This is a genomic window from Brevundimonas aurifodinae, from assembly GCF_040195595.1.
In the GTDB taxonomy this organism is placed as follows: Bacteria; Pseudomonadota; Alphaproteobacteria; order Caulobacterales; family Caulobacteraceae; genus Brevundimonas; species Brevundimonas aurifodinae.
Window position 1 is genome coordinate 1 of sequence record NZ_JBEGDD010000008.1, and the last position, 108929, is coordinate 108929.

Sequence of the window (108929 nt, forward strand, 5' to 3'; positions counted from 1 at the left end):
GTAAGGCAGGTTTGTCGCGCTAACGCGAGGCTCACGGAGCCTCGCTGCTTGAGCGCGGTTGTCTGTGAGAAAAGGGCCCCCGGAGCGATCCGGGGGCCCTTTTTGTTTCCCTTCTCCCGCAAGGGGAGAAGGGAGACGGCGGAACGGCCCCGGTCGGCGCGACGTTAGCTCGCGGTATCTTTGGAGTGCGCCGATGAAGACCGTCTGGACCCTGGCCGCTGTGGGCGCCGCGACCCTGTTGACCGGCGCGTGCGCCACGACCGACGGCTATGCCTCGCGATGCGAGCGTGATTATGCGGAGAACCGCCGCTATGCCACGGCCAGCGGAGCGGCGCTGGGTGCCCTGGCGGGCGCAGCCATCGCGGGCGAGAACGATCGCGAGCGCGGCGCGGCGATCGGTGCCCTGGCCGGCGGGCTGATCGGCAATCAGCTGTCGGAGCGCGACGACCCCTGCGGCTATGGCTTCGGCGGCTACAACCGCGACGGCCGTTATGGCTACGAGCGCGTGCCGCGCCGGGGCGACTACGGCTACTACTGAATCGCCGTTCGGCCGGACTCAGGCGACCAGGCCGTTCAGCCAATCCTCGAGGGGGGTGAAGCCGTCGCCGTCGGGGTCGAGGTGGCCGTCGGGCGTCGCCGGGTCGTGGCCGTTCGCGACCTCCCAGTCGTCGGGCATGCCGTCGCCGTCGCCATCGATCCAGGGCGAGCCCGGCGCGAGCGCGGGCCAGCCGCCGACCTGGGCCGGGGTGTCGATGATGCGGCCGGTGCCGGTTCTGACCGAGGACACGACGCGATCGTCCACGGCATCGCGGACGCGCGAGGCTCCGGCCCGGTCGAGGACCGCCGCCTCGGCCTCGGCGGCCGTGTGGCGCGCGGGCGTGGCCCAGTCGGGCAGGGCAGAGAGGCGATAGCCGGGCGCATCTGTCCCGGTCGTCAGGCTCCAGGGATCGAGGGGAACGGCGTCGTCGAGGCCGTTGGCGTCGAACCAGGCGCGGGCGAGGGGGCTTTCTTCCTCGAAGATCACGCCGCCGGTCGAGTCCTGGCCCCGGAGATAGGCGTTGGCGACGAAGACGTAGGTCGAGACCGTCGCCGGGTCGCTGTCGGCGTTGTAGCCGGCGCGTTCGCCGCCCCAGTTGTAGAAGACATTGTTGGTGAACTCGAAGCGGGGTCCGACCGGGTCGAGGTCGGGCGTCAGATAGTTGCCCGGGCGGGGCATGCGCGCCCGGTGGCTGGCCCAAAGGTTGTGGTGGAAGGTGAAGCGCGCGCCGTGGGAGCCGCGCACCAGGGAGCCGTAGCCGTGCTCGCCCTTGGCGTGGGCGGACTGGTTCAGACTCTCGGAGACGATCGACCACTGGACGGTGACGGCGTCGATGACGCGGCTTCGATTGCCGACCGACAGGGTCTCGTCCACCGACCACGAGGCCGAGACGTGATCAAGGATGATGCGTTCGCCCCGGTCGATGGTGATGGCGTCGGCCTCGACCCCGCCCTCGTCGCCCAGGCGCGAACGGATGTAGCGGACGACGACATCGTCGGCAGAGATCACAAGCGGCTGGCCGCGCAGGGTGATGCCGCCGCCGGGCGCGGTCTGGCCGGCGAGAGTGATGCCCGGCTCCCGAATCCGCAGGGGTGAGGCAAGGCGGATGGTGCCGCCGATGTCGAAGATCACGGTGCGCGGGCCCTCGGCCTCGATCGCCGCGCGGAGGCTGCCCGGGCCCGAATCGGCCAGGGTGGTGACGCGCAGGACCGCGCCGCCGCGCCCGCCGACGGCGAAGCGCCCCGCCCCTTCGGCTCCGGGGAAGGCGACGGGTTCCGAGGCGTTCTGCTGGCCCGGGAGGGCCGCCGCGCCGGTGCCAGACGGGATCCCGAAGACGAGGGCCAGCAACGAAGCGGAAAACACACGGCTTGCAAGAACGGTCGTCATCGGGTTAGGCTCTCGTTGCTACCGGTGTCAGGGCGTTTTTTCGCTAGAAATGATACCGGTGTCAATCGGATCGGGCGGGACCCGGCGACACAGACCATAGACCGGCGACAACGTCGGCGCGATGACATGACCTTGGGAGGAGGCACTATGATTTCGGAACGCAAGGCGCAGATGTGCGCGTATCGCCGGGGGCTCGTCGCGGGCGCGTCGGGACTGGCCATCGCATTGACCCTGGCCGGGGCGGCCTCGGCCCAGACCGCGCCGCAGGATGACGTGACCGAGGTGGACGAGATCGTCGTCACCGGTTTCCGGGGCAGCCTGAACGCGGCCCTCAGCATCAAGCGCAACGAGGCCGGCGTCGTGGATGCCATCGTCGCCGAGGACATCGCCGACTTCCCCGACCTGAACCTGGCGGAATCGATCCAGCGCATTCCCGGCGTCTCCATCGACCGGGACGCGGGCGAGGGGCGGTCGCTGACCGTGCGTGGCCTGTCGTCGGACTTCACCCGCACCCGCATCAACGGCATGGAGGCCCAGGCCACCACGGGCGGCACCGATTCCTCGGGCGGCGCGAACCGCGGCCGGGGTTTCGACTTCAACGTCTTCGCCGCCGAGCTGTTCAACTCGATCAAGGTCCGGAAGACCGCCGCCGCCGAGACTGAAGAGGGCTCGCTGGGGGCCACGGTCGATCTGCAGACGACGCGGCCGTTCGACTATGACGGCTTCACCATGGCCGGGTCGCTCCAGGCCGGATACAACGACCTGTCGGAAAGCTATGATCCTCGGGCGGCCTTCCTGATCAGCAACACCTTCGCTGACGGGACGTTCGGGGCGCTGATCTCCGCGGCGTATAGCCAGCGCAGCACCTTCGAGGAGGGCTTCAGCTCGGTGCGCTGGGCCCCGGCGTTCGGCAGCGGCAGCTCGGGCGGCTTCTGCTCGCCGCTGGGCGTGACACCGCAGAACGCGTCCAACAACACCGCCGCCGGCTCCAGCGCGGCGAACTGCGCCACCGGCATCCCGCGCCCGGCCAACACGACCGCCAACGTCTCAGCCTACAACACCGCCAACCAGAACAGCGTCTTCATTCCCCGCCTGCCGCGCTATGGCCGGCTGACGCACGAGCAGGAGCGGCTGGGGGTGACAGCGTCGCTGCAGGCCCGGCCGCGCGAGGGCACGACCTTCTCGTTCGACGTCCTGTACTCCAAGCTGGACGCCACCCGTCAGGAGGACTTTCTGGAGAGCCTGTCGTTCAGCCGCAACGCGGCGGCCGGCGGCCAGACCCAGATCATCGTCCGCGATGCCGTGGTCGAGAACGGTGCCCTGGTGGCCGGCACCTTCGACAATGTGGATGTGCGCTCCGAGCAGCGGTTCGACGAACTGTCGACCGAGTTCACCCAGATCAGCTTCACCGCCGAGCACGAGTTCAACGATCGCCTGAGCGGCCGGTTCTTCGCCGGCCGGGCCGAGTCGGTGTTCGACAACCCGGTCCAGACGACGGTCACCCTCGATCGTCAGAACACCCAGGGCTATTCCTGGGATTTCCGGGGCAATCCCAACACGCCGGTGATCGACTACGGCTTCGACGTCGCCGACCCGGCCAACTGGTCCTGGCGCCAGATCGGAACCGCGACGCCGCGCTCTGAAATCCGCATTCGTCCGAACGGCGTGACCACGGTGTTCGAGACCTTCTCGGGCGACCTGGCCTATGACGCCACCGACTGGCTGACGATCCGGGCGGGCGTCAACTACAAGACCTTCGCGTCCAAGTCCTACGAGTTCCGGCGCGCCGACGAGACCGTGGTGCCGGCTCTTCCGGCCGGCTCCAGCGTCGCCAGCATCTCGACCCTGCTGACCGGCTATGGAAACGGACTGATCCCCGCGGGGGTCGACACCTCGTGGGTGGTGCCCGACCTGAACGCCGTCGCCGCGCTGTTCAACATCTACTGCAACTGCGACACCGGCCTGCCCGGCGGAGACTTCCGACTGGCGAGCATCACCAACGGCAATGCGCGGGGCGGCAACCGCAACGTCGAGGAAGAGGATCTGGCCTATTATATCCAGGCCGATTTCGAGACCGACATCCTGGGCATGCCGCTGCGCGGCAACGTCGGGGTGCGGCAGGTCAACACCCAGTTGCTGGCCGAGGGCTTCTCGTCCATCGGCGGGGGCACGCCGGTGTCGGGCACCAACGAATACGACGACACCCTGCCGTCGCTGAACCTGGCGCTGGAGCCGATCGAGGACGTCGTCGTCCGCTTCGGCGCGGCCAAGGTCATGGCCCGTCCCCAGATCAACAACGGTCTGTCGGGGGCCAACTATCTGGTGCCGACGACCTCGCTGAACGCCACGGGGCCGAACTTCACCGCGACGATCGGCAATGTGTTGCTGGAGCCGTTCCGGGCGACCACCTACGACTTCGGCGTGGAGTGGTATTTCGCGCCCGAGAGCCTGCTGTCCTTCGCCTATTTCTACAAGGACATCGACACCTACATTCAGATCATCCGTCAGGCCCTGCCTTACTCCGATCTGACGGCGTTGAACCCGTCGGCCTTCGCCCCGGGTCTTTGCACCGGCGTCTGCTCGCCCTCGACCGAGTTCCAGCTGACCAGCGCGATCAACACCGACGGCGGGCCGTTGAAGGGCTTCGAGATCAGCTACCAGCAGCCCTTTACCTTCCTGCCCGGACCGCTGGAGAACCTGGGCGTCATCCTGAACTACACCCATGTCGAATCCGAGATCGACTACTGCAACGGGGTGACCTGCACGACCTTCATCACCGAGGATCTCGTGGCCCTGTCGCCGACGGCCTACAACGGCACGCTGTACTACGAGGACGACCGCTTCTCGGCGCGGATCTCGGCCTCGTACCGCGAGTCCTATCTGCAGAACATTCCGGGACGGAACGGCAACGCCCTGGAAGGCAAGCAAGAGACCCTGAACTGGGACATGGCGGCGACCCTCAACCTGACGGATCAGATCAGCCTGACCTTCGAGGGGCTGAACCTGACGGACGAGGAGAACCACCAGTTCGTCGGCGACGACAGCCGCCAGTCCACCTCGGTCTTCCACCACACCGGTCGCCAGTTCTACGTCGGCGCCCGCTATCGCTACTGAGTTCGTTCTCTCCTGAACGTAGACTCGGGGCCGGGGAGGGGCGACCTTCCCCGGCCTTCCTTTTCAGCCCGCCGTGCGCCGTCGATCCGTCACGACCACATCGACCGTGCCGACGCCCCGGATCCGGGCGATGCGGCTGTCCAGCGCCTGGGTCACGTCCCCCACGGTAACCGTGGTGACGACGCGGTAGTGGTCCGAGGTAAAGCCCGTGCCCGCCAGCGTCGGCGCGCCCTCGGCGGCGAGGTCGGCGGGGGTCAGATAGCCCTTTCGATCCCGCGCCTCGATCAGCTTGCCGGCGACCTCGGCGTCACGGGTCAGAAGGGTCATGAGCGGCAGGCCGACGGTGTTCAGGTTCACCGCCGTGGTGCCGGGCAGGATGGTCACATAGGGGGCGAGGCGATCCAGCTCCGCGCGGGTCACGCCCGCCGCGACGATCAGGCTGTCGTCCGTCAGCGGTCCGGCGACGCGCACGACCGTGGCGATGCGGATCAGGGTGGCGGGGTCGATGTCCAGCGCCTCGCCGATGCGCTGGAACAGGTCGATGGGGCCAGGATCGCCCGACTGCATGGCGTTCAGGTTGAAGCGCGCCTGCTCGTCCTCGATGGCCAGGGAGAACCGACCGCCGGGGATGGCGACGGCCTGCTGGCCCAGCTGGGCCCAGGGTTCCGACAGGTTGTCGGTGGCCGCCGCCGTCAGGCCATCGCGGCGCAGGACGGTGATCGCCGACAGCTCGCCCGCCCGGGCATAGGCGTTGGCCTGGGCCGCGTCGCGAAGGCGGGTGGAACGCTGCACCTCCAGGTCCTGGGACGCGATCATGATGAGGACGGCGACGCTGGCCACGGCCAGCACCAGCAGCACGTTCAGCAGGATCATGCCCTCGCGGGCAGTCCTTTCCCTGCCGCTCATCCCCGCGAAAGCGGGGACCCAGTGCTTTGGACGAGCGATGTGGGAGTTGTTCCCTTGACCGCCATCCCCGGCACCCTGCCTCGCGACAGAACTGGGTCCCCGCTTTCGCGGGGATGAGCGGAAAGAGAAAGCGTCGGTGGTCCTGGTCATGGCGCGGTGGTGACCGGGGCCTGGGGCGCGTCGGTCAGGGGGATGGAGACCAGGCGACGGACGGCGGCTCCGGGGCGATCGTCGAGGCCCGTCAGCGTCAGGTCGAGGGCCACGGCGGTCAGGCCTTCGTCGGGGTTCAGGCGGGTGGCTCCGCCGAGCTGGGGTCCGGCCCCCGAGGACGCGCCGAGGGGATCGGGCACGGGCCAGGTGTCCAGCCAGTCGCCCCGACGACGGTGGAAGCTCCAGCGGGCGTCGGACACGCCGGTGACCAGGGTCTGCGATCGCTCGCCGCCGGGCCCAGAGACGGTGCGGGTCAAGGTTTCGCCCGCCAGATCGTAGCGGACGCTGACGATGCCGCCCGACACATCGACCTTCCTCAGCGACAGCCCGCCGCCGGAGCCCGCGACCGAGCCGGTCAGCTGATCGAGGTCGGAGGTGACCACCAGCATGGCGCGCTGGATCTCGGCCATCCGGGCCAGCCGCGTTTCGGTCGCGTTCTGGGTGCGCAGCACGCCGTCCAGCAGGGTGAAGCCCGCGACCCCGATCAGGGCGAACAGGGCGAGCGCGATCAGCACCTCGACCAGGGTGAAACCTTCGCGGCGCCGCTTCGCTGTCACGTCGGGCGTGCTATCGAAGCGCGGACGAGGGAGGCCCCATGCTGAAAGTCTGGAGAACACGCGACGGCGAGGACGGTCGGGCTGGCGGCGCATTTCAGTTCGAGCGCCTGACGGTCAGGGTCACCCGCTGGCGTGTGGTGTTGGGGGCGGTCGCGGGCGGCGCGTATCTGATCGGGCTGGTGGCCATGGCCCCGGCCGAGATCGTGACGCCCCGGTCCTCGAACGGCGAGCGGCAGGCGGTCGGGACCGTCTGGGCCGGAGAGCGGGCCCTGCCGGGCGGGTTCGGCGCGGGCTGGAGCCTGATGCCTCTGACCTCGCTGGGGACCCTGTCGGCGGCCGAGCGGATCACCCTGCGCGGACCGGACACGGCAGCGAGCGCCGAGGCATTGATCCGGCCTGGCCGATTGTTGTTGCGCGATCTGGAGGGGACGGCGTCGATGCGGCTGCTGAACGCCGTCGCGCCGATCATGCCCTTCGTCTGCGATCCGGTGGCGCGGCTGGACGTCGCCAGCCTGTCGATCCGGGGCGCGCCCGAGGGGGCAGGGACGATCACGACCTCGCCCGGACAATGCGCGCCAAGCGGTGGTGGGGCGGCGACGGCGGTGCCGGCCCTGACCGGCGGCGTCACGGCGACCGAGGGCGGCACGGTGGTGGCCCTGTCGGCTCCCGGCGCGTCCGAGCCGGTGCTGCGCGCGCGCATCCAGGCGGACGGCGGGCTGACCGCCGAGATCGGCGCGGGCGGGGTCGGCGTCATCCCGGGCGTCGCCGCGCCGGTGAGCTTCGAGACGAGTCTGTAACCGCTGGGGTTCACAGCCCTGCCAGGTTGTTCAGGTTCACGATCGGCATGAGGATGGCGAGCACCATCAGCAGGACGATACCGCCCATCACCAGCAGCACGCCGGGCTCGACCAGGGACACCAGCGCCTGGACGAGGCTGTCGAGTTCCTGTTCCAGGTCCTGGGCGGCGCGTTCCAGGCCGTGACCCAGCTTGCCCGACTGCTCGCCCGCCGCGACGATGGCGAGCAGCAGCGGCGGGAAGACGTCGGCCTCGGCCATGGCGCGACGCAGGGACGCGCCCTCGCGCACCCGGGCGGCCGTGACCAGGGCGCGCTCGCGGGCATAGCGGTTCGGCGTGACGGCGGCGGCGGCCTGGAGCGCCTCTACCAGCGGCACGTCGGAGCGGACCAGGGTGGCCAGCGATCCGGCGAACCGGGCGGCGTTCAGATGCTGGACGAAGCCGGCGAAGGGCGGGGTCTTCAGCAGGAACTCGGCGAAGCGGCGGCTGTTGGCCGGGACCGCCAGCCAGCGGTTCCAGGCGACGCCGGCGACGACAAGGGCGATCGCCACATAGACGCCGAAGCTCTGGACGAAGGCTGACAGGCCGATCAGGGCGCGGGTCAGGAAGGGCAGCTCGGCCCCGCGCGAGACGAAGACGCGCACGATATCGGGCACGACATAGACCATCATCAGGGTGATCATCAGCAGCGACACCCCGGCCAGAAGCGCGGGATACAGCAGGGCCAGCTGGACCTTGCGGCGCGCCTTCTCCTGATTGCCGACGAACTCGGTCAGGTGGGCCAGCACGGTCGCCAGCTTGCCCGACTGCTCGCCGGCCGCGATGGAGGCACGGTAGAATTCGGGGAAAACCTTGGGGTGGCGGCCCAGGGCGGCGGCGAAGCTGCGGCCCTCCAGAATGGCGGAGCGGACGTCGGTCAGGACGACGGCGACGGGCTGGCCCTCGGTCTGCTGGGCGGCGATGCGCAGCGCCTCTTCGATGCGGATGTCGGAGCCGATCAGGGTCGAGAGCTGGCGGGTCACGGCCGACAGGGTCTTTGAGCTGATCCCCCGGCGGAAGATGACGATGCCCTTGGACAGGTCGGTCTTTCGGGTTTCCCCGGCCAGGGTCACGCCGGTGGGCAAGAGGCCCCGGTCGCGCACCATCTGGCGCGCGCCGACGTCGGAGGCGGCCTCGATCGTTCCCTTGTGGGGCTTTCCCTCGGCGTCGACGGCCTGGAAGGCATAGACGGGCATCAGACGTCCTCGCGGACCACGCGCGCGACCTCCTGCACCGTGGTCTCGCCGGCCATGGCCTTCATGGCGCCGTCTTCCAGCAGGCCGGGGCCCCGCTTCCTTGCCAGCTTGACCAGATCGGCTTCGGCGGCGCCGTCGTGGATGGCGGCCTGCATCTCCGGATCGACCTCGATCACCTCATAGACGCCGAGCCGGCCCTTGTAGCCCTCCCCCCGACACTCGGGGCAGCCGACGGGGCGGAAGACGCGGGCGCCGACAGGCACCGCGCCGCCGGTCAGTTCGACGTCCGCCTGGGTCGCGACGTCCTGGCGGCGGCAATGGGGGCAGAGGCGACGCACCAGCCGCTGGGCGATCAGGCCGGTCAGCATGGGGGCCAGCAGATAGCGTTCGACGCCCATGTCGATCAGGCGGGTGACGCTGCCGACGGCGGTGTTGGTGTGCAGCGTCGACAGCATCAGGTGGCCGGTCATCGAGGCGCGGACGGCGACCTCGGCGGTCTCGTGATCGCGGATCTCGCCGACCATGATGACGTCGGGGTCCTGACGCAGGATGGCGCGCAGGCCCCGTGCGAAGGTCAGGTCGATGCGGCTGTTCACTTGCATCTGGCCGATGCCGTCCAGGGCGTATTCGATCGGGTCCTCGACCGTCATGATGTTGCGGCGGCGGTCGTTCAGGCGGGTCAGGGCCGAATAGAGGGTCGTCGTCTTGCCCGAACCGGTCGGGCCGGTGACCAGGATGACGCCGTGGGGCCGCGAGATCAGCCGTTCGAAGGTCTCCAGATCGCGCGGGGCCATGCCGAGCTGGGCGAGGTCGAGGCTAGTCGAGCCACGGTCGAGCAGACGCAGCACCACCCGTTCCCCATGCTGGGACGGGATGGTCGAGACGCGGACGTCGACGTCCAGGCCGCCGATCCGCAGGGTGACGCGGCCGTCATGGGGCACGCGCTTCTCGGCGATGTCGAGGCGGGCCATGACCTTGATACGGCTGACCAGCAGGGGAGCCAGGGCGCGGGCGGGCTCCAGCACCTCCCTCAGCACGCCGTCGATGCGGAAGCGGACGACCAGCCGCTTCTCCTCGGCCTCGATATGGATGTCGGAGGCACCGTCACGGATGGCCTGGAGCAGCAGGGCGTTGATCAGGCGCACGACCGGCGCGTCGTCGCGGCTGTCCAGCAGGTCGTCGACCGCGGCGGCGTCCTCGGCCAGGGCCGCGAGGTCGTCCTCGGAGGCGGCATAGTCGGCGGCGGGCGCGGCCTCAGAGCCCGTCTGTTCGCGCAGGACGGCATCGAACCGGTCGTCGTCCACGGCCTCGAACGACAGGTGCTCGCCCGCGACGCGGCGCACCTCCAGCAGGGTCTCCAGGGTGGCGGAACGGCGGTGCAGGCAGACGGGGTGCTCGCCGCCGGTGACGATCATGGCCCCGCGACGTCGGGCGAAGCCATAGGCCAGGGTCGGGGCGGCGGCGGGGCGGTCTTCGGTCAGGCTCATGGGCGTTCGACCCTCAGCGTCGCATTGACCGCGCCGGGCTGCGACCCGCGCTGCAGTTCGACCGACGACAGCACGGCCCCCGAGGATTCGAGCGCGGCCAGCCAGGGGATCAGGCTGTCGTAGCGACCCTCGGACACGGTCACGGCGGCGGTCTGGCCCTCCATGGCGACAGTGGGGACGATGCCGAAGGTGGCGGCCTGGATCGGGATGGCGGTCTGCAACGGGCCGTCCAGCGCGGCGACGGAGGTGCCGGGCGGGCCGCCGGTGCGGACGCGGACCATGACCTCCTCATAGGCGGCGATGCGGGCGACCGAGGCGGCGCGCATGTCCAGCAGCGGTCGCAGGACGAGCAGCCAAAGGGCAGCGACGATCAGCAGGCCGCCGAGGAAGGCCAGCATCACCTGCTCGCGCCGCGACCGGCCCGCGTACCAGGCGGCGGCGCTGTCGAGGGCCGGGGAGGGGCGGGTCAGGAGGACGGGGGCCTTCATCGGGTCGCTCCGGTCGAGACACGGATCGAGGCGTTGAGGCCCGTGGTCGATGCGGCGGCGTCCAGCGCGGCCGGGGTGCCGGTGGCGGTCAGGCCCGAGGCGTTGAGCGCCTGGACCGCGCGGTCCAGCGTCGAAGCGTCGGGCACGACGACGGTCAGGTTCAGGTCGCCGGGGGCATAGGCCGCGCGGTTGAAGGCGATCACGCCCGCGCCGGGCAGGGCCCCGGAGGTGCGGGCCAGCATCTGGGTGAAGGGGCGATCGCCCCCGCCGCTCGCGCCCGGCAGCAGGCGATCGGCGGCGGTGACCGGATCGTCGGTCGCGGCGACCTGGGGGGCCACGGCCTGGAGCACGGCGCGGGCCTCGGCCTCCTTCTTCTCGGCCATGCCATGGAGCAGCAGAGCGTCGACGCCGAGGATGGCGATGTGGGCGACCACGCCGATCCCGGCGACCCAGGCCAGGGTGCGTCCGGCCGACAGGGCGGTGGGGCGGGTGGCGGCATAGGGGCCCTGGCGCAGGTCCAGGGGTGGCAGGACCATGAGCGGATCACCCGCCGGATCGACGGCGGCGGCGGTCGCATCGACGCCCTCGGCCATGGCATCCGGAAGGGGTTCGCCGATGGCGGCGATGCGCGGCTTGCCCGCCGCTCTCCAGGCGGAATCGAGCATGGCCAGCGGCACGGCGAAACCGGCGCCGTTGTCGGTGCGGATCAAGGCGCGGTCGCCTTCGGCCCTGCGGATGGCCCAGACCCCGGCGGGCGGAACGGGCAGGGTCAAGGCGTCGGGCAGCAGAATCGCCGTGTCCAGATCGTCTTCGACCAGCAGGGCGATCCACTGGTCCATCCGCGCGCGGCGGACGACACCGGCGATATGGCGGCGCGGCGCGACTTCCTGGCCGAGGGCGAAGTGCAACGTCGGCAGGGGCTCGGCCACGGCGTCTTCGAGCGCATACGGAAGATTGTTCAGCCGCTGGGCGCGGGTCGGAAACGGCAGGTCGACTGTCAGGGTCAGGACGTCTTCCGAAGGGACCAGAACCGTCGTCGGTCCGGCCCAGGCGCGGTCGACCGCCAAGATTCTGTCATCGACGATGCGCCATAAGCCTCGGCTCGGAAGGTTCGAACGGGCGGGTCGACCAGGCATCGTCAGTCCGTGGCAGAAGGGCGTGGTCCAAGGCCACGAGGCGGTCTATAGCAGCGAAAAACGGGCTGTCGCTATGGGCGGCCATATCGAGAAAAAGTGTCATGATTACTTCGCCGGAGCGTCACAAGCGCCACCGTCGTCTGTTGAGGCGGCGTGCCGGCCTGACCCTTGTCGAGATGATCGTCGTGCTGGCGATCATCGCGGTGGTCGCTGTGCTGATCGTGCCCAATGTGATCGGGCGCCCGGATCAGGCGCGCGTCACGGTGGCCAAGACCGACCTGAAAACCATCGCGACGGCGCTTCGCGTCTATCGGCTGGACAACGGGGACTATCCGACCACGGCCCAGGGGCTGAACGCGCTCGTCGAGCGCCCGACCGCGCCGCCGGAGCCGATGTCCTGGTCGCCGGAAGGCTATCTGCCCGAACTGCCGACCGATCCCTGGGGCCGGGACTATGTCTATCGCAGTCCGGGGCAGAGCGGCCCCTATGATCTGCTGAGCCTGGGCAAGGACGGCGAGGAGGGCGGCGAGGGCCTGGACGCCGACCTGACGGACAAGAGCCGCTGATGATCGCTGTCGGGGGACAGATCGTAGGCCGGGCGCGCCGCGAGGGGATGACCCTGGTGGAGATCCTGGTCGTGCTGGCGATCGTCGGCGTCATGGCCGGGGTCGTCACCCTGGGCGTGGGCCTCAGTGATCGCGGGATGGGCGTGGAGAGCGAGGCGAACCGGCTGGCGGATCGGCTGCGGCTGGCGGCCGACGACGTGCTGGTGACGCGCCGACCCCTCGCTCTGGCCTTCGACGGCGAGGGATACGGCTTCGTGCGGCCGGAGGGGCAACCGACGGGTGTGGTCGAGGCCCTGGCCGAGCGTCATGCCTTGCCGCCGGACGTCATCCTGGTCGGGCTTGAGACCGTATCTCCGCTCATGATCGATCCGGACGGGGGCCAGCCCATCGCCGTCTTCGGCCTGGCCAAGGGCGACCGACGCTGGCGCGTGGAGTTCGACGGGCTGAACGCCGTGGCGCGGCCCGTCGCGGACGAGGCGGCGTGATGCGGTCCGGCTATTCTCTGATGGAGGCGCTGGTCGCCCTGTTCATCCTGGCCATCGCGACGGTCGGACTGACGCGCGCGACCCAGGCTCACGTCGATAGCGTGCGCGGGCTGGAACAGCGGGTGATCGCCCAGTGGGTGGCCGAGAACCGGCTGACGGAACTGAACCTGCGGGGCGGGGCTGCCACGTCCGACGCCTCGGTGGTGCGGATGCTGGATCGGGACTGGGACGTGCGCGTCAGCCGGTCCGCGACGGACGATCCGGACCTGATCGCCGTCGAGGTGGCGGTGGGGCCGGCGGGCAGCGGGCGCGAGACGCTGAGGCTGTCCGGCTTCGTCGATCGCGTCGGGAGCGCCGCATGAGCCCCGAACGCAGGGACGAGATCGCGCTCAGGGTCGTGAGCGTGCTGGTGGTCGGGTCGATCGCCTGGGCGCTGGCGGCCCTGACCTGGCGGTTGACCGGTTGGGACGATGGCCGGACCGAGGTGGCGGTGGCCGAAAGCCTGCCGCCCTTGGGGGCGCAGGCCGGAGGACCGGACGCGGACGTGGCGCGGATCGTGTCGCTCGCGCCGTTCGGCGGCGGGGCAGGCGCGGTGGGTGGACTGCCCACCTCCAGCCTGGGCCTGGTGCTGAAGGGCGTACTGTCGGCCTATCCGCCCAGCGCCTCCACCGCCCTGATCGCGGTCGGCGAGGGACCGGCGGCCATCTATGGCGTCGGCCAGAGCCCGGTCGGCAACGCCGTCATCGAGGCGATCGAGATCGACCACGTCATTCTGAACGTCGGCGGCACGCGCGAGCGGCTGGACTTCCCTGCGCCGGTCGTGACGCCCGACGCGGCGTCGAGCACGCCCGGCGCGGGGATCACGGTAGCTCCTGTTCAGCCGCCTGCGCAGACGCCCGAAGCCGCTGCCGCCGTCGCCGCCGCGTCGCCCGTGGCCAGCGCGGCCGCTGCCGCCGCGCGGCCGGTGCCCCCGCCCCTCGACAGCGGCGCGACGCCGAACGTCGCCGCCGCCGCAGGGGCCGCCGGCGTCTCTGCGTCGTCCGCAGGCTACCGCATCGGTCCGAACCCCTCGGCCGAGCTGCGTCGCTTCGGTCTGCAGCCCGGTGACCTGATCGAGAGCCTGAATGGTCAGCCGGTCGGCGACGCCGCCTCGGATCAGCAGTTGTTCGAACGCGCCAGGTCGGCCGGCCAGGCGCGGGTGGTGGTCGTGCGCGGCGGCCGTCGCCTCACCCTCAACTTTCCTCTTCGCTAGGAGCCCGGCGTGACCCAGATCCTCCGCCTGACCACCGCCAGCGCCCTGGCTCTCAGCCTCGCCGCCGCCGGGCCGCTGACGCCCCTGGCCCAGACCGTCGCCCCGCCGCCCCAGGCGATGCAGGACGTGGTCATCAACATGCGCGGGGCCGACATCAAGGACGTGGCCGAGCAGGTCAGCCGCATCACCGGCCGGACCCTGGTGCTCGATCCCCAGGTGCAGGGTCAGGTGAACGTCGTCTCGGCCGAGCCGCTGAGCCGCAATGGGGTCTGGGACCTGTTCCTGTCCGTGCTGCGGACGTCCGGCTATGCGGCGGTGCGCAGCGGCAATGTCTGGCGCATCGTGCCCCAGGCCAGCGTGGTCCAGAGCGGATCGTCCGAGACGGGCGCGGCCCAGTCCAACCAGCAGATCGTCACGCGGCTGGTTCGGCTGCGGAATCTGCCGAGCGATCAGGCGGTCCGGGCCCTGCGGCCCCTGGTGTCTTCGTTCGGGGCGATCGAGGCCCTGACCGAGCCGAATGCGGTGGTCGTGACCGACTATGCCGAGAACATCGCCCGCGTGCAGCAACTGGCGGCGACGCTGGACCGGGGCGGGGGTTCGACCTTCGACAGCATCCTGCTGCGCCATGCCTCGGCGGTCGATGTGGCCGCCTCGGTCAGCCAGCTGCTGGGGTCCGACGCCGGGGGACCGCGCGTGACGGCCGATGAGCGGTCTAACGTCCTGCTGGTCCGGGGCGACGCCGCCGACATCGCCCAGGCCCGCTCGATCGTGGCGGCGCTGGATACGCCCGGTGGCGCCGGGCCGGTGGTGCGGGTGGTGCGCCTGCGGAACTCCGACGCTGAATCGATCACCGAGATCGTCCGCGGTCTGCTGGGCGGCGAGCCGGCGGCGAACAACCCGGTGGCCCGGTCGCTCCGGAGCGACACGGGCCTGGCCAGCCTCAGCGCCTCGAACCGGGACGCTGCGGCCCTGGCCGTGAACGCCATCAGCACGCCGAGCGAAGGCGGTGGATCGCTGCCTCAGCCCGGAACGGGCGGCCCGGCGGCGCGCCCGGCGGGGTTCACCCTGGACGGGGTGACGGTCCAGGCCTCGCCCGAGCTGAACGCCGTCGTCATGCGCGGTCCGCCCGCGATGGTCGAGATGCTGGAGACATTGATCAGCCAGCTCGACCTGCGCCGCGCCCAGGTCAAGATCGAGGTCGCCATCGTCGAGATCACCGGCGAGCTGGGCGAACGGATCGGGGTGCAGCTGGGTCTCGGCGGGGCTGTGCCCGAAGAAGGCGTGATCGGCGGCACGTCGTTCAACAACGCGGGGTCCGATATCGCGACCGTACTGAGCGTGCTGGGCTTTCCTGCCGGACGGCTGCTGTCGTCGGGCCTGTCGGTCGCGGCGGGGTCGGAGGGCGATTTCGGGGCTCTGCTCCAGGCGGTCGGAACCAACGCCTATGCCAATCTGCTGTCGTCGCCGAGCGTCACGGTGCTGGACAACGAGCCGGCCGAGATCGTGGTCGGCCAGAACGTGCCGTTCCGGACCGGCAGCTTCGCCACCGACGGCAACTCGACCAACCCCTTCACAACCATCAGCCGCGAGGACGTCGGCCTGACGCTGAGGGTCGTGCCGCGGGTGCACGAGGGCGAGACGGTTCGGCTGGAGGTCAGCCAGGAGGTGTCGTCGCTGGTGACCACGTCGGTGACCGGCGCGGCGGACCTGATCACCAATCGGCGCAGCCTCCAGACCAGCGTCCTGGCCGACGACGGCGAGACCATCGTCCTGGGCGGTCTGGTCACCGACGACCGCCAATCGGGCACCAGCCGGGTGCCGGGCCTGGGAAGCCTGCCCCTGATCGGAGGGGCCTTCCGGTCGCGCAACGACAGCCAGACGCGGCGGACCCTGTTCATCTTCCTGAAGCCGACGATCCTGAGGGATTCAGCCGCCGTCGCGGCCTCGGCTCAGGAGAGCTATGACCGGCTGCGGTTCGCCGAGCCGGTGAGGATCGATCCGTCCCGGCCGCCTGCGCTGGAAACCCAGCAGCGGCTCCCACCCGGGGTCGACGAAGTCTTCTGAGACGAGGCCCTCAGTTCCGGACAGGAGGACGCGAGTTCGGCTCGCCCGTCGCGGGGTCGGTGGCGGTCTCGCCGGAGTTCGAAGAGCCTTCGGAGCCCGGGGGCTCCTGAGCGGGGTGGGGCGGTTCGCCGTCGCGGACGGGCTTTTCCTCTTCGTATTCGGACTGGCGGCCGGGGCCTCTGTCGGGGTCGGTCATGGCGTCTCCTTGTCATCAGGCAACGCTTGAGGTGGGCGGCGGCTCCCGAGGCCAACCTTTCCTTCACCACGTCTGCGAACCGTGCCGAAACGGGCCTCGGACTATGGCTTCGATCGGAACGCGCCTTGCTATTTTGGGCGCGACGGAGACGCGGATGGCCGGAACGCTACAGGTCGAGATCGTCAGGGCCGATCAGCTGACGCTGGCCGACCGGGTGCTGTGGCGCGCCATGACCGACGCCAATCCCGACCTGGCCAGCCCCTATTTCCGATTCGAGTTCACCGAGATCGCGAGCCGGGTCAGCCCCGGGTCGGCGGTGGCGATCCTGACCCGGGACGGGCGCACGGTCGGCTATTTCCCGCACCAGAGGCGCGGGGGGGCGATCCAGCCCCTGGGCGCGCCGATGAACGACTATCACGGCGTCATCGCCATGCCGGGCGAGGCACCGCCCCTGGAGACGGTCGCGGCCCTGCTGGGCGCGCCCCGGCTTAACGTCTCCGCCTGGGTCGGACCGACCGGCGTTGGCGAGCCCCGCGAGACCCTGATGACCATCACGCCCGAGGAGGGATACGATGCCTGGTACGCCGAGCGTCGTCAGACCTGGGGCAAGTATTTCAAGGACAAGGAACGGGCGCGTCGCAGCCTGGAGACCGAGCAGGGCGCGGTCCGTGTGGAGTGCGGCCTGACCGATCCGGCCCTGCTGGACCGGCTGATCGGGTTGAAACGCCAGCAATACGGGCGGACGGGGCGGCACGACATCTTCGCCTGTGGCTGGACCCGAGACCTGCTGCATGCCCTGATGAGCGACCACCGGGGGGACTTCGGCGCGTCGATGGCGGCTCTGTGGGCCGGGGATCGGCTGATCGCGATCGAATACTCCCTGCACGCGGGCGACCGGTACCATTTCTGGTTCCCGGCGTATGAGCCGTCGGCGGCGAGGTGCTCGCCGGGGATCCTGCTGACGCTGGACACCATGAAGCTGGGCTGCGCGGACGGGTTCCGGGTCTATGACTTCGGGTTCGGCGGCGAGGGCTACAAGAAGTATTTCTGCAATGCCTCCCAGGGGGTGCGCGAGGCCGTGGTGCTGAAGCCGGGCCTGGGCGCGACCCTGTCGGACGCGGCCGTGGGCCTGCTGGGCGGCACCGGGGGTGGCCGGGCCGAGCGGCTGCGCACCAGCGTGCGCCGGCGCTGGGCCGCCATCGAGGCCTGCGAGACCACGCCCGCCAATCGCCTGATGGGAGCCGTGGCCGCCGCGGGTGTCGCCGTGAAGAAGGCCGCCGGCCGCCAACCCAGCGCCTGAGAGACCGACCGCCGATGAAAGCCGCCCGCCAGACCCGCTATCCCGGCCCGATCGCCCAGGCAGCCAAGCACCGCCACGGCCTGGTCGAGCAGGGGTTCGCCTCGGACGCGGCCCTGGCCGAGATCCTGCACCGCTACCCGGCGTCGCTGATCGACATCAACCTGTATGACTATGACGCCGAGGGGCAGGTCTCGCTGCGCACCGGTGACAAGGGCGACCTGACCGGGGAGCAACTGCTGGCCGCCATCCAGGGCGGACGCCTGTGGGTCAATCTGAGGGACGCCCAGGAGGGCTGCCCAGACCTGTGGGCCGCCGCGATGGAAGAGTTCGGGAAGGTCGAGGCGACCTATCCCGGGATGCGGGCGGTCACGAATGCCGGCCAGCTGATCATCTCCTCGCCGGTCGCGCGGGTACCCTATCACTTCGACGCTGCCGGGGTGGTGCTGTTCCACCTGCGGGGCAGGAAACGCATCTTCGTCTATCCGGGCGACGAGGCACATTTGCCCGAGGCCTGCATGGAACAGGTGGTGGCGCGCCAGACGACCGAGGAGCTGCCCTACACCCTGGCTTTCGAACAGGACGCCCAGGTGTTCGACCTGGAGCCGGGCGAGGCCCTGACCTGGCCGCTGTACGCGCCGCACCGGGTCGAGAACCTGGATAAATTCTGCGTAAGCCTGTCGATGGATTTCCAGACCTGGCCGTCGCGATTCCGGAACGGCGCGCTCTACACCAATGCCCTGATCCGCAGCCGGGGCGGTCGGCCCCGCTTTACCGACACCATGTCGACGCCGGAGCTGGCGGCCCGCTGGGCGGCCTCCCTTGCGCTGAAGCGGGTCGGGGGGCTGAAGAGCCGTATCGCCCATTTCGAGCGCGATTTCGTGCCGGACGCCCAGGCCGAGGACGGCGCGGGCGCGCTGCGGGCATAACGCCCGTTTCGATTAAATCGAGGTCATGACCTCGAGTTAAAATGACTTCGGCCGCCGTCGGGGTCAGGCTTTCCTTCATCGCTGAGGGAGCTGAAGCCATGAAGACCATCCTAGCCGTCACCGCCACATCCGCCGGCCTGATCGCCACGCTCGTCGCCGCCGCCCCGGCCGCCGCGCAGCAGACCGAGGTCCGTGTCCGTCACGCTGCCGCCCGTATGGTGGTGATCGTCGAGAACCGCGCCGATATCGCCGTTGAGGTCGAGCCGGGGACCGCCGGCCTGCCGACACCCACGGTCACCCGCGTCGGCGACGAGCTCCGCATCGACGGCAACCTTGGCCGCCGGGCTTTCCGCGAATGCCGCAGTGGCCCCGCTGACGCGCGCCAGCCCGGGCAGGGGGCCTCGGTCGAGGTCCGCGAACGCGGGCGAATCGACCTGTCCACCGCCCCGCTGATCGTCGTCCGCACCCCGCCCGCCGTTCAGGTCTCGACCGAGAACGCGGCCGTGTTCGGCTCGGTGGGTCGCGGAGCCACCTCGATCGACCTGGCCAGCGGCGGCTGCGGCGACTGGACCGTGGCCAACACGGCAGGGACCATGGACCTGTCGATCGGCGGGTCCGGCAACATGCGCGCGGGCACCTCGGGTCGGCTGGAAACGGCGATCGGCGGCTCGGGCAGCATCACGGCGGGCGCCACCGGCGATCTGGACGCCTCCATCGGAGGATCGGGGACGGTCACGGTGGCTGCGGTCACCGGCTCGGTCGACGCGGCCATCGGCGGCTCGGGCGATATCCGCGTGAATGGAGGACGTCCAAGCTCGATCGACGCCTCCATCGGCGGTTCGGGCGACGTTCTGATCCGGGGCGACGCCGGCGCGCTGGACGCCTCCATCGCCGGGGGCGGGAACATCACGGTCACCGGCACGGTGTCGAGCCTCGACGCCAGCCTGGTCGGTGGCGGCAACGTCAATGTGGGCCGGGTGACCGGCTCGGTGTCCCAGTCCGTCATGGGCGGCGGACGCGTGCGGATCGGCGGCTGAGTTCACCCCACCCAGCCCGCCGTAGAACGGAGACGGTCCGGGAGCATGGAACCCCCCGGGCCGTCTTCTTATTTGCGTCACTCAGGTCGGCCGGGCCGCTTGACGAAAGCGGAATCGGAGGTCATAAGCGCCAACTCTTGTTGGACCGGCTGTGCAGTTCGCTGCAGACGCGGTTCGCGGGAACGACCTGAGTTACCGTTCTTTGTAGCGACTTAGGACTTCAACGGCCTTCGCGGGCGACCGCGTGGGCCGATCGTTTTTGCGAAACGTGCGTACCTGACGGGGTTTCCCCGAAAGGCTCCGGTCTTTGAAATGGTTCACAGGGACGCAGGTTCGCCTGCTTGGGAAATACGACCGATATGGATCAAAGCATCCGCATCAGGCTCAAGGCCTTCGATCACCGCGTCCTCGACTTTTCGACGCGCGAGATCGTCAACACCGCCAAGCGCACGGGCGCGACCGTTCGTGGTCCGATCCCGCTGCCGACCCTGATCGAAAAGTTCACCGTGAACCGCTCGCCGCACGTCGACAAGAAGTCGCGCGAGCAGTTTGAAATCCGCACGCACAAGCGTGTCCTCGACATCGTCGACCCCACTCCGCAGACCGTGGACGCGCTCATGAAGCTCGACCTGTCCGCCGGCGTGGACGTCGAGATCAAGATTTAAAGTAGAGAAGGCGGGATCCGATGCGCACGGGCGTGATCGCCAAGAAGCTGGGCATGACCCGCGTGTTCGCCGATGACGGCGCGCACGTTCCGGTCACTGTGCTTCAACTCGACGACTGTCAGGTCGTCGGCCAACGCACTCAGGAGCGGGACGGCTACGTCGCCCTGCAGCTGGGCGCCGGCAAGAAGAAGGCCAAGAACACCAACAAGGCCCAGCGCGAGACCTTCGCCAAGGCCGAGGTGGAGCCGAAGCACGTCGTCATGGAGTTCCGCGTGTCGGACGACGCCATGATCGACGTCGGCGCGACCCTGTCGGCGGACCACTTCGTGGCCGGCCAGAAGGTCGACATCCAGGGCGAGACGATCGGCAAGGGCTTCGCCGGCGCCATGAAGCGCTGGAACTTCGGCGGTCTGCGGGCCACCCACGGCGTCTCGGTCTCGCACCGTTCGCACGGCTCGACGGGCAACCGTCAGGATCCGGGTCGCACCTTCCCCGGCAAGAAGATGGCCGGCCACCTGGGCACCGAGACCATCACCACCCAGAACCTGACCGTCGTCCGTGTGGACGCCGAGCGCGGCCTGATCATGATCAAGGGTGCCGTGCCCGGTCACGAGGGCAGCTGGGTCAAGGTCCGCGACGCGCACAAGAAGCCGCACGCCGACCTGCCGTTCCCCGGTTCTTTCAAGAAGAACGGTCAAGCCGCCGCCGCCGAGACCGAGGCCGAAGAGCCCCAGGTCGAGGACAGCGCTGTGGAAACCGTCGAAGGCGGTGAAGCGTAATGAAACTCTCGGTCATCAAACTCGACGGCAAGGCCTCGGGCGACGTTGAACTGTCGGACGCCGTCTTCGGCATCACCGACATTCGCGGCGACCTTCTGGCCCGTTACGTCAACTGGCAGCTGGCCAAGCGCCGCGCCGGCACGCACAAGGTCCAGACCCGGAACGAGAACTCTCGCACCGGCAAGAAGATGTACAAGCAGAAGGGCACCGGCGGTGCCCGTCACGGCTCGCGTCGCGCGCCCCAGTTCGTCGGCGGTTCGCGCGCCTTCGGACCGGTCGTCCGTGATCACGGCTTCGACCTACCCAAGAAGGTGCGGGCCCTGGCCCTGCGTCACGCCCTGTCGTCCAAGGCGAAGTCCGGCGACCTGGTCGTCGTCGACGCCCTGACCGTCAAGGACGCCAAGACGGCGGCCCTGCGCGAGACCTTCGGCAAGCTGGGCTGGACCCGGACGCTGATCATCGCCGGCCCCGAGGTCGACGAGAACTTCGCCCTGGCCTCGCGTAACATTCCGCAGATCCATGTGCTGCCGAACGCAGGCCTGAACGTCTACGACATCCTGCGCGCCGACACCCTGGTGCTGTCAAAGGCCGCCGTCGACGCCATCGAAGCCCGCTACGCCGACATCAAGCCGTCGCGCCGCGAACAAGCCGAGAAGGACGCCGCGTAATGGCCGCCCAACCCACCGCCAAACATTACGACACCATCCGCTCGCCGATCATCACCGAGAAGGCGACGATCCTGTCGGAGCAGAACAAGGTCGTCTTCCGCGTCGCCGATACGGCGACCAAGGACGAGATCGCCGCGGCGGTCGAAAGCCTGTTCAAGGTCAACGTCCTGAAGGTCAACACCCTGGTCCAGAAGGGCAAGACCAAGCGCTTCCGGGGCATCATGGGCCGCCGGGTCGACATCAAAAAAGCGATCGTGACGCTGGCCGACGGCCAGTCGATCGACGTCACCACGGGGCTCTGATCCGATGGCCTTGAAGACCTACAATCCGACGTCGCCGGGCCGCCGCGCCCTGGTGCTGATCGACCGGTCCGAGCTCCACAAGGGCCGTCCGGAAAAGTCGCTGACCGAAGGCCTGACCAAGTCGGGCGGCCGGGGCCAGGGCGGCCGCATCGCCGTGCGCTTCCGCGGCGGCGGGGCCAAGACCCTGTACCGCAAGATCGACTTCAAGCGTCGCAAGTTCCAGACGGCGACCGTCGAGCGGCTGGAGTACGACCCCAACCGCACCGCCTTCATCGCCCTCGTGACCTATGAGGACGGTGAGAAGGCCTACATCATCGCGCCGCAACGTCTGAAGGCGGGCGACACGATCGTGGCCGGCGAGAAGACCGACGTGAAGCCCGGCAACGCCATGCCGCTGCGCTCCATCCCGGTCGGCACCATCATCCACTGCGTGGAAATGAAGCCCGGCAAGGGTGCCCAGCTGGCCCGCTCGGCCGGCGCCTATGCCCAGCTGGTGGGTCGCGATCAGGGCTACGCTCAGATCCGCCTCGGCTCGGGCGAGCTGCGCATGGTCCTGGACGGCTGCATGGCCACGGTCGGCGCCGTCTCGAACGCCGACCACATGAACCAGAACCTGGGCAAGGCCGGACGCGTCCGCCACATGGGCTGGCGTCCGCACGTCCGCGGCGTTGCCATGAACCCGATCGACCACCCGCACGGTGGTGGTGAAGGCCGGACCTCGGGCGGCCGCACGCCGGTCACGCCCTGGGGCAAGGACACCAAGGGCACCCGCACCCGCAAGAACAAGGCGACGGACAAGTTCATCATCCGTACCCGCCACGTTAAGAAGGCTCGCTAAAGATGGCTCGCTCCTCCTGGAAAGGCCCGTTCGTCGACGGGTATCTGCTCAAGAAGGCCGACGCCGTCTCGACGTCGGGCCGCAAGGACGTGATCAAGACCTGGTCGCGCCGCTCCACCATCCTGCCGCAGTTCGTGGGCCTGACGTTCGGCGTCCACAACGGTCACAAGCACGTCCCCGTGCATGTGAACGAGGACATGGTCGGCATGAAGCTGGGCGAGTTCTCGCCCACCCGTTCGTTCCCCGGCCACGCCGCGGACAAGAAGGCGAAGCGGAAGTAACATGCCCAAGACCAACAACCCCCGCCGCGTCGGTTCGACCGAGGCCCGCGCCAAGCTGGTCAACGTTCGCATCAGCCCGCAGAAGCTGAACCTGGTGGCCGCCTCGATCCGCGGCTTGCCGGTCCAGAAGGCGTTGAACGAGCTGGAGTTCAGCCGCAAGCGCATCTCCGACGACGTCCGCAAGGTGCTCTACAGCGCCGTGTCGAACGCCGAGAACAACCACAACCTCGACATCGACAACCTGGTCGTCGCCGAGGCCTTCGTGGGCAAGAACCTGGTGATGAAGCGTTTCGCGAGCCGCGCTCGTGGTCGTTCGTCGCGTATCCTGAAACCGTTCAGCGAGATCACCATCGTGGTCCGTGAAGCCGGCGAGGCCGCCTGATGGGTCAGAAAATCAATCCGATCGGTTTCCGCCTCGGCGTGAACCGGACCTGGGACAGCCGCTGGTTCGCCGACGGCGCGAACTACGCGCGCCTGCTGCATCAGGACATCAAGCTGCGCACCTGGCTGAAGGAGCGCCTGAACGCCGCCGGCGTCAGCCGCATCATCATCGAGCGTCCGCACAAGAAGTGCCGCGTGACGATCTACGCCGCCCGCCCGGGCGTCGTGATCGGCAAGAAGGGCGCCGACATCGAGAAGCTGCGCAAGGACATCTCGGCCCAGACGGAAGGCGAGGTTCACCTGAACATCGTCGAGGTCAGGAAGCCCGAGACGGACGCCCAGCTGATCGCCGAGAACATCGCCCAGCAGCTGGAGCGCCGGATCGCCTTCCGCCGCGCCATGAAGCGCGCGATGCAGTCGGCCATGCGCCTGGGCGCCAAGGGTGTTCGGATCAACGTCTCGGGTCGCCTGGGCGGTGCCGAGATCGCGCGGATGGAGTGGTATCGCGAAGGTCGCGTGCCGCTGCACACCCTGCGCGCCGACATCGACTACGGCTTCATCGAGGCCAAGACGACCTACGGCATCATCGGCGTGAAGGTCTGGGTGTTCAAAGGCGAAGTGCTGGAGCACGACCCGATGGCCCAGGACAAGCGCTGGGCTGCCGAGGCCGCCGGCCCGTCTTCCAACGAAGGTCGCGAGCGCGGACCGCGCCGCGACGACCGCGGCGGCCGTCGCGGCCGTGAGGGCTAAGGACCATGCTGCAGCCTAAGAAAACCAAATACCGCAAGGCCTTCAAGGGCCGGATCCACGGTGCCGCCAAGGGTGGCTTCTCGCTGAACTTCGGTTCGTATGGCCTGAAGACGCTCGAGCCGGAACGCATCACCGCGCGTCAGATCGAGGCGGCCCGCCGCGCGATCACCCGCCAGATGAAGCGCCAGGGCCGTGTCTGGATCCGCGTCTTCCCGGACGTGCCCGTCTCGGGCAAGCCGGCCGAAGTGCGGATGGGCAAGGGCAAGGGCGCCGTGGACCACTGGGCCGCGCGCTGCCACCCGGGCCGTATCCTGTTTGAAATCGACGGCGTCGCCGACGACGTGGCCCGCGAGGCCCTGCGTCTGGGTGCCGCCAAGCTGCCGGTCCGGACCAAGGTGGTCACCCGCCTGGACGCCGGCGTGGCTCATGTGGAGCACGTCGCCTGATGACCAAGATCGCCGATCTCCGCTCCCAGACGAACGACCAGCTGGGCGACCAGCTGCTGTCGCTCAAGAAGGAGCAATTCAACCTCCGCTTCCAGGCCGCCACCGGCCAGATGGAAAAGACGCACCGCGTCTCGGAAGTCCGCAAGGACATCGCCCGCATCTCCACGCTGCTGCGTGAGAAGCGCCAGGCTTCGTAAGGAACACCGATGCCCAAACGTATTCTCGAAGGCGTGGTCGTGTCCGACAAGGGCGACAAGACCGTGGTCGTCAAGGTCGAGCGCACCCTGCTGCACCCGGTCCTTAAGAAGACCGTGCGTCTGTCCAAGAAGTATCATGCCCACGACGAAGGGAACTCGCTGAAGGAAGGCGACGTCGCCCGCATCGTCGAGTGCGCCCCCAAGTCCAAGCTGAAGCGGTGGGAAGTCCTCACCCCTTCGGCCTCGTAGGAAGGATCTGAACTATGATCCAGATGCAAACTAACCTGGAAGTGGCCGATAACTCGGGTGCTCGCCGGGTCATGTGCATCAAGGTGCTAGGTGGCGCGAAGCGCCGCTACGCCTCGGTCGGTGACACCATCGTCGCCTCGGTCAAGGAAGCGATTCCGCGCGGCCGGGTGAAGAAGGGCGAGGTCGTTCGCGCCATCGTCGTTCGCACCGCCAAGGACATCCAGCGCAAGGACGGCTCGGTCATCCGCTTCGACAAGTCGGCGGCCGTCATCGTCAACAAGCAGAACGAGCCGGTCGGCACCCGCATCTTCGGGCCCGTGCCGCGCGAGCTGCGCGCCAAGAACCACATGAAGATCATCTCTCTGGCTCCGGAGGTCCTGTAGTCATGGCCGCCAAGATCAAGAAGGGCGACCGCGTCGTCGTCCTGACCGGCAAGGACAAGGGCCGCACCGGCGACGTCGCCAAGGTGCTGCCGACCGAGAACCGCGTGCTCGTGACCGGTATCAACATGGTGCAGCGTCACACCAAGCCGTCCCAGGGCGACCCCCAGGGCGGGATCAAGAACAAGGAAGCCTCGCTTCACCTGTCGAACGTCGCGATCGCCGACGCCAACGGCAAGGCGACCCGCGTCGGCTTCCGCATGGACGGCGAAAAGAAGGTTCGTTTCGCCAAGACCACGGGAGACGTCATCTGATGGCGACCGAAAAATACACGCCTCGTCTCAAGGACGAGTACAACAGCCGCATCAAGGGCGTGATGACCGAGAAGTTCGGTTACACCAACCCGATGCAGACCCCCAAGCTCGAGAAGATCGTGCTGAACATGGGCATCGGCGAAGCCGTGGCGGACTCCAAGAAGGCCAATGCGGCTCTCAAGGACCTGACCCAGATCGCCGGCCAGAAGGCGGTCCCGACCAAGGCCCGCAACTCCATCGCCGGCTTCAAGCTGCGCGAAGGCATGGTCGTGGGCGGCAAGGTCACTCTGCGCGGCGACCAGATGTACGAGTTCCTGGACCGTCTGATCACGATCGCCCTGCCGCGCGTGAAGGACTTCCGGGGCCTGAAGCCGACGTCGTTCGACGGTCGCGGCAACTACGCCATGGGTCTGAAGGAGCACATCGTGTTCCCCGAGATCAACTACGACCAGATCGACCAGATGTGGGGCATGGACATCATCGTCTGCACCACGGCCAAGACCGATGACGAGGCGCGCGCGCTTCTCACCGAGTTCAAGTTCCCGTTCGTGAAGAACTGAGCGGGAAGGGAAAAGCACAATGGCTAAGAAAAGCGCCGTAAACCGCAACGAAATGGTCAAGGCCAAGGTTGCGCAGTATGCCGCCAAGCGCGCCGCCCTGAAGGCGACCGCGAACGATGAGAGCCTGCCGCTGGAAGAGCGTTTCGACGCCCGCCTGAAGCTGGCCGAACTGCCGCGCAACTCGGCGGCCGTCCGCATCCGCAACCGCTGCGAGGTGACGGGCCGTCCGCGCGCCTTCTACCGCAAGCTCAAGATGAGCCGTATCGCCCTGCGTGAGCTGGGCAACCTGGGCCAGATCCCGGGCCTGACCAAGTCGAGCTGGTAAGGGGAGCGACAGACATGATGATCAACGATCCCCTGAGCGACATGATCGCCCGCATGAAGAACGCCGCGATGCGCAAGCGTTCGAAAGTGCTGACCCCGGCCTCGCGTCTGCGCCAGCGCGTCCTCGACGTGCTGCAGGACGAGGGCTACATCCGCGGCTACAACCTGGTTCAGAACCCGGGCGAGTTCCCGCAGTTCGAGATCGAGCTGAAGTATTTCGACGGCCAGCCGGTGATCGCCGAGATCGCCCGCGTGTCGAAGCCTGGCCGCCGCGTCTATTCGGCCATCAGCGACCTGAAGCCGATCAAGAACGGTCTGGGCATCTCGATCCTTTCGACCTCCAAGGGCGTCATGTCCGACGCCGCAGCCCGCGACGCCAACGTCGGCGGCGAAGTCCTCTGCAGGGTCTACTAAAGATGTCCCGTATCGGAAAACGTCCCATCGCCGTGCCGAAAGGCGTGACCGTCACCATCGACGGCCAGACGGTCAGCGTCAAAGGTCCCAAGGCCGAGCGGTCCTGGACCGTGGCCGAGGAGATCGAGGTTCGCCAGGAGAACGGCGAGCTGACGCTGCACGCCCGCGCCGACACCCAGCGCGCGCGCGCCATGTGGGGCCTGTCGCGCACCCTGATCGACAATATGGTCACCGGCGTCACCACCGGCTTCGAGCGGTCCCTGGAACTGGTCGGCGTCGGTTACCGCGCCGCCATGAAGGGCAACGACCTGTCGCTGCAACTGGGCTTCTCGCACGAGGTCGACATCAAGGCTCCGGCCGGTGTCACCTTCGCGGTGCCCAAGCAGACCGAGATCAAGATCTCGGGCCCGGACAAGCAGGTCGTCGGTGAACTGGCCGCCAACATCCGCAAGCTGCGTCCGCCGGAGCCCTACAAGGGCAAGGGCGTCCGCTATGCCGGCGAAAAGGTCCGCCGCAAGGAAGGCAAGAAGAAGTAAGCCATGGCCACGACCCTCAAAGAGAACGCCAAGCGCCGCACCGAGCGGACCCGTCGTCGCCTCAAGGCGGTGGCCAACGGTCGCCTGCGCCTGTCCGTGCATCGTTCGGACAAGAACATCTCGGCCCAGATCATCGACGACACCAAGGGTGTCACGGTGGCCTCCGCCTCGTCGCTGGAAGGCGACAAGGCCGGTGTGTCCAAGGGCTCGAACGTCGAGGCCGCGGCCGCGATCGGCAAGCTGGTCGCCCAGCGCGCCATCGAGAAGGGCGTCAAGGACGTGGTCTTCGACCGCGGCGGCTACATCTATCACGGTCGGGTGAAGGCGCTGGCGGATGCCGCGCGTGAAGCCGGCCTGAACTTCTAAGGACCGACAGATGGCCCAAGCACCTCAACGTGGCGGACAGGGCGGCAACGACCGCAACCGTCGCGACAACCGCAACGCTCCCGCCGTCGACGGTCCGGATTCGGACATCGTCGAGAAGCTGGTCCACATCAACCGCGTCGCCGCCACTGTGAAGGGTGGTCGCCGGTTCTCTTTCGCGGCCCTGATGGTCGTCGGCGACGGCAAGGGCCGCGTCGGCTTCGGTCACGGCAAGGCGCGCGAAGTGCCGGAAGCCATCCGCAAGGCGACCGAAGAAGCCAAGAAGACCATGATCCGCGTTCCGCTGCGCGAGAACCGCACCCTGCACCACGACGGCAACGGCCGTTGGGGCGCCGGCAAGATCATGATGCGCGCGGCCCCTCCGGGAACCGGCGTCATCGCGGGTGGTCCGATGCGCGCCGTGCTGGAAACCCTGGGCGTCGCCGACGTGGTCGCCAAATCGACCGGCTCGTCCAACCCCTACAACATGATCCGCGCGACGTTCGAGGCCCTCAAGGTCCAGTCCTCGCCGCGTCAGGTCGCCTCCAAGCGTGGCAAGAAGGTCGCCGACCTGATGGGCCGCCGCAACGACGGCGCCTCGGCTCCGGAAGCCGCGCCTGAAGCTCAGGAAGCCTAAGACATGGCCAAGTCCGAGAAGAAGACCATCACCGTCAAGCAGACCGGTTCGCCGATCCGCCGCAAGAACGACCAGCGCGCCACCCTGGTGGGCCTGGGTCTGAACCGCATGGGCCGCGAGTCCACGCTGGAAGACACCCCCTCGATCCGCGGCATGATCGCCAAGGTCGCTCACCTGACCGAGGTGGTCGAGAAGTAAGTCTCTGAGGGTCGAGGGATGAGGGTCGAGGGTCGAGGTCGGATGGCTTTGCTTTCGACCCTGGACCCTCGACCCTCGACCCTTTGAAGTACAGCCGAGTCCGGTCCCAGACCGGGCGCTAGAACCCGAAAGGATCAGGCACATGAAACTGAACGAAATCCGCGACAACGAAGGCGCGCACAAGAAGCGCATGCGGGTCGGCCGCGGCCCGGGTTCGGGCAAGGGCAAGACCGCCGGTCGCGGCGTCAAGGGCCAGAAGTCCCGTTCGGGCGTCGCCATCGGCGGCTTCGAGGGCGGCCAGATGCCGCTCTACATGCGGATGCCCAAGCGCGGCTTCAACAATCCCAACGCCCTGAAGCTGGCCGAGGTGAACCTCTGGCGTCTGCAGGACGCCGTGGACGGCAAGAAGCTGGACATCAAGACCGAGATCAACGGCGATGCCCTGGTGGCCGCCGGCGTGATCCGTCGCGCCAAGGACGGCGTGCGTCTGCTGGGCACCGGCGAGGTCAAGGCCAAGCTGAACCTGGTCGTCTGGTCGGCCTCGGCCGGCGCCAGGAAGGCCATCGAAGCGGCCGGCGGCTCGGTCGTCGAGCAGCGGATCGAGGCGGAAGCCAAGGCCGCCGCCCGCGTCGAGAAGCGCAACGCCGCCAAGGGCAAGGCTCCGGCTCCCAAGGCTCCGCGCGGTGACGCCAACAAGATCTCGGCCCGCTCGGCGCGCACGTCCGCCAAGGCCTAAACAATAAAGCGTGGGGGGCGGTCTCGCTATGAGGCCGCCCTTCGCCTATCTGGACGAAGGCGTCGGATTCGAGTGATCGCGCCGCGTTCTGATCAGTCGGGGTAACGACACATGGCTTCGGCCGCCGAACAACTCGCCGCGAATATGAACATGGGCTCGTTCGCCAAGGCGACCGAGTTGCACAAGCGCCTGCTGTTCACGCTGGGCGCTCTCTTGGTCTATCGCATCGGCACCTATGTGCCGATCCCGGGCATCAACTCCGCGGCCTTCCTGCAGTTCTTTCAGGACCCGGACGGCCAGCGCGGCGTGCTGGACATGTTCAACATGTTCTCGGGCGGCGCCGTCGAGCGGATGGCCGTGTTCGCCCTGAACGTCACCCCCTACATCTCGGCCTCGATCATCGTCCAGCTGATGGGCGCGGTGTATCCGCCGTGGGAGAAGCTGAAGAAGGAAGGCGGCGAGAGCGGCAGGAAGCAGCTGAACCAGTACACCCGGTACCTGACCGTGGTCCTGGCCCTGGCCCAGTCGTTCGGCATCGCGGTCGGCCTGAACGCCCAGGCCGGTCTGGTCGATGAGCCGGGCCTGTTCTTCATCGCCACCACGGTCGTCAGCCTGACGGGCGGCACGATGTTCCTGATGTGGCTGGGCGAGCAGGTGACGGCGCGCGGCGTCGGCAACGGCATCTCGCTGATCATCTTCGCCGGCATCGTGGCCATCCTGCCGGGCACCGTGGCGCGTCTGCTGGGTCTGGCCCAGCAGGGCCAGCTGTCGGTCTTCACCCTGCTGTTCATCACGGCCCTGGCGATCGCCGTCATCGTCTTCATCGTCTTCATGGAGCGGGCCCAGCGTCGGCTGCTGATCCAGTATCCCAAGCGCCAGGAGGGCAACCGCATGGCGGGCGGGGAGCGCAGCTTCCTGCCGCTGAAGGTCAACACGGCCGGGGTGATCCCGCCGATCTTCGCCTCGTCCCTGCTGCTGCTGCCGACGACGGTCGCCCAGATGACGGCGACGGCGGACCTGCCGGGCTGGATGGACTGGCTTCCGCTGGTGACGGCTCAGCTGCAGCAGGGCCAGCCCCTGTTCATCGCCCTGTACGGCGGGCTGATCATCTTCTTCTGCTTCTTCTACACCTCGATCACCTTCAATCCCGAGGACACGGCCGAGAACCTGCGCAAATACGGCGGCTTCCTGCCGGGCATCCGTCCGGGCAAGCGCACGGCCGAGTATCTGGACTATGTCCTGACCCGGCTGACGGTGATCGGCGCGGCCTATATCACCGCCGTCTGCCTGTTGCCGGAACTGCTGGTCGGTCAGATGGGCGGCGTCTATTTCGGCGGCACCTCGATCCTGATCGTGGTCTCGGTGACCATGGACACGGTGGCGCAGATCCAGTCGCAGCTCTTGGCCCACCAGTACGAAGGCCTCATCAAGAAGGCCAAGCTGCGCGGTCGCGGCGGCCGGGGCGCGCCCGCGCCCGTGCGTCGCTAGTTTGTTGGGCTATCGCGCTTCGCGCTACTTGAGCCCGAAGTCCTGATCCGCCCGGGGAGGGGCGCCGAGCATGAATCTGATCCTGTTCGGGCCCCCCGCGGCCGGCAAGGGCACCCAGGCCAAGCGGCTGGTCGAGCAACGCGGCATGGTCCAGCTGTCCACCGGCGACATGCTGCGCGAGGCCATCGCCTCGGGCTCCAAGCTCGGACTGGAATGCCAGGCGATCATGTCACGCGGCGAACTGGTCAGTGACGCCATCGTCATCGCCCTGATCGAGGCGCGCCTGAAAGAGGCCGAAGACGCCGGCGGGGCCATCTTCGACGGCTTTCCGCGCACGGTGCCCCAGGCCGAGGCCCTCGACGCCATGCTGGCGAAGCTGGGCAAGAAGATCGATCGCGTCGTGCGCCTGAAGGTCGACGACGGGGCCCTGATGGACCGGATCGCCAAACGCTATGCCGACCAGGGCCGCCCGGACGACAATCCGGAGAGCTTCAAGGTCCGGCTGGACGCCTACAACCGCAACACCGCGCCGCTGCTTCCCTATTATGGAGACAAGGGGCTGCTGACCGAGGTCGACGGGATGGGGTCGATCGAGACCGTGGCCGCCTCCATCGACGCGGCCCTGGACGGCACAGAGGCCTGATCGCGCGGAACAGCGTGGCCATTCCGCTCGTTCCCGCTCTGGATCGGGAGACGGCGTGACAAGCGAAAATGCATTCCATCACCCCGAGGCGCGACGCGCGCGCTATCGCCGCTGGGGCGTGATCGGTGGCGTGGCCCTGGCGCACGCGGGCCTGTTCGCGCTTCTGGGTCTCCGTGGCGCGCCGCCCGCGCCCCCGGCGATCCTGTCGCCTATCGAGGTCGAGCTGTTCGAGTTCGCACCGCCGCCGCCACCCCCGCCGCCGCCCGATCCGGAACCGGCGGCTGACCCGGGCGGCGGGGCCCCGGCCGCGGCCTCGCGCGTCAATCGCCCGCCCGACCCGCCGCGCGTCCCGCCCGAACTGCCGGTCGCTCCACCGACGCCCGCGCCCGAGCCGACGCTGATCGTGGGCGCCTCGGAAACGGCCGGGCCCGAGCCGGGCCTGGGTCAGGGCGGAGAGGGGACCGGCACGGGGTCGGGGACCGGGTCTGGGGATGGACCGGGCGCGGGGTCGGGGCCGATCATCCTGCGCGGCGCCTCAAACGGGGAAATCCTGGCCTTCGTGCCGCCCGAGGCGCGACGGCGGCGCATCCCGGGTCGGGCGTCCGTGAACTGCGTGATCCGGGCCGATACACGTCTGGAAGCCTGTAGACCGGTCGATGAGACGCCACAGGGGCTCGGCTTTGGCGAGGCGGCGGTGCGGATCGCGGAGACCCATTTCCGCTTCCGGCCGCCGACGACGGCGGCGGGCCGCCCGGTGGAGGGGTTCCGCGTCACCGTCTTCGTCCAGTTCGGGCGGCAGTGACGCTGGATCGTTTGACCTGACGCTCCGAACCCCGCCAAATGACGGCCGATGGCGCGGGGGATGTTCATGGCGGTTCGGTTCGGCACGGCGGCGACGGCGCTCGCCCTCATCCTGGCGCTCGGCGCGCCCATGGCCGCTCAGGCTCAGTCGGCCCCGGCTTCCTATGCATCGACGATCGAGGGGCTGGCGCGGCAGGACGGGCTGCTGCCGATCTTCGTGGACCGGGCCGGCGGGAAGGTGCTGATGCAGTTGCCGGCACCCGCCGAGGACGGGGTGCTGGCCCGGGTGATCCACCACACGGCGCTGCGGACGGGCGTCGGCTCGGCGGTGACGGGGCTGGACCGGGCCCAGATCGGGCCGACCAACATCCTGGCCTTCCGTCGCATCGGCCGACGGGTGATCGCCGAGTTCGAGAACCCCCGCTATCGCGCGACCCAGGGCTCGCCCGAGGAACAGGCGGCGGCGCGCGACGCCTTCGTCGGTTCCACCGTCTGGTCCGGCGAGGTGATCGCCACCGACGACGACGGCGCGGTGCTGGTCGACATCTCCAGCTTCGTCACTCGCGACGCCCACGGCATCGTGCCGTCGCTGGCGCGGGCGGGGCAGGGGACGCTGAGGCCGGTCGCCGACCTGACGCTGATCGACCCCAGCCAGGCGCGGGCCTTTCCCGACAACATCGAGTTGGAAGCCCGCCTGACCTTCGCGGTCGACAATCCGGGGCGGGTGCTGAGCCAGATCGCGCCGGACGCCCGGATGGCCACCTTCACCGTGCACCACAGCTTCATCCGCCTGCCGGACGCGGGCTATGAGCCACGCCCGTATGATCCGCGCACCGGCGCGATCTCGACCCTGATCACCGACTTCTCCGCGCCGCTGGACGAGCCCATCGTCAGCCGGGTCGCCAACCGGTTCCGGCTGGTGAAGACCGATCCGATGGCGGCCCGGTCCACCGTGGTGGAGCCCATCGTCTTCTACGTCGATCGCGCCGCGCCGGAGCCGATCCGCACCGCCCTGGTCGAGGGGGCCCTGTGGTGGGCCGAGGCCTTCGAGCGGGCGGGATATATCGACGCCTACCGCGTCGAGGTCCTGCCCGAGGGCGTCGATCCGCTGGACGCGCGCTACAACGTCATCAACTGGGTCAACCGGGCGACGCGCAGCTGGTCCTATGGCCAGAGCGTGGTCGATCCGCGCACCGGCGAGATCGTCAAGGGCAGCGTGCTGCTGGGGTCCTTGCGGGTGCGTCAGGACATTCTGATCTTCGAGGGGCTCGTCGGGGCCGACCAGACGGGTACTGGCGGACCGAACGATCCGCGAGAGGTGGCGTTGGCGCGCATCCGCCAGCTGTCGGCGCATGAGGTGGGCCACGCCATCGGCCTGCTGCACAATTTCGCCGCCTCGACCCAGGGGCGGGCCTCGGTGATGGACTATCCCGTGCCCCAGGTCGCGGTGGACGGGGACCGCGTGCGGTTCCAGGACGCCTATGCGGTGGGGATGGGCGAGTGGGACCGGTTCGCCATCGACTGGCTCTATGCCGACGCCGAGCCCGCCGAACTGGCGCGACGCACGGCCGAGGGCGCGGGGCGGCTGCGGTTCGTTTCGGACGGAGACGCCCGGGTCGGCGGCGACGCCCAGCCCTGGGGCAGTCTGTGGGACAACGGGTCGGACCCGGTGGCGGAACTGGCGCACCTGATGCAGGTGCGCCGGATCGCGCTGGACCGCTTCGGCCTGGAAGCCCTGCCTCAGGGCTCGGCGGTCAACGACCTGCGCCGGCGGCTGGTGCCGATCTATCTGTATCACCGCTATCAGGTGGACGCCGTGGCCAAGCTGGTGGGGGGTCTGGACTATGGCTATCCGGTGCTGGGCGACGGGCGCGAGGCGGCGAGGCCGGTGCCGGTTGCGGACCAGCGCGCGGCCCTGGCTGGGTTGATGGCGACGCTGGATCCAGCGGCCCTGGACCTGTCGGAGCCTCTGCTGGCCCTGCTGGCGGCGCAACAGTCGGGCGACGGTGACCCTCAGCACGAGGTCGAGCTGTTCGCCACGCGCCAGGGTCAGCTGTTCGATCCGGGCAGCGCGGCCGAGGCCGCCGCCGACACGAGCCTGGCGGCCCTGTTCGCGCCCCGGCGGGTGGAACGGCTGGCCGACGTGGAACGGCGTGATCCTTCGGCGCTGGGCCTGACCGAGACGATCGATGCGGTGATCGCCACCGCCTTCCGACCCGCGTCCGGACGTCTGGGCGAGCCCGCGCGGCGGGTGCAGGCGCGCACGGTGCTGACCCTGGCGGGACTGTTGCGATCGGACACGGTGTCAGCGACCTCTGCCGCCGTGGTCGAGGACCGGTTGAACGCCCTGGCGTCGCGCCTCGGGTCGTCGCGCGGGTCCGATCCGGTCCAGCGGGCGCACGACCGGTTCCTGGCGGACCTGATCACCGACCGCGAGCGGATGGATCAGGTGCTGGAGGAAAACCGCGTGGAAACGCCGACGCCTCCGGGAAGTCCGATCGGGGGAGAGGCCTGCTGGCACTGCTGATCTCCCATCTCCGTTGAATCGTACGGCGTTCTGACGTACATGTTGACGAGGGAGTTCTGATATGGCCGCGCATCGCACCGCTCGCATTGAAGCCCGGCTGGCACCGGAAACGCTCGCCATCGTGCGCCACGCCGCGCAGATGGAGGGGCGGAGCGTCAGCGACTTCGTCGCCTCGGCCGCTTATGACGCCGCCGTCGAGCGGATCGACCGGCATGAGGCCGTGCTCGCACGGATGCGTATGCGCGAGCGGTGGTCTGATCCGGCGGAGTTGGAGCGCTCTTATGCCGAGATGGCCGCCGACGAAGAGTACGAGGCCGAAGCCAATGAGTGGATCGAAGGTCTGATCGGCGACATCGAGCCCGGAGAGTTCAAGCTCGATGGCTGACCAGCCGCGTCGCGGGGATGTCTGGTGGGTGGACTTCGATCCTTCGGTCGGAACCGAGGTTCAGAAGACGCGACCGGCTGTCGTGGTCAGTAACGACAGAGCGAACAGCGCGCTCAATCGCTTTCAGGTCGTGCCGCTCACCACGAACCTCAAGAAGTTCTACGCCGGCAACGCTCATGTGACGATCTCAGGTCGCCAAAGCCGGGCGATGGCGGATCAACTGTTCACGGCGGCGCGCGAGCGGTTCGGCCGCCGCCTGGGTCGCCTGTCCGGGGACGACATGCTGTCCGTCGACGACGCCATCCGGGTGCAACTGGCCCTCTGACCGCCGTCAGGCGTTGACGCGATCCGAATCCCCTGTATAAGGCGCGCTTCCCGCGAAGGGCGCCACGCTCCTGGTCTGTTGACCGGAGCGTTTGTTGCGTCCGGAAACGCGTATCTGGAGAGCTTCGTGGCCCGTATCGCTGGCGTCAACATTCCGACCAACAAGCGCGTCGAAATCGCGCTTCAGTACATCCATGGCATCGGCCCGGCCGCCGCCAAGGAAATCACCGGCAAGGTGGGAATCGAGGCCTCGCGCCGCGTGAACCAGCTGACTGACGCCGAGGTCCTGCAGATCCGCGAGACCATCGACAAGGATCACACCGTCGAGGGCGACCTGCGCCGCGAGACCTCGATGAACATCAAGCGTCTGATGGACCTGGCCTGCTATCGCGGCCTGCGTCACCGCAAGGGCCTGCCGGTCCGTGGCCAGCGCACCCACACCAACGCCCGCACCCGCAAGGGCCCCGCCAAGCCGATCGCCGGCAAGAAGAAGTAAGACAGACACATGGCCAAGGAACCGGGTCGCGTAAAGAAGCGCGAGCGCAAGAACATCACCTCGGGCGTCGCCCATGTGAACGCGTCGTTCAACAACACGATGGTGACCATCACCGACGCCCAGGGGAACGCGATCTCCTGGTCCTCGGCCGGCCACATGGGCTTCAAGGGATCGCGCAAGTCGACGCCCTACGCCGCCCAGATGGCCGCCGAAGACGCGGGCAAGAAGGCCCAGGAACACGGCGTCAAGACGCTGGAAGTCAACGTCTCGGGTCCGGGTTCCGGGCGCGAGTCGGCCCTGCGCGCCCTGCAGTCGGTCGGCCTGACCATCACCACCATCCGCGACGTCACGCCGATGCCGCACAACGGTTGCCGTCCGCCCAAGCGTCGCCGCGTCTAAGCGCCGCCTGAAGACGACCGCCGCCTCCATTATCCGCCGGTTCGCCGCCCTGACGAGGGCAGTCCTTGTTCAAGGATCTGGCGCGCCGGTGACACTCGTTAGGGACACCTATGATCGAACGTAACTGGCAAGAGCTGATCCGTCCCGAGAAGCCGCAGATCGAGCTGGGCTCCGACGCCCAACGCAAGGCCCGCCTGGTGGCCGAGCCCCTCGAGCGCGGTTTCGGTGTGACGCTCGGCAATGCCCTGCGGCGCGTGCTGCTGTCGTCGCTGCAAGGCGCGGCCGTCACCGCCATCCAGATTGACGGCGTGGTGCACGAGTTCTCGTCGCTGGAAGGCGTGCGCGAGGACGTCGTCGACATCGTGCTGAACATCAAGCAGCTGGCGCTGCGCATGCACGCCGAGGGCCCCAAGCGCATGACGCTGCGGGCCACCGGCCCCGGCGTCGTGACCGCCGGCCAGATCGACGTGCCGGCCGATATCGAGGTCCTGAACCCCGACCACATCATCTGCACGCTGGATGACGGCGCCTCGGTGCGCATGGAACTGACCGTCCAGAACGGCAAGGGCTATGTGGCGTCGGAGTTCAACCGCCCCGAAGACGCGCCGATCGGCCTGATCGCCGTCGACGCCCTGTATTCGCCGGTCAAACGCGTCGCCTACCGGGTCGAGCCGACCCGTCAGGGCCAGTCGCTGGACTATGACAAGCTGGTGCTGGAGGTCGAGACCAACGGCGCCGTGAGCCCTGTGGACGCCGTGGCCTATGCCTCGCGCATCCTGCAGGACCAGCTGCAGATCTTCATCACCTTCGAAGAGCCCAAGAAGGCCGTCGAGGCCACCGAAGGCAAGCCGGACCTTCCGTTCAACCCGGCCCTGCTGAAGAAGGTCGACGAGCTGGAGCTGTCGGTCCGTTCGGCCAACTGCCTGAAGAACGACAACATCGTCTACATCGGCGACCTGATCCAGAAGACCGAGGGCGAGATGCTTCGCACCCCGAACTTCGGCCGCAAGTCGCTGAACGAAATCAAGGAAGTGCTGACCTCCATGGGTCTGTCGCTGGGCATGGACGTGCCCAACTGGCCCCCGGAGAACATCGAAGACCTGGCCAAGAAGTTCGACGACCAGATCTAGTTTCAACCCTCCGCCCGGACCTTCGGTCATCGGAGCGGTTAGAATGAATGCGGTCAAAGGTCCCCGAGAGGGGAAACCCGGGCCGGAGTAGGAGAGACCCCGATGCGCCACGGCGCCGCCTATAGGAAGCTCGGCCGTACGGTCAGCCATCGCCAGGCCATGTTCGCCAACATGGCTGCCTCGTTGATCAAGCACGAGCAGATCACGACGACCCTGCCCAAGGCCAAGGAGCTGCGGCCCTTCGTCGAGAAGCTGGTCACGCTCGGCAAGCGCGGCGACCTCCACGCTCGTCGTCAGGCCATCAGCGCCGTGCGCGACGTGACCCAGGTCGGCAAGCTGTTCGAGACGATCGGCCCGCGCTACGCCGATCGCAACGGCGGCTACATCCGCATCATGAAGGCCGGCTACCGCCACGGCGACAACGCCGCCATGGCCGTGATCGAGTTCGTCGATCGCGACACCTCGGCCAAGGGTTTGGATTCGGGCCCGGTCATGGCCTACGGGGACGACGACGAGGGCTGACTCTCGACGTCATTCACGAACCGGCAAGGGCGGCCCGAGCGATCGGGTCGCCCTTTCTCTTTGCCCCGAGGCGCGGCAAGCTGGGCCATGACCGTCGACATCGTCCCCTACCGCCCCGACCACGCCGCTGCCTGGGTGGCGCTGAACGAATACTGGATCCTGGACGGCGGCTACGCCATCGAGGCCAAGGACCGGTGGGTCCTGGACGATCCGGACGGGGCGATCCTGTCCAGAGGCGGCGTGATCTTCATGGCCGAGCGGGACGGGGAGGCGGTCGGCTGCTGCTCGCTCATGGTCATGGACGACGGCGGCCATGAGGTCGGCAAGATGGCCGTCGCGTCGGACGCTCAGGGCCTCGGTCTCGGCCGGCGCCTGCTGGAGGCCTGCGAGGCCCATGCGCGCGCGGCCGGCGCACCTCGACTGTATCTGGAGACGAACCGGACCCAGACCCATGCCATCGCCCTGTATCTCCGCTTCGGCTTCGTCGATCTGCCGCCCCGACCCTCGCCCTATGTCCGGTGCGACACCTGGATGGAGAAGCCTCTGTGAGCGACCTCGTTCTGTATAGCCACCCCTTCTCGTCCTACTGCCAGAAGGCCATCGTCGCCTTCTATGAGAAGGACCTGCCCTTCACCCCGCGCATGCTGGAGGACGAGGGGGCCATGGCGGAGTTGAAGGCCCTGTGGCCGTTCGGTCAGTTCCCCGTGCTCCAGGACGACGACCGGTCGTTCGCCGAGACCTCGATCATCATCGAGCGGCTGGACCAGGTCTCGCCCGCAGTCCCGATGATCCCCATTGATCCGGATAAGGCGCTGGAGGTCCGCTTCATGGACCGGGTGTTCGATAACCAGATACAGGCCAACCAGCAGCGCATCATCTACAACGCCCTGCGCCCCGAGACCGACCGCGATCCGATCGCCGATGCCGAAGCGCGCGCGAAGCTGGAGACGGCCTACGCCTGGCTGGACGGGGTGATGGCGGGACGCACCTGGGCAACGGGCGAGACGTTCAGCTTGGCCGACTGCGGGGCCGCGCCGGGGTTGCTTTACGCCCACTGGACCCACGCGATTCCGGCGCGGTTCGAGCACCTGTGGGCCTATCGGCGGCGTCTGCTGGCTCGACCCAGCTATGCCCGGGCGCTGGACGAGGCCAGACCCTATCGCGGCTACTTCCCGCTGGGCGCGCCGGACGAGGACTGACACCGATGTCGCGTGGCAAAAGGACGACGCCGGAGGGAAATTCGTGTTTTCGGCGAGAATGAGGCTTGGGAGTTTGTCGGATCGGGATCAAGCTTCGCCATACAAGAAACTCCGGGAGAAATGTCATGCGTAGGTTTTCGAGTGCGAAGAGCGTGCGGACGAGACTGCTGACGGCCGGTTGCGCCATCGCCCTGCTGGCTCCGGCGGGTGCCGCCCTGGCCCAGGACGGGCAGGACGCGACGAACCTGGACGAGATCATCGTCACCGGCACCAAGCGTGATTCGACCATTCAGGACGTGCCGTTCTCGATCAACGCCCAGACCCAGGAAGACATCCAGCGGTCGGGTGCCGTCACCCTGGAAGACCTGGCGCGCAACGTCGCCGGTCTGTCGATCCAGAACCTTGGGCCGGGTCAGAGCCAGGTCTCGGTGCGCGGCGTCTCCGCCGGCCAGGTCGTTCGTGACCAGCCGGGCGTCAAGGAGCAGGTCGGCGTCTACCTCGACGAGAGCGTGGTCTCTCTTTCGCTGTTCACGCCGGACTTCGACCTGTTCGACCTCAACCGCGTCGAGACGCTGCGCGGGCCTCAGGGCACGCTGTTCGGCTCGGGCTCGGTCGGGGGCACGGTGCGCTACATCACCAACCAGCCGACCCTGGGCGTCAGCGAGGGCACGCTCGAAGCCAACGTCAACGTCGTCGAGGGTGACGATCTGGGCGGCCATCTGAAAGGCGCGATCAACATCCCGGTGTCCGACACCGTGGCCCTGCGCGCTGTGGCTTATCACACCGAATACGCCGGCTTCATCGACGCCCGCCGCGAGGGCGGCGCGGTCCGGGACAACATCAACGACGGGACCCGGACGGGCGGTCGGGTGGCCTTGCTGTTCGAACCGTCGTCGACCGTCTCGATCACGCCGCGGATCGTCTACCAGAAGATCGAGACGGAAGGCTTCAACCGGCAGGAGGCGTTCAACCTTTTCGCCAATCCGTTCACGACGACCCGGGCTCCGGTCATCCTGGGCGAACGCGAGCAGTTCCTGCTGCTGGACGAGGCGTTCGAGGACGAGACGCTGCTGGCCGACCTGACGGCCTCCTTCGACCTGGGCGCCGTCGAGTTGACTTCGGTGACCAGCTACATCGATCGCGACATCCTGGTCAGCCGGGACGCCAGCGCCCTGACAGGTTCGGTGTCGGTGGACCTGGGCTTTCCGGCGGCGGCGGTGCTGCTGCCGTCGAACCTGGTCGACACGACCACGCTGGAGCAGTTCAGCCAGGAAGTGCGCATCTCCTCGACCAGCGATGGCCCGTTCCAGTGGCTGGCCGGCGTCTTCTATTCGCAAGTCGACCGGGTCTATTCGCAGTTGCTGCCGACGCCCGGATACGACGCCGCGACCGATGCCACCCTCGGGGCCGGGACATCGGTGGCCGTGCGAAACGGCTTTGGGCCCAACTCGCCCTACAACGCCCTGCTGCCCTACGACATCGAACAGACGGCGGTGTTCGGCGAGGCCAGCTATGACTTCGGCCAGCTGACGGTCACGGCGGGCGGTCGCTTCTACGACTTCTCGGAGACCCGCAGCTTCACCTCGGGTGGCCTGTTCGCCAACGGCGACCGCCGCACCGACACGACCGCGTCGGACGGCTTCACGCCGCGAATCCTGGTCAGCTACGAGGCATCCGACAACGTCACCTTCAACGCCCAGGCGGCCCAGGGCTTCCGTCTCGGCGGGGTCAACGACCCGCTGAACATCCCGCTGTGCTCGCCGGCCGACGCCGCCATCTTCGGTGGATTCCAGACCTATGACGACGAGACGCTGTGGAACTACGAGGCCGGGGTGAAGTCGCGCTTCGGCAACGTCACGCTGAACTCGGCGGTCTTCTACACCGACATCGAGAATCTGCAGACGACGCTGGACGCCGGATCCTGCTCGTCGCGCGTCGTGTTCAACGTCGAGTCGGCCCACACGGCCGGGATCGAGCTGGAGTTGTCGACCCTGCTGACCGACAACCTGGAGGTCGGCTTCTCGGGCAGCTTCGTGGAGGCCGAGTTCGATTCGACCGTCCGCGACGGCACGGGCGCGGTGATTGGCGGCATCCGCGAGGGCAATCGACTGCCGTCGGTGCCGGAGCTGCAGTTCTCGCTGAACGCCACCTACAGCTTCACCGTGCTCAGCGGCCTGCCGGGCTACGTCAACGCCTCGTTCCAGCACGTCGGCAGCCGCTACACCCAAGCCAGCGATCAGGAGAACAACCCGCGCTCCTTCACCTCCGGCCTGCCGTTCGGCGGGGCGACGGGCACGCGAGCCACGATCGTCGACCTGGAACTGCCCAGCTATGAGCTGTTCAACCTCTCGGCCGGGATCGAGTTCGACAACGGCATCGAGGCGATCGTCTACATCAACAACCTGTTCGACGAGAACCCGCTGCTGTCCTTCGACCGCGAGCGCGGTGGCCGGGCGCGGCTGGGCTATACGGTCGGCACGCCGCGGACGATGGGGCTGACGCTGCGCCGCTCATTCTGAGGCGAGGCGTTCTGAAAGACCTGGGGCCGGTCTGCCGCAAGGCGGGCCGGTCCTATTCCTTCGACAGATCCTGCCGGCTGAACCAGGCGAGGGCTACGGCCAGGGGGACGACTGTCCACAGGCCCAGGCTCAGCATCGCCTTCCAGGCGACGCCGTCCGGCGCGGCGGCCGCATCGGCACCCCCCTGAAGCACGGTCTTCAGCACATCGTGGGACAGGCCGGGGATCAGCAGGTGGGATTGCAGGTCGGCCGCGCTCCAGCCCAGCAAAGGCAGGCTCTGCATCAGGAAGAACTGGCCGATGGCGACGACCATCGGCACGAACAGGGTGGCCAGCAGGGACCGGGAGACCGCGGCGGCCAGCAGGCCGATCATACTGAACTGCATGACACGGGCGACGGTCACGGCGATGAAGCCGCCGAACTGGCCGGGCCGATCACCGTCGAAACTGAACGTGAGTGGACGCTCGAAGATGGCGGCCTTGATGAGCTCGCCGACCATGCCGAACGCCAGCCAGGTCACGAGCGCGGCCAGGACCACGCCGAAAACCAGCACGACCTTGCCCAGGATCAGATTGGCGCGGCTGTTGCGCGCGCTGGTCAGCCGCCATGTCTCCCACCGGTAATCTCCGGCGTAGATGATGGCCGCGCCGATCAGGACGAACAGCATCACGATCGGATTGGCGAAATCCGCTGCCTGACTGACCAGGCTCTGGCCCAGATCGAGCGGACCGCTGGTGGCCAGGGGGCCACCCTCTGCGGTCAGCTCGGGTGGCAGGGCCTCGGCCATCTCGGCCATGCGGGCCCTGGTGAAGAACTGGACGGCGGTGCCGATGGCCAGGAACAGCGTCGGCACGAACAGGATCGACCAGACCATGGCCATGCGGTTGCGGGTGAACCGGTAGGTCTCGGCGCGGATGGCGTCAGCGAGCATGGCCCACCTCCTGGATGATCGTCTCCGCATGCTGGATGGAGCCGGTCTCGGTCATGAAGACGCTCTCCAGATCGGCGCCGACCCAACGAGCCTCGTCGACATCGACGCCGGCCTCGATCAGGGCGCGCAGCAGGGCCGGGGCCTCGGGGCGGGGCAGGGCGGCCATGACGGCGTCGCCCTCCAGCGAGCCATGCGCGCCGGGCAGGGCGGCGATGACCTCAAGCGTCCTCGAAATCGGGGTGACCGACAGGCGCAATCGTTCCCCGGCCGAGGTCAGGTCGCTGACCGCGCCTTCGCGCACCAGCTTGCCCCGGTTCAGGATCGCCACCCGGTCGCACACGCGCTGGACCTCCAGCAGCTGGTGGCTGGCCAGGATGACGGTGATGCCGTCGCGCTCGGCGAGCGACCGGATCAGGGCGCGCATCTCCTGGATACCGGGCGGGTCCATGCCGCTGGTGGGCTCGTCCAGAATGACCAGCTCGGGCTCGGTGATGAGGGCGGCGGCGACGCCCAGCCGTTGTAGCATGCCGACGGAGAAACCGCGCACCTTGCGGTCCGCCGCCTCGGTCAGACCCACCCGCTCCAGCCAGCCGGAGACGCGCGCCGTGTCGGAGTGCAATCCGTGGGCGGCCGACAGCCACTCCAGCACCTGGCGCGCCGTCATGAAGGGGGGAAAGCGCGGCGTCTCGATCATCGAGCCCATGCGGCGGCCGGCCGCGACGTCGCCGATCCGGCCGCCCATCACCGTGGCCTCTCCGGCCGAGGGGCGGATCAGGCCCAGCAGGATGCGGAACAGGGTCGACTTGCCCGCACCATTGGGCCCCAGGACGCCATAGACCCCGCCGCGCGGGATGCTGAGACTGAGGCCGTCCAGCGCCCGCACCGACCCGTAGGTCTTGGTCAGGTCGCGCGTTTCGATCACCGAGGTCATGGCCCGACCTTGGCGGTGGGAATGGCACCTCGCAAGCCGTCGCGAGGCCGTCGCGGATTAAGATTATGCAACCTCGCACCCTCGCCGGAGCCTGCGAATGTCCCGTGCCCTGATCGTCTGCCTGACCCTGCTGCTTGCCGCGTGCGCCACCTCGAGGGGGCCACAGCCAGACATCGGGCGACCGCTGACTGTGTTGATCTCGATCGACGGATTCCGGACGGACTATCTGTCGCGTGGAGACACGCCGACGCTGTCGGCGCTGGCGGCAGAGGGCGCGACGGGGTCGATGCGGCCGTCGTATCCCAGCGTCACCTTCCCGAACCACTATACGCTGGTGACCGGCAGGCATCCGGATCATCATGGAATCGTAGGAAATTCCTTCATCGATCCCGTGCTCGGCCGGTTCACCATGGCCAACAAGGAACCGAGATTCTGGGATCAAGCGGAGCCGATCTGGATCACGGCGGAAAAGGCCGGACTGACCACCGCGACGATGTTCTGGCCCGGGTCGGAGACGGAACTGCAGGGCGAACGGCCGACCTACTGGGCCCCGTTTGATCAGGCGGTGACCGGGGATCAGCGGGTGGATCGCCTGCTGGGCTGGCTGGATGCGACGCCCCGACCCGATCTGTCGACCCTGTATTTCGACACGGTCGACACCGTTGGGCACAGCTTCGGCCCGGACACGCCGGAGGTCGATCGCGCGCTGACTGATGTCGACGCGTCTGTTGCCCGGCTGATCGCGGGCCTGCAGGCGCGAGGCCTGTGGGAGCGGACCCATCTGATCGTCGTTTCGGACCACGGAATGGCGCAAACGTCCCCCGAACGCGTGACCCATCTGGACGATCTGGTCGATCCGGCTTTCGTTCAGATCATCTATTCCGGCTCGGCGGTCTTCCTGGAGCCGACGGCAGGGCGCGAGGACGAGGTTCGCCGGGCCCTCGTTCGCCGGCATGCGCATGGCGAGTGCTGGACCCGCGAGACCATTCCCGCCCGGTTCGTGCTCGGCACCAACCCCAGGGTGCCCTCCATCGTCTGCGCCGCCGACGTCGGTTGGCTGTTCGTGCCCCGCACGCGGACGGTGACACGGGTCGGCGGGGCCCATGGCTATGACAACGCGGCCCCAGAGATGCAGGCGCTGTTCATCGCCCACGGCCCGGATATCGCGCGGGGCGTGACCCTGAGGGACATGGACAGCGTTGATGTCCAGCCCCTGCTGGGGCGTTTGCTCGGGATCGAGGTCCCGCCCGGCGACGGCCGCGCCGAAGACGGCCTGGCGGCCATGTCGCGCTAGCCTGCCACGGCGGGACTGCCGCGACGCCTTGATCCGGCCCGAAAGCGCGACAGATATAGGGTGACCATGAGACTGACCCGGAATGCCATGAAGACCTCGACCCTCGCCATCGCCATGGCCATCACGCTGGCGTCGTGCGGCGATGCCAGCTCCTCCAAGGCGCAGGACGGCGTCTTCGCCGAGCCGACGGAGCGCCAGGCACCGACCGATGCCACCCGCATGAAGCAGAGCTTCTCGCCCGTCGTGCGCGAAGCGGCGCCGGCGGTGGTCAATATCTCGGCCCGGTCGATCCAGCGGGTCCAGGCCGATCCCTTCTTCCAGTTTTTCGGCGGCGGCATTCCGCGCGAGCGAGTGGCGGAGTCGGCCGGATCGGGCGTCATCGTGCGGTCGGACGGCATCGTCGTGACCAACAACCATGTCATCGAGGGCGCTCAGCAGATTCGTGTGGTCCTGAACGACCGGCGCGAGTTCCCGGCGGAGATTGTCCTCGCGGACGCACGTTCCGACATCGCGGTGCTGCAGCTGCAGGGCGTGACCGAGCAACTGCCCGTTCTCGCCATCGACGACCGCGAGGAACAGGAGGTCGGCGACCTGGTGCTGGCCATCGGCAATCCGTTCGGCGTGGGTCAGACGGTGACCAATGGCATCATCTCGGCGTTGAACCGGACGGAGACGGGCATTTCGGACTCGGGGTCCTTCATCCAGACCGACGCGGCGATCAATCCGGGCAACTCCGGCGGAGCCCTGGTCGACATGGACGGCGACCTGATCGGCATCAACACGGCGATCTTCTCGCGCTCTGGATCGTCGGCGGGCGTGGGGTTCGCGGTGCCGGCCTCGATGGTGCGGCGCGTGGTGGATTCGGCCCTGGGCGGCGAGAGCATGGTGGTGCGGCCCTGGCTGGGCGTGAAGGGCGAGACCGTTTCGGCCGCCATTGCGCGTTCGCTGGGCTTGCCCCGACCGCAGGGGCTGATCGTCACCGAAATCTATGACGGTGGGCCGGGGGCTCGGGCCGGCCTGCGGGAGGGCGACGTGATCACGTCCGTGGACGGTGCCGAGATCAACGACCAGGCCGGTCTCAACTTCCGCATCGGCAACAAGAGCCCCAATGACGCGGCTGCCTTGACCATCATCCGCGACGGTCGGACACAGACGCTCAACGCGCGCGTCCAGACCCTGCCGGGCGACGCAAAGGCGGAGGGGGTTCTGATCCAGGACGGTGCCTTCTCTGGAGCGCAGATCGCGGCCCTGACCCCCGCCCTGGCCGATCGGCTGGGCGGAGATCCTTTCGCGACGGGACTGCTGATCACCTCGGTCCAGCGCGGCAGCTATGCGGCGCGGGCAGGCCTGCGACCCGGCGACCTGGTGCGCGAGGTCAACGGCCGTGCCGTCAGCGCCCCTCAGGCGCTCGTGCGGCTCGGGGCGTCCGAGGTCACGATCGAGCGCCAGGGGCGGCGGCTGACCGGAACGCTCCGCTGAGCCTCAGCCGGTCTTGATGGGGCTGGCAATTGACCAGCAATGGCCGAAGGGGTCCATGACGCGGCCATAGCGGTCGCCCCAGAACTGGTCGGCCAGGGGCATGACCGGCACCGCCCCGGCCGTCACGGCGCGAGCCCACCATTCGTCGGCGTCGTCGACCTGGAGGTGCAGGGCCATGCCGGTCGGGACGACATCGATCGGCTGGCCGTACTCGGGAAACTCGTCCGACAGCATCACCAGACCGCCGTTGATCCGAAGCCGGCTGTGCATCAGTCGCTCGCCGTCCTCGGCGAGGTTCCGGAACAGTTCCTCGGCCCCGAAGGCCGCCCTGTAGAACTCCACGGCCGCCTGTCCGCCCCGGCCCGGGATGGTCAGATAGGGGATGACGCCCGTGGGGATGGGATCGGGTTCGGCCATGGGTCACGCTTTCGTGGACGGCGGGTCGGCCCTACATAGCGGCATGAGCGATCTTTTCGAAGCCTCGGGCATCCACCCGCCGGACGCGCCCCTGGCCGATCGGCTGCGACCCGCGTCGCTGGACGAGGTGGTCGGCCAGGACCATCTGCTGGGCGAGGGCGGGCCGATCCGCCGCATGGTCGAGGCCGGACGGCTGGGATCGTTGATCCTGTGGGGCCCGCCGGGCACGGGCAAGACCACCATCGCCCGTCTGCTGGCCAGGGCGGCGGGCTATCAGTACCAGTCGATCAGCGCCGTTTTCTCGGGCGTCGCCGACCTCAAGAAGGCGTTCGAACAGGCGCGGATGCGACGTGCGGCCGGGCAGAGCACCTTGCTCTTCGTCGATGAGATCCATCGGTTCAACCGGGCCCAGCAGGACGGCTTCCTGCCCTTCGTCGAGGAGGGGGTGGTGACCCTGGTCGGGGCCACGACCGAGAACCCGTCATTCGAACTGAACGGGGCGCTTCTGTCCCGCAGCCAGGTCTTCGTGCTGAAACGGCTGGACGACGCGGCGTTGAATCAACTGTTGATTCGGGCGGAGAGACAGGAAGATCGCGCCCTGCCGCTGACACCCGAGGCGCGTCAGGCGCTGCTGGCCCTGGCCGACGGGGACGGGCGGTATCTGTTGACGATGGCCGAGACCCTGTTCGCCATGCCGGCCGAACCGCTGGACGTTCAGGCCTTGGCCGCGACCCTGCAAAAGCGCGCACCGGCTTACGACAAGTCGAGAGAAGAGCACTATAACCTCATATCTGCACTGCATAAATCGGTTCGAGGGTCCGACCCCGACGCGGCGCTGTACTGGCTGGCGCGGATGCTGAACGGGGGCGAGGATCCGCTGTATCTGGCTCGCCGGATCGTGCGGATGGCGGTGGAGGACATCGGCGAGGCCGACCCCCTGTCGCTGCTCGTCGCCAACGCCGCCAAGGACACCTACGACTTCCTGGGCTCGCCCGAGGGCGAACTGGCCCTGGCCCAGGCGGTGGTCCATCTGGCGACGGCACCCAAGTCGGTGGCGGTCTATGAGGCCTACAAGGCGGCGTCCAAGGCCGCCCGCGAGACCGGCTCCCTGATGCCGCCCGCCCACATCCGCAACGCCCCGACGAAGTTGATGAAGTCGCTCGGCTACGGCCAGGGCTACCAGTACGATCCCGACACGCCCGAGGGCTTCTCGGGCGCGAACTTCTTCCCTGACGAGATGGACCGGCGGACCTTCTATGCGCCCAAGGGCGAGGGGCACGAGGAGAAGGTCAAGGCGCGGCTGGAACGCTGGGCCGCCATGCGGGCGGCACCGTCGGACGACCGCTAAGCCTTGCCGTTCCCGGCGACAGGCGTAACGTTGATCCCCTGAAAGATCCTTGGGAGGGGACCATGGTCAGCATCATGAGCGCGTCGTCGGGGGCGAAGGTGCCGTGGCACCTGTGGGTGGTCGGAAGCGTCGGCCTGCTCTGGAACGCCTTCGGCTGCATCGACTACACGATGACGGCGCTGCAGGGCGAAGTCTGGCTGCGCCAGATGGGCATGACTGACGCCCAGATCACCAGTTATGAGGCCATGCCGGCCTGGATGACGGCGGTGTGGGCCATCGGCGTCTGGGGGGCGATGCTGGGCACGGTCCTGCTGCTGCTCCGCAAGAAGCTGGCAGTGCCCGTGTTCGTGATTTCGCTGATCGCCTATGTCGGCAGCCTGGTTTACGCCTACGCCCTGTCCGACCAGGCCGCGACCATGCCGGACGGGACGTGGATCATGCAGGCCGTGATCCTGGTCGGTTGCCTGTTCTTCGTCTTGTATTCGCGGATGATGGCGCAGCGCGGCCTGCTCCGCTAATCCGTCGCGGGTGACGACCCGCGCCCCCGTTTCCCTGAACGATCAAGAGATCGCCGACGTCCGCTCGTGGGTCATCCACGAGGACGCCAGTGTGATCGCCTTCGCCAAGCCGGCGGGACTGTCCAGCCAGGGTGGCCGTATCCAGGCCCATACGCTGGACGACCTGCTCTGGGCCTTCGGCCGGTCGAACGGCAAGCGACCAGAGCTTGTGCATCGGCTGGATCGCGACACGTCGGGCGTCATCCTGGCCGCGAAGACCAAGCCGGCGGCGGGGTTCCTGGGCAAGGCGATCCAGGCGCGGCGGCTGACCAAGACGTATCTCGCGCTCGTCTCGGCCGCGCCCGAGCCGCGCGAGGGCGACATCAATGTGCCCCTGATCCGCCAGGAGATCGGCCGCGAAAGCTACATGCGGGTCGCCGCCTTCGACGCCAGGGGGGCGCAAGGGTCGCGCAGCCGTTACCGAACCCTGTCGTCGAGCGAAGAGGGGGCCCTGGTCGAGCTCCAGCCCTACACCGGGCGGATGCATCAGTTGCGGGTGCACATGGCCCATATCGGACGCCCTTTGATCGGCGACGTGCGCTACGGCGGGGCGCTGACGGCGGGGGGCCGGGCCGCGCCGCGCTTGATGCTGCATGCGGCGGCGCTGAGGTTCCCCCATCCTGACGGCGGTGAGCGGACCGTGTTGGCGGACCCGCCGGAGGACTTTACTGCGCTGGCGACGGCGATGGGGCTGGAGACGCCCTGACGTCTTGCGCCAGGAGAGACGGAACGCGGGCCCCGCCTCCGGCGCTTATCTCCCGAAAAGGAAGCGCCACCATGATCCGTCCCCTTATGATCGCGGCTTCGGCCCTGTCGCTCGCCGCATGCGCATCTTTGGCTCCCTACGGACCACAAGCGGGACCGGGAGGGCAGGGATATGCCGAGCAGCGCATCGAGAGCGACCGCTACCGTGTCACCTACAATGGCGTCGGCGCGCCGGGGCCGGTGGCGGACCTGGCCCTGCTGCGCGCCGCCGACCTGACGCTGGAACAGGGCTACGACTGGTTTGAGGTGACCCAGCGCTATGTCGACGGCCGTCCGGACAGCGCGGGCGGTTTTCGACCGAGCGTTTCGGTCGGATACGGCTCCACTTCGGGGCGGTATGGTGGCTACCGCTATTCGGGATCCAGCACCGGCGTTGGCGTCGGACTGAACTTCAGCGGCCCGTCCCCGACCTCGACGATGCTGGAGGTGCGCATGGGCAGTGGCCCCGTGCCCGATCGCGGCGAGGCTTACGACGCGCGCGAAGTCCGCTCCGCCCTCAGCGGCCGCGGGTGAGCGCCCGGTACTCGACCAGCCGCTCCTTGTCGCGCCGCACCTGGTCGCCGATGGTGTTGTCCACGTCCAGCGAGGCGTAGCGCACCCAACCGTCCAGCCCCAGCTTGTCCTTGACCGCCGCGGTCGGTGTCTGCCAGCGGGCGTAGGAAATCCACGAGACGATCACGGCCATGGCCAGCGCCACCAGTTGCAGGACGCGGAACCCGACTTCGTTGGCGGCCGGCGCGGGCCAGAAGGCGAAGACGGACAGCCAGATGACAAGGACCAGCGGGGTCGAAAGCCGTCCGATCCAGCGCATCCAGTAGCGTTCGCGCCGAACGCGCCACAGCTCCATCTGGGCGAACTTCTCAAGGTATTCCATGCGGGCCCCGATCCACATGACCAGCCGGGTCAGGTAGAGGGCGCGCTGGCCCCAGCCCTTGCCGTCCATCTGGAACTGCGTCTCGGCCTGATCGGACAGGGCACGGGCGTTGGTGAACAGGTTCTGCAACTCGCGGGTCCGCTGGACGATCTCTCGGGACAGCTCGTAGGAATCATTCTCCAGCCGGAACCGGTACTGGACGAACAGGATGGCTGATACGCCGTAGAAGACCCCTGCGGTGATCAGCATTCCAAGAACCGCGAGACCCAGCCCCTGAGGCTGGCCGCCGGTCCAATCGGCGAACAATGTCGGCCCCAGGACCGCCATGACGGCGAAGCCGATCAAGGCCAGCGCCTGTGTCAGTCGCTTGATGCCAACATGGACCAGCAGAGCGGCGAACACGCGCCGGCCGTAGCCGTGAATTCTGCCGCGAATGTCGGCCTCGACGGGAAACCGCTCTTCGATCTGGCGCGTGAACAGGACGTGGAAGCGGTCCGGCTTGTTCTCGGTCTCCCAGAACGGGAAGATATCGAGCGCCTGGTTGAAATACTGGTCGATGTTGGCGGAGATGACCTGGATCGCCTCGGGATCCATGGTGAAATAGTCGCTCTCCTGGATCGGCCTTAGGATGCCGTCGCGGGCCCCCACGGGCTCGCGCGTCGGCGGCGGCGTGGCCGGGGGCGGGGCGCGATCGGGAATATCGGCCGCGCCCGGCGGCGGCGCGGGCTGCGACACCGGGATGGTCAGGTTCGGCGTCCCCGCCGACGGCGGTGTCTGGTCCTCGTGCGACATGGTCAAGACCCTAGACCGATCCGGCCACGCTTCCGAAGCCCTTCGCGCCGAAAGCGAAGATGGATATCGCCGTTAACCGTGAACAGCGGCAAGTGAAGTTTCAGACATCAAGGCGTCAGGACCGCGCCATGGCCGCCGCGAAGGCCACCAGCGGGAACAGCAGCAACACTTCCCGCCGCACCCAGCCGGCGGCGCGGGCGACCTCGGCGGCGGGTGGGCGAAAGCCGGGGTCGGCCCTCAGCGCCCGGCTCCAGCGGATGAACCGCACCGTCGGCAGGATGGAGATCAGGCCGATCGCCAGAAAGGTCGCCACCTTGGCCCAGAACCAGGGATTGTCCTGATAGGCGATCCAGCCCTTGGCCCCCCAGATGACCCGCGCGACCCCCACGATCAGCACAAGGGTCGCCACCCCGCCATAGCCCGCGTCCAGCCGCGCCAGACGCATCACAGGCACCGGATCGGCGCGCAGATAGGCCAGCTCCATCGCCAGCATGACGGCCAGGCCGAACACCAGGACATGGTGCGTGATCGCCAGAGTCAGGTCGAGCATCCGCCCCTCCCTTCGCTTCGCCGCAATCGGCGTTATAAGCCGCGCATCATGACACGTCTTCTGATCGTCGGCCTGGGCGGGGCGCTGGGCTCCATGGCGCGCTATGGCGTGGGTCTCGCCGCCGCGCGCCTGATGCCCGGCGTGGCCTGGCCGTGGGCGACAGTGTCAGTGAATGTCATCGGCGGACTACTGATGGGGCTGCTGGTCGGCTGGCTGGCCCAGCGCGGGCAGGGGGGCGAGAGCCTGCGCCTGTTCGTCGCGGTCGGGGTGCTGGGCGGCTTCACCACCTTCTCGGCCTTCTCATTGGAGACGGTCCTGATGATCGAACGACGTCAGTTCGGCCTGGCCGCCGCCTATGTCGGTGTATCGGTGGTGCTGGCGGTCGCGGCCCTGTTCCTCGGCCTGATGATCGCCCGACGCGCCTTCGGAGCCGGTCTGTGAGCGACGAGGCCCCCAAGGTCCGAGAGGTCCAGACCCTGTATGTCGCCGAGGCCGAGGACGGCATCCGGCTGGATCGCTGGTTCCGCCGACGCTGGCCGCATCTGTCCAACATCCAGGTGCAGAAGATGGCGCGGTCGGGCCAGATCCGCGTCGACGGTGCCCGCATCAAGCCCGAAGGCCGCCTGACCGCCGGGGCCGCCGTGCGGGTGCCGCCGATCCCCGAGCCGATCGTCCGCGCAGCCGGCGAGCACATGGCCCTGACGCCCGCCGACATCGCCTTCGCCAAATCCATGGTCATCTATGAGGACGACCTCGTCATCGCCCTGAACAAGCCCTGGGGCCTGGCGGTGCAGGGCGGCACCAAGACGACGCGCCACGTCGATCGCCTGCTGTCGGCCTGGGGCGAGGGGATGGACCGGCCGCGTCTGGTCCACCGTCTGGATCGCGACACCTCCGGCGTGCTGCTGCTGGGCAAGGGGCCGGAAGCCGCCAAGCGGCTCGCGGGGGCGTTCGCGCGGCGTCAGGCCAAGAAGACCTACTGGGCCCTGGTCTTCGGCCTGCCCAAGCCCAACGCCGGCCAGATCGACCTGCATCTGAAAAAGTCCGGCATCAACGACTACGAGATCATGCGCCCGGCCGACCCCAAGGAGACCGGGGCCGAGCCCGCTGAGACGGCCTTCGCCCTGATCAGCCACGCGGGCCAGCGGGCCTCGTGGATGGCGCTGCGCCCCTTCACCGGCCGGACCCACCAGCTGCGCGCCCACATGAAGGCGATCGGCCATCCGATCCTGGGCGATCCCAAATACGGCGACGAGAAGAGCGCCGAACTGTCCGGCCCGCTGAAGCTGCAGCTCCACGCCCGCCGGATTGAGCTGGACCACCCCTCCGGCGGCACCCTGGTCGTCGAGGCCCCCATCAGCCCAGAGATGCGCGCCGGCTTCCAGCATTTTGGCTTCGATGAAGGGGAGGCTGACATTGACCCATTCGCCGGCGTGCGGCGCATGCGATGAGGTCGCTGTCCAAAATCCTCCCCCGTTGGGGGAGGTGGCACGAAGCGCAGCGGAGTGACGGAGGGGGCGGATCGCGAACGTCATCGTTCGCGGCTGGCCCCCTCCACCGCTTCGCGGTCCCCCTCCCCCAACGGGGGAGGATTTGAGCATGCGCCCCCTCGCCATCTTCGACATCGACGGCACCCTGGTCGACAGCCGGGCCTCGATCCTGCAGGCCGCCACCGAGGCCGCCCGCGCCCTGGGCCTGCCCGAGCCTGAGTACGACCGCGTCCGCCAGATCGTCGGCCTGTCACTGCCCCACGCCCTCCAGGTGCTGGAGCCCGACTTGACGCTTGACGAGCTGGAGCGCTTCACCGCCGCGTTCCGCGCCAGCTTTAACCGCATGTTCGAGGCGGGCCATGAGGAGCCGCTTTATCCCGGCTCGGTCGAGCTGCTGCGCCGGCTGCACCGCGACGGCTGGCGGTTGTCGCTGGCGACGGGTCAGAACCGGCGGGGCGTGGCCCGAAATCTGGCGCGCGAGGGCTGGGCCGATCTGTTCGTGTCTAGCCACTGCGCCGAGGACGGGCCGGGCAAGCCCGATCCAGCCATGCTGCTGGCGGCCATGGCGGCCTGCGACGCGGAACCGGCCGTCAGCGTCATGATTGGAGACACCGCCCACGACGCGACCATGGCGGTCCGGGCGGGCGTCCTGCCGCTGGGCGTCGCCTGGGGCTTTCACACGGCCGAGGAACAGAGGGCAGCCGGGGCCCGGCACGTCGTCTCGAGCTTCGGCGAACTGGCGGTGGTGCTGGACGCCTTCGCCGAGCGGGTCCGCGCTGGTTGAACCCGCCCCGCCCGCCTATATCGCGGGCATGAGCCACATCCCCAACCTCGATCCCAACGTCGCCGCGCAGAAGGGCTTTCGCGAGAGCGAGGAGCGGCTGAAGCGGTTCTGGACTTCGGTTTCGGTCGAGGCGCGAGACGGGGCCCACGTCGTCCTGCTGGACGGTCGCACGCCCAGGACTCCGGCCGGCGCGATCTATGCCCTGCCCACCGAGGCGCTTGCGGCCATGGTGGCCGAGGAGTGGGCGGCGCAGAGCGAGTTCATCGAACCCGCGTCGATGTTCGCCTCCCGCCTCGCCGCCACCGCTATTGATCGCGTGAGCCAAACCCGCGAGGCCGTGGCCGAGGAGATCGCGGCCTATGTCGGATCGGACCTGCTCTGCTACCTCGCCGAACATCCCAGCGGTCTGGTCGCCGAACAGACCCGCGCCTGGGCCCCGTGGCGCGACTGGGCGGCCCGGGATCTCGGCTGCCGTCTGGAGGCGACCCAGGGGATCATTCACCGGCCTCAGCCGCCGGAGAGCCTGACGCGCGTTCGCGACCTGGCCCTGGCGCTCGACGATTTCGCCCTGTCGGGCCTGGGGCTGGCCGTGCCGCTGCTGGGCAGCGCGGTCCTGGGTCTGGCGCTCCAGCGCGGGGTCCTGACCGGAGAGGCGGCTTTCGACCTCAGCCGGCTGGACGAAGCCTTTCAGGAACGCCAGTGGGGCATCGACGCCGACAACGCCGAACGCACCGCCGCCCGCCGCGCCGAGGCGGTCCTGCTTGAGCGGTGGTTCCGGGCTCTGTGATCGGCCCTTCTCCCCTTGCGGGAGAAGGGTGGCCCGGAGGGCCGGATGAGGGGTACGAGGATACGCATCCGGTGATCGGTCGAGAGGCTCACCGCCGAGACCGAGTCTCACCCCTCATCCGACCTCGCTGCGCTCGGCCACCTTCTCCCGCAAGGGGAGAAGGGTTATCCAGCAGCCAAGGAGTCCCTCATGCACGCCATCCTCGATCAGCTCGAAGCCCGCCGCGCCGCCGCCAAACTGGGGGGAGGGGAGGCCCGCATCGCCGCCCAGCACGCCAAGGGCAAGCTGACCGCGCGCGAACGGACCGAGGTCCTGCTGGACGAGGGCTCTTTCGAAGAGACCGACATGTTCGTGGAGCACCGCTCCCACCAGTTCGGCATGGAAAAGCAGCGCGTCCCCGGCGACGGCGTCGTCACCGGCCGGGGCACCATCGGCGGCCGTCTGGTCTATGTCTTCTCCAAGGATTTCACGGTCTTCGGCGGCTCGCTCAGCGGCGCCCACGCGGCCAAGATCGTCAAGCTGATGGGCATGGCCCTGACCAACGGCGCGCCGATCATCGGCCTGTATGACGCCGGTGGCGCGCGCATCCAGGAAGGGGTCGAGAGCCTGGCCGGCTATGCCGACATCTTCCTCCAGAACACCCTGGCCAGCGGCGTCATCCCCCAGATCAGCGTCATCATGGGGCCGTGCGCGGGCGGCGACGTCTATTCGCCGGCCATCACGGACTTCATCTTCATGGTGAAGGACACCTCCTACATGTACGTCACCGGCCCGGACGTGGTGAAGACGGTCACCAACGAGGTCGTCAGCCACGAGGACCTGGGCGGCGCACGCGTCCACGCGGGCAAGTCCGGCGTCGCCGACGGGGCCTTCGAGAACGACATCGAGGCCCTGATGGAGGTCCGCCGCCTGATCGGCTTCCTGCCCCTGTCCAACCGCGAAAAGCCCCCCGTCCGCGACAGCTACGACGACCCCGAGCGCGACGAGGCCAGCCTCGACACCCTGGTCCCCGCCAATCCGAACCAGCCCTATGACATCAAGGAGCTGATCCTGAAGACGGTCGACGAGGCCGACTTCTTCGAGATCGGGGCGGATTTCGCCAGGAACATCGTCTGCGGCTTCGGCCGTCTGGACGGCCAGCCCGTCGGCATCGTCGCCAACCAGCCCCAGGTCCTCGCCGGGGTGCTCGACATCGACAGCAGCCGCAAGGCCGCCCGCTTCGTCCGCTTCTGCGACGCCTTCGGCATTCCGCTCGTGACCTTCGTCGACGTGCCCGGCTTCATGCCCGGCACGCGCCAGGAGTACGGCGGCCTGATCAAGCACGGCGCCAAGCTGCTGTTCGCCTATGCCGAGGCCACGGTGCCCAAGCTGACCGTCATCACGCGCAAGGCCTATGGCGGCGCCTATGACGTCATGAGCTCCAAGCACCTGCGCGGCGACGTCAACTACGCCTGGCCGTCGGCCGAGATCGCCGTCATGGGCGCCAAGGGCGCGGTCGAGATCATCTTCCGCAAGGAAGCCGGCGACCCCGAGGCCCTGGCGGCCCGCGAGGCCGAATACAAGGACCGCTTCGCCAACCCGTTCGTGGCGGCGGGCCTGGGCTATATCGACGACGTCATCATGCCGCACGGCACGCGACGGAGGCTGATCCGGGCGCTACGGACGCTGAAGGGGAAGCAGCAGAGCAATCCGTGGAAGAAGCACGATAATATTCCGCTGTGAGTAGCGACAGAGAGTTCTGGAGAGGGTGGGGGGCCTACATGCGCGATCCACAGGTAGCTTGGCTACTGATGCTGCGACGTCCGCCCGCAATTTATGTTCTAAGTGTTTTCGGCCTCTGGTGGATATTTGTCGGGCTTTCAGGGTTCGGAGTCGGTCGGCGCTGGGATTTTGAAGCGACCGGTCAACTCGGTGATTCGTTTGGCATACTCAGCGCCCTGATGGCCTCTATGGCGGCGATATTCACTTACCAAACTCTCGTAGACACCCGGCGACAAGCGTCCATCGCCGAGGCGGATGCCGAAACACAACGCAACGCAGCTAAGGTGGCTCGAGCGGAGGCTGCGGCGGATCGGGAAGCAGCCGAGGCTCGAAATGCCGCGAGAGACAAAGCCGAGTCTCGGCGAGACAACGAACGAACCTACTTCGGCTTGCTTGACCTTCGCTATCGGGTTCTAGCTGATCTCAAAACTGGCAAAGGTGATAGTCAGCAAATAGGGACGGATGCTGCTGCGTCTTTAGTCAGCCGAGTTGGGCCGTCCTTCTACAGTGATCCAGATACATTTAGTTATGCAGATAGTTACGAACAAATGTTCTCAAGTCATAGAAATGATTTGGGACATTATTTTAGATTCACATACCATATCATTAAGTTCGCGAGAGACAACTTCGGACCTGATGCGTACGAATACGTTAGATTGCTGCGAGCGCAACTCTCTAACGCTGAGATTACCCTGATCGCTTTGAATTGCGCACACGGCGAAGGGCGCGAGAAATTCCTAAAATGGGTCGAAACGTACTCACTCTTGCACAACATCGACCCATCTGACCGAGTCCAGTATAAACTGGATCTCTACTTCCGACCAAAGGCCTTTGATCCCCAGGCAAAGGCGTCGGCTAAGCCTTTGGGAGAGGTTGATCCACTATCGGTGGCAACCTGACCAACCTCCTCTTCCTCTGCTCCCGCAACCGCCTCCGCTCGCCGACGGCCGAGCGGGTGTTCGCCGACTGGCCGGGGGTGGAGACGGCGTCGGCCGGGTTGGCCCCCGATGCGGACGAGCCCTGCACGGATGAACTCGTCGAATGGGCCGACATCATCTTCGTCATGGAGCGCGCCCACCGCGCCCGGCTCCAGAAGCGCTTCCGACAGAGCCTGAAGTCCGCCCGCGTCGTCTGCCTCGACATCCCCGACGACTACGCCTTCATGCAGCCCGAGCTGGTGGCCCTTCTGGAAAAGAAAGTGGGTCCGCTGCTCAAGTGACGCCCCGATCCCGTTCCGCTCTCGCGTGCAGCGGATGCGCTACCGCGTTGAACGGATTTCAGGGACGCGCCGCGTCTCGCGCCGGGGCAACGATCTGGCCAGCCCGGCGCGCCTCGTCCGGGGCGAGCACTCGCACCGCCGGCACCACAGGCCCGCCGCGCGCCTCGGCGATCAGTTCGGCGGTGCGTTGCTCGATGACCTCTTCCAGGCGGGCCAGGAACGCCTCCTTGCCCAGGCCGGTCGGGATGGGGTCCAGGAACTCCAGCGTCGCCAGCCCGGGCGTCTTGCGGAACGCCTCCTGCGGCCAGAACAGGCCGAGGTTCGACGCCAGCGGCACCACGGGCATGTCGAAGTCGCGGTACATGTGCCAGACGCCCGAGCGATAGCGGAATTTCTCGCCCACCCTGGCCAGATTGCCTTCGGGGTAGATCAGGATGCGGCGGCCCTCGCGGTGGGCGGTCGCGCCGCTCTGTTTCAGCGAGTCGCGGGCTTCGCGGCCCCCGCAGTTGTTGACGACGATGGCCCCCAGCTTCCTCAGCACGGTTCCCAGCAGCGGGAACTTCTCCAGATGGTCGCCGGTGACGAAGGCCAGGTCGTCGAACTGGTCATAGGTGGCGAAGCCATCGCCCCAGCTCTGGTGTTTGGACGCGATGATGAAGGCCCCGGCGGGCAGGCGGTCCTTGCCCCGGACCTCGATCCGGATGCCGGCCAACAGACGCATGGCCTGGACCATGCGGCGCACATAGGCGCGGATCACGAAGGCGGTGGCGTCGCGACCGGGGATCAGGGCGGCGAAGGCGGCGGTCAGGCCGTAGCCGATGGACAGGCCCCAGTAGGCGACGGCGAAGGCGAAACTGCGCATCGGCTCAGCCTAGCAGGCGCTCGGCCGGGTTCGACAGCCTGATCGCCGTGACGGATGGATTTGGTCAGGCCGCCTCGGCCAGGCGTTCGCCGTTCGTCACCTTGTTCCGACCCGCGCGCTTGGAGGCGTAGAGGGCTTCGTCCGCCCGGCCCAGCAGGTCGGCACCGGATTCCCCCGGTTGGCGCTGGGCCAGGCCGGCGGAGATGGTGACGGCGCCCAGTTCGTCGTTGGTCGAGCGCCGCCGCAGCGCCCGAGCACCGATCTCGACGCGGATGCTGTTCAGGGCGGCCTCGACGACCGCGGCGCTCTCACCGGGGAAGATCACCGCGAACTCCTCGCCGCCGTATCGAGCGGCGACGCGGGGCGCTTTCGAGACGCGGCCGATCACGCTGGCGACATAGCGCAGCACCTGATCGCCGGTCTGGTGACCCCAGGTGTCGTTGAACCGCTTGAAATGATCGATGTCCAGGACCGCCAGGGTCATGGGCTGGCGCTTCTTGTCGGCCTCGTCGCAGGCGCGCAGCAGTTCCTCGTCGAAGGCCTTGCGGTTCGCCAAGTTGGTCAGGGCGTCGGTCATGGCGTCGCGCCGGACCTGCTCCAGATGCTCGCGCAGGCGAGCGACCTCCTTGGTCGATGATTCCAGACGCCGCTCCAGCGTGGCGTTCTCGGCCTGCACCTGGGTCGTCGCCTTGGTCAGCTTGGAGACCACGCCCAGCAGGGCCGTGGGCTCTGACGCCGTTTCCAGGTGGGCCGAGGCGCCCGCCAGGGTCTGGCCATAGGCGGCCTGGGACTGCTGCGCCTTGGCGATGGCTTCCGAGACCGTCGAAAGTTCGCGGTTCAGCACGGCGCCGGCGTCGCGGATCTCCTCGGACAGCCGCCCGCGGGGCAGGTATTCGGCGGCGAGCATTTCGGACGTGCCTTCCGAAAAGACTGTCCCGTCAGCCAGCAGCCGGCGCATTTCCTGGCCGAGGGGGCCTTCGGGTTCGCCGAGATAGTGGACCCAGAGTTCGAAGTTCAGGGGCGTGGGCCAGACGTGCGCCGCCTCCATCTCCTCGACCGCGCGACGCGCCAGGGAGAAGGCCTCGGGGCTTCGCAGCGTGGTCTGGACCTGGCCTGTCATTCTGCTCCCCCGGGCGCGGCGGGATCGCATGCCCGTCGTTCCGGAGGAGTGTTAGCCGGGCTTCCGTAACACCGGGTTAAAGCCGCGCGTGAATACTCGCTAGGGTTGCAGTCTAGGCCTTCAGCGCGACCGGGCGGCGAAGGAAGGCGGGGATGTCCGACCCGAAGCCCGAGCCTTCACGCGCCGCCGGGGCGTCGCGCTCGGTGCGGCCGCCCGGACGGCGGTCGGCCTGGCGCAGGCGCGGCTCGGCGGAGACGGCTTCGACGGGCGTCGCCGCAGGTTCCGAAGCAGCCGGTGCGGGGGCGGGGGCGGTGTCCATGACGACGGCCGGAGCGAGCTCGGGCGCGGTGGCCTTGCTGGAGCGGCGGCTTCGCGTGCGGCGTGCCAGCGGCTCGGCTTCCGACGCCGAGGGGGCGACGTCTGAACGCGGCGTCTCGACGACGGCAGCCTTGGTTTCGGCACGGGCGCGGCGGGCCCCGCCGAGGTTCGACCAATCCAGATCGAGCACCAGTTCCTCGGGGTTCATCTTGATCAGCTTCATGACCTTGTCGAGCGACTTGTCGTCGGCCGGGGTCACGATCATGAAGGCCTGACCCAGCTTGCCCGCGCGCCCGGTGCGACCGATGCGGTGCACATAGTCGTCGGCGTGATGGGACACATCGTAGTTGAAGACGTGGCTGACGTCGGGAATGTCCAGGCCGCGCGCGGCGACGTCGGAGGCGACCAGCAGTTTCAGCTCACCAGAGCGGAAGGCGGCCAGGGTCTTGGTTCGCAGGGACTGGTCCAGATCGCCGTGGATCGGCGAGGCGTCGAAGCCATGCTGCTTCAGCGACTTGGCCACCACGTCGACTTCGGACTTGCGGTTGCAGAAGACAATGCCGTTCTTGACGTCGGCGCGGCCGATCAGTTCACGCAGCGCCGCGCGCTTGGCCTTGGGATCGGACGAGGGGATGCGGACCAGATACTGGGTGATGGTCTCGGCCGTCATGGCCGGGCGCGAAGCCTCGATCCGGGTCGGATCCTTGAGGAACTGGGTCGTCAGACGGGTGATCTCGGGCGGCATGGTGGCCGAGAAGAACAGGGTCTGACGTTTGGGCGGCGTCAGTTTGAAGATGCGTTCGATGTCGGGGATGAAGCCCATGTCGAGCATGCGGTCCGCCTCGTCGACGACCATCAGCTCTACGCCCGTCAGCAGCATCTTGCCGCGCTCGAACAGGTCCAGCAGCCGGCCGGGCGTGGCGATCAGCACGTCCACGCCCTTGTTCAGCGCCGCGACCTGGTCGCCCATGGAGACGCCGCCGATCAGCAGGACCCAGCTCAGCTTGGTGCCCTTGGCGTATTTCTCGAAGCTCATGGCGACCTGGTCGGCCAGTTCGCGGGTCGGGGCCAACACGAGGGCGCGGGGCATGCGGGCCCGGGCGCGGCCCTTGGACAGTCGCTCGACGAGCGGCAGGGTGAAGGCGGCGGTCTTGCCGGTGCCGGTCTGGGCAATCCCGAGCACGTCGCGGCCGGCGAGGGCCACGGGAATGGCCTGGGCCTGGATCGGGGTGGCGGTGGTGTAGCCGGTGTCGATGACGGCCTGAAGCGTGGTGGGCGAGAGGCCCAGCTGCGAGAATTCTGTCATGCGTCCTTATGACGAAGAGCCGAAGGCACGGACGGGCCTCGGCGGGAAAAGGAGTGCCGGACCCTCGTGGTCTCGGCGGAGATACGCGCGGAACCGCCCGTGTCCTGGGGGCGTGCGGGCGGCGCGAATCGCCAGTCCTGTTCCGTACTGCCCGCCGTATATGGAAATCCCCACGCCTGAGTCAAGTATTCGGCGTCGCACCGCCCCGCTTGCGCAAGTGTGAACGTTCGTTAAGGATTGCTCCGGGGATGGGGTGACGGAAGGGCTTCCGGCATGAGGATGATGCGTTCCACGCTGGCTCTGGCCGGTCTGGTGGCTGCTGCCGCGACGGCCGTGCCGATATCGGCCAGCGCCGAGATCGAGCGCGCCTTCGGCAACACTCTGGTGTCCCAGTATCCGGACGGCGGCTGGGTCCGGCACTGGTTCAATCCGGACGGCAGCTACACGGCGCGCTTCTCCAGCGGACGCACCATTTCCGCGCGCTGGCGGGTCGAGGGCGACCGGGTCTGTCTGAACGACATCTCGCCCGCGATCATGATGATCTCGCGCTTCTGTTCGCCCATGATCGAGGCCGGGGTGGGCGACAGCTGGGTGTCGCGCGATCCGCTGGGACGGCGTGTGACGAACGTCCTTCAGCGGGGGCGTTAAGGCGACTTCTAGCGCGAAAGTCGCGCGTGGATCGCATTCAAGACAGACTCGAACGCAGGTGCGGGCAGGCGACCCAGCAGGCCAAGGCGATTCCGGTCAGTCGTCGCGATCTTCGCCGAACGCACAAGGGAGGGGGCTGGGAGGCCGCAATCCTCGTAGTTGGCCTCAAGTGACACGTCTCCGGGCCAGGATCGGTTCTCGGCGCTGGTGACCATCACGACCCAGCACAGTTTGCCAGTTGGCCCCAGGCCTGTCGCTACGACGACAGCCGGACGATGCTGGACCGTGTCTCGGTCGGTGTAGGGAAACGGGGCGCGAACAACGTCGCCTCGTTCAAAGTCCGGCATAAGCTCGCTGATCTGCCTCCGACGCCCATTCGTCGAACTCCGCGAAGGGGTCATCTTCGAGGATGGACCGCGCTTTTGTCAGCACCACCCGTCCATCCGTGATCTCGTAGGCCAAGTCGTCTCCCGGCTGCACGCCGAGTGCTGTGCGAACGGCCTGCGGCACGGTCGTCTGCGCTTTGGAAGTGATCCGACTGGTGATCATGGCGTAAGGATGTTCCTTACCGTGCTATACGTCAAGCTCCGCGACGGCGAAGCGGGCGTTGTCCTGGATGAAGCGGAAGCGGGCGTCGGCCTTCTTGCCCATCAGGCGCTCGACCAGGTCCTCGATGTCCTCCTCGGACGCGGGCAGGGTGACGCGGGCGAGGGTGCGCTTCTTCGGGTCCATGGTGGTCTCCTTCAGCTGGGAGGCCATCATTTCGCCCAGGCCCTTGAACCGGCCCAGCTCGACCTTCTTGCCCTTGAACACCGTGGCCATCAGCTCCTCGCGGTGGGCCTCGTCGCGGGCGTATTCGCTGAGCGGCCCGGCCTGGAGCCGGTAGAGCGGCGGCAGGGCCATGAACAGCCGACCCTGGCGGATCACCTCGGGCATGGAGCGGTAGAAGAAGGTGATCAGCAGCGCCGCGATATGGGCCCCGTCCACGTCGGCGTCGGTCATGATCACGATCCGCTCGTAGCGCAGGGCCTCGATATCGAAGCGCGGGCCGGGCGTGACGCCCAGCGCCAGGATCAGGTCGTTCAGCTCGATGTTCTGGCGCAGCTTGTCGGCGGTTGCCGAGGCGACGTTCAGGATCTTGCCGCGCAGGGGCAGGATGGCCTGGGTCGCGCGATCCCGCGCCTGTTTGGCCGAGCCGCCGGCCGAGTCGCCCTCGACGATGAACAGTTCGGTGCCGTCGGCGGACTGGCGCGAGCAGTCGGCCAGCTTCCCGGGCAGTCGCAGCTTGCGCGTCGCGGCGGCGCGCTGGACCTCCTTGTCCTTTCGGCGGCGCAGCCGGTCCTCGGCGCGCTCGATGATGAAGCCCAAGAGGACGTTGGCCTGTTTCGGGTTCTCGGTCAGCCAGTGGTCCAGCGGATCGCGGATCAGGGCCTCGACGATCTTCTGGCCGTCGGGCGAGGACAGGCGGTCCTTGGTCTGGCCCTGGAACTCGGGATTGCGGATGAAGACGCTGATCAGGGCACCGGCGTTGGCGATGACGTCCTCGGCCGTGATCTGGACCGCGCGCTTCTCGTTGGTCAGTTCGCCATAGGTCTTGAGCCCCTTGACCAGGGCCGCGCGGAAGCCCGCCTCGTGGGTGCCGCCGTCGGGCGTCGAGACGGTGTTGCAGTAGGACTGGACGAAGCTGTCGGCGTCGCCGAAGCCGATGGGCGACCAGGTCACGGCCCATTCGACCGCCCCGGCCTCGCCCTTCCTCTCCACTCGGCCCGAGAAGGTCGGGGTGACAGTCTCCATCTCGCCGATGCGTTCGGCCAGGGCGTCGGCGAGGCCGTTGGGGAAGTGGAAGGTCGCCTCGGTCGGGGTGTGGTCGGTGATCCGTTCCGCCGCGCAGGTCCAGCGGATCTCCACGCCCCGGAACAGATAGGCCTTGGAGCGCGCCATGCGGAACAGGCGCGCGGGCTTGAAGGCCGCGCCGACGCCGAAGATCTCGGCATCCGGGTGGAAACGGATCAGGGTGCCGCGCTTCTTGGACGGTCCGACCTGCTGGATGGGTGCCAGCGGCAGGCCCCGGCTGAACGACTGTTTCCACTCAAAGCCGTCGCGCCAGACGGTGACGTCCAGCACGTCCGACAGGGCGTTGACGACCGAGACGCCGACGCCGTGCAGGCCGCCGGACGTTTCGTAGGCCTTGCCCGAGAACTTGCCGCCGGAGTGGAGCACGGTCATCACGACCTCGAGCGCGGACTTGCCCGGGTGTTTGGGATGGGGGTCGACGGGGATGCCCCGACCGTCGTCGCGAACCGACAGCACGCCGTCGGCGTCGAGGTCGACGGTGATCAGCTTGGCGTGCTTGGCCACCGCCTCGTCCATGGCGTTGTCCAGGACTTCGGCGAACAGGTGGTGCAGGGCGCGTTCGTCGGTGCCGCCGATGTACATGCCGGGACGCTTGCGGACGGGCTCCAGCCCCTCCAGCACCTCGATCGACGACGCCGAATAGCCGCCGGTCGGCGTCGGAGCGGCGGGCGCGGGTGCCGCCGCGGCCTGGGGTTTCAGGGCCGGCTCGGGCGCAGGCGCGGGGGCCGCAGGCTTGGGCGGCTCGGGCATGTCATCGAACAGGGACGGGGCGACGGAGGCGGGCATGACTTGAGTGTGCGGCGATTCGGGGAGCCGTCTGGTAGGCCGCGCGCACCGGGCGGGCAAGGGGCGCGCGCACCGCCTCGGGCTCGGCCGCCAGGGCGCGGGCGAGGATGGCGAGCAGCAGGGTCCAAGGTAGGTTGGCGTGGCTCAGCAGCACGCTCTCGGACAGGCTTAGCAGCAGGAAGACGGCGAGGTACCCGACGGCCCAATAGCCCTCGCGCGCGCCCGCGCCGGGAATGCGGAACAGGGTGACGACCAGCGCCAGCAGGACCACCCCGCCGGTCAGGATGGCACCCGGCCAGCCCAGCTGGATCAGCAGGTCGATCCAGCCGTTGTGCGCCGACGGCACAGGCCACTGGGTCTCCATGCGGATGAACTCGGCGGGCACGGAATCGATGCCCCAGTAGGCGGAATAGCCGAAGCCCGTCCACGGCCGCTCAGCCACGTCGCGCATCAGGGCGGCCCAGATGTCGGTCCGGCCGGTCAGGGACGGGTCCTTGCCGAGCGCCACCAGCACGGTCTCAGGATCGGTGATGAAGACATATCCGGCCACGGCGCTGATCACGACGCCGAACCACAGCGCGACGATAGAGAAGGCCCCGCCGCCCCTCTGCATCGCCCAGAGACCGCCGATGCCGCCGGTCCCCAGGATCAGGCACAACAGTGAGGTCTTGGACTGGGTCGCCAGCACCAGGGCGGTGGCGACGACCAGGGTGATGCCGGGCAGGAGGCGGCGCGGATCGCCCGAGGCCAGACAGGCGGCGGCGGCCACGGCGGCGGCCGACATGACCAGACCCATCTGGTTCTTCTCGTACCACAGGCCCCGCCACAGGCCGGCGTTCTCGGCCTGGTGGATGCCGATGGTCGGATTGACGGCGATCATCACCAGACTGCCCAGCCCCATGGCAAGGCCACACAGCATCAGCAGGCGCGGCAGGTGCGGCCCGCGGAAGGCGACGCCCAGATAGACGGCGAAGGCGGATGAGATGGCCATGGCGATGACCCGCCTCTGGGTCACCTCCGGATCGATCGACCACCACTTCGAGGCGAAGGCGTGCAGCACCAGCACGCCCAGCATGATCCACACCGGCCAGGCCCGGACCATGGCGGGCAGGCGAAACAGAATCAGCCCGGCGATGATCGCATAGACCGGCAGCCACACCAGCCGCAGGATCGGCGTCTCCTCCTGCGTCGGCGCGAATACGGGGCCGATCAGGGCCTGGGTCAGCATGACCACCACGAGCCCCGCCAGCACCTGCTCCCAGACGGGTGGGGGGTGCTCGGTCGGCGGGGTGATGGGGAGGGCGGGGCGCACGGGGGGAAGGTGAGTGCTAGCCGCTAACGAAACCTTAGCTTTCAACTCCGGTTTCGCCGCGATCCTGACGCGGATGGAAGAAGCGAACGACGAAAAGGTCGGCGGGCCGAACAACGTAGCAAATCACATATCCGTCGCGGCCAAACTCCACCTTCTTCTCGCGCCAGCCGCGTTCGGTCTCGTTTCCCAGCAGCGGGAAGTCCTGAAGAAGGTCGAACGTTGAAAGGATGGCATCCAGCGCCCGCTCTGCCGATGCGGGCGATCGTTTTGCGAGCCAATCGATCTGGGCGTCGATGTCCCTTCGAGCCTGATCAGAGACGGTGAGGATCACGACCGCTCGGCGAGTTTCCGCTTCATCCGGGCCACCAGCTCCGGCCGGACTTCGGCCCAGGGGCGGCCCTCTTCCTGGAGATCGTAGTTCGAGGCGTGATCGGACTTGAGGTCGGCGACGGGTTCAACGGCCTCAGTAATCACACGGGTCGCAAACTCCTCGGGGGAGACGCCCATGGCTTTCGCCTTCATCGCGAGCTTCGCGGAGGCATAGTCGTCGAGCTTTATGTTTAGAGCGCCGTCAGCCATGCAATGACCTTACCTGACTGCGGGCTAATGGTCACTCCACCCGCTCCACAAACGTGTCGATCACCCGCTTCTCACCGGCCTTTTCGAACTCCACGGTCAGCTTGTTGCCCTCGACCACCCGCACCGCGCCATAGCCGAACTTCTGGTGGAACACGCGCTCGCCCTTCTTCCAGCCGCCTCCTGCCGTCGGGTCGGCGGTGGCGATGAGGCGGCCGTCGCCTTCGATCAGGGTCTGGCGGGCGGGGCGGGCGGCGGGGGCCTTGGACGCGGCGAAACTCTGGGCGCGCTGCCAGCCGGGGGAGGAGTAGCCCGCGCCGAAGGAGGGGGCCTCGTCCCAGCGGGACTTGGCCTCCTTCATGCCGGCGGAGGCACCGTAGTAGCCGGTGTCGCTCTCGGCCTCGACGTGGTCGATGGGCAGTTCGTCGACGAAGCGGCTGGGCAGCTGGCTGGTCCAGCGGCCATAGACCAGGCGGTTGGCGGCGAAGGAGATTCGCGCGTCCTGCTTGGCCCGCGTCACGCCGACGTAGGCGAGGCGGCGTTCTTCCTCCAGGCCCTTTTCGCCCTTCTCGTCGATGCTGCGCTGGCTCGGAAAGACGCCTTCCTCCCAGCCCGGCAGGAAGACCAGCGGGAACTCCAGCCCCTTCGCGCCGTGCAGGGTCATGATCTGCACCGCGTCCGACGACGGCCCCCGGTCCAGGTCCATGACCAGCGAGACATGCTCCAGATAGGCCCCCAGGGTCTCGAACGACTGCATGGCCTGGGTGAGCTCTTTCAGGTTGTCCAGCCGCGCCGGGCCGGTGGCGCGGTCGGCCTTCTGCATATCGACGTAGCCGCTCTCTTCCAGCACCGTCTCGGTCAGCAGCCAGTGGCGCGTGTCGGCCGCCAGCGCGCGCCAGCGGTCGAGGTCGCGGACGAAGGTGGACAGGGCCGTGCGGGTGCGGGCCTGAAGCTCGTCGGACACGATCAACTCGCGCACCGCCGTCATGGCCGAGACGCCCCTGTGCCGGGCGATCTGCAGGATCTTCTGTACGCTGGTGTCACCGATGCCCCGCTTGGGCACATTGACGATGCGTTCGAAGGCCAGGTCGTCGTCCTCGGACTGGATCAGGCGCAAGTATGCGTGGGCGTCGCGGATTTCGGCGCGCTCGAAGAAGCGCGGGCCGCCGATGACGACATAGGGGATGGCCAAGAGCACGAACCGCTCTTCGAACGCCCGCATCTGGAACGACGCCCGAACCAGGACCGCCATATCCTTATAGTTTCGGCCGTCGCGCCTCGCGACCTCGATCTCGTCGGCGATCAGGCGGCTCTCGGCCTCGCCGTCCCAGACGCCGCGCACGCGAACCTTGTCGCCGGTCTGGTCCTCGGTCCACAGGGTCTTGCCCAGCCGGTCGCGGTTGGCCGCGATCAGGCCCGACGCCGCCCCCAGAATGTGCCGCGTCGAGCGATAGTTCCGCTCCAGCTTGACGATCTTGGCGCCCGGAAAGTCCCGCTCGAACCGCAGGATGTTGTCCACCTCGGCACCGCGCCAGCCGTAGATCGACTGATCGTCGTCGCCGACGCAGCAAACGTTGCCGGTGGATGAGGTGAGCAGCCGCAGCCACAGATACTGGGCGACATTGGTGTCCTGATACTCGTCGACAAGGATGTAGCGGAACCGCCGCCGATATTCCTCTGCTAAATCCGCGTGCTGCGACAGGATCGTCAGGTTGTGCAGCAACAGGTCGCCGAAGTCGCAGGCGTTCAGCGTGACCAGCCGCGCCTGATAGGCGGCGTATAATGTCTGGCCCTTGCCGTTGGCGAAGTCCTCGCCGGACGGCAGTTTTTCCGGTGTCCAGCCCCGGTTCTTCCAGTGATCGATCAGCCCGGCCAGCGACTTGGGCGTCCACCGCTTGGTGTCGATGTTGGCGGCTTCCAGCAACTGCTTGAGCAGCCGCTCCTGATCGTCGGTGTCCAGGATGGTGAAGCTGGACTTCAGCCCCACCAGTTCGGCGTGACGACGCAGGATCTGGGCGGCGACGGAGTGGAAGGTGCCGAGCCAGCGCAGTCCCTCGGCGGACGGGCCGATCAGATGGGTGATCCGCTGGCGCATCTCGCGCGCGGCCTTGTTGGTGAAGGTGACGACCAGCAGCTCCCAGGGCCGCGCCCGGCCTGTGGCCAGGATGTGCGCGAGGCGTGTGGTCAGAACGCGGGTCTTGCCGGTGCCGGCCCCCGCGAGAACCAGCACCGGTCCTTCTGTCGCCTCGACCGCCGCGCGCTGTTCAGGGTTCAGGCCGGCGAGATAGTCTGGCGTCTCACCGGCCATGCCGCCGGGCCCGCGCGAACGGGCCAGGTCGGAGATGCGCGGGGCGGGAAGGGCGTCGGTCAAACTGGGCAACTCGGGGCAGGGGATTCGAGAACATAAGGGGCACGACGTCCAAAGTCAGGCCCTGTCACGCCTGTGGGTTCGGAACCGGCAAGCGTGACCGGTGTTCTTGCCGCACAGGGATCAATCCTGAGTGGGAGAGACTATATTGGCAGAGAACACCAACAGCGGCGGCGGCAACACCGGGCTGGCCTTCATCGTCGGCGGCATCGTCGTCGTTCTGGCGATCGTCGCCTATTTCGTCTTCGCCGGCGGCGCGATGACGCCCGAGACGAAAGACATCAACGTCGACGTCGACCTGCCCGAGGTGGCCGCGCCCGCCGCGCCGGGGAACTGATCCATGACCGATCCGAACATGCCTCCGCCCGAGCGGCCGGTCGCACAGCCGACCCACACGACCGTCAACGTCCAGCCGGAACGGCGCAGCGGCGGGGGCGGCGGTGTTGTGGCCTTCCTGGTCATCGGTTTGCTGGTGGTCGTGGCGATCATCGCCTTCGTGCTGCTGAACGGGAACGACAACCCGATCGAGGACGCGGCCGACACCAATGTTGCCGTTGATGTGAACTTGCCGGATCTGCCGGACGCCCCGACCCTGCCGGAGGCCCCGAGCCTGCCGCCGGTCGAGCCGCCCAGCATACCGGGTCCGGCCCCCGCCGAGTGATGCGGCGGTCGTGAACGAAAAAGCCCGCCCGGCGCACGCCGGGCGGGCTTCTTTCTTTGCCGATCGCGGAGCGCCTTAGCTGCGGTCGCCGAAGACCGAGGCGGCGGTCGGCTCTGCCGTGCGGCGTTCGCGCTCTTCGGGGACGAACTCCGGCTCCACCGGCTCGGCGGCGACGGGCTCGAGAGCGGGGCCGCCCTTCTTGGCGTCGTCGCGGTTCTTCTTCTCGGCGGCCTTGGACACCAGTTCGTCAAGCACCAGCTGCCCGACGAGGCCGAGCGTCACCGGGTCGACCGGCTTGATGTTGGGGCTGTTCCAGTGGGTGCGATTGCGCACGCTGTCGATCGTGGCCTTGGTGGTGCCCAGCAGCTTGGCGATCTGGGCGTCGGTGACCTCCGGGTGGTTCTTCACGAACCACATGATGGCGTCAGGACGATCCTGGCGGCGCGAGACAGGCGTGTATTTCGGCGCGGGCTTGGCGGCCTTCATCAGCTCGGCGTGGCGGCTGACGATGGCCTGCATGCGATAGGTTTCGTCGGCCTGGGCCTTGTCCAGCTCTTCGCGGGCCAGTTGGCCGCCTGTGATCGGGTCGACGCCGCGAATGTCGCGGGCCACGTCCCCGTCGGCGATACCGCGCACCTCCAGCGGGTGGAGACCACAGAAGGCGGCGATCTGCTCGAACGTCAGCGAGGTATTGTCCACCAGCCAGACGGCGGTCGCCTTGGGCATCAGGATGTCGGTCATGGGCAGTGTCCCGGAGTGTGGGCGGCCCGGTGAGCCCGGGCGCCGGATACGACGGCGCCCGACCTTTCGGCCGGGCGCGTATGCCGTCGATATAGGCCTATTCGCCTTAAAAGAAAACGTCGTCTTCGCGTGCGACGAGAGAGGCATGACGAATGCCTACGACACGAGGCATCATCCCCTCGGAAGGTTTCTGAAAAGGACCGAATGCCGCTTCCTGAAGCTGGATCGCTGATCTTTGCCGGGGCCGATGCCAACGTCGGCTCTCTGGTCCGTCTGGGCCGTCCGCTGAAGATCGCATACAGTTCCGGTTCATCTGCGTCGGTGAACATTGTCGTATCGGGCGCGCTTCGGCGTCCGGGGGTGACCCCAAGGAGGAAGATCATGAAGACCCTCGCCTATATCGCCGCCGGGGCCGCGCTCGCGACCGTCGGCTTCAGCGCCGCGCCGCAGTCGGCCGAGGCGCAGTCCCGCGGAGCACCTCGCGGCAGCTACGCCGAGACCTGCAACGGGGCCTATGTGAACCAGGGACGGCTCTATGCCGACTGCCGCGACACGCGAGGCAACTCGCGCTCCAGCTCGATCGACCTGGGGGCCTGTTCCTCGAGCGATATCGGCAACGATAACGGCCTCCTGGTCTGCTACAACGTGCGTGGTCGCTGGGAGAACAACGGCAATGGCGGCGGCGGCAACAATGGCGGCGGCTGGGGTGGCGGAAACAACAATGGTGGCGGTTGGGGTGGCGGCAACAACGGTGGCGGCCGCAACACCATCACCGTCTATCAGGACGCCAACTTCCGCGGCTATTCCGAGACGCTGCGCGGGGAAATCCCAAACCTGGGCAGCTCCGGCTTCAACGACCGCATCAGTTCCATGCAGATGAACGGCACCTGGGAAGCCTGCGTCGACGCCAACTTCCGCGGGCAGTGCCAGACCTTCACTGGCAGTGTCCGCAACCTGGACCGGTGGGGCATGAACGACCGGATCTCCTCGCTGCGCCCCGTTCGTGGCGGCGGCCGCTGGTAGATCGTCAGATCGTCAGGACGATCTTGCCGACGTGATCGCCCGCCTCCAGCCGGAGGTGGGCGAGCGCGGCCTGTTCCAGCGGAAAGGTCGCGTCGATCGGCGGTCGCAGCTTGCCTGACGCGACCCACGGCCAGACCACGCGTTCGATCTCCGCGGCCAGCCGCGCCTTCTCGTCGGCGGACCGACGGCGCAAAGTGGACCCGGTGAGGACAGCCTGCTTGAGCATCAGTCGCAGCAAATCGACCTGCGCCAGGTTGCCGCTTTGGGTGCCGATGACGACCCATCGCCCGCCGGCCCGCAGGGCGTTCAGGTTCAACTCGGCATAGGCCGCTCCGACCATGTCCAGTATGACGTCGGCCCCGCCGGCCGATGCTATGCCCTGCGCCAGATCGCCCTTGGCGGCGTTCAGGCTGACGTCGGCGCCGAGGTCCAGTGCGGCGGCGGCTTTTGCGGCCGTTCGTGATGTCGCGATGACCAGCGCCCCCAGAGCCCCGGCCATCTGGATCGCGGTGACCCCGATGCCCGAAGTGGCACCGTGAAGCAGCAGCGTCTCGCCGGGTTGAAGGCCGCCGGCCTCGAAGACATTGGCGAAGACGGTGAACACCGTTTCCGGAAGGGCCGCCGCCTGGACGAAATCGAGGGCATCCGGGACGGGCAGGGCATGCCGGGCGTCGACGACCGCCTGTCCGGCATAGCCTCCGCCGGCCAGAAGCGCGCAGACCCTGTCGCCGAGCTTCCAGCGGGTCGTTCCGTCGCCGATCTGGTCCACCTCGCCCGCGACCTCCAGTCCCAGGATGTCCGACGCCCCGGGAGGGGGAGGATAGGAGCCGATCCGTTGCAGCAGATCAGGCCGGTTCACGCCGGCAGCCCGGACGCGAATGCGGATCTCGCCCGGTCCGGCCACGGGGTCGGGGCGTTCGGCCAGGCGCAGCCCGTCCGCGGGCCCGGCGCCACCTTCGATTTCGATCACCCGCATGGCGCTCTCCCGACTCTTGCAATCGTCCGTGTCCGGGCGCGTAACTATAGGGACGACGGTTTCGGGCCAAGGAGGCGACGATGACGTTCGAGGATCTGGAGCCCCGCTCCGCGCGCGGCGCGGGCGTGACGGCCTTGGGGCGCGAGGACCTGGACCTGTATTCGGTCGAGGAACTGAACGAACGCATGGACGCGCTGCAGGCCGAGATCGACCGATCCAAGGCTGCGATCGCCGCCAAGAACGCCAAGAAGTCGGCCGCGGACGCCCTGTTCAACTTTGGTGGCTGACGGTTCCGCGTGGAGGCGATCCGTGGCATGGCCGTTGCAGGCGTGGGGGGCACGGTGCCGATCCGGTCCGCTGAACCGGCCGGGGCGACAGAGTGCGAGTTGAGATGACGGCGAGTGACGACCTTCAAGTCCCCCAGGCCGCGAAGACTCGCGAGGTGCGAGACTTCGCGCGCTCCGAGCTGTTCGAGAGGACCTTCCAGGAAGGCATGGAGCTGGTCGAGGAGACCGCCGCCTATCTGGACGGCGACGGTCGACGCGAGTCCAAGATGTTGTCGCGTCTGGCGGCCCTGGCCTATGCGGGCGAGAGCATGAAGCTGACGACCCGGCTGATGCAGGTCGCCTCGTGGCTGCTGGTCCAGCGCGCCGTGCGAGAGGGGGACATGAGCCCTGAGGCCGCGTGCGAGCCGCGCTACCGGCTGGCTGAGCGCAGGCCCGAGACCGAGCCGACCCACCCCGAAATACCCATTGCCCTGGTCGAGTATCTGGTCCGAGCCGAAAAACTGCATGACCGGGTGCTGTATCTCGACCGGCGCATGTATCTGGACGCGGCGGAAGAAAGCGACGTCAACCCGGTGCTGACCCAGATGGGGATGCTGGAGGCGGCGTTTCGGCCCTGAGCCCTAGACCTTGATCGGTCGAGAAGGAATCGCTTCGCGATTCCGCCGATGCCGTGAATCAAGGTCCAGCCGGTTCCTGGGGTTTGATGCGACCGGAAAACCGCTCACACTTTTCCGGATCAGACCCTAGGGCCCGACGTCGTTCACATCCACGCGCCCGTCAGCGACGACGGCCGGCAGGTCGACGGCGATGCCGAGCGCCTCGGCCAGAACGCGATCGCGGCGATAGACGTCCTCGCGGAAGGCCACGCGGCCCTGACCGTCGACGAAGGCCGTCCAGTAAAGCAGGCGCACGCTGATCTCACGCCCCGTCTGGATGCGGGTGGTGCGACGCGACGTCTGCGCGGCGTCGAACTGATCCAGCAGCGTCGGGTCGGGCGACAGCAGCAGCCGGGCGAACTCCACCGCGTTCTGCACCCGCACACAGCCGTGCGAGCGCTGGCGGACCGACAGGTTGAACGCGGCCTTGGACGGCGTGTCGTGCAGGAAGATGGCGTAGCTGTCGCGCAGTTCGAACTTCACATAGCCGAGCGCTGCCGTGGGCCCCGCGCGCTGAATGACGGTGCCGTTCTGAATGTACATGTTCTGGCTGGCCAGATAGGCGGGCCCGCGCGGCAGGATTTCGCGGCGCGCGATCCCGGCCGGGACGTACCAGGGCGGGTTGGCGACGACCGAGGCGAACGGCTTCTCCAGGCTGGGGGTCTGGGTCGAGGGCGCGCCGACGACGACACGGTTGGAGTGAACCGGCCGGCCGTCCTTCCAGTAGACCATGATGGCGGCGGCGGTGTTCACCTCGATCCGCTCGGGGTTGACCTCGCGCTTCAGCCAGCGACGGCGCTCCAGGTTCAGCGCGATCTGGCGGGCGCGGTCCTCGGCGGAGACGCCGAGGGAGCTCTGGGTTCCCGGGCCGATCCGGCCGTCGGCGGCGAGGCCGTGGCGGGCCTGGAAGCCGCGAACGGCGGCCTCGAGCTCCGGTCCATAGAACAGCCCCTCGGCGGACAGGCGGTTTCCGGCTTCGGCCGCCAGATCGCCTTCGGCCACCAGTCGGGCGATCAGGGCGGGGATGCGGTTGTCGCTGGCGCCGGGCTCCAGGGTGCCGGGACGCGTCGGGAATGCGGGCCAGCCGCCCTGGGCGATCAGGCGGCGGTAGCGGATGTATCCGGCCGACAGGTTGTTGTAGCCGATGTCGGTCGGAGCCAGGCCCTCGTACCACTCGACCAGCTGGTTGCGGACCAGGGCGTCGTTCAGACCGCCGGGCAGATCGACGCGGTTCTTCTGCATCTCCCAGAGCTCTTCGACCGTCTCGGGTCGAACCATCCCTTCGGCGAGGACGCGGGCGTACTTCAGGGCGGCCGTGGTGGTGCGCAGGTCCGCGCTGTCCGGATCGGCCGCAAGGCCCACGAAGTCGAAGAAGTCGTTGCGCGACAGGCCGTGGCGCTCGATACGGCCGGCGGCCTCGTTCAGTCGGCGCAGGCGGTCGGCGTTCCAGACGGGACGCCAGCCGTTCAGCTCATAGAAGGCGCGCACGTCCGGCTGCTCGGCGGCCGGCAGGCGAGCGATCTGGGCATCGAAGGCGGCGTAGTAGGGGCTGTCGGACGTCGTCACCGGGGCATAGGGCGCGGCCGTCTGCGCCATGGCGGGCAAGGCCACGGCCGCTACCGCGGCACCCAGGGTCAGTTCACGTCGGTTCATTCTCATATCGCCTTGACGCGATGCCCCGTGGAACCCGGTGTCCACGCCCCGAGGATCGCCCGGGATCATGTTATCGACGTTCCGGACAAACAAAAAGCGCCGGTCACGCGACCGGCGCCTTTCGTGACGTCGCGGATACAGTCCGGACCTACTTCTTGATGAAGCCGCCGAACTTGTTGTTGAAGCGCGACACGCGGCCACCGCGATCCAGCATCTGCTGGTTGCCGCCGGTCCAGGCCGGGTGCGTCGACGGATCGATGTCCAGGTTCAGCACGTCGCCTTCCTTGCCGTAGGTCGACCGCGTCTTGTAGGTCGAGCCGTCGGTCAGGGTGACGGTGATGAAGTGGTAGTCGGGGTGGGTATCGGGCTTCATGGTCGGTGTCCGGTCTCTGCGCGGTGACGATGCCGACCGTCGGTGCGCGTAAATGAGAAATCCCGCCAGCGAGCCGACGGGAACGAGCGGCGGCGTTTACACCGGGGGCCCATCCGGGGCAAGAGGCCGGGGATATGACTGATACAGCCGCGCCACGTCTCGATTCCCCCACTGGCGCGGGCTCCACCGCCGGACGTCCCGGCGCCGGAGCCGTCCTGGTCGAGCAACTGGGCGAGGCCGGCCAGCGGCGGGACCGCAGCCGCGACGTGCGCCCCCTGTTGCGGTTGTGGCCCTTTCTGGTCCGGCACCGGATCGACGCCCTGATCGCGATGTTCTGGTTGCTGGCCTCGACCGGTGCCTCCCTGGCGCTGACCGCGACGGCGCGCGGTGCCATCGACCACGGATTCGAGAACGGCGGCCAGAATATCGACCGGTGGTTCCTGTTCCTGGGAGCCAACGCCGTCGCCCTCGGCATCGCGACGGCCGTCCGGTATTTCTATGTGACCAAGACCGGCGAGCGGGTCATCGCCGACCTGAGGAAGTCGCTGTTCGAGCGGATCCTGGGGCTGGACCCGGCGTTCTTCGCCCGCATGCGCACGGGCGAGGTGCTGAGCCGCCTGACCACGGACATCGCCCTGGTCGAGACCCTGCTGACCACCTCGGTCTCGTTCGCCCTGCGCAATCTGCTGACCCTGATCGGCGGGGTCGCCCTGTTGTTCGTCGTCAGCCCCAAGCTGACGGGACTGGTCCTGTTGACCGCGCCCCTGCTGATCGCCCCGATCTTCATCTTCGGCCGCCAGGTCCGCAAACTGACCGTGCGGTCCCAGGACCGGTTCGCCAACGCCGTCGGCTTCGCGGGCGAGAGCGTGGACGCCATCGAGACGGTCCAGGCCTTCGGGCGCGTCGACAGCGCGACGACCCGCTTCGGCGGCGTGGTCGAAGAGGCGTTCGGCGTGTCCCTGACGCGAATGCGGGCCCGGGCCTGGATGACGGCCCTGGTTATCGTGGTGATCTTCGGCGGCATCACCTTCGTGCTGTGGCTGGGCGCGCAGGACGTGGCGCGGGGCACGATGACGCCGGGGGCCCTGCTGCAGTTCGTTCTGCTGTCGGTGTTCACGGCCGGGGCCGTGGGCGCGCTCGGCGAAAGCTGGGGCGACGTGCAGAAGGCCTCGGGCGCGATGGAGCGGATCGACGAACTGATGCGGGCGCAGGCCGAGATCGCGGCGCCGGAGCAACCGGTCGCCCTGCCCAGCCCGCCTGAGGGACGCGTGGCCATGGCGGGCGTGCGCTTCGCCTACCCGGGTCGACCCGACCTGCCGGCGCTGAAGGGCTTCGACCTGACGGTGCGGCCCGGAGAGACGGTCGCTCTGGTCGGGCCCTCCGGCGCGGGCAAGTCCACCGTCTTCCGCCTGTTGCTGCGCTTCTACGACCCACAGGGCGGCTCCGTCAGCGTGGACGGGGTGGACGTGAAGACCGCCGATCCGGTCGAGGTTCGGGGTCGGTTCGCCTGGGTTTCGCAGGAGGCGCCGCTGTTCTCGGGTTCCGCGCTGGAGAACATCCGCTTTGGCCGAGAGGCGGCATCCGAGGACGAGGTCCGTCAGGCGGCGGAAGAGGCCCAGGCCCTGGGTTTCGTCCAGGCCCTGCCGGAAGGGTTCGCCACGCCCCTGGGCGAACGGGGCAAGAGCCTGTCGGGCGGACAGCGCCAGAGGCTGGCCATCGCCCGGGCCCTGGTCCGCGACGCGCCGATCCTGCTGCTGGACGAGGCCACCAGCGCCCTGGACGCCGAGAACGAGGCCCTGGTCCAGGCCGCGCTGGATCAGGCGATGGAGGGGCGCACGACCCTGGTCATCGCCCATCGTCTGGCCACCGTGCTGCGCGCCGATCGGATCGTCGTGATGGAAGACGGCATGGCGGTGCAGGAGGGGACCCACCACGAACTGGTGGCCAAGGGTGGTCTGTATGCGCGACTGGCCGAGCTGCAGTTCCGCGAAAGCTAGGGGGCTCGGTCCCCGCGAACGGACGATCGATAGGGGCGCCAGAGCCGGTATCGATCCCAGAGGGTCCAACATGCCCTATGACTGCCTGAGAATAAAATATACAACAATCAATTATATATTCCAGAATCCTGACAGGTTGATTTCAGAGATGGACTCGTTGGACTCGGTATCCCCCGAGTCCAACTAGACTGGGGGCGCTCTACTCCCGCGACGCGATCGCCATTTCCGTATGATCGGTGAATACCCCATCGACGCCCAGCCGATAGAAGCGCCGCAGCCAGCCGCCGAGGTCGCCGAGGCCGTGATCTTCGCCAGCCTGGAATTCCGTCGGCAGGAAAGTGTTCTCAGCGCGGAACGTCCAGACGATGACCTTGAGCCCGGCGGCATGGGCATCGGCGACCAGGGGGGTGGGATCGCCCGCCGCGCCGGACGCCAGGCGCGGAACGATCATCGCCGTTTCGACGCCGATCGCGTCGGCGTAGGTGGCGATCTCGGCCAGCCCCTCCGGCGTCGCCATCGCGGCATAGGTCCGGTCGGGATGATCGGCGGGGCCGCCGATGGGCGACATCAGTTGCAGCAGGGGGGCGTCGGTGGACTGATTCAGCGACCGCAGAGCGTCGATCTCGAAGCACTGGATCATGACGGGGCTGTCGGTCGCCATCAGTGCGTTGGCCACCAGCGCGGCGATCAGCGGCGGCTCCATCGGCAGGCCGATCGAGACGAAATAGGACGGGTGCTTGAGCTCCGGCGCGACGCCGATGACGCGGCCGGTCCGCGCGCTTCCCGCGCGGGCGATGTCGACGACGTCCTGAAACGTCAGGATCAGCTCCTGGCCGTCGAAGGCGGCGCTGTCGGGACGGAGCGCGGGCAGGCGTTCACGGGCGCGCAGGGTCCGCAGCTCTGCCAGGGTGAAGTCCTCGGTGAACCAGCCGGTGACGGGTCGACCATCGATGGTCTTGGTCGTGCGTCGAGCCGCGAATTCGGGGCGAGCGGCGACGTCGGTGGTCTCGGAGATTTCGTTCTCGTGGCGGACGATCAGGTGGCCGTCGCGGGACATGACCAGATCCGGCTCGATGAAGTCGGCACCCTGGTCGATGGCCAGGTCATAGGCGGCGCGGGTGTGCTCGGGCCGCTCTCCCGATGCGCCGCGATGGGCGATGACGAGTGGGTTCGGCATGGCCAGGTCTTCAGCAAGGGGTGTGGCGGTCACCGGGCTGGCGAGGAGCAGGGCGGCGAGGATGAACCGGATCATGCCGCCAGGGTAGGGCGGGGCGATGACGCGTCGGTGACGGCTCAGGCCGCCCGCAGAACCTTGCGAAGCGGCCCGTGCAGCTCGGGATTGGCCGCCAGGATGGTCGCGCCGGTCTTGGGGTCGCCGTCATTGTCGATGGTGGTGACCAGGCCGCCGGCCTCGGTGACGAACAGGATGCCCGCCGCCACGTCCCAGGGCTTCAGATTGCGCTCGAAATAGGCGTCGTAGCGACCACAGGCGACCCAGGCGAAGTCCAGGGCCGCCGAGCCCAGACGGCGGATGCCCGCGACGCGCTGACCCACGGCGTGGATGTCCTTGATGGCCTGGGCGTGGCCCGTTTTGCCGATGAAGGGCAGGCCGGTGGCGATCAGGCTCTCGGACAGGTCCCGGCGACCGGCGACGCGGATGCGCTGGTCGTTCAGATAGGCGCCCTTGCCCTTCTCGGCCCAGAACAGCTCGTTCATGACCGGGTTGTAGGTGACGCCCGCGACGATTTCCGACGACCCGTCCGGCGCGAAGCGTTGCAGCCCCACCGTGATCGCGAAATGCGGCATGGCGTGCATGAAGTTGGTGGTGCCGTCGATGGGATCGACGATCCAGGTGTGGGACTTGTCCGTCCCCTCCATCAGGCCGCGTTCTTCGCCCAGGAAGCCGTAACCGGGGCGCGCCTTCATCAGCAGTTCGTAAAGCGTGTCCTCGGCCTTGATGTCCGCGGCGGTGACGAAGTCGCCCGGGCCCTTCCTCGACACCTGCAGGTTCGCCACCTCGCCGAAATCGCGCAGCATCGGACGCGCCGTCTTGCGGACGGCGTCGATCATCACGGAAACGAGGGCGGAGGCGAGGGCCATGGCGGGTGTCCTAGCACGACTTCTCCCTCCCCGTCCGGGGAGGGTGGCTGAGCCGCAGGCGAAGCCGGGTGGGGAGGGCCAGGCGAAACGAACTCTGATCTGCGTTGGGTATCGAGCCGCCCCCACCCCGTCGTCGCTTCGCGCCGACGACCCTCCCCCTAGAGGGAGGGAGAGGCTCCGGCGCGGCTAGTCCGCTCTACGGACGTATTCGCCGGTCGCCGTATCGACGACGATGCGCTCGCCTGCGGACATGTAGGGCGGGATCATGATGCGCACGCCGTTGTCGGCGAGGGCTGGCTTGTAGGACGACGAGGCCGTCTGCCCCTTCACGGTCGGCTCCGTCTCCGCGACGGTCAGGGTCACCTGATCGGGCAGCGACAGGCCGATGGGACGGTCCTCGTGCATCTCGATGACGACCTTCATGCCGTCCTGGAGGTAGGGGATCGAATCCTCGCCGACCCAATCCTTTTGCAGCTCGATCTGCTCGTAGGTCGTGTCGTCCATGAACACGAGGGCGTCGCCCTGTTCGTAGAGGTAGGAGAAGTCCTTCTGCTCCAGGGTGACGCGCTCGACCTTGTCCTCGGAGCGGAAGCGTTCGTTCAGCTTGTTGCCGGTCTCCAGGTTCTTGGCCTCGACGTTGGCGAAGGCGCCGCCCTTGCCGGGCTTGACGTGGCTGGCCTTGGTCACGACCCACAGGCCGCCGTTGTGCTGGAGCACCATGCCGGGCTTGATGGTGTTGCCGTTGATTTTCGCCATGAGGGGATCGCTGAAGCTGGGGCGCGGCCACGACGGCCGGCGCGAATTCGGGCGCGATCCCTAGAGGAAGCCGCCCGACAGGGCAAGGCGGGCCGAGTCTTGGCGCTACCGCTCGCCGCGCGGCGGCGCGCTGCTTGAGCGCGATCAGTGCAGTGTCGCCGCCGTCTGCTCGGCCTTTCGGTCGATGATGTTGGCCAGCCTGACCCCGGATCCGGTCGGCGAGGCGAGCTTGCCGGCCTTCGGGTCCAGCTTGCGCGCTTCGTGGGCGAAGGCGGCGGCGAGGCCGGCGGAGGTCATGGCCGCGGCGATCTGCATCCCGCGGCTGGCGGGACGCAGCGCGATCCAGAGCGCATTGATCGCCTGTGCCCCCGCCCACAGCACCATGGCGGTGGTTCGCTCCGGGCGGGCCGGGGCATTCCAGACCCGTACGGCTGACAGGGTGGTGGCCGAGAAGACAGCCGGCAGGAGCAGGCTGAACGTGCCGCGCGGGCGCTCGGTGATCGGGCCGTCCCGCTCGATGACCTGCGCCGTCGTCCGACGGCGCGGCCCGATGGCACCACTCGCCAGAGCGGTCGCCAGAAGGGCGAAGCCGACGGTCACCGCGACCCCCAGGGCCACATGCCCGGCATCGCGCTCGTCGGCGTTCAGAAAGCCTGCGGCTGCGTCCTTGATGTCGTCCAGGGTGTCGTCGATGTCGGTCATGCAAAGCTCCTTCAGCAGGAGCGGAATGGGCGGTGGGCGGCGGAGTTCCGCTCAGACCGCCTCGTCGGCGGGACGGACCCGGTCGGCGGGATCGTGGTCGTAGTCGAGAAGATCGCCCGGCCGACACCCCAGCACGGCGCACATCCGCGCCAGGGTCGAGAAGCGGATGCCCTTCACCTTGCCCGACCGGAACAGGGACAGCTGGGTCTCGCTAAGACCGATCTCGGCGGCCAGGTCGCGGGCCTTCAGGCCCCGCGCGACGATCAGCCGGTCCAGGGTGACGCGAACCGGCATCAGATCATCTCGTCCAGCTCGGCCTGGACCCGGCCCGCGTGGTCGACCACGCGACCCAGCAGGAACAGGGCCCCGCCGATCATGCCCAGGGTCATGCCGGCCACGTCGAAATAGGCGAAGCTGCCCTGACTGCCGCCGATCAGGCGCGAGATGTTGGTGATGCCGAACACACTCAGCAGGCCCCCCAGCCCCAGGGCGACCCCGACATGGCGCAACGCCCGGGCCAGTGTCGGCTGGATCAGTCGTCCCTTCGACACCTCGCCCAGCGCCGAGCCGATCGACCAGACGGCATAGAGGTAGAACAGGGTCGGTGTGGTCCAGATCGCCTTTTCGACCAGGTCGACGGGGCTGACGTGACTGGGGAAGACACCGCGCGACAGGGCGACGGCCGGGGCGATGACGAACATCAGAACCAGAACGGCCGCCACGCTGCACACCATGAAGACGGCCAGCCAGCGGAACTGGCCGCACAGGCGGCGGAAGCGGGCGATGTCGTCGGTGGCCATGGGGCGGGTTTCCTGTCTGATCTTTAATCTTGACTTAAAGATGCGCGCTTCGCAACTTTACCTAAGACTTAAATGAAACGCGGGGCCACATGCGCGCAGCGATCGAGACGCAGGGGCTGACGCGGCGGTTCGGACAGCACCTGGCCGTCGACGGGCTGTCGATGACCGTGCCGGAAAGGGCGGTCTACGGCTTCCTGGGGCGAAACGGCGCGGGCAAGACCACGACGCTGAAGTTGCTGCTGGGGTTGCTGGGGCCGACCGAGGGCTCCGCGAAGGTTTGCGGCATCGACGTGGGCCGCGACCGGATCGGCGCGGCGCGCAGGGTCGGGGCCTTGCTCGAAGCCCACGGCTTCTACGGCACTCTGACGGGGCGAGAGAATCTGGACCTGACGCGCAGGCTGATGGGCCTGCCGATCCCGGAGATCGATCGGGTTCTGGAGGTCGTCGATCTGACAGACGCCGCGCGGCGGCGGGTCAGCGACTATTCCCTGGGCATGCGCCAGCGACTGGGGCTGGCTCGTGCCATGCTCGGCGCGCCACCCGTGCTCGTGCTCGACGAGCCGACCAATGGGCTGGACCCGGACGGCATCGTCGACATGCGTCGGTTCCTGAAGGCCCTGCCGGAGCGGACCGGTGCGACGGTGCTGCTGTCCAGCCACCTGCTGGGCGAGATCGAACAGGTCGCCACCCATGTCGGCATCGTCAACGAGGGCCGGCTGGTGCTGGAGGGCGAATTTGAGGCGCTGAAGGCGGAACTGGCCCCCGAGATCGGGCTGCGGGTCGATGATCCGCAGCGCGCGGCTCCGATCCTGCGCAGCCACGATCTGACCGTTCGATCAGAGGTGGATGGTCTGGTCGTGAGGCTGAGGCCCGGGGCGGATCACGACCAGGCGACGGCCCGTCTCAACCGCGACCTGATCGAGGCGGGCGTGCAGGTCTTCGCCATCGGTTCGCGCCGTCCATCGCTGGAGGGCATCTATCGCGACGTCACGATGTCGTCGGCGCAACCCCGATCGGAGACCGTCTGATGCTGGCCGTGCTGTCCGTCGAAGTCCGAAAGCTGAACCGATCTCTGGCGCTTCTATTGGCCCTGGCCGCGCCGACGCTGATCGCCATCTTCGTCTTCTTCAACATGCTGCGAGGCAAAGAGCCGCAGCCGTGGGAGATGTACCTGCAGAGCTCAACGGCGATCTGGGCCTTCTTCATGTTGCCCATGAGCGTCACCGCCCTGACCGCCCTCGTCGCCCAGATGGAGCACGGGCCGCGAGCCTGGGACCATCTGCGGTGCCTGCCCCTCGCGCGGTGGAAGCTCTATGCCGCCAAGGCGATCTGCGTCCTGGCCGCCGTGGCTATCATGAGCGTGCTGAACCTGGCGCTGACCTGGGGCGCGGTCACTCTGGCGTCGACGATCAAGCCCGTGCTTGTCCCGACCGGCGTGTTCGATCTCGGCGCGCAGGCGGTCTTGCTGGGCAAGGTGCTGCTGTCGGCCACCCTGATGATCGCCATCCAGTTCTGGATCGCGCTGCGGTTCTCCAGCTTCGTCCCGGCTCTGGCGGTCGGGATCGGCGGGACCTTCTTTTCGGTCGTGGCGACCTCAGCCAAGCAGGGCGTGTTCTTTCCCTGGCAGATGCCGATCAACATGCTGGCCGTGGAGCCCTGGCGCGTGACCACGGCCCTGGTCCTGGGCGGCGGGCTGGGCCTTGTGATGCTGATGCTCGCCGTCGCCCACCTCAGTCGTCGAGAGGTCCTGTAAGGCCTCAGTTGCCGGTGGCGGACTTGTCCGGGGCGATCTCGGTCATGGCGGATTGCAGGTAGTTCTGCTCGCCCAGCTGCTCGATCAGCTTGAACTGGGCCTCGAGGAAGTCGATGTGCTCCTCGGTGTCCGACAGGATCTCCATGAAGATCTGGCGGCTGACGAAGTCCGACGCCGCCTCGGCCTGGGCTATGCCGCCCAGCAGGGTGTCGCGGCCACCCAGCTCCAGCGCCAGGTCGGCCCCCAGGCATTCGATCGCGCTCTCGCCGATCTTCAGCTTGTGCAGGTCCTGCATATTGGGCAGGCCGTCCAGGAACAGCACGCGCTTGATCAGCTTGTCGGCGTGCTTCATCTCGCCGATCGACTCGTCATAGATGATCTGGCCCAAGTGCTTCAGGCCCCAGCTCTCGAACATGCGGGCGTGCAGGAAATACTGGTTGACCGCCGTCAGCTCGTTGGTCAGCACCGCGTTGAGTGTCCGGATGATCGCGGGATCGCCCTTCATGGCTGTCGGCTCCTGATGAATCGGGGAGGGCACAGAGCGCCCTTTCGGTCTTCATAGCACAGCCGAACAGCGGCCGGGGCTGTTGCGAGCCCTTATCACCACATTGATATTGCGAATGATTTTGGCTCTCGCCTATTCGGCGGCGAGCGCGAAGCTCAGGCGACTGTCGTCGATCATCTGACGCATCTCGCAGACGCATTTCGCGCACTGGGCGGCGCAGCCGTTCCGAGAAAAGACATCGCGCGGGCGCTGGGCACCGGCCTCGATAGCGAGGGCGACGTCACGCTGGCGCAGACCATTGCAGTTGCAGACGTACACGCGACTTCCTCAGAACCTCAGTTGCGACTGGTTCTCCATAGCAGATCGCGAAGGGATTGCAACGCATTCGCAAGCCATGAGGTTGACCTGAGCGAACCGCTGTCGCACCTGCGCCCCCATGCGCGCCCCCGATTGCCAGCTTTATCTCCTGACGCCCCCCGTGCTGCCGGATATCGAGGGGTTTGCGGCGCAGCTTCAGGCCGCGCTCGACGCAGGGCCGGTCGCCGCTCTTCAGATTCGTCTGAAGCCGGCGGATGACCGGACGATCAGCGAGGCCGTGCGTCGCCTCGCCTCGATCGCTCAGTCGAAAGGCGTGGCGGTGATTCTCAACGATCGTCCTGACCTGGCCGCGTCGCTGGGCTGCGATGGCGTGCATGTCGGCCAGGCCGATGCGTCGGTCGCCTCGGCGCGCCGCATCATGGGCAAGTCGGCGATGATCGGGGTGACCTGTCACGACAGCCGCCATCTCGGGATGGAGGCGGCCGAGGCCGGGGCCGACTACGTCGCCTTCGGAGCCTTCTTTGCCACCGACACCAAGATGACCTCGCACCAGCCCGACCCTGAGATCCTGTCCATCTGGCAGGAGGCCATGGAGATCCCGTGCGTGGCCATCGGCGGGATCACGGTCGATAACGCCGCGATCCTGATCGAGGCGGGCGCGGATTTTCTCGCCGTCAGCCAGGGCGTCTGGGGTCATCCGGACGGCCCGGCGCGGGCGGTCGAGCGGTTCGCCCGTTTGATGAGCGATCGCCCCTGACTTCAGGGGATATTAGGATGCGCGTGGTCTAAGGGGCTCTGGTTTCCTCCCCGAGTCCCGCTTGATGGCCTACAGCCGCGCGATGAATTCCACAGACGCCGAGGTCGGCGGCCTCGGAGCCGTGAGCTCGCGCGCGCCGAAGGTCACGACGGCGGCGACCCTGTTCGCCGAACCTCTCGTCCCCATGATCACCGTGGTCGGGGTGATGATTTTGACCGTTCTGGCGATCTCGACCGCCCGCACGGCGGGTCTGGTCGCGGCGCTGTGGGCCGCCAACGCCGTGGCGGTCGCCGTCTGGCTGCGCAGCGGTCGAGGGCTTAGCTACGACCTGAGCTTCGGCGGCCTGGTCTGTATTGGCGTCATGGCCGGTCAGTTCCTGGCGGGCAACCGGCCCGATCTGGCGGTGATGTTCACCATGGCCAACATGGCCGAGGTCGTCGCGGGCGTGTTCCTCGCGCGTCGGTTCGCCCCCACGCTGAACCTGGCCAGCGTGGATGGCGCGGGCCGGTTCATCCTTTGCGCGGCGCTGGCGCCGATCGGCGGCGGTCTGATCGCGGCGACCGGCCTGTCGCTGATGCAGGGTGCCGACTTCCTGTCCTCATTCCAGACCTGGTGGTTCGGCCACGCCCTTGGACTGGCGGTCGTGGCGCCGTTCATTCTCGCGCTCGAGAAACAGCCGATCCGCGCGATGCTGTCACCTTGGCGGGCCCTGGAAACCGCGCTGCTGATCGGCCTGCTCGGCGTGACGTGCTTCCTGGTCTACTTCATGATGCGGTTTCAGTTCGGCTTCGTGCTGATCCCGGTGCTGATCCTGATCGCCGCGCGCTTGCGGGTGGTGGGCGTCACGGCGGCACTGGTGGTGGTGTCCGTTTGCGCGATCGGATCGCTGATCATCGGCAGCGGGACGTGGCGTGTTGATCCGTCCGACCTCGCCGAGCGTGCGATGTTGACCCAGCTGACGCTGCTGTTCGGCTTCGTCCCCATCGTATTGGTGGCGTCTCTCCTGGAAGAGCGGGACCGTCTGTCCGAGCGCGCCAAGGCCGGGCAGCTTCGCGCCGAGCGGGCGTCGGAAGCCAAGTCGCGCCTGCTGGCCAACGTCGCGCACGAGATCAAGAGCCCGATCGGCGGGGTGATCGGCATCGGCGATCTGTGGTCCTCCGGCCAGCTGGGCCCGGTCACCGAGACCCAGCGCGAGATGGCCGAAATGATGGTCAAGACCGCGCGTCAGGTGGAGGCGCTGTCGCACGATCTGCTGGACGTGGCGCGCGCAGAATCCGGAGCGGTCAAGGTCGAGCTCCGTCCCACCGACGTTCCGGGTGTGCTGGACGATGTCTGTCGCGCGACGGCGCTGCGCCCGGAGGCCGCGCGGCTGAAGCTCACCGTCGTCGCCGAGGGCGATGGTCTGGTGGCGCTCGCCGATTCCCAGCGGCTGGCCCAGGTGATCGACAACCTGGCGACCAATGCGGTCAAATACGCCGCCGCAGGGGGAGAAGTGATCTTCCGCGCCAGCCGCATCTATGACGGCGTTCGCATCGAGGTCATCGATCGGGGGCCGGGTCTGTCGCCCGAGAAGCAGGCGCAACTGTTCGAGCCCTTCAACCGGCTGGGTCTCGAACGATCGGCTGTCGAGGGACACGGCATCGGCCTGGCGCTGGCCAAGCGGCTGGTCGAGCTTCAGGGTGGAACGATCGGGGTGGTTTCCGCTCCGGGCCAGGGCTCGACCTTCTGGATCGAACTGCCCGCCGCCTGAGCGGTGCTAAATCATCATCTGGTGAATTCCTGCGACCTGTGGACGCGCGACCGCGTTCGCCATGGACTTCCTGCTTCCAAAGGCGCAAAGCCCTAGAAATAATAGGGTCATTAGGAAGGCGGCCGTGGACTTCGACGCCCTGCTCCTCTCGCGCCTGCAGTTCGCCTTCACTGTGGCGTTTCACATCCTGTTCCCCGCCTTCACGATCGGGCTGGCGGCCTATCTGGCCGTGCTGGAGGGGCTGTGGCTGAAGACGCGGAACGACGCGTTCAAGACGCTGTATCTGTTCTGGGTGAAGATCTTCGCGCTCAGCTTCGGCATGGGCGTCGTGTCCGGGGTGGTGCTGAGCTACCAGTTCGGCACCAACTGGTCTGAGTTCATTCGTCTGACCGGTGGGGTCATCGGGCCGTTGCTGGCCTATGAGGTCCTGACGGCCTTCTTCCTCGAGGCGTCCTTCCTGGGCGTCATGCTGTTCGGCTGGAAGAAGGTGGGGCCCAAGCTGCACTTCGCCTCGACCGTGCTGGTGGCGATCGGCACCACGATCTCGGCCTTCTGGATCCTTTCGGCCAATAGCTGGATGCAGACGCCCCAGGGGCACGAGGTCCTGGCCGACGGCACCTTCGTCGCGGTCGACTGGATGCAGGTGATCTTCAATCCCAGTTTCCCGTCACGGCTGGCCCACATGCTGCTGGCGGCCTTCATCACCACCGGCCTGGTGGTCGGCGCGGCCTCGGCCTTCCATGTGCTGAAGGACCGGGCGCGGGGCATCAAGACCGAGGGCTGGAGCGAGAGCCGCATCTCGCTGGTCATGGCGATCGGCCTGGTCGCTGTGCTGGCCCCGATGCAGCTGGTGGTCGGCCACTGGTCGGGCGAGGTCACGCACAAGTACCAGCCGTCCAAGACCGCCGCCCTTGAAGGCTATTGGGAAACCCGCGCGGACCAGCCGCTGCACCTGTTCGGTATCCCGGATCGCGAGGCCCAGAAGAACCATTTCCAGGTGTCGATCCCGGGCGTCGGCAACTGGATTCAGAACCTGCCGCGCGACGAGGTCATCACGGGGCTGGACGCCTATCCGCGGGAGGACCAGCCGCCGCCGTTCATTCCCTTCTTCGGCTTTCGGATCATGGTGGGGCTGGGTCTGTTGATGATCGGGCTCGGGGCCTGGGGGGCCTGGCTGATCTGGCGGCGCAGGGTGTTCGACAGTCCGTGGTTCCTGCGGTTCTGCGTGGCCATGGGACCGTCGGGGTTCATCGCCGTGCTGGCGGGCTGGATGGTGACCGAGGTCGGCCGCCAGCCGTGGGTGGTCTATGGGGTGCTGAGGACCCGCGACGCCGTCTCGCCGGTGATCACGAGCCAGGTGGCGACGTCGCTGCTGGCCTATGTCGTCGTCTATTCGATCGTCTTCACGGCCGGAGCCCTGTTCATCCTGCGCCTCATGGCCGAGGGGCCGGTAGCGGCCCGGACCGAGCCCGCGCCGCGCGGTCAGCGCCCGCCGGGCACGCCGATGGCCAAGGCGCCGGGGGACACCTCGCCCGACGACGACGACACGCCGGACGGCCACGACGGCCTTAGAGGAGCAGCATCGTGAACCTGGACCTTCCTCTGATCTGGGCCGGGCTGATCGCGGTCGCGGTGCTGCTTTACGTCACCCTGGACGGGTTCGATCTCGGCATCGGCATCCTGTTTCCGTTCGCGTCCTCCAAGGAGGAGCGGGACGTGATGATGAACACCATCGCGCCGGTGTGGGACGGCAACGAGACCTGGCTGGTGCTGGGGGGAGGGGGTCTGCTGGCGGCGTTTCCGCTGGCCTATTCCATCCTGATGCCGGCCTTCTATCTGCCGATCCTGCTGATGCTGGCGGGACTGATCCTCAGGGGCGTGGCGTTCGAGTTCCGGTTCCGGGCCCGAAACCGGGGACGGCGCTTCTGGACCCAGATGTTCGCGGGCGGTTCGATCCTGACCACGGTGGCCCAGGGGTTCGTGCTGGGCGGGTTCATCCAGGGCGTCACGGTGCGCGACGACCGGTTCGCGGGCGGACAGTTCGACTGGTTCACCCTCTATACGCTGCTGGTCTCGGCGGGGCTGGTGGCCGGCTATGCCCTGCTGGGTGGGGCCTGGCTGATGATGAAGACCAAGGACAATCTGCATGGCGACGCCAAGCGATGGACCGGCTGGGCGGCGGTGGCGACGGCGGTCCTGCTGGCCGCCGTCAGCGTGGCGACCCTGTTGATCCATCCCCGGGTCGCGGCGCGCTGGGGTTTCGATCTGGGCGACGGCTTCGCGCTTGAGCTGGCGACGCTGCTGCCGCTTCTGCCGATCCCCCTGCTGGGTCTCGGCGGGCTGGCCCTGGTCTGGATCATGTCCCGGAAGGGCTCGCATCGCTGGCCGTTCGTCGGGGCGTTGCTGGTCTTCCTGTCCGGCTATCTGGGCCTGGCGGTCGGGTTCGCGCCCTATATGGTGCCCTATGCCCTGGACTTCCGTCAGGCAGCGGCGCCGGACAATGCCCTGGCCCTGATGATCGTCGGCACGGCCGTGATCCTGCCGATGATCCTGGCCTATACGGCTTGGGTCTATTGGGTGTTCCGGGGCAAGATCGACGAGGAGGCCGGCTATCATCATTGAGCCCGTTCCCCCGCCGGAGCCGGACGAGGACGCCGGCCCCCTGTGGAAGAAGCTGGTCTGGTTCGTCGGCCTGTGCTTGGCGGGGGCGGGGGTCGTCGCGACGGTGGCGTATGCGCTGCGGAGCTTGCCGTTCATGGGCTGAGGCGCGATGGTCGCGGCCATGCCCAGCCTCCTGATCCTCTCCGTCCTCGCCGCCGCGCAGACCGCCGCTCCGTCGTCGCAAAGCACGGCCAGCGACCTGACGCGCATGTTGAACGGGGCTCCGCCGGCGGCGACGCGGCCGTCCGCGCCTGTGACGCCACCGGCCGCGACGGCTGGGTCGGGCGTGCCCCGGCCGTCGTCAACAGCCACCATGCCCGCTCCATCGGGGACCGTCCGTCCGGCCCCGATCCCGACGCCTGCGACGGGGACGGCCCGACCGACGGCCCCGACCCCTGTGCCTGCGAGCGGGACGGCACCCGGCGGCGCGGCCCCGCGTCCGGCTGCATCGGCTCGGGTTCCAGCAGCGCCGGCCCCGACCGCCGTGGCACCGACCCCGACCGCCCCCGTCGGAGCGACCCCGCGTCCGGTTCCGCCGGTTCCCGCTACGAACAGCACCGCGCCGCCTGCCGCGCGTCCGGCCACGGCACCGATATCAAGCCCGCCCGCCGTTCCGCCGCCTGCCGCCGTCTCCACAACAGGCCCGGCTGGCGAGCCCGCCGCAGCGGCCGAACCGCCGCCGCCGCCGACCGTGCTGAACGCCTCGGCCATCGCGGCCCTGCCGTTCAGCCTGGACCTGCCGGCCGGGGTCACGGTGACGACAGGGAGACCCGGTCCGAACTTCACGGTGTGGACGGTGCGGCGCGGCGAGCGGTCGCTGGTGATGATCTATGCCGGGCCGGTGTCGCAGTTCCCGATCTATTCCGGCGAGATGGTAGAGGCGGGTGGGCGCGCCTCGATCGTGGCGAACGAGGAGGGGCGGCGCGTCGCGTTGGAGCATCTGTTCACCCGAACGGCGGCGCCGAACGAGATCCACGTCTGGATCACCAGCGTCGAGGGCCAGGATCGGCTGCTGGCCGAGCGGATCGCCCAGAGCGTCGATCCCCGCTAGGCACGGCGAACCACCGCGTCCGTTGGGCCCAATCGAAAGCCCCGCTTGCCGGCGAAGATGAGGACTTCCTGTCCCTCGGCGGCGGCCCAGCGGCGGAGCTGTGGCTCGTAAGGTTCGCGTCGCCAGTCGTGGGGACGGGCGGCATCGCATTCGACGATCAGCCGGGCGCCGCCCTTTTCGGAGTGAAGCACGAAGCCTGAGACGGTCGGCTTCCACGCGTCGTCCAAAGCCTCGGTCAGCAGCCACAGGCAGTTGAAGACCCGGCAGTCCGAGGGCCGGTTCTCATAGATGGCGCAGCCCGTGGTCTTGCCGAAATGGCGGCACCAACGGCCCGCGGGCTTCTCAAGGGCGGTGACGCCCATCAGCTTGCAGCACAGGCCGCAGTCGCCGCAGCTCTTCATCGGACCGTGACCCGAGCGGTCACGGACTGATCCAGCCGTTTCGGCGTCCGAAGGCGAGCACGAGGTCCGGCCAGACGGCGGCGGGCTTGCCGGCGATCAGGCGGACGCCGAAGCCGTGGCCGCCCTCCTGGAACAGATGGGCCTCCGAGACGACGTTCGACGCGCGCAGGGCTGACAGCAGCAGCAGGCTGTTCTCGGGCGGGACGCTGGTGTCGTCCAGGGCGTGGATCAGGGCGGTGGGCGCGACGCCGGTCCAGTCCATCCGGTCCAGCGACCAGGCGGCGATCTGATCCGGGGTGGGAGAGGGGCCCAGGAGATGCTGCCGCGATCCGGCGTGGGCGAAGGGATCGGCCAGGGTCGCGACGGGATAGAGGAGGACGTTCAGGTCGGGCCGGAAGGACGCCGCGTCGGCCACATCGACCGCCGCATAGGTCGCGTCGGGCCGGGCGGCGAGGAGACCGGCGAGGTGGCCCCCGGCCGAGGCCCCCAATACGGCGATACGGGCTGGGTCGACGCCGAAATCGGCGGCGCGATGGCGGATCAGGCGCATCGCGCGCTGGGCGTCCTGCAGGGGGGCGTTCGGTCCGGCCGCCCAGCCGTCGGCCGGCAGGCGATAACGCAGAACGAAACAGGTGACGCCGGCGGCGGCGAAGACCCGGGCGACGTCCAGCCCCTCCTTGTCGACCACGGCCCAGCGATAGCCGCCGCCCGGGATCAACAGGATCGCCGCGCCACTCGGACGTTCGGGGCGCAGAACCGTCAGGATCGGGTCGGTGGTGTACTGGGCGTAGCGGTCGTGGAAGGCCGGATCGATCGAGCGTTCGGGGACGACGGCGGTGACGGAGACGCCCTCGCCGCCCGGCGCGCCGCGGGGCCAGAGGCGGATCGTCTCGGTGGGATCGGGCGGAGCGAGCGTCGCAGCGTCCGACGTCTGCCGCGCGAGACCGGGCGTTGAGGCGACCAGCGCCCCGACGCCCAGCAGGCTGCGGCGGTCCAGGGTCACGCGATCTCGACCGCGAGGGCCACGGCCTCGCCGCCGCCGATGCACAGACTGGCCATGCCCTTCTTGCCTCCCCGCGCCTGGAGCGCCGCCAGGAGGGTGGTCAGGACGCGGGCACCCGACGCGCCGATCGGATGACCCAGAGCGGTCGCGCCGCCGTTCACGTTCAGGCGGGCGTGGTCGATGCCCATCTCCTGCATGGCGATCATGGGGACGACGGCGAAGGCCTCGTTGATCTCCCACAGGTCGACGTCCTCGACGGACCAGCCGGCCTTCTTCAAGGCCTTCTGCATCGCAGGAACGGGCGCGGTGGTGAACAGGCCGGGTTCGTGCGCGTGGGCAGCGTGGGCGACGATGCGGGCGACGATGGGCAGGTTCATCGTCCGGGCGACGCTCTCGCGCGTCATGACCAGGGCGGCGGCGCCGTCGGAGATGGAACTGGCGTTGGCGGCGGTGATGGTGCCGTCCTTGGAGAAGGCCGGTTTCAGGGTCGGGATCTTCTCCGGCATGGCCTTGCCGGGCTGTTCGTCCTCGCTGACCGTGACGGTGCCCTTGCGACCCGCGACCTCGACCGGGGTGATTTCGGCGGCGAAGGCGCCGGTCTCTATTGCGGACCGGGCGCGGCTGAGGCTCTCGAGCGCATAGGCGTCCTGGGCCTCGCGGGTGAACTGATAGGTGCGGGCCGAGTCCTCGGCGAAGGCCCCCATCAGCTTGCCGGGCGTATAAGCGTCCTCCAGCCCGTCCATATACATGCTGTCGACCAGCACATCGTGGCCGATGCGGGCCCCGCCGCGGTGCTTGGTCATCAGGTAGGGGGCGCCGGTCATGGACTCCATGCCGCCCGCGACGATGATGTCGGCCGAACCGGCGGCGAGAGAGTCAGATGCAAGCATGACGGCCTGAAGGCCCGAGCCGCACATCTTGTTCACTGTGGTGGCCTCGACATGCTGGCCCAGACCCGCGCCGATGGCGGCCTGACGCGCGGGGGCCTGGCCGAGGCCGGCGGGCAGGACGCAGCCCATGACGATCTGCTCGACACTGGCCGGATCGAGGCCCGCGCGTTCGACCGCCGCCTTGACCGCCGTCGCCCCCAGCTCGGTCGCCTTGACGCCTGTGAACGCCCCCTGGAAGCCGCCCATGGGCGTGCGGGCGAAGGCGACGATGACGACGGGATCGGACATGGGGGCTCTCTCGACTGACGTGCGGGGGATGTAGCGTCGAGCGAGAGGGATTGCGAGGGATGGCTTTCTCCCTCCCCTTCAGGGGAGGGTCGTCGATGCACTTGCATCGACGGGGTGGGAACGGCCGGAGATTTGGACCCGGACTGTCCCAGTTTCGCGTTGCCGCCCCCACGCGGTCTCCGCTGCGCTCCGACCACCCTCCCCCGAGGGGGAGGGAGAGGCTCAGTGCCGGAACAGCAAACTCCCGTCCCCGTAGGAGTAGAACCGGTAGCCCGTCGCCACGGCATGGGCGTAGGCGGCCTTCATCGTGTCCAACCCGGCGAAGGCGCTGACCAGCATGAAAAGGGTCGACTTCGGCAGGTGGAAGTTGGTCATCAGGACGTTGGCGGCGCGAAAGGCGTAGCCGGGCGTGATGAAGATGGCCGTGTCGCCGTGGAAGGGCTGGATCACCCCGTCAGGCGTCGTGGCGGATTCCAGAAGGCGGAGCGACGTCGTGCCGACGCAGACGATGCGGCCGCCCGCCGCGCGGACGGCGTTCAGGGCGGCGGCCGTTTCGTCGGACACCGTGCCCCACTCGCTGTGCATCCGGTGATCGGCGGTGTCGTCGGCCTTCACCGGCAGGAAGGTGCCCGCGCCGACGTGCAGGGTCACGGCGTGGGTGGTGACGCCACGCGCCCGGATCGCGTTCAGCAGGGCAGGGGTGAAGTGCAGGCCCGCCGTCGGCGCGGCGACGGAGCCGTCATACTGGGCGAAGACGGTCTGATAGTCCGAGCGGTCGCGGTCGTCCTCCGGGCGTTTGGCGGCGATATAGGGCGGCAGGGGCATGACGCCGACGGCGCGGATCGCCTCGTCCAGAGCCGGGCCCGAGACGTCGAACCGAAGGGCGATCAGGCCGTCGTCCGACTTGGCCTCGACCGTCGCCGTCAGGCTCTGGAAGACGATCCGGTCGCCGGGCTTGATGCGCTTGCCCGGCTTCATGAAGGCAGACCAGACGTCGGGGGCGTCGCGGTGGTGCAGGGTCGCCTCGACGGGGACGGTCAGCGTCTCTCCGTCCGGGCCCGCCCGTTCGCGGACGCCGGACAGGCGGGCCGGGATGACGCGGGTGTCGTTGAACACCAGGGCGTCGCCGGGGCGCAGGAAGTCGGCCAGGTCGCGGATCGCGTGGTCGGAGAGGCCGCCGTCGCGGACCACCAGCAGCCGGGCGCTGTCGCGCGGTTCCGCCGGCCGCAGGGCGATACGGTCCTCGGGCAGGTCGAAGTCGAAGTCGGCGGTCTTCATCAGTCGCGCGAATGGTCACGACCGCCGGGGGTGGTCAAGACAGGTCATGGCGGGTCGGCGCGCATGTCCGTAAGGTCGACTCCGCGCGTTGGGGGGCGCGGTCCGATCGAACTGACGTGGAAAATGGGCTTCGAGATCGAGCTGATGGCCCCTGTGGGCCGGACGCGGCTGGATCTCGCGCAGGCGACCGCCCGGCGCATCGGGGGCAGCGTCCAGCGTTTCTTTCATCCCCAGTCGGAGGTCCGCGCCGCGCCGGGACAGGCGGTCTTCGACAATCTGACGCCCGGTTTTCGCGTCCGGGACGCGGACGGGGCCTGGCACGCGGACTTCGTCGACGACCTGACGCTGCAGGGCGGGCTGGATCGCGAGGCGGCCCCGCGCCCGGGCTGGGGGCGGATCGTGGCCGACGACGCCCGGCTGCTGAGGCTGGTGATGCGCCATTGCGACCCGGACGCGGCGGCCGAGACGATGCTCGATCCGCTGGCCGCCCTGTTCGGCACGGAGCCGCAGCGCCATCCGTCGGGGATGGTCCGCGTGGTCGACGACCGCGGGCATTCGGTCGCGGTCGGCGCGCCCCTGCCCGGTCAGAGGGACCGCCCCTGCGAGATCGTCACGGCGCCGTTGGCGGCCGACCATCGAGAGGTTCTGGGGAGCCTGCTGGCCGACGCGCGTGACCTGGGCTTTGCCCTGCCGCTGGAGGGGGCGACCCATGTGCATTTCGACGCCGGCCCGCTGTGTTCGGCCCCGGACCTGCGTCGCCTGGTCAGACTGTATGGTCGCCATGGCCCGGCCTTGCGTCGGCTGGTCGGCGTCAATCCGGCCTGTGTGCGCCTGGGGCCCTGGCCGCCGGAGCTCGAGGCGCGGGTCGAGGCCGACGACTTCCCCGGCCTGGACTGGGAGGCGGCGCGGGCGGCGCTGAGGGCCGTTCCGCTGAGCAAATACTGCGACCTGAACCTGATCAATCTGCTTGCGGGGCGGGACGACAAGCACACGGTCGAGGTTCGCATCCTGCCGGCCTCGCTGGATGCCGGAGAGATCCTGGACGGAGCGGCGCTGTTCGAGGCGCTGCTGAGGGGGTGCGTCGAGGCCGGCGACGAGCCCGTGCCCGAGACCCTGATGCAGGTCCTGTTGCAGGCGTCGATGGAGGAGACGGTCCGGACGCGGTGGTTGAAACGGGTACGGTCCGAACCGCGGGCTTTCGCCCAACGGCGATCTCCAGTAGAGCGGAACGGGGAGGCGATCTTCGCCTCGGGGGAAGACCGATGATGACCACAACCGCGCCGCGCACGCGCCGCCTGACGTCGCGGCTGCTGATGACCAGCGCCGTGGCCATGGTCCTGTTCGGACAGCCCGCCGAGGCCGAGCCGCAAGGCCGTGCCTATGACGCCTACGCCTCGTCCCGCTACAACTATTGCGACGCCCGCATTCTCGGCGAGTTCTACGGCACCGACGTCGAGGGCGGGAAGATCATGATCGGCGAGAAGATCCTGAACGGGATCGGCACCAACGTCCCCGTCGTGCTGGCCGAGGCCCGCGACGTCGGATACGCGTGCGCCTGGGAAGACACCGGATACTCCTACAACGACGCGCGGGTGCTGGCCTCGATCTGGGGCTTCGCCGATCCCTATGACGCCAAGCTGAAGGCTGCGGACCTGTTCACCTGGGGCAACTCGCAGCAGGTCCGGAACGCTCTGGGCGCCTGAGGCGTCGGTCGCGGGGGCCGGCGGCGTTGACGCTGCCGTCGGGAGCGGCCAAACCCGCGCCCATGCTGACCGATCTCGTCCCCCTGGCCCGCGAGGCCAAGTCCTGGCCCTTTGAACAGGCGCGGGCGCTGCTCGACCATGTGCTGAACAAGCGGCTGTCGGACGCCGACCGGGTCGCCGCCAAGCTGCTGATCGACGCCGGCAAGGCGGACCAGGCGCTGGCCACGTTCGAGGCGCTGAACCGGCCGGTGGTGCTGGAGACCGGCTATGGCCCGTCGGGCCTGCCGCACATGGGGACCTTCGGCGAGGTGGCGCGCACGACGATGGTCCGGAACGCGTTTCGGGCCCTGACCGGCGATCACTGGCCGACGCGTCTGATCGCGTTTTCCGACGACATGGACGGACTTCGGAAGGTGCCCGAGGGGGTGCCGAACCCGGAGATGCTGCGCGAGGACCTGCATCTGCCGTTGACCCAGGTGCGCGATCCGTTCGGGACCCACGACAGCTTCGGGGCGCACAACAACGCGCGCCTGCGGGCGTTCCTGGACGGCTTCGGGTTCGACTACGCGTTCATGAGCTCGACCGAGACCTACGCGTCGGGGCGGTTCGACGCGACGCTGCTCAGGCTGCTGGAGCGGTTCGACGCGGTTCAGGCGATCATGCTGCCGACGCTGGGGCCGGAGCGGCGCGAGACCTATTCGCCCTTCCTGCCGATCAGCCCTGTGACGGGTCACGTCCTGCAGGTGCCGACGCTGGAGCGGAATGTCGCCAAGGGCACGATCGTGTTCGACGACCCGGCAGGCGGGCGAACCGAACTGCCGGTCACCGGCGGCCATGTGAAACTGCAGTGGAAGCCGGACTGGGCCATGCGCTGGACGGCGCTGGACGTCGATTACGAGATGAGCGGCAAGGACCTGATCGAGAGCGTGCGCGAGAGCGGCAAGATCTGTCGGGCGTTGGGCGGGGTGCCGCCGGAAGGGTTCAACTTCGAGCTCTTCCTCGACATCGAGGGCAAGAAGATCTCCAAGTCCAAGGGCAACGGCCTGACCATGGACGAGTGGCTGCGTTACGGCACGCCCGAGAGCCTGTCCTGGTACATGTTCCAGAGCCCGAAGTCGGCCAAGAGCCTGCATTTCAACGTCATTCCGCGCGCGATCGACGACTATCTGGGGGCGATCGAGGCCTATCGGACGCAGGAGCCGGCGAAGCGGATCGACAACGCCGTGTGGTCGATCCACGCCGGGGCCCCACCCGAAGTCGCCTCGCCGGTGTCGTTCGCCCTGCTGCTGAACCTGGTCGGCGTGGCCAATGCGTCCAACAAGGACCAGCTGTGGGCCTATATGGCCAGGTATCTGCCCGAGGCGACGCCCGCGAACGAGCCCGTGCTCGATCAGCTGATGGACCGTGCGCTGAACTACTACGAGGACTTCGTGAAGCCGACGAAGGCCTATCGCGCGCCGACGGAAGCCGAGGCGGCGGCGCTGATGGATCTGGCGGGTCGGCTGAAGGCCCTGCCGGCGGACACGACCGACGGCGAGACGATCCAGAACGAGGTCTATGCCGTGGGCAAGGCGCACGCCTTCGAGCCGCTGAGGGCCTGGTTCGGGGCGCTGTACGAAGTGCTGCTGGGCGCGTCGCAGGGGCCGCGGTTCGGCTCGTTCGCGGCGATATACGGCCTGTCGCAGACCATCGAACTTGTTGAGGCGGGGGCGCGCGGGGAACTGGCCAGCTAGTCTCCTCCCCGACGCGCAGCGTTGGGGAGGTGGATGCGAGCTCTTCGCGAGCAGACGGAGGGGTTTGCCAGACGTCGGGCGTTCGAGTGCGCGGCAACCCCACCACCGCTTCGCGGTGCCCTCCCCATTCGCCGAAGCGGCGAACAGGGAGGAGACGACACGTCGGGCTCAAGCAGCGAGCGACCGCGTCGCGAGCGGTAGCCCGCAGAAACATGAACGGAAAATAACGGCAAGGCTTGGGGAGCCTTCATACGCTAGCGTGCATTATGCTCCTCATCGACCAACCTCGATGACAGGAGAGAGCCATGTCGAAGTTTCTGAACACCTCTATCGCCACCGCCGCCGCCCTGGCCGCGCTGGCCACCGCCGTCCCGACCGTCGCCTCGGCCCAGTCGAACGGCATCACCAGCTGTGACGCTCCCGGGGGTCGCCAGCAGGCGGGCGCCGTGATCGGCGGCGTGCTGGGCGCCCTCGCGGGAAGCCGGATCTCGAGCAACGAGCGCGCGCTCGGTGCCGTGGCGGGTGGCGCCGCCGGGGCCGCGGCCGGGTCCTACATCGGCTGCAACCAGCAGCGCGCCCGTGTGAACGCCCAGGCCAGCTCCAGCGGGGCCCAGTACCGCGCGGCTTCGAACCTGCGCATCCGCTCGGGTCCGGGCACCAACTATCGCCAGTCGGGCAGCCTGTCGGCCGGTCAGCCTTTCACGGCCGTCGGCTCCCAGGGTGAGTGGGTCCAGATCGCCGGTGGCGGCTGGGTCAATGCCAACTATGTCCAGCCGTACTAGGTAGGGCGCTAACGCTCGCGACGCGGTCGCTCGCTGCCTGAGCGTGGGGTGAGTGTGGATCAGGGCCGTCCCGGGAGGGGCGGCCCTTTTTCGTGACCTACTGACTGACCCACAGGATGCGCGACATCCAGGCGATGTCGGCGCGCGGGATGATCCGGGGCGGATAGTCGGGGTTGATGGAGGTGAGGGTGACCGTCCGGGCCGTCAGGCCACCGACCTCCTTGGCCAGGGTCTCGCCGGCCAAGGTTCGCGCCACGACCCGGTCGCCGCGCCGGATGTCGCCGCGCTCGCGATCGACCAGGACCCGGTCGCCTTCCCGATAGAGGGGCACCATGGAATCGCCGGTGATTCGCAGGCTGAACAGGCTGTCGCGCGGGGCGGGCAGGTCGGTCTGGTCCCAGCCCTCGCCCGTCGGCAGGCCCGCGTCGTCGAAGAAGCCGTCCTGTCCCGCCTGGGCCATGCCGATCAGGGGCGCGGTGGCCACCCGCGGCGCGGCGTCGTCGGCCAACACAGCGAACTCGGCCAGGGTCACGTTCGTGACCTCCAGGATGCGGTTCAGGCTTTCCGTGGATGGCCAACGCGGACGGGGCGGCGTGCCCGGCCCCATGCGTTTGGACGGATTGAAGGCGGTGGGGTCCAGCCCCGCCTTCCTGGCCAGGCCCGAGGCCGACAGGCCTTCGCGCCGCGCCATGGCGTCCAGGGCGGACCAGATGCGGGCGTGGGACAGGGGCATGGCGCGACACGGAGCGCGGCCGTAGCCGCCGGTGAGTCGTCGCAGACTACATGGGAATAAATCCCTACTCCAGCCCTGCCGCGCGCCGGTCCTGCCACGCCCAGAACGTGCCGACCGCGATGGCGGCGAGGATGCCGTACCCGGCGACGTTCAGGACTGTGTAGAAGGCCGTCATCGAGGCCGCCTTGGCCAGAGGGAAGGCGATGTGGCTGGTGAGGACCACCAGTTGGCAGGCCCCGGCCCAGATGGGCCAGGAGCGGCGGTAACGCCAGGTCAGGGCCGCGAACACCGCCAGCATGGCGATGTCGAGAACGAAGAGTCCGAACTGGAACCCCTGATAGAGGTTCCCGTCCTGCTGCAGGAGCATGCCGGCCATCCATCCGAGGACCCAGGCCCCCATGCCCAGCCGCTCGGCCTCGCCACCCTTCCAGAAGGCGAAGACGCCCACCAGCAGCGCGGGCAGAAGACCGATCTGGGACCACAGGGTGTCCAGCATGAAAAAACCCCCGCGCCGGGAAGGACGCGGGGGCCAATCTGACCTGAGTCTGCCTAACCAGCTATTGAAGCCGGTAAAGGTTACCTCGAATTCACGCGGCGCGCTTGTTCGAGACGCCTTCGGGCGGACGGCCCGCGTCCCAGTCGCTGGGCTTGTCGAGGATGCCGACGGCGTAGGCGCCGAAGCCCATGCGACGGTGGTCCTTTTGCAGCTCGGCGTGGCAGGCGACGATGGCTTCGCGCGCGGCCGACAGGGCGGCGATCGTTTCCATGGCCTTGGTCTGCGAAGCCGCGCCGGAGACCGGCGAGAGGCTGAGCATGGCGCGCGCGCCGATCATCGACTGGACCAGGGTGGTCGTCGAGGTGATGGCGGCGTCGATCGCCCGTTCGCTGGCATGCAGGTCGCTGGCAACGCTCGCGACGACTTCAGTGCGGTCCATTGTGTAGCCCCTTCCAAAAAGAACAGTTGGTAACCGAGACGTTAACACGTTTAAGGGGCGGTCGGTAGGGATTTGTTAACCTCTGGGGCGAGCGCGGTCCGGACCCCGCCGCCGCCGTGCGGAGGTTCGTCTTCGGGCTTGTCGAGGATCCCGACCGCCACGGTCCCGAGGCCCATCTTTCTGGCCAGGGCCGCCAGGGCGTTGTGCGTGTCGACGATATGGGACCGCGCCTCCGCCAAAGCGCCGATCGAGGCCGCCGCGCCGTCGAACGCCTTCTGGCCGGAGACCGCCGACAGATAGGCCTCAGTGCGCGCGGCCGGCAGCAGGGCCGCGAGCTGGGCCGTCTCGACCAGGGCCGCGTCGATGGCGGCTTCCGCCGCATGAAGCCGGGCCGCGACCTGTTCGCTGATGGTGTGTCTGGACATGATTTCCCCCTCGAAGTGGCGACATGCCACGCCGAGCAGGCAACCATGAGTTAACTAATCTGACAAGTCAGAGTTGTGATCGAGCGAGAAATGCGCCGTCAGGCTGGCGATCGGCTGGGCGGGATCGTCCTGCCAGGCCTCGGCCAGGACGTGGGCGACGCGGCGGCCGGCGCGCGAGATGCGAGCGCGGGCGTGCACGTCCCGCGGGCGGCCGGAGCGGAGGTAGGCGGTCGTGACCGAGATGGGACGCGGCAGGCGCAGGCGAGGCCACGTCAGCGCGACCTGGGCGATGGCAGTCAGCTCCAGCATCGCGGCCGTCGAGCCGCCGTGCAGGGCGGGCAGCAGCGGATTGCCGATCAGATGGTCGGCGAACGGCATGGTGACGGTCAGGATTTCCCCGTCCTGTTCGGTGCGCAGGCCGAGGAACCGGGCATAGGGCAAGGTGTCGAGAAGGGCGGTCACGCCGCGTCTCCGGACTTCAGATTGGCCCCGAGCTTTCGGCCACCGTCCGAATCGATGACATAGGTCGATTGGGCGGCCGCGACCGGATCGGCGGGGTCGTCCTCGAAGGCCCAGGCCCGGACGAAGCCGATGGTGCGGGTCAGACGATAGCAGCGCGCCTCGGACAGCAGGTCGGTGCGCGGCCGGGCGGCGCGCATGTAGTCGACCCTCAGATCCAGGGTGGCGATGGGGCGAAAGCCGCCGAGCGCGACCCAGACGGCCAGGCCGCCGACGTGATCCAGCATGGCGGTGACCAGGCCGCCGGCGAACACCCCGGTCTCCGGATCGCCCACCAGATCGGCCCGCCAGGGCGTCCGCAGCCGGACCCGGTCGCCTTCGACCCCTTCGTAGGCGAAGCCGAGGGCGTGGGTGTGGGCCGCGCCGGAAGCGAGCTGGGGCAGGATGTCGGTCAGGAACGGATCGCTCATATCATCCTTAGTGACGAGCCCCGTCGTCGAACTCAACACCGTCATCCTCGGACTTGATCCGAGGAACTGACGTCGTGCGTCCGCTGTGGTTGGAGTGGGGCGGGATCGCGTCTTCTGCCGTCTGTCGAGCGGCGGATCGTCCGATCCTCGGATCAGGTCCGAGGATGACGTATTGAGGACAGATGATCCGTTCCGAAGACCTGCTGCACCCGACGCCCGCCGGCCTGTACTGCCCGCCCGGGGACTTCTATGTCGACCCGGTGCGGCCGGTTGATCGGGCGGTGGTGACCCATGGCCATTCGGATCATGCGCGGTCGGGCCACGGCGCGGTCCTGGCCACGCCCCAGACCCTGGCCATCATGGCTGAACGCTATGGCGAGGACTTCACCCGGCTGAGGCAGCCGGTGGCCTATGGCGAGACGGCGTCGCACAACGGGGTGGACATCCGGCTGGTCCCGGCTGGCCATGTGCTGGGCTCGGCCCAGGCCGTGATCACTCACCAGGGCCTGACCATGGTGGTGTCGGGCGATTACAAGCGCCGGCGCGATCCGACCTGCGTCGGGTTCGAGCCGGTGCCGTGTCACGTCTTCATCTCCGAGGCGACGTTCGGCCTGCCGGTCTTCACCCACCCGCCGGACGCCGAGGAGATCGGGCGGCTGGTCCAGTCGCTGGGCCAGTTCCCCGACCGGGCCCATCTGGTCGGGGCCTATGCCCTGGGCAAGGCGCAGCGGGTGATCCGGCTGCTGCGCGAGGCGGGGTGGGAGCGACCGATCTATGTCCACGGGGCGCTGGAGCGACTGAACCGCCTGTATGAGCGCGAGGGCATCGACCTGGGACCGATTCTTCCCGCGACGGGGCTGAAGAAGGACGCGCTGGGAGGGGAAGTCGCGATCGCGCCGCCGTCGGCCATCCAGGACCGCTGGGCGCGGCGGTTCGCCGATCCGGTCACGGCCTTCGCGTCGGGCTGGATGCTGGTCAAGGCGCGGGCGCGGCAGCGGGGGGTGGAGCTGCCGCTGGTGATCTCCGACCACGCCGACTGGCCCGAACTGATCGCCACCTTCGAGGAAATCCGGCCCGAGGAGGTCTGGATCACGCACGGGCGTGAGGAGGGCCTGCTGCGCTGGGCCGAGCTGAACGGCATGAAGGGGCGGGCGCTGCGCCTGGTCGGCTATGACGAGGAGGATGAGGCGGAGGATTCGCCCCCCATCTCCGCTCATCCCCGCGAAAGCGGGGACCCAGTCCTTTTGTGAGGCAGGGCGACTGGGATCGGCATCGCGTCCACCGATTGACATAGAATGACCAGAGAACTGGGTCCCCGCTTTCGCGCGGATGAGCGGAAGAATGGGGTGATCAAGAAGGGTCGCCCAGACTGCCTAGCCGGTCCGCTCCAGGCGAATATCGACTTCGCGCTCGACATAGGTCCATTCGGGTGTGGCGCGCAGTCGTTCCAGCAGCTGTTCGAAGGCGGCTTCGTGCTCCGGCGCGAACTCGAACCAGGTCAGGAAGTCGAACGGCTCGCCCAGATCGCGGGAGTGGTGCAGGCGGCGGGCGATCTGGGGCAGATAGTCCAGGCCGATGGCGGTGTGGCGGGACTGCTCCTCCAGAATGTCGCGGCGTTCGTCCTGGGCCAGGGCCCACCAGGCCTCGGACTTGCGGATCGGGATCAGGGCGGCGCGGGTGGCCTCGGGCCGGTCCAGTCCGGCCTGGCGAGCGCGCAGCGCCCCCACCTCCGCGCGATTGGCGTAGCGGACGTTGCTGACCGTGCCGGTGAGGGCCCAGACGCCGGCGAGAGGATCGGCCTCGTCGCTGATCGACAGGCGATCGACGGGTGGGAGCGCCGGGCCGGCGATCGCAGCGATCCCTGTGACCCCCCAGTCGCCCGTCCGTCCGCCGGTGAAGGTCACGGTCATGGGTGTGGTCATCGGTGGCTCTCCCGTCGTGCCAATGACTACGAAGGCGGGCCGCAGGGGGTTTCAGCCGGACGGCTCAGTCGTTGAGCGGCGCGCCCAGCTCGAAGCGCCAGGCGTCGGCGGCGGCGCGCATCGGGGCGCGGGCCTTGGCCTCGGTCTCGGCGTATTCGGCGGCCGGGTCGCTGTCGGCGACGACGCCGGCACCCGCCTGGACGAAGACGTGGCCGTCGGCGAACATCGCGGTCCGCAGGACGATGCAGATGTCGGCCTCTCCGCCCGCCGAGATGTAGCCGACACCCCCGCCGTAGCCGACGCCACGCTTGGTCAGCTCCAGTTCGTCGATGATCTCCATGGCCCGGACCTTGGGCGCGCCCGACAGGGTGCCGGCGGGCAGGGCGGCCAGCAGGGTGTCGACGGCGTCGAGGTCAGGGTGGGCCCGACCCTCGACGTTGGAGACGATGTGCATGACCTGGCTGTAGCGTTCGACGACGAAGCTCTCGGTCACGCGCACGCTGCCGGGCGCGGCGACGCGGCCGACGTCGTTGCGGCCCAGGTCCAGCAGCATCAGGTGTTCGGCGCGCTCCTTGGGATCGGCCAGCAGTTCGGCCTCCAGCGCGCGGTCGGCCTCGGGCGTCGCGCCGCGCGAACGGGTGCCCGCCAGGGGGCGGATTGTGACGCCGCCGTCCTTCAGCCGCACCAGGATTTCGGGGCTGGACCCCGCCAGCTGGAAGTCGCCGAAGTTGAGGAAGTACAGATAGGGCGACGGGTTCTGGCACCGCAGCGAGCGGTAAAAGGCGAACGGATCGCCGCCGTAGGGCGCGCTGAACCGGTGGCTGAGCACGACCTGGAAGATGTCGCCGGCGGCGATGTAGTCCTTGGCCCGGGCGACCAGGTCGGCATAGGCGGGCCCATCGACCGGCGAGCCGAACGCGGGCGCGTCGGCCGGCACGATCGGTGCGCGGGCCAGCAACGGACGGCGCAGGTCGGCCTCGAAGGCGTCCAGCCGTGCCGAGGCGGCGTCTGTGTCGCGTTCCGCGTCGCCGCCGGGCCAGACCGGGGCCATGACGACGATCTCGTGCATGACCGAATCGAAGACGGCGATCAGGGACGGCCGCGTCAGGACCGAATCGGGCAGGCCGAGCGGGTCGGGATTGGGCGCGCCGAGCGGCTCCAGCAGCCGGACCGTGTCATAGCCGAACACGCCGAACAGACCGGCCGCCATGGGGGGCAGGCCCTCGGGGATCTGGAACCGGGTCTCGGCGATCAGGGCGCGCAGGCTGTCGAGCGCGCCGCCCGGCTGGGGCGTGAAACGGCCGGCGGCGATGTCCTTGCCTCGCGCGATCTCGGCGGTGTCGGCATGGCAGCGCCAGACGACGTCGGGGTCCAGAGTGATGATCGAATAGCGGCCGTTCAGGGCCCCGCCCTCGACCGATTCCAGCAGGAAGGCGTGGGGGCGGCCCCAACCGACCTTCAGATAGGCCGAGACCGGCGTTTCCAGGTCGTCGACGATGCGCCGGTGGACGATGGCCGGGCGGCCGGCGCGAAGGGCGGCGAGGACAGCCTCGCGCGCCGGATCGGCACCGGCGGCCTGGCTCATTGGGCGGGAGCGGCGGGCGTGGCGGCCCCAGGCGCCGCGGGGGCGTCTACGCCGAGGGTCTCCAGCGCCAGGGCCGGGTCGTTCTCCGCCTTGGACCGGGTGGCGGCGGCATTGACCAGCACTTCGCCGATGCCGCCGACGAACTCCTGCGAGATGCGGGGACGGATCTGGTCGGCGAACGGCGCGCTGGCGGCCGGATCGGCGGCGCGGATGGCGTCCACGCGGCCGACGATGGCGCTGGTTTCCGATGCCGGGCTGGAGAAGACCTGACCGCGGCCCTGGCCGAACAGGCCCTGCAGCACGCCGTCGCCGAGATCGGCCTGGGCTTCGGCGTTCTGCTGGACATTGGTGCGGGTGTTCAGGGTGGCGCCGGCCGAGGCGGCGACGGCAGCGATGTCCTCGCCGCCGCGAACACGGGTGGCCAGACGCTCGGCGAGGGCCGACAGGCGGCGGGCGTTCTCACGCTGGGCCCAGGCCTGGGTCAGCGGCTCGCGGACCTCTGCGAGGGTGGGCAGGGCGGCCGGGGTGACCTCGTCCAGACGGACGACGAAATACTGGCCTTCGCCCGCGTCCACGACTTCGCTTTCGGCCCCGGGGGTCAGGGCATAGGCGTTCTGAAGGATCAGGGGCGGGGCGTTCAGCGGCTGGCCGTCGGGCAGACGGCCGTCCTGGGTGAAGGGCGGCAGCTGGACGACACGGGCGCCGACCTCCTCGACCGCCTGGGCCAGGGTCTTGCCCTCGGCGCGCGCCTTTTCATAGGCCTCGACGCGGCTGAACACCCGGGCGCGGGCGTCCTCGAGCTGCAGCTCCTGGATGACGGCGTCGCGGACGCTGTCGAGGGTGGCGGGCTGGCCGGGGCTGACGGATGTCACCTTGGCGACCGCGAAGCCGACACGCGCCTGGATGGGGGCGGACACCTGGTCGGCGGCGAGGCCGAACACGGCGGTGCCGATGGCCGGATCGGTCACCGCGCTCTGGGGCTGGTCGACATAGGGGACGGCCTCGATGTTGTTGGCCTCGGCCACCGCCTCGGGCGACTGGCCAGCGCGCAGGGCGGCGGCGATCCGCTCGGCGGCGGCGCGGTCGGCGACGGTCAGGGTGGTGAAGCTGCGACGCTCTGGCGTCGACAGGGCCTCGCGGCGGAACTCGAAGCGTTCGACGATCCGGGCCTCAGGAATGGCGGGGGCGGCGGCGTTCGGCGCGTCGCTGAAGACGATGACCGAGGCGATGCGGAACTCCGGGCGGCGCAGCTGGGCGGCGTTCTCGTTCAGGAAGGCGGTCAGCTGGGCGTCGGTCGGGGGCGGCGTGGTGCCCGCCATGGCCTGGGTCACGGTGAACCAGCGGCCGTCGCGGACCTCGAAGGCACGGGCGGCGACGAGGGCGCCATAGACACGGGGCGCGCGCAGGCCTGCGGCCACGGCGGCGGCGAAATGCTCGGACACGGCGGTGTCGCGGAACTCTTCTTCCAGCTGCAGGGGCGTGATGTTCTGCTGGGCCAGCATCTGCTGGTAGGTGGCCTCGTCGAAGGCCCCGGTGATCTGGTCGAAGAAGGCGGGGATCTCGCGGATCCGGTCCAGCACCAGGCTCTCGTCCACGCGGATGCCGACGCCGTGGGCCCAGTTCAGGAAGCCCAGGCGGCGGGTCTGGCTCTCCAGATACTGGATGTGGGCGTTCTCGGCGACGAGGTCGTCGAGGCTGACGGGGCGGCCCTGCTCCTGTTGCAGGTTCTCGCGGATACGGTCGAAGTCGGCGCGGAACTGGGCGGGGGTCAGTGAGCGGTCGCCGGCGTCGATGACGTTGCGAGGCCCGAAGCTGCCGAACACATCGGTCTGGGTGCCGCCGACGACGGCGAAGCTGAGGATCAGCAGCGCGAACAGGGCGATCGCCCACTTGGACTTGGCGAAGTCGCGGAAGCCGGAAATCATGGAAGCAGGCCTGAGAAGCGTCGGACGGCGGGAAGCGCCTCGCTGGCCTATAGGGGAGGGGGGGCGATCCTCGCAAGCGCAGACCGGCGTGCGCGCCGACCGGTGGGCTTGGCGCCGGTCGAGGCGGTGCCTAGACAGGCCCACATGAAACAATCCGTGAAGATGATCGTCGGCAACTGGAAGATGAACGGCCTGGCGGCGTCGTTGGGCGAGGCGGAGGCGGTGCGCGACACCCTGGCGGGCCAACCGACGGCCCACCGGGTCGGCCTGTGCCTGCCCGCGACCCTGATCGCCCAGGCGGCGTGGCGACTGAAGGGCGGGTCGGTCGAGATCGGAGGCCAGGATTGCCACGCCGAGGCCTCGGGCGCCTTCACCGGCTCGGTGTCGGCCGGGATGCTGAAGGACGCGGGAGCCTCGCTGGTGATCGTGGGGCATTCCGAAAGACGCGCGGGCTTCGGCGAGAGCGACGCGGACGTGGCGGCCAAGGTCGAGGCGGCGCTGCGGGCCGGGCTGGAGCCCATCGTCTGCGTCGGCGAGACACTGGAGCAGCGGGACGCGGGCCGTGCGGTCGAGGTGGTGACGGCCCAGGTCGCGGGATCGCTGCCCGAAAGCCTGCGCGGCCGGGACTTCGCCGTGGCCTACGAGCCGGTCTGGGCCATCGGCACCGGCCGGACGCCGACGGTCGAGCAGGTCGCCGAGATGCACGCCGCGATCCGGGCCGCGCTGGTCGAGGGGCTGGGCGCGACGACGACGCCGATCCTGTATGGCGGGTCGGTCAATCCGAGGAACGCGGCAGAACTTCTGTCTGTCGCGGAGGTCGGGGGCGCGCTGGTTGGAGGGGCGTCGCTGAAGGCGGACGACTTCCTGGCGATCGTGCGGGCGGCTTGAGTGTTCCTTCTCCCCCTGCGGGAGAAGGTGGCCCGGAGGGCCGGATGAGGGGTGAAAGGAAACGGCACCAACGGGGGGCCGTCGGCATCCCCAATCCCATCCACCGAGTGTCACCCCTCATCCTATCGCGCCAAGGCGACGGCTGCGCCGTCGGGCGCGATGTCCTTCTCCCGCAAGGGGAGAAGGAGGGCTTTGCGCGATCTCCTCAACGATGATAGACGCCGCCGCTTGATCGGCGGGGGCTCTCGCCACACATAAGCGGCACCATGCTCCAGACCATTCTCCTCGTCGCCATGATCATCATCTCGATCGCCCTGACGGCGGTCGTCCTGCTGCAGCGCTCCGAAGGGGGCGCTCTGGGCATGGGCGGCGGGCCTTCGGGCTTCATGACCGCGCGCGGTGCCGGCAATCTGCTGACCGTCGCGACCTGGTGGCTGGGCGGGGCCTTCGGGGCCTGCGCCATCCTGCTGACCATCGTCGGCAACATCGAACGCTCCAGCCAGTCGGTCGTTGACGCCGACGCCCTCGGCTCGATCGCCATCGGCAGCACGGCCACGCCCGAGACGGCGCCGAGCACCGCTCCCGCCCCGACCGCCCCGGCCCAGCCGGCCGCGCCGTCGCTCGACGACCTGGAAGCCAGCCTGCCGACGGTCGGCGCCACCCCGGCCCCCGCGCCGGAGCAATAAGGGAATGGCGGGGACCCTCCGCCGCTCCTCCCGCCGTCATCGCC

At 68.4% G+C, this 108929-nt stretch carries 127 protein-coding genes; 79 read left to right on the forward strand and 48 right to left on the reverse strand.

Annotated features, from left to right (window positions below; all coding sequences use genetic code 11):
• Positions 1-193: 193 nt before the first annotated feature.
• A complete protein-coding gene (locus ABN401_RS10285; RefSeq protein WP_349684755.1) occupies positions 194-538 on the forward strand; it encodes a YMGG-like glycine zipper-containing protein in 345 nt (114 codons plus the stop codon).
• Between the two features lie 18 nt (positions 539-556).
• Here ABN401_RS10285 and ABN401_RS10290 read toward each other — a convergent pair whose 3' ends face one another.
• Positions 557-1924, reverse strand: a complete 1368-nt coding sequence (locus tag ABN401_RS10290; RefSeq protein ID WP_349684756.1) for a pectate lyase family protein — start codon at positions 1922-1924, stop codon at positions 557-559.
• Between the two features lie 147 nt (positions 1925-2071).
• Here ABN401_RS10290 and ABN401_RS10295 point away from each other — a divergent pair, with 147 nt between their 5' ends.
• Entirely contained in the window at positions 2072-5038 is a 2967-nt protein-coding gene (locus ABN401_RS10295; RefSeq protein ID WP_349684757.1) for a TonB-dependent receptor, read from the forward strand.
• Between the two features lie 63 nt (positions 5039-5101).
• On the opposite strand, the gene ABN401_RS10300 is transcribed toward ABN401_RS10295, so the two are convergent.
• Complete coding sequence (locus tag ABN401_RS10300) at positions 5102-5911, reverse strand: type II secretion system minor pseudopilin (protein ID WP_349684758.1); 810 nt, start codon at positions 5909-5911, stop codon at positions 5102-5104.
• Between the two features lie 179 nt (positions 5912-6090).
• Positions 6091-6711: a prepilin-type N-terminal cleavage/methylation domain-containing protein gene (locus tag ABN401_RS10305; protein ID WP_349684759.1), complete on the reverse strand. Its 621-nt coding sequence runs from the start codon at positions 6709-6711 to the stop codon at positions 6091-6093.
• 38 nt (positions 6712-6749) lie between these two features.
• On the opposite strand from ABN401_RS10305, the gene ABN401_RS10310 reads away from it, so the two are divergent.
• A complete protein-coding gene (locus ABN401_RS10310; protein WP_349684760.1) occupies positions 6750-7508 on the forward strand; it encodes a hypothetical protein in 759 nt (252 codons plus the stop codon).
• Between the two features lie 10 nt (positions 7509-7518).
• On the opposite strand, the gene ABN401_RS10315 is transcribed toward ABN401_RS10310, so the two are convergent.
• From ABN401_RS10315 to gspL, 4 genes are read right to left on the reverse strand one after another with little or no spacing between them, the layout of a single operon-like run.
• On the reverse strand, positions 7519-8742 hold the full coding sequence (locus ABN401_RS10315) for a type II secretion system F family protein (RefSeq protein ID WP_349684761.1): 1224 nt from the start codon (positions 8740-8742) through the stop codon (positions 7519-7521).
• Positions 8742-10229, reverse strand: a complete 1488-nt coding sequence (gene gspE, locus ABN401_RS10320) for a type II secretion system ATPase GspE (protein ID WP_349684762.1) — start codon at positions 10227-10229, stop codon at positions 8742-8744. The genes ABN401_RS10315 and gspE overlap by 1 nt, the downstream gene beginning before the upstream one ends.
• Positions 10226-10717 carry a type II secretion system protein M gene (locus ABN401_RS10325; protein WP_349684763.1) on the reverse strand — a complete coding sequence of 164 codons (492 nt, stop codon included), beginning with the start codon at positions 10715-10717 and terminating at the stop codon, positions 10226-10228. Before ABN401_RS10325 ends, gspE begins: the two co-directional genes overlap by 4 nt.
• Complete coding sequence (gene gspL / locus ABN401_RS10330; protein WP_349684764.1) at positions 10714-11784, reverse strand: type II secretion system protein GspL; 1071 nt, start codon at positions 11782-11784, stop codon at positions 10714-10716. Before gspL ends, ABN401_RS10325 begins: the two co-directional genes overlap by 4 nt.
• 170 nt (positions 11785-11954) lie before the next feature.
• On the opposite strand from gspL, the gene gspG reads away from it, so the two are divergent.
• Genes gspG through gspD form a run of 5 tightly spaced genes read left to right on the forward strand, consistent with a single transcriptional unit; the run spans position 11955 to position 16220 of the window.
• Positions 11955-12419 carry a type II secretion system major pseudopilin GspG gene (gspG, locus tag ABN401_RS10335; protein ID WP_349684765.1) on the forward strand — a complete coding sequence of 155 codons (465 nt, stop codon included), beginning with the start codon at positions 11955-11957 and terminating at the stop codon, positions 12417-12419.
• Positions 12419-12904 (forward strand): prepilin-type N-terminal cleavage/methylation domain-containing protein, encoded by a 486-nt coding sequence (locus ABN401_RS10340; RefSeq protein ID WP_349684766.1) that lies wholly within the window; start codon positions 12419-12421, stop codon positions 12902-12904. Before gspG ends, ABN401_RS10340 begins: the two co-directional genes overlap by 1 nt.
• Positions 12904-13266, forward strand: a complete 363-nt coding sequence (gene gspI / locus ABN401_RS10345; RefSeq protein WP_349684767.1) for a type II secretion system minor pseudopilin GspI — start codon at positions 12904-12906, stop codon at positions 13264-13266. Before ABN401_RS10340 ends, gspI begins: the two co-directional genes overlap by 1 nt.
• Entirely contained in the window at positions 13263-14156 is an 894-nt protein-coding gene (locus ABN401_RS10350; protein ID WP_349684768.1) for a type II secretion system protein N, read from the forward strand. The genes gspI and ABN401_RS10350 overlap by 4 nt, the downstream gene beginning before the upstream one ends.
• Positions 14157-14165: 9 nt before the next feature.
• Positions 14166-16220, forward strand: a complete 2055-nt coding sequence (gspD, locus tag ABN401_RS10355; protein WP_349684769.1) for a type II secretion system secretin GspD — start codon at positions 14166-14168, stop codon at positions 16218-16220.
• A gap of 10 nt (positions 16221-16230) precedes the next feature.
• Here the strand turns inward: gspD and ABN401_RS10360 are convergent, their stop codons facing one another.
• On the reverse strand, positions 16231-16416 hold the full coding sequence (locus ABN401_RS10360; protein WP_349684770.1) for a hypothetical protein: 186 nt from the start codon (positions 16414-16416) through the stop codon (positions 16231-16233).
• Between the two features lie 154 nt (positions 16417-16570).
• On the opposite strand from ABN401_RS10360, the gene ABN401_RS10365 reads away from it, so the two are divergent.
• The 37 genes from ABN401_RS10365 to ABN401_RS10545 all read left to right on the forward strand — a co-directional run bounded on the left by ABN401_RS10365 (position 16571) and on the right by ABN401_RS10545 (position 42130).
• Positions 16571-17716: a GNAT family N-acetyltransferase gene (locus tag ABN401_RS10365; protein WP_349684771.1), complete on the forward strand. Its 1146-nt coding sequence runs from the start codon at positions 16571-16573 to the stop codon at positions 17714-17716.
• A 14-nt stretch (positions 17717-17730) separates the two neighbouring features.
• Entirely contained in the window at positions 17731-18642 is a 912-nt protein-coding gene (locus ABN401_RS10370) for a cupin domain-containing protein (RefSeq protein ID WP_349684772.1), read from the forward strand.
• A 98-nt stretch (positions 18643-18740) separates the two neighbouring features.
• A complete protein-coding gene (locus tag ABN401_RS10375; RefSeq protein ID WP_349684773.1) occupies positions 18741-19679 on the forward strand; it encodes a GIN domain-containing protein in 939 nt (312 codons plus the stop codon).
• A 359-nt stretch (positions 19680-20038) separates the two neighbouring features.
• Positions 20039-20344: a 30S ribosomal protein S10 gene (gene rpsJ, locus ABN401_RS10380; protein WP_003164367.1), complete on the forward strand. Its 306-nt coding sequence runs from the start codon at positions 20039-20041 to the stop codon at positions 20342-20344.
• 20 nt (positions 20345-20364) lie between these two features.
• Positions 20365-21123, forward strand: a complete 759-nt coding sequence (gene rplC, locus ABN401_RS10385; protein ID WP_349684774.1) for a 50S ribosomal protein L3 — start codon at positions 20365-20367, stop codon at positions 21121-21123.
• Positions 21123-21791: a 50S ribosomal protein L4 gene (rplD, locus tag ABN401_RS10390; protein WP_349684775.1), complete on the forward strand. Its 669-nt coding sequence runs from the start codon at positions 21123-21125 to the stop codon at positions 21789-21791. Before rplC ends, rplD begins: the two co-directional genes overlap by 1 nt.
• On the forward strand, positions 21791-22093 hold the full coding sequence (locus tag ABN401_RS10395; RefSeq protein WP_349684776.1) for a 50S ribosomal protein L23: 303 nt from the start codon (positions 21791-21793) through the stop codon (positions 22091-22093). Before rplD ends, ABN401_RS10395 begins: the two co-directional genes overlap by 1 nt.
• 4 nt (positions 22094-22097) lie before the next feature.
• Entirely contained in the window at positions 22098-22931 is an 834-nt protein-coding gene (gene rplB, locus ABN401_RS10400) for a 50S ribosomal protein L2 (protein ID WP_349684777.1), read from the forward strand.
• 2 nt (positions 22932-22933) lie between these two features.
• Positions 22934-23212, forward strand: a complete 279-nt coding sequence (gene rpsS / locus ABN401_RS10405; RefSeq protein ID WP_013268924.1) for a 30S ribosomal protein S19 — start codon at positions 22934-22936, stop codon at positions 23210-23212.
• A 1-nt stretch (position 23213) separates the two neighbouring features.
• Positions 23214-23594, forward strand: a complete 381-nt coding sequence (gene rplV / locus ABN401_RS10410; RefSeq protein WP_349684778.1) for a 50S ribosomal protein L22 — start codon at positions 23214-23216, stop codon at positions 23592-23594.
• The gene (rpsC, locus tag ABN401_RS10415) at positions 23594-24343 is read left to right on the forward strand and encodes a 30S ribosomal protein S3 (RefSeq protein ID WP_349684779.1); all 750 of its coding nucleotides are present in this window, start codon (positions 23594-23596) and stop codon (positions 24341-24343) included. Before rplV ends, rpsC begins: the two co-directional genes overlap by 1 nt.
• Before the next feature lie 5 nt (positions 24344-24348).
• On the forward strand, positions 24349-24789 hold the full coding sequence (gene rplP, locus ABN401_RS10420; protein WP_349684780.1) for a 50S ribosomal protein L16: 441 nt from the start codon (positions 24349-24351) through the stop codon (positions 24787-24789).
• Positions 24789-24986, forward strand: a complete 198-nt coding sequence (gene rpmC, locus ABN401_RS10425; protein WP_349684781.1) for a 50S ribosomal protein L29 — start codon at positions 24789-24791, stop codon at positions 24984-24986. Before rplP ends, rpmC begins: the two co-directional genes overlap by 1 nt.
• A gap of 9 nt (positions 24987-24995) precedes the next feature.
• Entirely contained in the window at positions 24996-25235 is a 240-nt protein-coding gene (gene rpsQ, locus ABN401_RS10430; protein ID WP_349684782.1) for a 30S ribosomal protein S17, read from the forward strand.
• A 14-nt stretch (positions 25236-25249) separates the two neighbouring features.
• Positions 25250-25618: a 50S ribosomal protein L14 gene (rplN, locus tag ABN401_RS10435; RefSeq protein ID WP_077354965.1), complete on the forward strand. Its 369-nt coding sequence runs from the start codon at positions 25250-25252 to the stop codon at positions 25616-25618.
• Between the two features lie 2 nt (positions 25619-25620).
• Positions 25621-25929: a 50S ribosomal protein L24 gene (gene rplX / locus ABN401_RS10440; RefSeq protein ID WP_349684783.1), complete on the forward strand. Its 309-nt coding sequence runs from the start codon at positions 25621-25623 to the stop codon at positions 25927-25929.
• Positions 25929-26489 (forward strand): 50S ribosomal protein L5, encoded by a 561-nt coding sequence (rplE, locus tag ABN401_RS10445; protein ID WP_349684784.1) that lies wholly within the window; start codon positions 25929-25931, stop codon positions 26487-26489. Before rplX ends, rplE begins: the two co-directional genes overlap by 1 nt.
• Before the next feature lie 19 nt (positions 26490-26508).
• Positions 26509-26814, forward strand: a complete 306-nt coding sequence (gene rpsN, locus ABN401_RS10450) for a 30S ribosomal protein S14 (protein WP_029417722.1) — start codon at positions 26509-26511, stop codon at positions 26812-26814.
• Positions 26815-26828: 14 nt separating this feature from the next.
• The gene (gene rpsH, locus ABN401_RS10455; protein WP_349684785.1) at positions 26829-27227 is read left to right on the forward strand and encodes a 30S ribosomal protein S8; all 399 of its coding nucleotides are present in this window, start codon (positions 26829-26831) and stop codon (positions 27225-27227) included.
• Positions 27228-27229: 2 nt separating this feature from the next.
• Positions 27230-27763 carry a 50S ribosomal protein L6 gene (rplF, locus tag ABN401_RS10460; RefSeq protein ID WP_349684786.1) on the forward strand — a complete coding sequence of 178 codons (534 nt, stop codon included), beginning with the start codon at positions 27230-27232 and terminating at the stop codon, positions 27761-27763.
• A gap of 3 nt (positions 27764-27766) precedes the next feature.
• Entirely contained in the window at positions 27767-28129 is a 363-nt protein-coding gene (gene rplR / locus ABN401_RS10465; RefSeq protein WP_349684787.1) for a 50S ribosomal protein L18, read from the forward strand.
• 10 nt (positions 28130-28139) lie between these two features.
• Positions 28140-28763 (forward strand): 30S ribosomal protein S5, encoded by a 624-nt coding sequence (gene rpsE / locus ABN401_RS10470; protein WP_349684788.1) that lies wholly within the window; start codon positions 28140-28142, stop codon positions 28761-28763.
• A 3-nt stretch (positions 28764-28766) separates the two neighbouring features.
• Entirely contained in the window at positions 28767-28961 is a 195-nt protein-coding gene (gene rpmD, locus ABN401_RS10475; protein WP_349684789.1) for a 50S ribosomal protein L30, read from the forward strand.
• A gap of 142 nt (positions 28962-29103) precedes the next feature.
• The gene (rplO, locus tag ABN401_RS10480) at positions 29104-29697 is read left to right on the forward strand and encodes a 50S ribosomal protein L15 (RefSeq protein ID WP_432763551.1); all 594 of its coding nucleotides are present in this window, start codon (positions 29104-29106) and stop codon (positions 29695-29697) included.
• 111 nt (positions 29698-29808) lie between these two features.
• Complete coding sequence (gene secY / locus ABN401_RS10485; protein WP_349684790.1) at positions 29809-31185, forward strand: preprotein translocase subunit SecY; 1377 nt, start codon at positions 29809-29811, stop codon at positions 31183-31185.
• Positions 31186-31255: 70 nt separating this feature from the next.
• Positions 31256-31828, forward strand: coding sequence for an adenylate kinase (locus tag ABN401_RS10490; RefSeq protein ID WP_349684791.1), 573 nt, complete (start codon positions 31256-31258; stop codon positions 31826-31828).
• Between the two features lie 55 nt (positions 31829-31883).
• Complete coding sequence (locus ABN401_RS10495) at positions 31884-32630, forward strand: energy transducer TonB (RefSeq protein ID WP_349684792.1); 747 nt, start codon at positions 31884-31886, stop codon at positions 32628-32630.
• A gap of 66 nt (positions 32631-32696) precedes the next feature.
• On the forward strand, positions 32697-35156 hold the full coding sequence (locus ABN401_RS10500; RefSeq protein WP_349684793.1) for a zinc-dependent metalloprotease: 2460 nt from the start codon (positions 32697-32699) through the stop codon (positions 35154-35156).
• Positions 35157-35217: 61 nt separating this feature from the next.
• The gene (locus tag ABN401_RS10505) at positions 35218-35541 is read left to right on the forward strand and encodes a type II toxin-antitoxin system TacA family antitoxin (protein ID WP_349684794.1); all 324 of its coding nucleotides are present in this window, start codon (positions 35218-35220) and stop codon (positions 35539-35541) included.
• Positions 35534-35866, forward strand: coding sequence for a type II toxin-antitoxin system PemK/MazF family toxin (locus ABN401_RS10510; RefSeq protein WP_349684795.1), 333 nt, complete (start codon positions 35534-35536; stop codon positions 35864-35866). Before ABN401_RS10505 ends, ABN401_RS10510 begins: the two co-directional genes overlap by 8 nt.
• 126 nt (positions 35867-35992) lie before the next feature.
• Positions 35993-36361 (forward strand): 30S ribosomal protein S13, encoded by a 369-nt coding sequence (rpsM, locus tag ABN401_RS10515; RefSeq protein WP_349684796.1) that lies wholly within the window; start codon positions 35993-35995, stop codon positions 36359-36361.
• Between the two features lie 9 nt (positions 36362-36370).
• Positions 36371-36760 (forward strand): 30S ribosomal protein S11, encoded by a 390-nt coding sequence (gene rpsK, locus ABN401_RS10520; protein ID WP_008264180.1) that lies wholly within the window; start codon positions 36371-36373, stop codon positions 36758-36760.
• Between the two features lie 110 nt (positions 36761-36870).
• Positions 36871-37890 carry a DNA-directed RNA polymerase subunit alpha gene (locus ABN401_RS10525; RefSeq protein WP_349684797.1) on the forward strand — a complete coding sequence of 340 codons (1020 nt, stop codon included), beginning with the start codon at positions 36871-36873 and terminating at the stop codon, positions 37888-37890.
• Positions 37891-37992: 102 nt separating this feature from the next.
• Positions 37993-38412: a 50S ribosomal protein L17 gene (gene rplQ, locus ABN401_RS10530; RefSeq protein WP_349684798.1), complete on the forward strand. Its 420-nt coding sequence runs from the start codon at positions 37993-37995 to the stop codon at positions 38410-38412.
• An 87-nt stretch (positions 38413-38499) separates the two neighbouring features.
• Positions 38500-38961 (forward strand): GNAT family N-acetyltransferase, encoded by a 462-nt coding sequence (locus tag ABN401_RS10535; RefSeq protein ID WP_349684799.1) that lies wholly within the window; start codon positions 38500-38502, stop codon positions 38959-38961.
• Entirely contained in the window at positions 38958-39611 is a 654-nt protein-coding gene (locus ABN401_RS10540; protein WP_349684800.1) for a glutathione S-transferase family protein, read from the forward strand. The genes ABN401_RS10535 and ABN401_RS10540 overlap by 4 nt, the downstream gene beginning before the upstream one ends.
• A gap of 125 nt (positions 39612-39736) precedes the next feature.
• Entirely contained in the window at positions 39737-42130 is a 2394-nt protein-coding gene (locus ABN401_RS10545; protein WP_349684801.1) for a TonB-dependent receptor, read from the forward strand.
• A gap of 52 nt (positions 42131-42182) precedes the next feature.
• On the opposite strand, the gene ABN401_RS10550 is transcribed toward ABN401_RS10545, so the two are convergent.
• Together ABN401_RS10550 and ABN401_RS10555 are read right to left on the reverse strand one after the other, a co-directional pair.
• Positions 42183-43061: an ABC transporter permease subunit gene (locus ABN401_RS10550; protein WP_349684802.1), complete on the reverse strand. Its 879-nt coding sequence runs from the start codon at positions 43059-43061 to the stop codon at positions 42183-42185.
• Complete coding sequence (locus ABN401_RS10555) at positions 43051-43992, reverse strand: ABC transporter ATP-binding protein (protein ID WP_349684803.1); 942 nt, start codon at positions 43990-43992, stop codon at positions 43051-43053. Before ABN401_RS10555 ends, ABN401_RS10550 begins: the two co-directional genes overlap by 11 nt.
• A 97-nt stretch (positions 43993-44089) precedes the next feature.
• Between ABN401_RS10555 and ABN401_RS10560 the strand changes: the two genes are divergently transcribed.
• Both ABN401_RS10560 and ABN401_RS10565 read left to right on the forward strand, forming a co-directional pair.
• Positions 44090-45286, forward strand: a complete 1197-nt coding sequence (locus ABN401_RS10560) for an alkaline phosphatase family protein (RefSeq protein WP_349684804.1) — start codon at positions 44090-44092, stop codon at positions 45284-45286.
• A gap of 87 nt (positions 45287-45373) precedes the next feature.
• A complete protein-coding gene (locus ABN401_RS10565) occupies positions 45374-46765 on the forward strand; it encodes a Do family serine endopeptidase (protein WP_432763552.1) in 1392 nt (463 codons plus the stop codon).
• Positions 46766-46768: 3 nt separating this feature from the next.
• On the opposite strand, the gene ABN401_RS10570 is transcribed toward ABN401_RS10565, so the two are convergent.
• Complete coding sequence (locus ABN401_RS10570; protein WP_349684805.1) at positions 46769-47182, reverse strand: VOC family protein; 414 nt, start codon at positions 47180-47182, stop codon at positions 46769-46771.
• A gap of 43 nt (positions 47183-47225) precedes the next feature.
• Between ABN401_RS10570 and ABN401_RS10575 the strand changes: the two genes are divergently transcribed.
• The 4 genes from ABN401_RS10575 to ABN401_RS10590 all read left to right on the forward strand — a co-directional run bounded on the left by ABN401_RS10575 (position 47226) and on the right by ABN401_RS10590 (position 50365).
• The gene (locus tag ABN401_RS10575; protein WP_349684806.1) at positions 47226-48530 is read left to right on the forward strand and encodes a replication-associated recombination protein A; all 1305 of its coding nucleotides are present in this window, start codon (positions 47226-47228) and stop codon (positions 48528-48530) included.
• Positions 48531-48592: 62 nt separating this feature from the next.
• Positions 48593-49048: a hypothetical protein gene (locus ABN401_RS10580; protein WP_349684807.1), complete on the forward strand. Its 456-nt coding sequence runs from the start codon at positions 48593-48595 to the stop codon at positions 49046-49048.
• 10 nt (positions 49049-49058) lie between these two features.
• On the forward strand, positions 49059-49793 hold the full coding sequence (locus ABN401_RS10585) for an RluA family pseudouridine synthase (protein ID WP_349684808.1): 735 nt from the start codon (positions 49059-49061) through the stop codon (positions 49791-49793).
• Between the two features lie 71 nt (positions 49794-49864).
• Positions 49865-50365 (forward strand): CC0125/CC1285 family lipoprotein, encoded by a 501-nt coding sequence (locus ABN401_RS10590; protein ID WP_349684809.1) that lies wholly within the window; start codon positions 49865-49867, stop codon positions 50363-50365.
• Here the strand turns inward: ABN401_RS10590 and ABN401_RS10595 are convergent.
• Together ABN401_RS10595 and ABN401_RS10600 are read right to left on the reverse strand one after the other, a co-directional pair.
• Positions 50349-51518: a hypothetical protein gene (locus ABN401_RS10595; RefSeq protein ID WP_349684933.1), complete on the reverse strand. Its 1170-nt coding sequence runs from the start codon at positions 51516-51518 to the stop codon at positions 50349-50351. The two genes, ABN401_RS10590 and ABN401_RS10595, sit on opposite strands and share 17 nt — an antisense overlap.
• 115 nt (positions 51519-51633) lie before the next feature.
• Positions 51634-52068: a DUF2214 family protein gene (locus tag ABN401_RS10600; protein ID WP_349684810.1), complete on the reverse strand. Its 435-nt coding sequence runs from the start codon at positions 52066-52068 to the stop codon at positions 51634-51636.
• Positions 52069-52116: 48 nt separating this feature from the next.
• Here ABN401_RS10600 and crcB point away from each other — a divergent pair, with 48 nt between their 5' ends.
• From crcB to ABN401_RS10635, 7 genes are all read left to right on the forward strand, one after another.
• A complete protein-coding gene (gene crcB, locus ABN401_RS10605; protein ID WP_349684811.1) occupies positions 52117-52509 on the forward strand; it encodes a fluoride efflux transporter CrcB in 393 nt (130 codons plus the stop codon).
• The gene (locus ABN401_RS10610; RefSeq protein ID WP_349684812.1) at positions 52506-53519 is read left to right on the forward strand and encodes an RluA family pseudouridine synthase; all 1014 of its coding nucleotides are present in this window, start codon (positions 52506-52508) and stop codon (positions 53517-53519) included. Before crcB ends, ABN401_RS10610 begins: the two co-directional genes overlap by 4 nt.
• Positions 53520-53667: 148 nt before the next feature.
• Positions 53668-54342 carry an HAD-IA family hydrolase gene (locus ABN401_RS10615; RefSeq protein ID WP_349684813.1) on the forward strand — a complete coding sequence of 225 codons (675 nt, stop codon included), beginning with the start codon at positions 53668-53670 and terminating at the stop codon, positions 54340-54342.
• Positions 54343-54370: 28 nt separating this feature from the next.
• Complete coding sequence (locus ABN401_RS10620) at positions 54371-55129, forward strand: ATP12 family chaperone protein (protein ID WP_349684814.1); 759 nt, start codon at positions 54371-54373, stop codon at positions 55127-55129.
• A gap of 189 nt (positions 55130-55318) precedes the next feature.
• On the forward strand, positions 55319-56851 hold the full coding sequence (locus ABN401_RS10625; RefSeq protein WP_349684815.1) for an acyl-CoA carboxylase subunit beta: 1533 nt from the start codon (positions 55319-55321) through the stop codon (positions 56849-56851).
• Positions 56852-56889: 38 nt separating this feature from the next.
• On the forward strand, positions 56890-57789 hold the full coding sequence (locus ABN401_RS10630; RefSeq protein ID WP_349684816.1) for a putative phage abortive infection protein: 900 nt from the start codon (positions 56890-56892) through the stop codon (positions 57787-57789).
• Positions 57790-57845: 56 nt separating this feature from the next.
• Entirely contained in the window at positions 57846-58109 is a 264-nt protein-coding gene (locus tag ABN401_RS10635) for a low molecular weight protein tyrosine phosphatase family protein (RefSeq protein ID WP_349684817.1), read from the forward strand.
• A gap of 58 nt (positions 58110-58167) precedes the next feature.
• Here the strand turns inward: ABN401_RS10635 and ABN401_RS10640 are convergent, their stop codons facing one another.
• From ABN401_RS10640 to ABN401_RS10650, 3 genes are all read right to left on the reverse strand, one after another.
• Positions 58168-58971, reverse strand: coding sequence for a lysophospholipid acyltransferase family protein (locus tag ABN401_RS10640; RefSeq protein ID WP_349684818.1), 804 nt, complete (start codon positions 58969-58971; stop codon positions 58168-58170).
• Between the two features lie 64 nt (positions 58972-59035).
• A complete protein-coding gene (locus ABN401_RS10645) occupies positions 59036-60091 on the reverse strand; it encodes a GGDEF domain-containing protein (RefSeq protein ID WP_349684819.1) in 1056 nt (351 codons plus the stop codon).
• A 112-nt stretch (positions 60092-60203) separates the two neighbouring features.
• Entirely contained in the window at positions 60204-61715 is a 1512-nt protein-coding gene (locus ABN401_RS10650) for a DEAD/DEAH box helicase (protein WP_349684820.1), read from the reverse strand.
• Positions 61716-61997: 282 nt separating this feature from the next.
• On the opposite strand from ABN401_RS10650, the gene ABN401_RS10655 reads away from it, so the two are divergent.
• Positions 61998-62363, forward strand: a complete 366-nt coding sequence (locus ABN401_RS10655) for a hypothetical protein (protein WP_349684821.1) — start codon at positions 61998-62000, stop codon at positions 62361-62363.
• Between the two features lie 8 nt (positions 62364-62371).
• Here ABN401_RS10655 and ABN401_RS10660 read toward each other — a convergent pair whose 3' ends face one another.
• Genes ABN401_RS10660 through ABN401_RS10690 form a run of 7 tightly spaced genes read right to left on the reverse strand, consistent with a single transcriptional unit; the run spans position 62372 to position 69199 of the window.
• Entirely contained in the window at positions 62372-62764 is a 393-nt protein-coding gene (locus ABN401_RS10660) for a type II toxin-antitoxin system PemK/MazF family toxin (RefSeq protein WP_349684822.1), read from the reverse strand.
• Positions 62697-62912, reverse strand: coding sequence for an AbrB/MazE/SpoVT family DNA-binding domain-containing protein (locus tag ABN401_RS10665; protein WP_349684823.1), 216 nt, complete (start codon positions 62910-62912; stop codon positions 62697-62699). Before ABN401_RS10665 ends, ABN401_RS10660 begins: the two co-directional genes overlap by 68 nt.
• Positions 62913-62936: 24 nt before the next feature.
• Positions 62937-65003: a DNA topoisomerase IV subunit B gene (gene parE, locus ABN401_RS10670; RefSeq protein ID WP_349684824.1), complete on the reverse strand. Its 2067-nt coding sequence runs from the start codon at positions 65001-65003 to the stop codon at positions 62937-62939.
• Positions 64969-66315, reverse strand: coding sequence for an O-antigen ligase family protein (locus ABN401_RS10675; protein ID WP_349684825.1), 1347 nt, complete (start codon positions 66313-66315; stop codon positions 64969-64971). Before ABN401_RS10675 ends, parE begins: the two co-directional genes overlap by 35 nt.
• 34 nt (positions 66316-66349) lie before the next feature.
• Positions 66350-66646, reverse strand: a complete 297-nt coding sequence (locus ABN401_RS10680; protein ID WP_349684826.1) for a type II toxin-antitoxin system RelE/ParE family toxin — start codon at positions 66644-66646, stop codon at positions 66350-66352.
• Complete coding sequence (locus tag ABN401_RS10685; RefSeq protein WP_349684827.1) at positions 66643-66894, reverse strand: hypothetical protein; 252 nt, start codon at positions 66892-66894, stop codon at positions 66643-66645. The genes ABN401_RS10680 and ABN401_RS10685 overlap by 4 nt, the downstream gene beginning before the upstream one ends.
• 31 nt (positions 66895-66925) lie before the next feature.
• Positions 66926-69199, reverse strand: coding sequence for an ATP-dependent helicase (locus ABN401_RS10690; RefSeq protein WP_432763553.1), 2274 nt, complete (start codon positions 69197-69199; stop codon positions 66926-66928).
• 208 nt (positions 69200-69407) lie between these two features.
• Here ABN401_RS10690 and ABN401_RS10695 point away from each other — a divergent pair, with 208 nt between their 5' ends.
• Both ABN401_RS10695 and ABN401_RS10700 read left to right on the forward strand, forming a co-directional pair.
• Positions 69408-69596, forward strand: coding sequence for a hypothetical protein (locus ABN401_RS10695; RefSeq protein ID WP_349684829.1), 189 nt, complete (start codon positions 69408-69410; stop codon positions 69594-69596).
• A 3-nt stretch (positions 69597-69599) separates the two neighbouring features.
• Positions 69600-69920: a hypothetical protein gene (locus tag ABN401_RS10700; protein WP_349684830.1), complete on the forward strand. Its 321-nt coding sequence runs from the start codon at positions 69600-69602 to the stop codon at positions 69918-69920.
• A 75-nt stretch (positions 69921-69995) separates the two neighbouring features.
• Here the strand turns inward: ABN401_RS10700 and ABN401_RS10705 are convergent, their stop codons facing one another.
• The gene (locus tag ABN401_RS10705) at positions 69996-70661 is read right to left on the reverse strand and encodes a DUF1013 domain-containing protein (RefSeq protein ID WP_349684831.1); all 666 of its coding nucleotides are present in this window, start codon (positions 70659-70661) and stop codon (positions 69996-69998) included.
• 381 nt (positions 70662-71042) lie between these two features.
• On the opposite strand from ABN401_RS10705, the gene ABN401_RS10710 reads away from it, so the two are divergent.
• Complete coding sequence (locus ABN401_RS10710; RefSeq protein ID WP_349684832.1) at positions 71043-71684, forward strand: beta/gamma crystallin-related protein; 642 nt, start codon at positions 71043-71045, stop codon at positions 71682-71684.
• A 4-nt stretch (positions 71685-71688) separates the two neighbouring features.
• On the opposite strand, the gene ABN401_RS10715 is transcribed toward ABN401_RS10710, so the two are convergent.
• Positions 71689-72660: an NAD(P)H-quinone oxidoreductase gene (locus ABN401_RS10715; protein WP_349684833.1), complete on the reverse strand. Its 972-nt coding sequence runs from the start codon at positions 72658-72660 to the stop codon at positions 71689-71691.
• Between the two features lie 80 nt (positions 72661-72740).
• On the opposite strand from ABN401_RS10715, the gene ABN401_RS10720 reads away from it, so the two are divergent.
• Both ABN401_RS10720 and rcdA read left to right on the forward strand, forming a co-directional pair.
• Positions 72741-72947 (forward strand): DUF1192 domain-containing protein, encoded by a 207-nt coding sequence (locus ABN401_RS10720; protein WP_349684834.1) that lies wholly within the window; start codon positions 72741-72743, stop codon positions 72945-72947.
• Between the two features lie 104 nt (positions 72948-73051).
• Positions 73052-73564: a protease adaptor protein RcdA gene (gene rcdA, locus ABN401_RS10725; protein ID WP_349684835.1), complete on the forward strand. Its 513-nt coding sequence runs from the start codon at positions 73052-73054 to the stop codon at positions 73562-73564.
• A 126-nt stretch (positions 73565-73690) separates the two neighbouring features.
• Here rcdA and ABN401_RS10730 read toward each other — a convergent pair whose 3' ends face one another.
• Together ABN401_RS10730 and rpmE are read right to left on the reverse strand one after the other, a co-directional pair.
• A complete protein-coding gene (locus ABN401_RS10730; RefSeq protein WP_349684836.1) occupies positions 73691-75256 on the reverse strand; it encodes a L,D-transpeptidase family protein in 1566 nt (521 codons plus the stop codon).
• A 148-nt stretch (positions 75257-75404) separates the two neighbouring features.
• Positions 75405-75629, reverse strand: a complete 225-nt coding sequence (rpmE, locus tag ABN401_RS10735) for a 50S ribosomal protein L31 (RefSeq protein ID WP_349684837.1) — start codon at positions 75627-75629, stop codon at positions 75405-75407.
• A 134-nt stretch (positions 75630-75763) separates the two neighbouring features.
• On the opposite strand from rpmE, the gene ABN401_RS10740 reads away from it, so the two are divergent.
• A complete protein-coding gene (locus ABN401_RS10740) occupies positions 75764-77626 on the forward strand; it encodes an ABC transporter transmembrane domain-containing protein (RefSeq protein WP_349684838.1) in 1863 nt (620 codons plus the stop codon).
• Between the two features lie 199 nt (positions 77627-77825).
• Here ABN401_RS10740 and ABN401_RS10745 read toward each other — a convergent pair whose 3' ends face one another.
• The 6 genes from ABN401_RS10745 to ABN401_RS10770 form a co-directional block, all read right to left on the reverse strand.
• Positions 77826-78878, reverse strand: coding sequence for a glycerophosphodiester phosphodiesterase (locus tag ABN401_RS10745; protein WP_349684839.1), 1053 nt, complete (start codon positions 78876-78878; stop codon positions 77826-77828).
• A gap of 41 nt (positions 78879-78919) precedes the next feature.
• The gene (locus ABN401_RS10750) at positions 78920-79726 is read right to left on the reverse strand and encodes an inositol monophosphatase family protein (protein ID WP_349684840.1); all 807 of its coding nucleotides are present in this window, start codon (positions 79724-79726) and stop codon (positions 78920-78922) included.
• Positions 79727-79912: 186 nt separating this feature from the next.
• A complete protein-coding gene (gene efp / locus ABN401_RS10755; protein WP_349684841.1) occupies positions 79913-80482 on the reverse strand; it encodes an elongation factor P in 570 nt (189 codons plus the stop codon).
• 144 nt (positions 80483-80626) lie between these two features.
• Entirely contained in the window at positions 80627-81184 is a 558-nt protein-coding gene (locus tag ABN401_RS10760; protein WP_349684842.1) for a tryptophan-rich sensory protein, read from the reverse strand.
• A gap of 51 nt (positions 81185-81235) precedes the next feature.
• A complete protein-coding gene (locus ABN401_RS10765; RefSeq protein WP_349684843.1) occupies positions 81236-81478 on the reverse strand; it encodes a helix-turn-helix domain-containing protein in 243 nt (80 codons plus the stop codon).
• A complete protein-coding gene (locus ABN401_RS10770) occupies positions 81478-81984 on the reverse strand; it encodes a DUF2975 domain-containing protein (protein WP_349684844.1) in 507 nt (168 codons plus the stop codon). The genes ABN401_RS10765 and ABN401_RS10770 overlap by 1 nt, the downstream gene beginning before the upstream one ends.
• An 89-nt stretch (positions 81985-82073) precedes the next feature.
• On the opposite strand from ABN401_RS10770, the gene ABN401_RS10775 reads away from it, so the two are divergent.
• The gene (locus tag ABN401_RS10775; protein ID WP_349684845.1) at positions 82074-83012 is read left to right on the forward strand and encodes an ATP-binding cassette domain-containing protein; all 939 of its coding nucleotides are present in this window, start codon (positions 82074-82076) and stop codon (positions 83010-83012) included.
• Positions 83012-83737, forward strand: a complete 726-nt coding sequence (locus ABN401_RS10780; protein ID WP_349684846.1) for an ABC transporter permease — start codon at positions 83012-83014, stop codon at positions 83735-83737. The genes ABN401_RS10775 and ABN401_RS10780 overlap by 1 nt, the downstream gene beginning before the upstream one ends.
• 4 nt (positions 83738-83741) lie before the next feature.
• On the opposite strand, the gene bfr is transcribed toward ABN401_RS10780, so the two are convergent.
• Both bfr and ABN401_RS10790 read right to left on the reverse strand, forming a co-directional pair.
• Positions 83742-84242 carry a bacterioferritin gene (gene bfr, locus ABN401_RS10785; RefSeq protein ID WP_349684847.1) on the reverse strand — a complete coding sequence of 167 codons (501 nt, stop codon included), beginning with the start codon at positions 84240-84242 and terminating at the stop codon, positions 83742-83744.
• Positions 84243-84374: 132 nt separating this feature from the next.
• Complete coding sequence (locus ABN401_RS10790) at positions 84375-84560, reverse strand: (2Fe-2S)-binding protein (protein ID WP_349684848.1); 186 nt, start codon at positions 84558-84560, stop codon at positions 84375-84377.
• Between the two features lie 118 nt (positions 84561-84678).
• Here ABN401_RS10790 and thiE point away from each other — a divergent pair, with 118 nt between their 5' ends.
• From thiE to ABN401_RS10815, 5 genes are all read left to right on the forward strand, one after another.
• Positions 84679-85317, forward strand: a complete 639-nt coding sequence (gene thiE, locus ABN401_RS10795; RefSeq protein ID WP_349684849.1) for a thiamine phosphate synthase — start codon at positions 84679-84681, stop codon at positions 85315-85317.
• Between the two features lie 64 nt (positions 85318-85381).
• Entirely contained in the window at positions 85382-87067 is a 1686-nt protein-coding gene (locus ABN401_RS10800) for a sensor histidine kinase (protein ID WP_349684850.1), read from the forward strand.
• A gap of 124 nt (positions 87068-87191) precedes the next feature.
• Positions 87192-88655, forward strand: a complete 1464-nt coding sequence (locus ABN401_RS10805; RefSeq protein ID WP_349684851.1) for a cytochrome ubiquinol oxidase subunit I — start codon at positions 87192-87194, stop codon at positions 88653-88655.
• On the forward strand, positions 88652-89689 hold the full coding sequence (gene cydB / locus ABN401_RS10810; RefSeq protein ID WP_349684852.1) for a cytochrome d ubiquinol oxidase subunit II: 1038 nt from the start codon (positions 88652-88654) through the stop codon (positions 89687-89689). Before ABN401_RS10805 ends, cydB begins: the two co-directional genes overlap by 4 nt.
• A 730-nt stretch (positions 89690-90419) precedes the next feature.
• A complete protein-coding gene (locus ABN401_RS10815) occupies positions 90420-90779 on the forward strand; it encodes a hypothetical protein (protein ID WP_349684853.1) in 360 nt (119 codons plus the stop codon).
• Here ABN401_RS10815 and ABN401_RS10820 read toward each other — a convergent pair.
• The 4 genes from ABN401_RS10820 to queA form a co-directional block, all read right to left on the reverse strand.
• On the reverse strand, positions 90776-91180 hold the full coding sequence (locus ABN401_RS10820; RefSeq protein ID WP_349684854.1) for a YkgJ family cysteine cluster protein: 405 nt from the start codon (positions 91178-91180) through the stop codon (positions 90776-90778). The genes ABN401_RS10815 and ABN401_RS10820 overlap by 4 nt on opposite strands.
• Before the next feature lie 19 nt (positions 91181-91199).
• Positions 91200-92183, reverse strand: a complete 984-nt coding sequence (locus tag ABN401_RS10825; RefSeq protein WP_349684855.1) for an alpha/beta hydrolase — start codon at positions 92181-92183, stop codon at positions 91200-91202.
• Positions 92180-93361 (reverse strand): thiolase family protein, encoded by a 1182-nt coding sequence (locus tag ABN401_RS10830; RefSeq protein WP_349684856.1) that lies wholly within the window; start codon positions 93359-93361, stop codon positions 92180-92182. Before ABN401_RS10830 ends, ABN401_RS10825 begins: the two co-directional genes overlap by 4 nt.
• A 222-nt stretch (positions 93362-93583) precedes the next feature.
• Positions 93584-94639 (reverse strand): tRNA preQ1(34) S-adenosylmethionine ribosyltransferase-isomerase QueA, encoded by a 1056-nt coding sequence (gene queA / locus ABN401_RS10835; protein WP_349684857.1) that lies wholly within the window; start codon positions 94637-94639, stop codon positions 93584-93586.
• 123 nt (positions 94640-94762) lie between these two features.
• On the opposite strand from queA, the gene ABN401_RS10840 reads away from it, so the two are divergent.
• The 4 genes from ABN401_RS10840 to ABN401_RS10855 all read left to right on the forward strand — a co-directional run bounded on the left by ABN401_RS10840 (position 94763) and on the right by ABN401_RS10855 (position 98857).
• Complete coding sequence (locus ABN401_RS10840; protein ID WP_349684858.1) at positions 94763-95905, forward strand: amidoligase family protein; 1143 nt, start codon at positions 94763-94765, stop codon at positions 95903-95905.
• Positions 95902-96342 (forward strand): hypothetical protein, encoded by a 441-nt coding sequence (locus tag ABN401_RS10845; RefSeq protein WP_349684859.1) that lies wholly within the window; start codon positions 95902-95904, stop codon positions 96340-96342. Before ABN401_RS10840 ends, ABN401_RS10845 begins: the two co-directional genes overlap by 4 nt.
• 62 nt (positions 96343-96404) lie before the next feature.
• Complete coding sequence (locus ABN401_RS10850; RefSeq protein ID WP_349684860.1) at positions 96405-98075, forward strand: lysine--tRNA ligase; 1671 nt, start codon at positions 96405-96407, stop codon at positions 98073-98075.
• Positions 98076-98380: 305 nt separating this feature from the next.
• Positions 98381-98857, forward strand: coding sequence for an SH3 domain-containing protein (locus ABN401_RS10855; protein WP_349684861.1), 477 nt, complete (start codon positions 98381-98383; stop codon positions 98855-98857).
• A gap of 97 nt (positions 98858-98954) precedes the next feature.
• Here ABN401_RS10855 and ABN401_RS10860 read toward each other — a convergent pair whose 3' ends face one another.
• From ABN401_RS10860 to ABN401_RS10885, 6 genes are all read right to left on the reverse strand, one after another.
• Positions 98955-99590, reverse strand: a complete 636-nt coding sequence (locus ABN401_RS10860) for a S24 family peptidase (RefSeq protein WP_349684862.1) — start codon at positions 99588-99590, stop codon at positions 98955-98957.
• A gap of 64 nt (positions 99591-99654) precedes the next feature.
• Positions 99655-100086, reverse strand: a complete 432-nt coding sequence (locus ABN401_RS10865) for a hypothetical protein (protein ID WP_349684863.1) — start codon at positions 100084-100086, stop codon at positions 99655-99657.
• Between the two features lie 91 nt (positions 100087-100177).
• The gene (locus ABN401_RS10870) at positions 100178-100525 is read right to left on the reverse strand and encodes a hypothetical protein (protein ID WP_349684864.1); all 348 of its coding nucleotides are present in this window, start codon (positions 100523-100525) and stop codon (positions 100178-100180) included.
• Positions 100526-100575: 50 nt separating this feature from the next.
• Complete coding sequence (locus tag ABN401_RS10875; RefSeq protein ID WP_349684865.1) at positions 100576-100950, reverse strand: hypothetical protein; 375 nt, start codon at positions 100948-100950, stop codon at positions 100576-100578.
• 54 nt (positions 100951-101004) lie between these two features.
• Positions 101005-101412: a PaaI family thioesterase gene (locus ABN401_RS10880; RefSeq protein WP_349684866.1), complete on the reverse strand. Its 408-nt coding sequence runs from the start codon at positions 101410-101412 to the stop codon at positions 101005-101007.
• Complete coding sequence (locus ABN401_RS10885; protein WP_349684867.1) at positions 101409-101879, reverse strand: PaaI family thioesterase; 471 nt, start codon at positions 101877-101879, stop codon at positions 101409-101411. Before ABN401_RS10885 ends, ABN401_RS10880 begins: the two co-directional genes overlap by 4 nt.
• A 182-nt stretch (positions 101880-102061) precedes the next feature.
• On the opposite strand from ABN401_RS10885, the gene ABN401_RS10890 reads away from it, so the two are divergent.
• Positions 102062-103129: a ligase-associated DNA damage response exonuclease gene (locus ABN401_RS10890; RefSeq protein ID WP_349684868.1), complete on the forward strand. Its 1068-nt coding sequence runs from the start codon at positions 102062-102064 to the stop codon at positions 103127-103129.
• 123 nt (positions 103130-103252) lie between these two features.
• On the opposite strand, the gene ABN401_RS10895 is transcribed toward ABN401_RS10890, so the two are convergent.
• The 3 genes from ABN401_RS10895 to ABN401_RS10905 all read right to left on the reverse strand — a co-directional run bounded on the left by ABN401_RS10895 (position 103253) and on the right by ABN401_RS10905 (position 107311).
• Positions 103253-103801, reverse strand: a complete 549-nt coding sequence (locus tag ABN401_RS10895) for a chlorite dismutase family protein (protein ID WP_349684869.1) — start codon at positions 103799-103801, stop codon at positions 103253-103255.
• 64 nt (positions 103802-103865) lie between these two features.
• The gene (gene trpE / locus ABN401_RS10900; RefSeq protein WP_349684870.1) at positions 103866-105386 is read right to left on the reverse strand and encodes an anthranilate synthase component I; all 1521 of its coding nucleotides are present in this window, start codon (positions 105384-105386) and stop codon (positions 103866-103868) included.
• Positions 105383-107311 (reverse strand): peptidylprolyl isomerase, encoded by a 1929-nt coding sequence (locus ABN401_RS10905; protein ID WP_349684871.1) that lies wholly within the window; start codon positions 107309-107311, stop codon positions 105383-105385. Before ABN401_RS10905 ends, trpE begins: the two co-directional genes overlap by 4 nt.
• A gap of 144 nt (positions 107312-107455) precedes the next feature.
• Here ABN401_RS10905 and tpiA point away from each other — a divergent pair, with 144 nt between their 5' ends.
• Together tpiA and secG are read left to right on the forward strand one after the other, a co-directional pair.
• Positions 107456-108199 (forward strand): triose-phosphate isomerase, encoded by a 744-nt coding sequence (tpiA, locus tag ABN401_RS10910; RefSeq protein WP_349684872.1) that lies wholly within the window; start codon positions 107456-107458, stop codon positions 108197-108199.
• A 266-nt stretch (positions 108200-108465) separates the two neighbouring features.
• Positions 108466-108885: a preprotein translocase subunit SecG gene (gene secG / locus ABN401_RS10915; protein WP_349684873.1), complete on the forward strand. Its 420-nt coding sequence runs from the start codon at positions 108466-108468 to the stop codon at positions 108883-108885.
• The last annotated feature ends 44 nt before the right edge of the window (positions 108886-108929 follow it).

Bases quoted from the DNA above. Each gene is read 5' to 3' on its own strand.
- ABN401_RS10285 (WP_349684755.1), top strand. From the start codon at position 194: ATGAAGACCGTCTGGACCCTGGCCGCTGTGGGCGCCGCGACCCTGTTG.
- ABN401_RS10290 (WP_349684756.1), bottom strand. From the start codon at position 1,924: ATGACGACCGTTCTTGCAAGCCGTGTGTTTTCCGCTTCGTTGCTGGCC.
- ABN401_RS10295 (WP_349684757.1), top strand. From the start codon at position 2,072: ATGATTTCGGAACGCAAGGCGCAGATGTGCGCGTATCGCCGGGGGCTC.
- ABN401_RS10300 (WP_349684758.1), bottom strand. From the start codon at position 5,911: ATGATCCTGCTGAACGTGCTGCTGGTGCTGGCCGTGGCCAGCGTCGCC.
- ABN401_RS10310 (WP_349684760.1), top strand. From the start codon at position 6,750: ATGCTGAAAGTCTGGAGAACACGCGACGGCGAGGACGGTCGGGCTGGC.
- ABN401_RS10315 (WP_349684761.1), bottom strand. From the start codon at position 8,742: ATGCCCGTCTATGCCTTCCAGGCCGTCGACGCCGAGGGAAAGCCCCAC.
- gspE (WP_349684762.1), bottom strand. From the start codon at position 10,229: ATGAGCCTGACCGAAGACCGCCCCGCCGCCGCCCCGACCCTGGCCTAT.
- ABN401_RS10325 (WP_349684763.1), bottom strand. From the start codon at position 10,717: ATGAAGGCCCCCGTCCTCCTGACCCGCCCCTCCCCGGCCCTCGACAGC.
- gspG (WP_349684765.1), top strand. From the start codon at position 11,955: ATGATTACTTCGCCGGAGCGTCACAAGCGCCACCGTCGTCTGTTGAGG.
- ABN401_RS10340 (WP_349684766.1), top strand. From the start codon at position 12,419: ATGATCGCTGTCGGGGGACAGATCGTAGGCCGGGCGCGCCGCGAGGGG.
- gspI (WP_349684767.1), top strand. From the start codon at position 12,904: ATGCGGTCCGGCTATTCTCTGATGGAGGCGCTGGTCGCCCTGTTCATC.
- ABN401_RS10350 (WP_349684768.1), top strand. From the start codon at position 13,263: ATGAGCCCCGAACGCAGGGACGAGATCGCGCTCAGGGTCGTGAGCGTG.
- ABN401_RS10360 (WP_349684770.1), bottom strand. From the start codon at position 16,416: ATGACCGACCCCGACAGAGGCCCCGGCCGCCAGTCCGAATACGAAGAG.
- ABN401_RS10365 (WP_349684771.1), top strand. From the start codon at position 16,571: ATGGCCGGAACGCTACAGGTCGAGATCGTCAGGGCCGATCAGCTGACG.
- ABN401_RS10370 (WP_349684772.1), top strand. From the start codon at position 17,731: ATGAAAGCCGCCCGCCAGACCCGCTATCCCGGCCCGATCGCCCAGGCA.
- ABN401_RS10375 (WP_349684773.1), top strand. From the start codon at position 18,741: ATGAAGACCATCCTAGCCGTCACCGCCACATCCGCCGGCCTGATCGCC.
- rpsJ (WP_003164367.1), top strand. From the start codon at position 20,039: ATGGATCAAAGCATCCGCATCAGGCTCAAGGCCTTCGATCACCGCGTC.
- rplC (WP_349684774.1), top strand. From the start codon at position 20,365: ATGCGCACGGGCGTGATCGCCAAGAAGCTGGGCATGACCCGCGTGTTC.
- rplD (WP_349684775.1), top strand. From the start codon at position 21,123: ATGAAACTCTCGGTCATCAAACTCGACGGCAAGGCCTCGGGCGACGTT.
- ABN401_RS10395 (WP_349684776.1), top strand. From the start codon at position 21,791: ATGGCCGCCCAACCCACCGCCAAACATTACGACACCATCCGCTCGCCG.
- rplB (WP_349684777.1), top strand. From the start codon at position 22,098: ATGGCCTTGAAGACCTACAATCCGACGTCGCCGGGCCGCCGCGCCCTG.
- rpsS (WP_013268924.1), top strand. From the start codon at position 22,934: ATGGCTCGCTCCTCCTGGAAAGGCCCGTTCGTCGACGGGTATCTGCTC.
- rplV (WP_349684778.1), top strand. From the start codon at position 23,214: ATGCCCAAGACCAACAACCCCCGCCGCGTCGGTTCGACCGAGGCCCGC.
- rpsC (WP_349684779.1), top strand. From the start codon at position 23,594: ATGGGTCAGAAAATCAATCCGATCGGTTTCCGCCTCGGCGTGAACCGG.
- rplP (WP_349684780.1), top strand. From the start codon at position 24,349: ATGCTGCAGCCTAAGAAAACCAAATACCGCAAGGCCTTCAAGGGCCGG.
- rpmC (WP_349684781.1), top strand. From the start codon at position 24,789: ATGACCAAGATCGCCGATCTCCGCTCCCAGACGAACGACCAGCTGGGC.
- rpsQ (WP_349684782.1), top strand. From the start codon at position 24,996: ATGCCCAAACGTATTCTCGAAGGCGTGGTCGTGTCCGACAAGGGCGAC.
- rplN (WP_077354965.1), top strand. From the start codon at position 25,250: ATGATCCAGATGCAAACTAACCTGGAAGTGGCCGATAACTCGGGTGCT.
- rplX (WP_349684783.1), top strand. From the start codon at position 25,621: ATGGCCGCCAAGATCAAGAAGGGCGACCGCGTCGTCGTCCTGACCGGC.
- rplE (WP_349684784.1), top strand. From the start codon at position 25,929: ATGGCGACCGAAAAATACACGCCTCGTCTCAAGGACGAGTACAACAGC.
- rpsN (WP_029417722.1), top strand. From the start codon at position 26,509: ATGGCTAAGAAAAGCGCCGTAAACCGCAACGAAATGGTCAAGGCCAAG.
- rpsH (WP_349684785.1), top strand. From the start codon at position 26,829: ATGATGATCAACGATCCCCTGAGCGACATGATCGCCCGCATGAAGAAC.
- rplF (WP_349684786.1), top strand. From the start codon at position 27,230: ATGTCCCGTATCGGAAAACGTCCCATCGCCGTGCCGAAAGGCGTGACC.
- rplR (WP_349684787.1), top strand. From the start codon at position 27,767: ATGGCCACGACCCTCAAAGAGAACGCCAAGCGCCGCACCGAGCGGACC.
- rpsE (WP_349684788.1), top strand. From the start codon at position 28,140: ATGGCCCAAGCACCTCAACGTGGCGGACAGGGCGGCAACGACCGCAAC.
- rpmD (WP_349684789.1), top strand. From the start codon at position 28,767: ATGGCCAAGTCCGAGAAGAAGACCATCACCGTCAAGCAGACCGGTTCG.
- rplO (WP_432763551.1), top strand. From the start codon at position 29,104: ATGAAACTGAACGAAATCCGCGACAACGAAGGCGCGCACAAGAAGCGC.
- secY (WP_349684790.1), top strand. From the start codon at position 29,809: ATGGCTTCGGCCGCCGAACAACTCGCCGCGAATATGAACATGGGCTCG.
- ABN401_RS10490 (WP_349684791.1), top strand. From the start codon at position 31,256: ATGAATCTGATCCTGTTCGGGCCCCCCGCGGCCGGCAAGGGCACCCAG.
- ABN401_RS10500 (WP_349684793.1), top strand. From the start codon at position 32,697: ATGGCGGTTCGGTTCGGCACGGCGGCGACGGCGCTCGCCCTCATCCTG.
- ABN401_RS10505 (WP_349684794.1), top strand. From the start codon at position 35,218: ATGGCCGCGCATCGCACCGCTCGCATTGAAGCCCGGCTGGCACCGGAA.
- ABN401_RS10510 (WP_349684795.1), top strand. From the start codon at position 35,534: ATGGCTGACCAGCCGCGTCGCGGGGATGTCTGGTGGGTGGACTTCGAT.
- rpsK (WP_008264180.1), top strand. From the start codon at position 36,371: ATGGCCAAGGAACCGGGTCGCGTAAAGAAGCGCGAGCGCAAGAACATC.
- ABN401_RS10525 (WP_349684797.1), top strand. From the start codon at position 36,871: ATGATCGAACGTAACTGGCAAGAGCTGATCCGTCCCGAGAAGCCGCAG.
- rplQ (WP_349684798.1), top strand. From the start codon at position 37,993: ATGCGCCACGGCGCCGCCTATAGGAAGCTCGGCCGTACGGTCAGCCAT.
- ABN401_RS10535 (WP_349684799.1), top strand. From the start codon at position 38,500: ATGACCGTCGACATCGTCCCCTACCGCCCCGACCACGCCGCTGCCTGG.
- ABN401_RS10545 (WP_349684801.1), top strand. From the start codon at position 39,737: ATGCGTAGGTTTTCGAGTGCGAAGAGCGTGCGGACGAGACTGCTGACG.
- ABN401_RS10550 (WP_349684802.1), bottom strand. From the start codon at position 43,061: ATGCTCGCTGACGCCATCCGCGCCGAGACCTACCGGTTCACCCGCAAC.
- ABN401_RS10555 (WP_349684803.1), bottom strand. From the start codon at position 43,992: ATGACCTCGGTGATCGAAACGCGCGACCTGACCAAGACCTACGGGTCG.
- ABN401_RS10560 (WP_349684804.1), top strand. From the start codon at position 44,090: ATGTCCCGTGCCCTGATCGTCTGCCTGACCCTGCTGCTTGCCGCGTGC.
- ABN401_RS10565 (WP_432763552.1), top strand. From the start codon at position 45,374: ATGAAGACCTCGACCCTCGCCATCGCCATGGCCATCACGCTGGCGTCG.
- ABN401_RS10570 (WP_349684805.1), bottom strand. From the start codon at position 47,182: ATGGCCGAACCCGATCCCATCCCCACGGGCGTCATCCCCTATCTGACC.
- ABN401_RS10575 (WP_349684806.1), top strand. From the start codon at position 47,226: ATGAGCGATCTTTTCGAAGCCTCGGGCATCCACCCGCCGGACGCGCCC.
- ABN401_RS10580 (WP_349684807.1), top strand. From the start codon at position 48,593: ATGGTCAGCATCATGAGCGCGTCGTCGGGGGCGAAGGTGCCGTGGCAC.
- ABN401_RS10590 (WP_349684809.1), top strand. From the start codon at position 49,865: ATGATCCGTCCCCTTATGATCGCGGCTTCGGCCCTGTCGCTCGCCGCA.
- ABN401_RS10595 (WP_349684933.1), bottom strand. From the start codon at position 51,518: ATGTCGCACGAGGACCAGACACCGCCGTCGGCGGGGACGCCGAACCTG.
- ABN401_RS10600 (WP_349684810.1), bottom strand. From the start codon at position 52,068: ATGCTCGACCTGACTCTGGCGATCACGCACCATGTCCTGGTGTTCGGC.
- crcB (WP_349684811.1), top strand. From the start codon at position 52,117: ATGACACGTCTTCTGATCGTCGGCCTGGGCGGGGCGCTGGGCTCCATG.
- ABN401_RS10615 (WP_349684813.1), top strand. From the start codon at position 53,668: ATGCGCCCCCTCGCCATCTTCGACATCGACGGCACCCTGGTCGACAGC.
- ABN401_RS10620 (WP_349684814.1), top strand. From the start codon at position 54,371: ATGAGCCACATCCCCAACCTCGATCCCAACGTCGCCGCGCAGAAGGGC.
- ABN401_RS10625 (WP_349684815.1), top strand. From the start codon at position 55,319: ATGCACGCCATCCTCGATCAGCTCGAAGCCCGCCGCGCCGCCGCCAAA.
- ABN401_RS10630 (WP_349684816.1), top strand. From the start codon at position 56,890: ATGCGCGATCCACAGGTAGCTTGGCTACTGATGCTGCGACGTCCGCCC.
- ABN401_RS10640 (WP_349684818.1), bottom strand. From the start codon at position 58,971: ATGCGCAGTTTCGCCTTCGCCGTCGCCTACTGGGGCCTGTCCATCGGC.
- ABN401_RS10645 (WP_349684819.1), bottom strand. From the start codon at position 60,091: ATGACAGGCCAGGTCCAGACCACGCTGCGAAGCCCCGAGGCCTTCTCC.
- ABN401_RS10650 (WP_349684820.1), bottom strand. From the start codon at position 61,715: ATGACAGAATTCTCGCAGCTGGGCCTCTCGCCCACCACGCTTCAGGCC.
- ABN401_RS10655 (WP_349684821.1), top strand. From the start codon at position 61,998: ATGCGTTCCACGCTGGCTCTGGCCGGTCTGGTGGCTGCTGCCGCGACG.
- ABN401_RS10660 (WP_349684822.1), bottom strand. From the start codon at position 62,764: ATGACCCCTTCGCGGAGTTCGACGAATGGGCGTCGGAGGCAGATCAGC.
- ABN401_RS10665 (WP_349684823.1), bottom strand. From the start codon at position 62,912: ATGATCACCAGTCGGATCACTTCCAAAGCGCAGACGACCGTGCCGCAG.
- parE (WP_349684824.1), bottom strand. From the start codon at position 65,003: ATGCCCGCCTCCGTCGCCCCGTCCCTGTTCGATGACATGCCCGAGCCG.
- ABN401_RS10685 (WP_349684827.1), bottom strand. From the start codon at position 66,894: ATGGCTGACGGCGCTCTAAACATAAAGCTCGACGACTATGCCTCCGCG.
- ABN401_RS10690 (WP_432763553.1), bottom strand. From the start codon at position 69,199: ATGGCCGGTGAGACGCCAGACTATCTCGCCGGCCTGAACCCTGAACAG.
- ABN401_RS10700 (WP_349684830.1), top strand. From the start codon at position 69,600: ATGACCGATCCGAACATGCCTCCGCCCGAGCGGCCGGTCGCACAGCCG.
- ABN401_RS10705 (WP_349684831.1), bottom strand. From the start codon at position 70,661: ATGACCGACATCCTGATGCCCAAGGCGACCGCCGTCTGGCTGGTGGAC.
- ABN401_RS10710 (WP_349684832.1), top strand. From the start codon at position 71,043: ATGAAGACCCTCGCCTATATCGCCGCCGGGGCCGCGCTCGCGACCGTC.
- ABN401_RS10715 (WP_349684833.1), bottom strand. From the start codon at position 72,660: ATGCGGGTGATCGAAATCGAAGGTGGCGCCGGGCCCGCGGACGGGCTG.
- ABN401_RS10720 (WP_349684834.1), top strand. From the start codon at position 72,741: ATGACGTTCGAGGATCTGGAGCCCCGCTCCGCGCGCGGCGCGGGCGTG.
- rcdA (WP_349684835.1), top strand. From the start codon at position 73,052: ATGACGGCGAGTGACGACCTTCAAGTCCCCCAGGCCGCGAAGACTCGC.
- ABN401_RS10730 (WP_349684836.1), bottom strand. From the start codon at position 75,256: ATGAACCGACGTGAACTGACCCTGGGTGCCGCGGTAGCGGCCGTGGCC.
- rpmE (WP_349684837.1), bottom strand. From the start codon at position 75,629: ATGAAGCCCGATACCCACCCCGACTACCACTTCATCACCGTCACCCTG.
- ABN401_RS10740 (WP_349684838.1), top strand. From the start codon at position 75,764: ATGACTGATACAGCCGCGCCACGTCTCGATTCCCCCACTGGCGCGGGC.
- ABN401_RS10745 (WP_349684839.1), bottom strand. From the start codon at position 78,878: ATGATCCGGTTCATCCTCGCCGCCCTGCTCCTCGCCAGCCCGGTGACC.
- ABN401_RS10750 (WP_349684840.1), bottom strand. From the start codon at position 79,726: ATGGCCCTCGCCTCCGCCCTCGTTTCCGTGATGATCGACGCCGTCCGC.
- efp (WP_349684841.1), bottom strand. From the start codon at position 80,482: ATGGCGAAAATCAACGGCAACACCATCAAGCCCGGCATGGTGCTCCAG.
- ABN401_RS10760 (WP_349684842.1), bottom strand. From the start codon at position 81,184: ATGACCGACATCGACGACACCCTGGACGACATCAAGGACGCAGCCGCA.
- ABN401_RS10765 (WP_349684843.1), bottom strand. From the start codon at position 81,478: ATGCCGGTTCGCGTCACCCTGGACCGGCTGATCGTCGCGCGGGGCCTG.
- ABN401_RS10770 (WP_349684844.1), bottom strand. From the start codon at position 81,984: ATGGCCACCGACGACATCGCCCGCTTCCGCCGCCTGTGCGGCCAGTTC.
- ABN401_RS10775 (WP_349684845.1), top strand. From the start codon at position 82,074: ATGCGCGCAGCGATCGAGACGCAGGGGCTGACGCGGCGGTTCGGACAG.
- ABN401_RS10780 (WP_349684846.1), top strand. From the start codon at position 83,012: ATGCTGGCCGTGCTGTCCGTCGAAGTCCGAAAGCTGAACCGATCTCTG.
- bfr (WP_349684847.1), bottom strand. From the start codon at position 84,242: ATGAAGGGCGATCCCGCGATCATCCGGACACTCAACGCGGTGCTGACC.
- thiE (WP_349684849.1), top strand. From the start codon at position 84,679: ATGCGCGCCCCCGATTGCCAGCTTTATCTCCTGACGCCCCCCGTGCTG.
- ABN401_RS10800 (WP_349684850.1), top strand. From the start codon at position 85,382: ATGGCCTACAGCCGCGCGATGAATTCCACAGACGCCGAGGTCGGCGGC.
- ABN401_RS10820 (WP_349684854.1), bottom strand. From the start codon at position 91,180: ATGAAGAGCTGCGGCGACTGCGGCCTGTGCTGCAAGCTGATGGGCGTC.
- ABN401_RS10830 (WP_349684856.1), bottom strand. From the start codon at position 93,361: ATGTCCGATCCCGTCGTCATCGTCGCCTTCGCCCGCACGCCCATGGGC.
- queA (WP_349684857.1), bottom strand. From the start codon at position 94,639: ATGAAGACCGCCGACTTCGACTTCGACCTGCCCGAGGACCGTATCGCC.
- ABN401_RS10840 (WP_349684858.1), top strand. From the start codon at position 94,763: ATGGGCTTCGAGATCGAGCTGATGGCCCCTGTGGGCCGGACGCGGCTG.
- ABN401_RS10845 (WP_349684859.1), top strand. From the start codon at position 95,902: ATGATGACCACAACCGCGCCGCGCACGCGCCGCCTGACGTCGCGGCTG.
- ABN401_RS10850 (WP_349684860.1), top strand. From the start codon at position 96,405: ATGCTGACCGATCTCGTCCCCCTGGCCCGCGAGGCCAAGTCCTGGCCC.
- ABN401_RS10855 (WP_349684861.1), top strand. From the start codon at position 98,381: ATGTCGAAGTTTCTGAACACCTCTATCGCCACCGCCGCCGCCCTGGCC.
- ABN401_RS10860 (WP_349684862.1), bottom strand. From the start codon at position 99,590: ATGCCCCTGTCCCACGCCCGCATCTGGTCCGCCCTGGACGCCATGGCG.
- ABN401_RS10865 (WP_349684863.1), bottom strand. From the start codon at position 100,086: ATGCTGGACACCCTGTGGTCCCAGATCGGTCTTCTGCCCGCGCTGCTG.
- ABN401_RS10870 (WP_349684864.1), bottom strand. From the start codon at position 100,525: ATGGACCGCACTGAAGTCGTCGCGAGCGTTGCCAGCGACCTGCATGCC.
- ABN401_RS10875 (WP_349684865.1), bottom strand. From the start codon at position 100,950: ATGTCCAGACACACCATCAGCGAACAGGTCGCGGCCCGGCTTCATGCG.
- ABN401_RS10885 (WP_349684867.1), bottom strand. From the start codon at position 101,879: ATGAGCGATCCGTTCCTGACCGACATCCTGCCCCAGCTCGCTTCCGGC.
- ABN401_RS10890 (WP_349684868.1), top strand. From the start codon at position 102,062: ATGATCCGTTCCGAAGACCTGCTGCACCCGACGCCCGCCGGCCTGTAC.
- ABN401_RS10895 (WP_349684869.1), bottom strand. From the start codon at position 103,801: ATGACCACACCCATGACCGTGACCTTCACCGGCGGACGGACGGGCGAC.
- trpE (WP_349684870.1), bottom strand. From the start codon at position 105,386: ATGAGCCAGGCCGCCGGTGCCGATCCGGCGCGCGAGGCTGTCCTCGCC.
- ABN401_RS10905 (WP_349684871.1), bottom strand. From the start codon at position 107,311: ATGATTTCCGGCTTCCGCGACTTCGCCAAGTCCAAGTGGGCGATCGCC.
- tpiA (WP_349684872.1), top strand. From the start codon at position 107,456: ATGAAACAATCCGTGAAGATGATCGTCGGCAACTGGAAGATGAACGGC.
- secG (WP_349684873.1), top strand. From the start codon at position 108,466: ATGCTCCAGACCATTCTCCTCGTCGCCATGATCATCATCTCGATCGCC.